The sequence below is a fragment of the Rheinheimera sp. NSM genome, from assembly GCF_052380015.1.
Classification (GTDB): Bacteria; Pseudomonadota; Gammaproteobacteria; order Enterobacterales; family Alteromonadaceae; genus Alishewanella.
Window position 1 is genome coordinate 1 of record NZ_JBQTCI010000007.1, and the last position, 115,343, is coordinate 115,343.

Annotated in this window: 103 protein-coding genes (1 of these 103 running past the window's edge); 70 read left to right on the top strand and 33 right to left on the bottom strand. The window is 50.3% G+C overall.

Annotation, left to right across the window (positions count from 1 at the left end):
• The first annotated feature begins 153 nt into the window (after positions 1 to 153).
• Entirely contained in the window at positions 154 to 687 is a 534-nt protein-coding gene (locus ACTZWV_RS16835; protein ID WP_444787655.1) for a gamma carbonic anhydrase family protein, read from the top strand.
• Here the strand turns inward: ACTZWV_RS16835 and ACTZWV_RS16840 are convergent.
• Together ACTZWV_RS16840 and aroE are read right to left on the bottom strand one after the other, a co-directional pair.
• Positions 684 to 920, bottom strand: coding sequence for a DUF1488 family protein (locus tag ACTZWV_RS16840; protein WP_444787656.1), 237 nt, complete (start codon positions 918 to 920; stop codon positions 684 to 686). The two genes, ACTZWV_RS16835 and ACTZWV_RS16840, sit on opposite strands and share 4 nt — an antisense overlap.
• Before the next feature lie 4 nt (positions 921 to 924).
• A complete protein-coding gene (gene aroE / locus ACTZWV_RS16845; RefSeq protein ID WP_444787657.1) occupies positions 925 to 1,743 on the bottom strand; it encodes a shikimate dehydrogenase in 819 nt (272 codons plus the stop codon).
• A gap of 29 nt (positions 1,744 to 1,772) precedes the next feature.
• On the opposite strand from aroE, the gene ACTZWV_RS16850 reads away from it, so the two are divergent.
• Positions 1,773 to 2,195 (top strand): group II truncated hemoglobin, encoded by a 423-nt coding sequence (locus tag ACTZWV_RS16850; RefSeq protein ID WP_444787658.1) that lies wholly within the window; start codon positions 1,773 to 1,775, stop codon positions 2,193 to 2,195.
• Here the strand turns inward: ACTZWV_RS16850 and hemF are convergent.
• Positions 2,192 to 3,124: an oxygen-dependent coproporphyrinogen oxidase gene (gene hemF, locus ACTZWV_RS16855; protein ID WP_444787659.1), complete on the bottom strand. Its 933-nt coding sequence runs from the start codon at positions 3,122 to 3,124 to the stop codon at positions 2,192 to 2,194. The two genes, ACTZWV_RS16850 and hemF, sit on opposite strands and share 4 nt — an antisense overlap.
• Before the next feature lies 1 nt (position 3,125).
• Positions 3,126 to 3,680, bottom strand: coding sequence for an L-threonylcarbamoyladenylate synthase (locus ACTZWV_RS16860; protein WP_444787660.1), 555 nt, complete (start codon positions 3,678 to 3,680; stop codon positions 3,126 to 3,128).
• A gap of 119 nt (positions 3,681 to 3,799) precedes the next feature.
• Here ACTZWV_RS16860 and purE point away from each other — a divergent pair, with 119 nt between their 5' ends.
• Together purE and ACTZWV_RS16870 are read left to right on the top strand one after the other, a co-directional pair.
• Positions 3,800 to 4,291, top strand: coding sequence for a 5-(carboxyamino)imidazole ribonucleotide mutase (gene purE, locus ACTZWV_RS16865; RefSeq protein ID WP_068237204.1), 492 nt, complete (start codon positions 3,800 to 3,802; stop codon positions 4,289 to 4,291).
• Positions 4,288 to 5,421 carry a 5-(carboxyamino)imidazole ribonucleotide synthase gene (locus tag ACTZWV_RS16870; protein WP_444787661.1) on the top strand — a complete coding sequence of 378 codons (1,134 nt, stop codon included), beginning with the start codon at positions 4,288 to 4,290 and terminating at the stop codon, positions 5,419 to 5,421. Before purE ends, ACTZWV_RS16870 begins: the two co-directional genes overlap by 4 nt.
• A gap of 16 nt (positions 5,422 to 5,437) precedes the next feature.
• On the opposite strand, the gene ACTZWV_RS16875 is transcribed toward ACTZWV_RS16870, so the two are convergent.
• The 4 genes from ACTZWV_RS16875 to ACTZWV_RS16890 are packed head-to-tail and all read right to left on the bottom strand — an operon-like array spanning position 5,438 to position 8,696.
• A complete protein-coding gene (locus tag ACTZWV_RS16875) occupies positions 5,438 to 5,977 on the bottom strand; it encodes a topoisomerase DNA-binding C4 zinc finger domain-containing protein (RefSeq protein WP_444787662.1) in 540 nt (179 codons plus the stop codon).
• A 15-nt stretch (positions 5,978 to 5,992) separates the two neighbouring features.
• Positions 5,993 to 6,466, bottom strand: coding sequence for a DUF494 family protein (locus tag ACTZWV_RS16880; RefSeq protein ID WP_173502609.1), 474 nt, complete (start codon positions 6,464 to 6,466; stop codon positions 5,993 to 5,995).
• A 2-nt stretch (positions 6,467 to 6,468) separates the two neighbouring features.
• Positions 6,469 to 7,560 carry a DNA-processing protein DprA gene (gene dprA / locus ACTZWV_RS16885; protein WP_444787663.1) on the bottom strand — a complete coding sequence of 364 codons (1,092 nt, stop codon included), beginning with the start codon at positions 7,558 to 7,560 and terminating at the stop codon, positions 6,469 to 6,471.
• Between the two features lie 26 nt (positions 7,561 to 7,586).
• Positions 7,587 to 8,696: a LysM peptidoglycan-binding domain-containing protein gene (locus ACTZWV_RS16890; RefSeq protein ID WP_444787664.1), complete on the bottom strand. Its 1,110-nt coding sequence runs from the start codon at positions 8,694 to 8,696 to the stop codon at positions 7,587 to 7,589.
• 123 nt (positions 8,697 to 8,819) lie between these two features.
• On the opposite strand from ACTZWV_RS16890, the gene def reads away from it, so the two are divergent.
• The 4 genes from def to trkA are packed head-to-tail and all read left to right on the top strand — an operon-like array spanning position 8,820 to position 12,993.
• Positions 8,820 to 9,335, top strand: coding sequence for a peptide deformylase (gene def / locus ACTZWV_RS16895; RefSeq protein ID WP_305557511.1), 516 nt, complete (start codon positions 8,820 to 8,822; stop codon positions 9,333 to 9,335).
• Positions 9,336 to 9,347: 12 nt separating this feature from the next.
• Positions 9,348 to 10,304 carry a methionyl-tRNA formyltransferase gene (gene fmt, locus ACTZWV_RS16900; RefSeq protein ID WP_444787665.1) on the top strand — a complete coding sequence of 319 codons (957 nt, stop codon included), beginning with the start codon at positions 9,348 to 9,350 and terminating at the stop codon, positions 10,302 to 10,304.
• Positions 10,301 to 11,620, top strand: coding sequence for a 16S rRNA (cytosine(967)-C(5))-methyltransferase RsmB (gene rsmB, locus ACTZWV_RS16905; protein WP_444787666.1), 1,320 nt, complete (start codon positions 10,301 to 10,303; stop codon positions 11,618 to 11,620). Before fmt ends, rsmB begins: the two co-directional genes overlap by 4 nt.
• Positions 11,617 to 12,993 (top strand): Trk system potassium transporter TrkA, encoded by a 1,377-nt coding sequence (trkA, locus tag ACTZWV_RS16910; protein WP_305557502.1) that lies wholly within the window; start codon positions 11,617 to 11,619, stop codon positions 12,991 to 12,993. The genes rsmB and trkA overlap by 4 nt, the downstream gene beginning before the upstream one ends.
• Here the strand turns inward: trkA and ACTZWV_RS16915 are convergent.
• Genes ACTZWV_RS16915 through ACTZWV_RS16925 form a run of 3 tightly spaced genes read right to left on the bottom strand, consistent with a single transcriptional unit; the run spans position 12,990 to position 17,739 of the window.
• Positions 12,990 to 14,441 carry a TrkH family potassium uptake protein gene (locus tag ACTZWV_RS16915; RefSeq protein WP_444787667.1) on the bottom strand — a complete coding sequence of 484 codons (1,452 nt, stop codon included), beginning with the start codon at positions 14,439 to 14,441 and terminating at the stop codon, positions 12,990 to 12,992. The genes trkA and ACTZWV_RS16915 overlap by 4 nt on opposite strands.
• 22 nt (positions 14,442 to 14,463) lie before the next feature.
• A complete protein-coding gene (gene pepQ / locus ACTZWV_RS16920) occupies positions 14,464 to 15,789 on the bottom strand; it encodes a Xaa-Pro dipeptidase (RefSeq protein WP_444787668.1) in 1,326 nt (441 codons plus the stop codon).
• A 45-nt stretch (positions 15,790 to 15,834) separates the two neighbouring features.
• Positions 15,835 to 17,739, bottom strand: a complete 1,905-nt coding sequence (locus tag ACTZWV_RS16925) for a transglycosylase SLT domain-containing protein (protein ID WP_444787823.1) — start codon at positions 17,737 to 17,739, stop codon at positions 15,835 to 15,837.
• Between the two features lie 199 nt (positions 17,740 to 17,938).
• Here ACTZWV_RS16925 and fadB point away from each other — a divergent pair, with 199 nt between their 5' ends.
• The 4 genes from fadB to ACTZWV_RS16945 all read left to right on the top strand — a co-directional run bounded on the left by fadB (position 17,939) and on the right by ACTZWV_RS16945 (position 22,652).
• On the top strand, positions 17,939 to 20,092 hold the full coding sequence (gene fadB, locus ACTZWV_RS16930; protein ID WP_444787669.1) for a fatty acid oxidation complex subunit alpha FadB: 2,154 nt from the start codon (positions 17,939 to 17,941) through the stop codon (positions 20,090 to 20,092).
• A gap of 16 nt (positions 20,093 to 20,108) precedes the next feature.
• The gene (gene fadA, locus ACTZWV_RS16935; RefSeq protein WP_444787670.1) at positions 20,109 to 21,272 is read left to right on the top strand and encodes an acetyl-CoA C-acyltransferase FadA; all 1,164 of its coding nucleotides are present in this window, start codon (positions 20,109 to 20,111) and stop codon (positions 21,270 to 21,272) included.
• A gap of 143 nt (positions 21,273 to 21,415) precedes the next feature.
• Complete coding sequence (tusA, locus tag ACTZWV_RS16940) at positions 21,416 to 21,661, top strand: sulfurtransferase TusA (protein ID WP_444787671.1); 246 nt, start codon at positions 21,416 to 21,418, stop codon at positions 21,659 to 21,661.
• 34 nt (positions 21,662 to 21,695) lie between these two features.
• On the top strand, positions 21,696 to 22,652 hold the full coding sequence (locus ACTZWV_RS16945) for a hypothetical protein (RefSeq protein WP_444787672.1): 957 nt from the start codon (positions 21,696 to 21,698) through the stop codon (positions 22,650 to 22,652).
• Here the strand turns inward: ACTZWV_RS16945 and ACTZWV_RS16950 are convergent.
• Positions 22,649 to 22,855, bottom strand: a complete 207-nt coding sequence (locus ACTZWV_RS16950) for an excalibur calcium-binding domain-containing protein (RefSeq protein WP_444787824.1) — start codon at positions 22,853 to 22,855, stop codon at positions 22,649 to 22,651. The genes ACTZWV_RS16945 and ACTZWV_RS16950 overlap by 4 nt on opposite strands.
• A gap of 280 nt (positions 22,856 to 23,135) precedes the next feature.
• Here ACTZWV_RS16950 and ACTZWV_RS16955 point away from each other — a divergent pair, with 280 nt between their 5' ends.
• On the top strand, positions 23,136 to 23,399 hold the full coding sequence (locus ACTZWV_RS16955) for a type II toxin -antitoxin system TacA 1-like antitoxin (protein ID WP_444787673.1): 264 nt from the start codon (positions 23,136 to 23,138) through the stop codon (positions 23,397 to 23,399).
• Between the two features lie 313 nt (positions 23,400 to 23,712).
• Positions 23,713 to 24,303, top strand: a complete 591-nt coding sequence (locus tag ACTZWV_RS16960; RefSeq protein WP_444787674.1) for a PEP-CTERM sorting domain-containing protein — start codon at positions 23,713 to 23,715, stop codon at positions 24,301 to 24,303.
• Between the two features lie 357 nt (positions 24,304 to 24,660).
• Here ACTZWV_RS16960 and glyS read toward each other — a convergent pair whose 3' ends face one another.
• From glyS to ACTZWV_RS16990, 6 genes are all read right to left on the bottom strand, one after another.
• Entirely contained in the window at positions 24,661 to 26,718 is a 2,058-nt protein-coding gene (glyS, locus tag ACTZWV_RS16965) for a glycine--tRNA ligase subunit beta (RefSeq protein WP_444787675.1), read from the bottom strand.
• The gene (glyQ, locus tag ACTZWV_RS16970) at positions 26,718 to 27,638 is read right to left on the bottom strand and encodes a glycine--tRNA ligase subunit alpha (RefSeq protein ID WP_068237157.1); all 921 of its coding nucleotides are present in this window, start codon (positions 27,636 to 27,638) and stop codon (positions 26,718 to 26,720) included. Before glyQ ends, glyS begins: the two co-directional genes overlap by 1 nt.
• A gap of 157 nt (positions 27,639 to 27,795) precedes the next feature.
• On the bottom strand, positions 27,796 to 28,476 hold the full coding sequence (locus ACTZWV_RS16975; RefSeq protein ID WP_444787676.1) for a hypothetical protein: 681 nt from the start codon (positions 28,474 to 28,476) through the stop codon (positions 27,796 to 27,798).
• Positions 28,466 to 29,650 (bottom strand): flagellar assembly protein T N-terminal domain-containing protein, encoded by a 1,185-nt coding sequence (locus ACTZWV_RS16980; protein ID WP_444787677.1) that lies wholly within the window; start codon positions 29,648 to 29,650, stop codon positions 28,466 to 28,468. The genes ACTZWV_RS16975 and ACTZWV_RS16980 overlap by 11 nt, the downstream gene beginning before the upstream one ends.
• Complete coding sequence (locus tag ACTZWV_RS16985) at positions 29,650 to 30,108, bottom strand: LPP20 family lipoprotein (RefSeq protein WP_444787678.1); 459 nt, start codon at positions 30,106 to 30,108, stop codon at positions 29,650 to 29,652. The genes ACTZWV_RS16980 and ACTZWV_RS16985 overlap by 1 nt, the downstream gene beginning before the upstream one ends.
• Positions 30,096 to 30,881 (bottom strand): flagellar basal body L-ring protein FlgH, encoded by a 786-nt coding sequence (locus ACTZWV_RS16990; protein WP_444787679.1) that lies wholly within the window; start codon positions 30,879 to 30,881, stop codon positions 30,096 to 30,098. Before ACTZWV_RS16990 ends, ACTZWV_RS16985 begins: the two co-directional genes overlap by 13 nt.
• Before the next feature lie 139 nt (positions 30,882 to 31,020).
• On the opposite strand from ACTZWV_RS16990, the gene ACTZWV_RS16995 reads away from it, so the two are divergent.
• Entirely contained in the window at positions 31,021 to 31,566 is a 546-nt protein-coding gene (locus tag ACTZWV_RS16995) for a winged helix-turn-helix domain-containing protein (RefSeq protein ID WP_444787680.1), read from the top strand.
• A gap of 50 nt (positions 31,567 to 31,616) precedes the next feature.
• On the opposite strand, the gene gyrB is transcribed toward ACTZWV_RS16995, so the two are convergent.
• The 4 genes from gyrB to dnaA are packed head-to-tail and all read right to left on the bottom strand — an operon-like array spanning position 31,617 to position 37,625.
• A complete protein-coding gene (gyrB, locus tag ACTZWV_RS17000; protein ID WP_444787825.1) occupies positions 31,617 to 34,034 on the bottom strand; it encodes a DNA topoisomerase (ATP-hydrolyzing) subunit B in 2,418 nt (805 codons plus the stop codon).
• Positions 34,018 to 35,136 carry a DNA replication/repair protein RecF gene (gene recF, locus ACTZWV_RS17005; protein WP_444787681.1) on the bottom strand — a complete coding sequence of 373 codons (1,119 nt, stop codon included), beginning with the start codon at positions 35,134 to 35,136 and terminating at the stop codon, positions 34,018 to 34,020. Before recF ends, gyrB begins: the two co-directional genes overlap by 17 nt.
• Before the next feature lie 2 nt (positions 35,137 to 35,138).
• A complete protein-coding gene (dnaN, locus tag ACTZWV_RS17010) occupies positions 35,139 to 36,242 on the bottom strand; it encodes a DNA polymerase III subunit beta (protein WP_444787682.1) in 1,104 nt (367 codons plus the stop codon).
• Positions 36,243 to 36,254: 12 nt separating this feature from the next.
• The gene (gene dnaA, locus ACTZWV_RS17015) at positions 36,255 to 37,625 is read right to left on the bottom strand and encodes a chromosomal replication initiator protein DnaA (RefSeq protein WP_444787683.1); all 1,371 of its coding nucleotides are present in this window, start codon (positions 37,623 to 37,625) and stop codon (positions 36,255 to 36,257) included.
• Positions 37,626 to 38,064: 439 nt separating this feature from the next.
• Here dnaA and rpmH point away from each other — a divergent pair, with 439 nt between their 5' ends.
• The 5 genes from rpmH to mnmE all read left to right on the top strand — a co-directional run bounded on the left by rpmH (position 38,065) and on the right by mnmE (position 41,931).
• On the top strand, positions 38,065 to 38,202 hold the full coding sequence (gene rpmH / locus ACTZWV_RS17020; RefSeq protein WP_068237138.1) for a 50S ribosomal protein L34: 138 nt from the start codon (positions 38,065 to 38,067) through the stop codon (positions 38,200 to 38,202).
• A complete protein-coding gene (gene rnpA / locus ACTZWV_RS17025) occupies positions 38,171 to 38,590 on the top strand; it encodes a ribonuclease P protein component (protein ID WP_305557443.1) in 420 nt (139 codons plus the stop codon). Before rpmH ends, rnpA begins: the two co-directional genes overlap by 32 nt.
• Positions 38,545 to 38,808: a membrane protein insertion efficiency factor YidD gene (yidD, locus tag ACTZWV_RS17030; protein WP_173502568.1), complete on the top strand. Its 264-nt coding sequence runs from the start codon at positions 38,545 to 38,547 to the stop codon at positions 38,806 to 38,808. Before rnpA ends, yidD begins: the two co-directional genes overlap by 46 nt.
• Positions 38,809 to 38,811: 3 nt before the next feature.
• Positions 38,812 to 40,449 (top strand): membrane protein insertase YidC, encoded by a 1,638-nt coding sequence (gene yidC / locus ACTZWV_RS17035; RefSeq protein WP_444787684.1) that lies wholly within the window; start codon positions 38,812 to 38,814, stop codon positions 40,447 to 40,449.
• Between the two features lie 105 nt (positions 40,450 to 40,554).
• Positions 40,555 to 41,931: a tRNA uridine-5-carboxymethylaminomethyl(34) synthesis GTPase MnmE gene (gene mnmE / locus ACTZWV_RS17040; protein ID WP_444787685.1), complete on the top strand. Its 1,377-nt coding sequence runs from the start codon at positions 40,555 to 40,557 to the stop codon at positions 41,929 to 41,931.
• Here mnmE and ACTZWV_RS17045 read toward each other — a convergent pair whose 3' ends face one another.
• From ACTZWV_RS17045 to ACTZWV_RS17060, 4 genes are all read right to left on the bottom strand, one after another.
• Entirely contained in the window at positions 41,932 to 43,092 is a 1,161-nt protein-coding gene (locus ACTZWV_RS17045) for a YbfB/YjiJ family MFS transporter (protein ID WP_444787686.1), read from the bottom strand.
• Between the two features lie 132 nt (positions 43,093 to 43,224).
• On the bottom strand, positions 43,225 to 43,716 hold the full coding sequence (locus tag ACTZWV_RS17050; RefSeq protein ID WP_444787687.1) for a YbhB/YbcL family Raf kinase inhibitor-like protein: 492 nt from the start codon (positions 43,714 to 43,716) through the stop codon (positions 43,225 to 43,227).
• Positions 43,717 to 43,741: 25 nt separating this feature from the next.
• Positions 43,742 to 44,164, bottom strand: a complete 423-nt coding sequence (gene trxC, locus ACTZWV_RS17055; RefSeq protein WP_444787688.1) for a thioredoxin TrxC — start codon at positions 44,162 to 44,164, stop codon at positions 43,742 to 43,744.
• A gap of 229 nt (positions 44,165 to 44,393) precedes the next feature.
• Positions 44,394 to 46,172 carry a DEAD/DEAH box helicase gene (locus tag ACTZWV_RS17060; protein WP_444787689.1) on the bottom strand — a complete coding sequence of 593 codons (1,779 nt, stop codon included), beginning with the start codon at positions 46,170 to 46,172 and terminating at the stop codon, positions 44,394 to 44,396.
• A 162-nt stretch (positions 46,173 to 46,334) separates the two neighbouring features.
• On the opposite strand from ACTZWV_RS17060, the gene mioC reads away from it, so the two are divergent.
• The 35 genes from mioC (at position 46,335) to ACTZWV_RS17235 (ending at position 84,706) form a co-directional block, all read left to right on the top strand.
• Positions 46,335 to 46,772 carry an FMN-binding protein MioC gene (gene mioC, locus ACTZWV_RS17065; protein ID WP_444787690.1) on the top strand — a complete coding sequence of 146 codons (438 nt, stop codon included), beginning with the start codon at positions 46,335 to 46,337 and terminating at the stop codon, positions 46,770 to 46,772.
• Between the two features lie 578 nt (positions 46,773 to 47,350).
• Positions 47,351 to 49,240, top strand: coding sequence for a tRNA uridine-5-carboxymethylaminomethyl(34) synthesis enzyme MnmG (gene mnmG, locus ACTZWV_RS17070; RefSeq protein WP_444787691.1), 1,890 nt, complete (start codon positions 47,351 to 47,353; stop codon positions 49,238 to 49,240).
• 18 nt (positions 49,241 to 49,258) lie between these two features.
• Entirely contained in the window at positions 49,259 to 49,876 is a 618-nt protein-coding gene (gene rsmG / locus ACTZWV_RS17075) for a 16S rRNA (guanine(527)-N(7))-methyltransferase RsmG (protein WP_444787692.1), read from the top strand.
• 19 nt (positions 49,877 to 49,895) lie between these two features.
• On the top strand, positions 49,896 to 50,690 hold the full coding sequence (locus ACTZWV_RS17080) for a ParA family protein (protein WP_305557409.1): 795 nt from the start codon (positions 49,896 to 49,898) through the stop codon (positions 50,688 to 50,690).
• 29 nt (positions 50,691 to 50,719) lie between these two features.
• Positions 50,720 to 51,589 (top strand): ParB/RepB/Spo0J family partition protein, encoded by an 870-nt coding sequence (locus ACTZWV_RS17085; protein ID WP_444787693.1) that lies wholly within the window; start codon positions 50,720 to 50,722, stop codon positions 51,587 to 51,589.
• Between the two features lie 142 nt (positions 51,590 to 51,731).
• Positions 51,732 to 52,112, top strand: a complete 381-nt coding sequence (locus tag ACTZWV_RS17090; protein WP_444787694.1) for an ATP synthase subunit I — start codon at positions 51,732 to 51,734, stop codon at positions 52,110 to 52,112.
• Between the two features lie 14 nt (positions 52,113 to 52,126).
• Positions 52,127 to 52,987 carry a F0F1 ATP synthase subunit A gene (gene atpB / locus ACTZWV_RS17095; protein WP_305557400.1) on the top strand — a complete coding sequence of 287 codons (861 nt, stop codon included), beginning with the start codon at positions 52,127 to 52,129 and terminating at the stop codon, positions 52,985 to 52,987.
• A gap of 45 nt (positions 52,988 to 53,032) precedes the next feature.
• Positions 53,033 to 53,266, top strand: coding sequence for a F0F1 ATP synthase subunit C (gene atpE / locus ACTZWV_RS17100; RefSeq protein ID WP_008985017.1), 234 nt, complete (start codon positions 53,033 to 53,035; stop codon positions 53,264 to 53,266).
• Between the two features lie 49 nt (positions 53,267 to 53,315).
• Entirely contained in the window at positions 53,316 to 53,786 is a 471-nt protein-coding gene (gene atpF, locus ACTZWV_RS17105; RefSeq protein WP_240224873.1) for a F0F1 ATP synthase subunit B, read from the top strand.
• 12 nt (positions 53,787 to 53,798) lie between these two features.
• Positions 53,799 to 54,332 (top strand): F0F1 ATP synthase subunit delta, encoded by a 534-nt coding sequence (gene atpH / locus ACTZWV_RS17110; RefSeq protein ID WP_444787695.1) that lies wholly within the window; start codon positions 53,799 to 53,801, stop codon positions 54,330 to 54,332.
• A 14-nt stretch (positions 54,333 to 54,346) separates the two neighbouring features.
• Positions 54,347 to 55,888: a F0F1 ATP synthase subunit alpha gene (atpA, locus tag ACTZWV_RS17115; protein WP_444787696.1), complete on the top strand. Its 1,542-nt coding sequence runs from the start codon at positions 54,347 to 54,349 to the stop codon at positions 55,886 to 55,888.
• A 52-nt stretch (positions 55,889 to 55,940) separates the two neighbouring features.
• On the top strand, positions 55,941 to 56,804 hold the full coding sequence (gene atpG / locus ACTZWV_RS17120; RefSeq protein WP_444787697.1) for a F0F1 ATP synthase subunit gamma: 864 nt from the start codon (positions 55,941 to 55,943) through the stop codon (positions 56,802 to 56,804).
• A 33-nt stretch (positions 56,805 to 56,837) separates the two neighbouring features.
• Positions 56,838 to 58,223, top strand: a complete 1,386-nt coding sequence (gene atpD, locus ACTZWV_RS17125) for a F0F1 ATP synthase subunit beta (protein WP_444787698.1) — start codon at positions 56,838 to 56,840, stop codon at positions 58,221 to 58,223.
• Positions 58,224 to 58,246: 23 nt separating this feature from the next.
• Positions 58,247 to 58,663 (top strand): F0F1 ATP synthase subunit epsilon, encoded by a 417-nt coding sequence (locus ACTZWV_RS17130; RefSeq protein WP_027670541.1) that lies wholly within the window; start codon positions 58,247 to 58,249, stop codon positions 58,661 to 58,663.
• A gap of 157 nt (positions 58,664 to 58,820) precedes the next feature.
• Positions 58,821 to 60,197, top strand: a complete 1,377-nt coding sequence (glmU, locus tag ACTZWV_RS17135; protein ID WP_444787699.1) for a bifunctional UDP-N-acetylglucosamine diphosphorylase/glucosamine-1-phosphate N-acetyltransferase GlmU — start codon at positions 58,821 to 58,823, stop codon at positions 60,195 to 60,197.
• A 514-nt stretch (positions 60,198 to 60,711) separates the two neighbouring features.
• Positions 60,712 to 60,903 (top strand): hypothetical protein, encoded by a 192-nt coding sequence (locus ACTZWV_RS17140; RefSeq protein WP_444787700.1) that lies wholly within the window; start codon positions 60,712 to 60,714, stop codon positions 60,901 to 60,903.
• A 670-nt stretch (positions 60,904 to 61,573) separates the two neighbouring features.
• Positions 61,574 to 61,732, top strand: a complete 159-nt coding sequence (locus tag ACTZWV_RS17145; RefSeq protein WP_444787701.1) for a thiopeptide-type bacteriocin — start codon at positions 61,574 to 61,576, stop codon at positions 61,730 to 61,732.
• Between the two features lie 59 nt (positions 61,733 to 61,791).
• On the top strand, positions 61,792 to 63,348 hold the full coding sequence (locus ACTZWV_RS17150) for a hypothetical protein (protein WP_444787702.1): 1,557 nt from the start codon (positions 61,792 to 61,794) through the stop codon (positions 63,346 to 63,348).
• Entirely contained in the window at positions 63,338 to 65,035 is a 1,698-nt protein-coding gene (locus ACTZWV_RS17155) for a YcaO-like family protein (RefSeq protein WP_444787703.1), read from the top strand. The genes ACTZWV_RS17150 and ACTZWV_RS17155 overlap by 11 nt, the downstream gene beginning before the upstream one ends.
• 6 nt (positions 65,036 to 65,041) lie before the next feature.
• Positions 65,042 to 66,268, top strand: a complete 1,227-nt coding sequence (locus tag ACTZWV_RS17160) for a hypothetical protein (RefSeq protein ID WP_444787704.1) — start codon at positions 65,042 to 65,044, stop codon at positions 66,266 to 66,268.
• Positions 66,265 to 68,697, top strand: a complete 2,433-nt coding sequence (locus ACTZWV_RS17165) for a lantibiotic dehydratase (protein ID WP_444787705.1) — start codon at positions 66,265 to 66,267, stop codon at positions 68,695 to 68,697. Before ACTZWV_RS17160 ends, ACTZWV_RS17165 begins: the two co-directional genes overlap by 4 nt.
• Before the next feature lie 8 nt (positions 68,698 to 68,705).
• Complete coding sequence (locus tag ACTZWV_RS17170) at positions 68,706 to 70,112, top strand: MATE family efflux transporter (protein ID WP_444787706.1); 1,407 nt, start codon at positions 68,706 to 68,708, stop codon at positions 70,110 to 70,112.
• Complete coding sequence (locus ACTZWV_RS17175) at positions 70,109 to 71,218, top strand: quinone oxidoreductase family protein (RefSeq protein ID WP_444787707.1); 1,110 nt, start codon at positions 70,109 to 70,111, stop codon at positions 71,216 to 71,218. The genes ACTZWV_RS17170 and ACTZWV_RS17175 overlap by 4 nt, the downstream gene beginning before the upstream one ends.
• Before the next feature lie 15 nt (positions 71,219 to 71,233).
• Positions 71,234 to 71,767 (top strand): hypothetical protein, encoded by a 534-nt coding sequence (locus ACTZWV_RS17180; protein ID WP_444787708.1) that lies wholly within the window; start codon positions 71,234 to 71,236, stop codon positions 71,765 to 71,767.
• 51 nt (positions 71,768 to 71,818) lie between these two features.
• Positions 71,819 to 72,676, top strand: coding sequence for a thiopeptide-type bacteriocin biosynthesis protein (locus ACTZWV_RS17185; protein ID WP_444787709.1), 858 nt, complete (start codon positions 71,819 to 71,821; stop codon positions 72,674 to 72,676).
• A complete protein-coding gene (locus tag ACTZWV_RS17190; protein ID WP_444787710.1) occupies positions 72,657 to 73,739 on the top strand; it encodes a hypothetical protein in 1,083 nt (360 codons plus the stop codon). Before ACTZWV_RS17185 ends, ACTZWV_RS17190 begins: the two co-directional genes overlap by 20 nt.
• 380 nt (positions 73,740 to 74,119) lie before the next feature.
• Positions 74,120 to 76,252: a winged helix-turn-helix domain-containing protein gene (locus ACTZWV_RS17195; RefSeq protein WP_444787711.1), complete on the top strand. Its 2,133-nt coding sequence runs from the start codon at positions 74,120 to 74,122 to the stop codon at positions 76,250 to 76,252.
• 96 nt (positions 76,253 to 76,348) lie between these two features.
• The gene (locus ACTZWV_RS17200) at positions 76,349 to 76,489 is read left to right on the top strand and encodes a hypothetical protein (protein ID WP_444787712.1); all 141 of its coding nucleotides are present in this window, start codon (positions 76,349 to 76,351) and stop codon (positions 76,487 to 76,489) included.
• 14 nt (positions 76,490 to 76,503) lie between these two features.
• On the top strand, positions 76,504 to 77,136 hold the full coding sequence (locus ACTZWV_RS17205; RefSeq protein WP_444787713.1) for a helix-turn-helix transcriptional regulator: 633 nt from the start codon (positions 76,504 to 76,506) through the stop codon (positions 77,134 to 77,136).
• A 102-nt stretch (positions 77,137 to 77,238) separates the two neighbouring features.
• Positions 77,239 to 77,412: a hypothetical protein gene (locus ACTZWV_RS17210; protein ID WP_444787714.1), complete on the top strand. Its 174-nt coding sequence runs from the start codon at positions 77,239 to 77,241 to the stop codon at positions 77,410 to 77,412.
• Positions 77,413 to 77,511: 99 nt separating this feature from the next.
• Entirely contained in the window at positions 77,512 to 78,219 is a 708-nt protein-coding gene (locus tag ACTZWV_RS17215) for a hypothetical protein (protein WP_444787715.1), read from the top strand.
• The gene (locus ACTZWV_RS17220; protein ID WP_444787716.1) at positions 78,219 to 80,333 is read left to right on the top strand and encodes a peptidase domain-containing ABC transporter; all 2,115 of its coding nucleotides are present in this window, start codon (positions 78,219 to 78,221) and stop codon (positions 80,331 to 80,333) included. The genes ACTZWV_RS17215 and ACTZWV_RS17220 overlap by 1 nt, the downstream gene beginning before the upstream one ends.
• A gap of 17 nt (positions 80,334 to 80,350) precedes the next feature.
• Positions 80,351 to 81,580, top strand: coding sequence for an efflux RND transporter periplasmic adaptor subunit (locus ACTZWV_RS17225; RefSeq protein WP_444787717.1), 1,230 nt, complete (start codon positions 80,351 to 80,353; stop codon positions 81,578 to 81,580).
• 10 nt (positions 81,581 to 81,590) lie between these two features.
• Positions 81,591 to 82,304 (top strand): ABC transporter ATP-binding protein, encoded by a 714-nt coding sequence (locus ACTZWV_RS17230; RefSeq protein WP_444787718.1) that lies wholly within the window; start codon positions 81,591 to 81,593, stop codon positions 82,302 to 82,304.
• The gene (locus ACTZWV_RS17235; RefSeq protein ID WP_444787719.1) at positions 82,301 to 84,706 is read left to right on the top strand and encodes an ABC transporter permease; all 2,406 of its coding nucleotides are present in this window, start codon (positions 82,301 to 82,303) and stop codon (positions 84,704 to 84,706) included. Before ACTZWV_RS17230 ends, ACTZWV_RS17235 begins: the two co-directional genes overlap by 4 nt.
• A 78-nt stretch (positions 84,707 to 84,784) precedes the next feature.
• On the opposite strand, the gene ACTZWV_RS17240 is transcribed toward ACTZWV_RS17235, so the two are convergent.
• Positions 84,785 to 85,924, bottom strand: coding sequence for a dicarboxylate/amino acid:cation symporter (locus ACTZWV_RS17240; RefSeq protein WP_444787720.1), 1,140 nt, complete (start codon positions 85,922 to 85,924; stop codon positions 84,785 to 84,787).
• 221 nt (positions 85,925 to 86,145) lie between these two features.
• On the opposite strand from ACTZWV_RS17240, the gene ACTZWV_RS17245 reads away from it, so the two are divergent.
• On the top strand, positions 86,146 to 86,706 hold the full coding sequence (locus ACTZWV_RS17245; RefSeq protein ID WP_444787721.1) for a DUF1439 domain-containing protein: 561 nt from the start codon (positions 86,146 to 86,148) through the stop codon (positions 86,704 to 86,706).
• Here ACTZWV_RS17245 and ACTZWV_RS17250 read toward each other — a convergent pair.
• Entirely contained in the window at positions 86,703 to 88,484 is a 1,782-nt protein-coding gene (locus tag ACTZWV_RS17250) for a flavodoxin domain-containing protein (RefSeq protein ID WP_444787722.1), read from the bottom strand. The two genes, ACTZWV_RS17245 and ACTZWV_RS17250, sit on opposite strands and share 4 nt — an antisense overlap.
• Positions 88,485 to 88,728: 244 nt before the next feature.
• On the opposite strand from ACTZWV_RS17250, the gene ACTZWV_RS17255 reads away from it, so the two are divergent.
• A complete protein-coding gene (locus ACTZWV_RS17255; protein ID WP_444787723.1) occupies positions 88,729 to 89,496 on the top strand; it encodes a DeoR/GlpR family DNA-binding transcription regulator in 768 nt (255 codons plus the stop codon).
• Between the two features lie 56 nt (positions 89,497 to 89,552).
• On the top strand, positions 89,553 to 91,382 hold the full coding sequence (gene glmS / locus ACTZWV_RS17260) for a glutamine--fructose-6-phosphate transaminase (isomerizing) (RefSeq protein ID WP_444787724.1): 1,830 nt from the start codon (positions 89,553 to 89,555) through the stop codon (positions 91,380 to 91,382).
• Between the two features lie 117 nt (positions 91,383 to 91,499).
• Here the strand turns inward: glmS and ACTZWV_RS17265 are convergent, their stop codons facing one another.
• Positions 91,500 to 92,375: a bifunctional transcriptional activator/DNA repair enzyme AdaA gene (locus ACTZWV_RS17265; protein ID WP_444787725.1), complete on the bottom strand. Its 876-nt coding sequence runs from the start codon at positions 92,373 to 92,375 to the stop codon at positions 91,500 to 91,502.
• Between the two features lie 168 nt (positions 92,376 to 92,543).
• On the opposite strand from ACTZWV_RS17265, the gene ACTZWV_RS17270 reads away from it, so the two are divergent.
• The 6 genes from ACTZWV_RS17270 (at position 92,544) to ACTZWV_RS17295 (ending at position 101,895) form a co-directional block, all read left to right on the top strand.
• On the top strand, positions 92,544 to 93,017 hold the full coding sequence (locus ACTZWV_RS17270; RefSeq protein ID WP_444787726.1) for a DUF1203 domain-containing protein: 474 nt from the start codon (positions 92,544 to 92,546) through the stop codon (positions 93,015 to 93,017).
• A gap of 354 nt (positions 93,018 to 93,371) precedes the next feature.
• Positions 93,372 to 95,462 (top strand): family 16 glycosylhydrolase, encoded by a 2,091-nt coding sequence (locus ACTZWV_RS17275; protein ID WP_444787727.1) that lies wholly within the window; start codon positions 93,372 to 93,374, stop codon positions 95,460 to 95,462.
• Between the two features lie 114 nt (positions 95,463 to 95,576).
• Positions 95,577 to 98,504, top strand: a complete 2,928-nt coding sequence (locus ACTZWV_RS17280; protein WP_444787728.1) for a TonB-dependent receptor — start codon at positions 95,577 to 95,579, stop codon at positions 98,502 to 98,504.
• 73 nt (positions 98,505 to 98,577) lie between these two features.
• Positions 98,578 to 100,134 (top strand): tryptophan halogenase family protein, encoded by a 1,557-nt coding sequence (locus ACTZWV_RS17285; RefSeq protein WP_444787729.1) that lies wholly within the window; start codon positions 98,578 to 98,580, stop codon positions 100,132 to 100,134.
• A gap of 35 nt (positions 100,135 to 100,169) precedes the next feature.
• Complete coding sequence (locus ACTZWV_RS17290; RefSeq protein WP_444787730.1) at positions 100,170 to 100,889, top strand: SapC family protein; 720 nt, start codon at positions 100,170 to 100,172, stop codon at positions 100,887 to 100,889.
• Positions 100,890 to 100,899: 10 nt separating this feature from the next.
• On the top strand, positions 100,900 to 101,895 hold the full coding sequence (locus ACTZWV_RS17295; protein WP_444787731.1) for a cupin-like domain-containing protein: 996 nt from the start codon (positions 100,900 to 100,902) through the stop codon (positions 101,893 to 101,895).
• A gap of 56 nt (positions 101,896 to 101,951) precedes the next feature.
• Here ACTZWV_RS17295 and ACTZWV_RS17300 read toward each other — a convergent pair whose 3' ends face one another.
• Positions 101,952 to 104,474 carry a glycoside hydrolase family 3 N-terminal domain-containing protein gene (locus ACTZWV_RS17300; protein ID WP_444787732.1) on the bottom strand — a complete coding sequence of 841 codons (2,523 nt, stop codon included), beginning with the start codon at positions 104,472 to 104,474 and terminating at the stop codon, positions 101,952 to 101,954.
• A 23-nt stretch (positions 104,475 to 104,497) separates the two neighbouring features.
• Positions 104,498 to 105,745: a sugar MFS transporter gene (locus ACTZWV_RS17305; RefSeq protein WP_444787733.1), complete on the bottom strand. Its 1,248-nt coding sequence runs from the start codon at positions 105,743 to 105,745 to the stop codon at positions 104,498 to 104,500.
• Positions 105,746 to 105,898: 153 nt separating this feature from the next.
• On the opposite strand from ACTZWV_RS17305, the gene ACTZWV_RS17310 reads away from it, so the two are divergent.
• The 5 genes from ACTZWV_RS17310 (at position 105,899) to ACTZWV_RS17330 (ending at position 111,839) form a co-directional block, all read left to right on the top strand.
• Entirely contained in the window at positions 105,899 to 107,233 is a 1,335-nt protein-coding gene (locus tag ACTZWV_RS17310; protein ID WP_444787734.1) for a GH1 family beta-glucosidase, read from the top strand.
• Positions 107,234 to 107,259: 26 nt separating this feature from the next.
• Positions 107,260 to 108,588 (top strand): glycoside-pentoside-hexuronide (GPH):cation symporter, encoded by a 1,329-nt coding sequence (locus ACTZWV_RS17315; protein ID WP_444787735.1) that lies wholly within the window; start codon positions 107,260 to 107,262, stop codon positions 108,586 to 108,588.
• Between the two features lie 54 nt (positions 108,589 to 108,642).
• Positions 108,643 to 109,647, top strand: a complete 1,005-nt coding sequence (locus tag ACTZWV_RS17320) for a LacI family DNA-binding transcriptional regulator (protein ID WP_444787736.1) — start codon at positions 108,643 to 108,645, stop codon at positions 109,645 to 109,647.
• An 81-nt stretch (positions 109,648 to 109,728) separates the two neighbouring features.
• Positions 109,729 to 111,189: a coniferyl aldehyde dehydrogenase gene (locus tag ACTZWV_RS17325; protein ID WP_444787737.1), complete on the top strand. Its 1,461-nt coding sequence runs from the start codon at positions 109,729 to 109,731 to the stop codon at positions 111,187 to 111,189.
• A 2-nt stretch (positions 111,190 to 111,191) separates the two neighbouring features.
• A complete protein-coding gene (locus ACTZWV_RS17330; RefSeq protein ID WP_444787738.1) occupies positions 111,192 to 111,839 on the top strand; it encodes a TetR family transcriptional regulator in 648 nt (215 codons plus the stop codon).
• Between the two features lie 3 nt (positions 111,840 to 111,842).
• Here ACTZWV_RS17330 and ACTZWV_RS17335 read toward each other — a convergent pair whose 3' ends face one another.
• Together ACTZWV_RS17335 and ACTZWV_RS17340 are read right to left on the bottom strand one after the other, a co-directional pair.
• Positions 111,843 to 112,820 carry an aldo/keto reductase gene (locus ACTZWV_RS17335; RefSeq protein ID WP_444787739.1) on the bottom strand — a complete coding sequence of 326 codons (978 nt, stop codon included), beginning with the start codon at positions 112,818 to 112,820 and terminating at the stop codon, positions 111,843 to 111,845.
• Between the two features lie 96 nt (positions 112,821 to 112,916).
• The gene (locus ACTZWV_RS17340) at positions 112,917 to 114,974 is read right to left on the bottom strand and encodes a winged helix-turn-helix domain-containing protein (RefSeq protein ID WP_444787740.1); all 2,058 of its coding nucleotides are present in this window, start codon (positions 114,972 to 114,974) and stop codon (positions 112,917 to 112,919) included.
• Between the two features lie 107 nt (positions 114,975 to 115,081).
• Here ACTZWV_RS17340 and ACTZWV_RS17345 point away from each other — a divergent pair, with 107 nt between their 5' ends.
• Positions 115,082 to 115,343 carry the start of an alpha/beta fold hydrolase gene (locus tag ACTZWV_RS17345; protein WP_444787741.1) on the top strand. The gene runs 1,553 nt beyond the window's last position, so only the first 262 of its 1,815 coding nucleotides appear in the window; the start codon lies at positions 115,082 to 115,084; the stop codon falls past the right edge of the window.

A 115,343-nucleotide genomic window follows, 5' to 3' on the forward strand; every position in this document is an offset into this window, starting at 1 on the left:
CCCGTGGCATGGCGCGCATTATAGGGCGTTTTAGAATACCTGCAAGCGGTTATTTAAGAAAACTTGTGCTTTTGAGATCGTTCGCAGAAAAATTGGCCGAAAAGCGCTTTTTTAATACATTTACTGCATAATAACGCAGCATTGGAGGAGATTATGACGATACGAGCTTATAAAGGTATAACACCGAAACTGGCAGCAGGAGTGTATATAGATGAATCCAGCGTGCTGGTTGGCGATATTGAACTGGCGGAAGATGTCAGTATCTGGCCCTTAGTAGCCGCGCGCGGTGATGTGAACTATATCCGTATTGGTGCCCGCACCAATATACAGGATGGCTCGGTGCTGCATTTATCCCGGCCAAGCCGCGGCAAACCTGACGGCTCACCGCTCATTATCGGTGAGGATGTTACCGTAGGCCATAAAGTGATGTTGCACGGCTGCTCTCTTGGCAACCGCATCCTTGTGGGTATGGGCGCTATAGTGATGGACGACGTAGTAGTAGAAGATGAGGTAATTATCGGCGCCGGCAGTTTAGTGCCACCGGGCAAGCGCCTGCAAAGTGGCTATTTATATGTCGGTAGCCCGGTAAAACAGGCGCGGCCGTTAAATGCTGCTGAAAAAGCCTTTTTAGCGGAGTCAGCAGCGAACTATGTAATATTGAAGAACGAGTATCTGGCAAAAGCTTAAAGCCAGATCTCGCCTGCGGCACTGTATGCGTCGTCGGCTATCGCCTGTTCAGCGCGGTCTTCCCAATTAAAGGTGTCTGCTTTAACTTGCGGTAGAAATACCGCCGGCGTTTGCTCTGACGGCAATGCAATAAAACACCACACCTTTAAACCACTGACAAGACAGCTGAAGCTGACAGCCTGCCGGGTTGCATCAAAGGCAAAATCATTATTAAAGGTAAGTTGCTGGTTCATTGGCTCAGTTGCCGCTTAGTTGCTGTTTAAGTAAAGCTAACACTGGCGTGATATCCGGCCTCTTACCGCGCCAGATATAAAAGGCTTCGGCCGCCTGTGACAATAACATACCCAAGCCATCTGCTTGCTGCGGTACACCTTCAGCTTTTGCCCATTGCATAAACGGCGTGGGTTCAGCGCCGTATAGCATATCGTATACCAGCTGACAGTGCTGTAAATGCTGCGCGGCGATTAATGGTCGCTCACCGCTTAAGCCGGATGAGGTGGCATTAATCACCAACTGATAAGGTTGCGATGGTATATCGGCATAACCACAAGCCCTAACATGCTCACCGAAATTAGCCGCGATAGCTTGTGCTTTACTAACAGTGCGATTAGCCAGCACCAGCTGCTTAACACCGGCATCCAACAACGGTCCAATGGCACCGCGACTGGCACCGCCGGCACCGAGCAGCAATACAGTTATGCCATTAAGCGTAACGCCAAGCCGTGTCAGATCAGCCACCAGGCCAATACCGTCGGTATTATCGCCGCAGAGTTTACCTTCGCTATCTATATAAAGTGTATTCACAGCACCAGCTTGCTTTGCCCGCTGTGATAATACGCCAGCCAGTTGATACGCCTGCTCTTTAAACGGCACAGTGACATTACCGCCTTTACCGCCGGCGGCAACAAAGCCATACCAGCTGTCGGCAAAGCCATCAAGCGGTGCTAAAATGGCGTCGTATTGCAGTTGTTCGCCCAGTGCGGCAGCAAACTGTGCATGAATTAAGGGCGACTTTGAGTGGCCTATCGGATTACCGAATACAGCATAACGGTCCACAAGTGATGTCCATCAAGAAGTTAGTACAGATGATTTTTAATAAAACCACGGCAAATAGCAAGCCGCATCCTACACCGGAGCAAACGCCCTACGCCATGCTGGGCGGTGAAGACACAGTTCGTAAGCTGGCCAATCGCTTTTATGATGTGATGGAAACCGCACCGGAAGCGGCTGAACTGTACGCTATCCACCCACTGCCGCTGGATACAATCCGGCAGAAGTTTTTCCAGTTTTTATCCGGCTGGCTCGGCGGCCCACCGTTGTTTGAGCAGCAATACGGCCACCCCCGCCTGCGGGCGCGGCATTTACCTTTCCCGGTAGATGAAAAACTGCGTGATCAATGGATGTTTTGTATGGATACCGCGCTGAATGAAGTAGTAGAGAACAAATTGCTGCGTGATGGTATTCGCCAGTCGATTGGCCAACTGGCGAGCCATATGATTAATTGTTAAGCCTGAAGCTTTAACCAGTCCTGCGGTTTAAGATAGCGTTCATACAATAATGCTTCTGCACTGCCGGGCTCAGGCTGATAGCCATATTGCCAGCGCACCAACGGCGGCATTGACATTAAAATCGACTCGGTACGGCCGCCGCTTTGCAGGCCAAATAAGGTACCGCGGTCGTACACCAGATTAAATTCAACATAACGGCCCCGGCGGTACAACTGGAACTGCCGCTGATGCTCGCCATAGGGCGTATCTTTACGCCGCTTCACTATCGGCAAATACGCCGGAATAAAGGCCTCGCCGACAGCACGCATCAGCGCAAAGCTCTGCTCGAAGCCCGCCGCATTTAAGTCGTCAAAAAACAGCCCGCCAACACCCCGGGTTTCGTCGCGGTGCTTTAAATAGAAATACTCATCGCACCACTTTTTATAAGCCGGATAATAATCAGCACCAAAGGGCTCAACTGCTGCCTTAGCCGTTTGATGCCAATGCACAACATCGTCTTCAAACGGGTAATAAGGTGTTAAATCAAAACCGCCGCCAAACCACCACACCGGTGCTTCACCGGCTTTTTCGGCAATAAAAAACCGTACATTGGCATGCGTAGTAGGCAAATAAGGGTTATTCGGATGGATCACCAGCGACACGCCACAGGCATTAAAGCTGCGCCCTGCCAGCTCAGGCCTGTGTGCCGTAGCCGACGCAGGCATATTGGCACCAAACACATGCGAGTAATTTACCCCGGCCTGCTCAAATACCTTACCGCCGGTTAGCACGCGACTTTTACCGCCACCGCCTTCAGGCCGCTGCCAGGCATCTTCAACAAAGTGTGCGCTACCATCTGCCAGCTGCAGTGCAGTGCAGATATTGTCCTGCAATTGCTGTAAAAACTGTTGCACTGCGGCCAGATGATGCTGAGGTTGGCTGTTGGTCACCTTAACTCCTTACTATATTGCCACTTAAGGCATCACGAATTTGACTGGGTTGTGTGGCACCACCCAAGGGCCCCGGCATAATAGCAGACAACTTATCGCCCAAACTTTGCTGCAGCTCAGCTTTGTCGGTAATGGCCGGCTGGCCGGATAAATTAGCGCTGGTTGATACCAGCGGTTTGCCATAAGCGCTACACAGCTGCTGCACCACCGGATGAGCACTGACCCGCACGGCAATGCTGTCGAACTGACCGGTAAGCCACTTCGGCGCCGTTTTGCTGGCCGGCAACACCCAACTGATATGGCCGGGCCAGCTGGAAAATATCTGATAGCGCTTTTCCGGCGGTATGGCTTTGTCATCCACATAGCGCAGTAACTGCGAATAGTTAGCGGCAATTAAGATCAGCCCCTTCTCCACCGGCCGCTGTTTAATCGCCAGCAGCGCCATTACCGCCGCCTCGTTATCCGGGTCGCAACCTAAACCGTAAACGGCTTCAGTGGGGTAAGCGATAACGCCACCTTGTTGCAAGGCCTGTAAAACCAGCTGCTGTTCTGCCATTTGTTGCTACTACTCCGGATAATTAGACGAAAAACACAGTTAAAATTTTCTTCAGTTGCGCAACTGGCTATAATAGCGCCTTCACGCTTTTAGTTCATCACGTACAGAAGGAAACAACAATGCAAGTTGGCATCATCATGGGTTCAACCTCAGACTGGCCTACTATGAAGCACGCCGCTGATATGCTGGATAAGTTCGGTATTGCCTATGAAACCAAAGTTGTTTCCGCACATCGTACACCACAGTTACTGGCCGATTATGCCAGCAGCGCCGCAAGTCGCGGACTAAAAGTCATTATTGCCGGCGCCGGTGGCGCAGCGCATTTACCCGGCATGGCCGCGGCCTTTACCAGCCTGCCGGTATTGGGCGTGCCGGTGCAATCTAAAGCGCTTAAAGGTTTAGACTCTTTGCTGTCGATTGTGCAAATGCCAAAGGGCGTAGCAGTAGGCACCCTGGCCATTGGTGATGCCGGTGCCGCCAATGCCGGCTTGCTGGCAGCACAAATTCTGGCGACAAACAGCGCGGAGCTGATGACAAAAATTGATGCCTTTCGCCAGGCGCAAACCGATATGGTATTAAGCCAGCCCGATCCGTCACAGGTGCCGTTATGAAGGTATTAGTATTGGGCGCCGGCCAACTGGCGCGGATGATGGCACTGGCCGGTGCACCGCTGAATATCAGTATCAGCGCTTATGATGTCAACAGCGATGCCATAGTGCGCCCATTAACACAGCAGAATCTCGGTAAAGGCTTGGCCAATGCCATAGCTGATGCCGATGTGGTTACTGCCGAGTTTGAACATATTCCGCTGCCGGTACTGGCGCAGTGTCAGCAAAGCGGTAAGTTTTTCCCGGGTGAAACGGCCATTAAAGCCGGTGGCGATCGCCGGTTAGAGAAGCAGTTGCTGGACAGCGCCGGTGTGCGCTCTGCCAGTTATCACATTATTAATAACGAAACCGATTTTACAGCCGCGATCAGCAAGCTGGGCTTACCACTGGTATTTAAAAGCGCGCTGGCCGGTTATGACGGCAAAGGCCAGTGGCGGTTAAAGCAAGCTGAACAGGCTGCAGCATTGTGGCAGGATATCAGTGCTTTTCTGGCCGCCGATAGCAAACAAGCTATCGTAGCTGAGCAGTTTATTCCGTTCCAACGCGAAGTTTCACTGATTGGTGCCCGCAATAGCAAAGGTGAGGTGCAGGTGTATCCACTGACCGAAAACCACCATGTCAACGGTGTGCTTAGCGTGTCATTGGCAGTAGCCGGCAATAAACAGCTGCAACAACAAGCACAACAGATGTTTACTGCGGTGGCAAACCAGCTGAATTACGTTGGCGTATTGGCGATTGAGTTTTTTGATGTAAACGGTGAGCTGCTGGTCAATGAAATTGCGCCACGGGTACATAATTCCGGTCATTGGACCCAGCAAGGTGCCGATGTCTGCCAGTTTGAGCAACACTTGCGTGCCGTCTGCGGTTTGCCGCTTGGCAGTACTGCCCTGATTCGCCCAAGCTTAATGGTGAATATTCTTGGCGAAGACACTGTACCGGAGCAGATCCTGGCGCTGCCGGGCTTGCACCTGCACTGGTATGGTAAAAGCAAACGTGCCGGCCGTAAGATGGGCCATATTAATGTATCTGCAGCAGATAATGCTCAGTTGAAGCAGCGTTTTCAGCAATTGATCGCGCTATTGCCTGAGGCTGCTTTTCCTGAGTTAGCACAAATGGCAGCACGGTTAAACTGATAAGCTGGCCGGTAGCTTAAACTGCCGGCTGTTTTTCACCGCATTTTTTATCAGCGCAGTACGCGCTGGCTTTTTTCTCAATTAATAAACCGAAACCACAGCTGACGCAGCTGCCGGCAACAGGTTTGTCATTCAGCAAAAACTTGCATTTGGGGTAGTTGTCACAACCCCAGAACGCTTTGCCAAACTTATTTACCCGCTCTGTCAGCTGACCCTGTTTACACTTAGGGCAAGCCAGACGCTCAGCGTCCGGCTGCTCACTGTGCTCGTGCACGACAAAAGTACAGCGCGGATAATCGGTACAGCCGATAAACATGCCGTAACGGCCGTTCTTTACCGCCAGTGCATTACCGCATTGCGGACAGGCTTCGCTGTCCAACACTTTTACTATGCTGGTTTCATGTTGGTGCAAAGCTTTTATATAGTTGCAGGCCGGATAAGCGCTGCAACCAAGAAAAGGGCCGTTTTTACCTGATTTCATCGCCAGCGGTTGCTGGCATAACGGACATAACTGCTGCTGTTGCGGCAGGTCAAACAAGGCCGAATCGTCTGTCATAAAGGCTAAGGCCGCTTAATGCAGCGGCCCTTCCGGTTCATCAAAAATTAAATCTTCCATTTGGGCATAAGCATTTTCGTGGCCCGGTACATTAAACAGCACCATCAGCACCACCCATTTTAAATCTTCCAGGCTAATGCTGTTACTGTCCAGATCCATCACCCTGTCGATAACCATCTCACGGGTAACCGCATCCAGCACATTAATTTGCTCCAGAAACAACAAAAAGCCCTGACACTCCACATCCATTTTTGCCAGCTCCGCTGCGCAATAAATGCGGGTAGCATTGGAGATGCCTTTTGACAGGTATGGCTTAACATGACTTTCCTGCAGCGCAGACAGGTTGTCTAGCCATTTTAGCGCTTTGAAGATATCGTCGTCATGAAAACCCGCCCGGCTTAACTCTTTGGTCAGATCGGCATGATTAACGTAAATGTCAGATTCATTGTGGATATAGTTTTCGAACAGGTAAACGAGGATATCAAACATACTCAGGCACTCCTCACTCTTATGTAGCCACCGGGAACCGCTGCTACTTCACCAGCCAACTCCAGTTGTAACAGCGCTATAGTTGCATCAGCAATTACCAGTCCGGCACGCTGCGCAATCAAATCAACTGCGGTAACTTCATCTCCTACGTTAGCCAACAACTGACGGGCAAACAAGTCTGTTTCAGCACTTTTTTCCTGTTCAGGTGCACTTTTTAGACAACTTTTACCGAAAAAGCTCCATTCTTCTAATATATCGGCCACGCATGTCACCAGTTTAGCACCTTGTTGAATTAACGCATGGCAACCTGCCGACTGCGGGCTATACACTGAACCGGGCACCGCAAACACATCGCGGCTGTATTCCGCCGCCAGATTAGCACTGATCAGGGTGCCGCTTTTCAAGCCGGCTTCCACCACTATGGTGCCGATACTTAAACCAACAACAATGCGGTTACGCTGCGGAAACCACTCAGCCCGGGCCTGCACATCGGGAAAATATTCCGACACTAACGCGCCCTGCTCTGCTATTGCCTGTGCCAGCGCTTTGTTGGATAACGGATACACCTGCTCTAAACCATGACCCAGCACCGCTACAGTTAAGCCGCCGGCCTGCAAGGCGCCTTTATGGCTTTCACTGTCGATACCGCGCGCCATACCACTGGTAATAACATAGCCCTGCTGTGACAATTCTGCCGCGAAACTCTGCGCCACTTTACGCCCGGTGGGCGTCGGCGTGCGGCTGCCCACCATGGCCAGCTGTTGCTGCGCCAATACTTGCGGCTCGCCTTTGACAAACAACAATAGCGGCGGTTGTTTGGTTTGCTTTAACAATGCCGGGTAACGTGGGTCCTGGTAAGTAATAACGTGGTGAGTATCACTCTGCTCCAACCATTGCAGGGCGTGAGCAACTTTGGGCTTAGCCTCATGCGCCAGCAAATACGCCTGACGCTCGGTAAAGCCAACATTACGTAAGGTGCTGGCCGGTAACTTTACCAGCTCAGCTAACGGGATTTGCTCGCTCAGACGTTGGAACTTCAGGCCATCCTGGCCATGCACAGTAGCTAAAGCGAGCCAGTTGCGGATATCCTCCATGACAAACCGGCTCCATCTAAATTGGCTTACAGGTTGGCGATTAGATCCCCCACCCGGATTGGGCGCTGCGTTTTGGTAACAATAGCAAAGCTGGTTTGTTCAGACACTTTAAACACCATTAACTCACCGACTTTTTCGCGTGGCAAGGCAATGGTACTATCACCGAAGTTCTTAAACATTTTTTGCAGTTTATTCGCATCTTCAACATAGACCGGGCCATCCTTACCATCGATAACAACCGGCGAATTACGGTAAATACCCAGCATATGGCCGGCTTTTAAATCCTGCACAGTACCACGGTTTAACACCACTATATCCCACTTGGAAAATTCACGCAGGTTTGACGTGGTGTCAATAATAGTACCGGCAACATCAAAATCCGGTTTAGTCATAACAAAGAACGCCGGTAACGCCTGGCCTTCCAGCGCCGGCATTAAACGATCACCCTGTTTAATTTCACGCTTTACGCTAAGAACATTTAATGAGGACGCTTCCGTGGGCGTATCTTCCGTAGCATCGCGGCCGGTGCGAAAAGCTCGCGCCGTAGCGATTAAATTAGTTTCATAGCCGAGCAAGTTACCGGTTTCGCTATCAATATAAGGCTTACCTTTACGGTACACACCATAAGAGGCGCCGGCATCCAGTACACCTTTGGCATAAATAATATGATCACCAACCGAGTGTTTTACATTGGCATTGGAGCCCAGCACATACGGCAAAGCATTAATTTGCTCTTCGCTCAGCGCTTGCTCAAAGGTTAAATAATGCCGAATCATGCTCAGCGGCAAGGTGCTTATTGCATCACCGCCTTTCATCGTTTTACGAATGCCGGGTGATAACCGTTTCACATTATCGTTGACCATCAGCCGTGGCCGGCCTTGAGCATCAAACACCAGGGTAAGAGTGTCGCCGGGGAAAATAAGGTGCGGGTTATCAATTTGCGGGTTCATTTGCCACAACTGCGGCCACAGCCAGGGTTCATTCAGATAGAGTGCCGAAATGTCCCACAAGGTGTCGCCCTTTTTCACTACATAGCTGGCTGGCGCATCGTCGCGGATTTTAAGTACATCCGCCAACACGGTAAACCAGCCACTGATAACTATCAGAGTGACCACAATTGCAAATTTTTTCAGCATGCCAGCATCCTTCAGCTCGATCTTGTTGTAATTATTGCACACTAAGCTGTTAATACAGCGGATTAATGGCTAAAATTAAAACATACCACAACCTTTGAAACAACGCATATTTTTGTAGGTGTTATGGCCGTTTTACATGTTTTACATTTTCCGGACGAAAGACTTCGCACTATCGCCAAACCCGTTGCAACAGTTAACGCTGAAATTCAGCAATTAGTGGCAGATATGCTTGATACCATGTACGACGAAAACGGTATCGGCTTAGCGGCTACTCAGGTTAACGTGCATCAACGTGTGGTGGTGATCGACGTCTCCGAAGATCGCAACGAACCTATGGTGTTTATCAACCCGGAAATTATTGCCCGCAGCGGCGAAACCAGCTACGAAGAAGGCTGTTTATCGGTACCGCAAAACTACGCCACGGTAGAACGTGCAGCAGAAGTTACGGTAAAAGCTCAGGATAAAAACGGCAATTGGTTTGAATTAAAAGCCGATGGCTTGTTAGCGATCTGCCTGCAGCACGAGCTGGACCATTTAGTCGGCAAATTGTTTATTGATTATCTGTCGCCGTTAAAGCGTGAACGCATCCGGAAAAAACTGGAAAAAGAAGCCAAAATGGCACAGCGCCACGCGCTTTAAACAGGATATACCGTGACCACTCCTTTACGTATTATTTTTGCCGGCACGCCGGATTTCGCGGCGCGCCATTTGCAAGCCTTGTTAGAAGCTGAACACCAGGTAGTAGCGGTGTATACCCAACCTGACCGCCCTGCCGGCCGCGGTCAGCAGCTGCAACCCAGCGCAGTAAAACAGCTGGCGCTTGCACACAACATAGCGGTGTATCAGCCTAAATCACTGAAAAAAGCCCCCGCACAACAAGAGCTGGCTGCATTAAACGCTGACTTAATGGTAGTGGTAGCTTATGGTTTAATTTTGCCACAAACGGTACTGGATACTCCCCGCCTGGGCTGCATTAACGTACATGGTTCTTTACTGCCACGCTGGCGTGGCGCAGCGCCGATTCAACGCGCTATTTGGGCCGGCGACGCCCAAACCGGTGTGACCATTATGCAAATGGATGCCGGGCTTGATACCGGTGCCATGTTAAGCACAGCGAGCTGCAACATAGACGACACTGATACCAGTGCCTCGTTGTACGACAAGCTGGCCATACTGGGACCCAAAGCCCTGCTGGCGGCGCTGAGCGATTTGCCGGCCTTGCAGCAACAGGCACAAGTTCAGGACGACAGCAAAGCCAGTTACGCCGAAAAACTGCACAAAGATGAAGCCCTGCTCGACTTTAACAAAACCGCCGCCGCATTGCAGCGCGAGATCCGCGCCTTTAATCCATGGCCGGTAAGCTACATTACGCTGCCGCAGGGCAGTGTCAAAATATGGCAAGCCCACGTAGAACACGTTGCCAGCGACAAGGCACCGGGTACCCTGCTAACGGCGACGAAGCAAGGCATCCGCATTGCCTGCAGTGAAGGCGTGCTGGCGATTACGCAACTGCAACCGCCCGGCAAAAAAGCCATGTCGGCCGCAGACTTTTTAAATGGCCGTGCTGACTGGCTGGTACCCGGCAGCGTCATTGGCCGCGCCATATGAGCCGTAATGTTCGCGTATTAGCCGCACGTTGTAGTTTTGACGTTATAGACCAGGGTATGTCGTTGTCTGAAGCGCTACCCAAAGCGCAAATGCTGCTGGATAACGCGCCGGATAAAGCCCTGCTGCAGGAGATCTGCTTTGGCGTAATGCGCTACCTGCCGCAACTTGAAGCAGTATGCAGCCAGCTGATGACTAAACCGCTGATCAAACAATTGCGGCCATTACAGTTTTTGCTCTATGTCGGCATTTATCAGCTGAAGTTTATGCGGATACCGGATCACGCCGCTATCAGCGAAACAGTGGAAGCGGCGCGCGAACTGAAAGGCCATTCGCTGACAAAGCTGATTAATGCAGTGCTGCGCAATGTACAGCGCCAGCCACAACTGTTTGATTTTTCTACCGCGCCGGCGGCAGTGCAGTATAACCATCCGGGCTGGCTGATTAACCAGCTGCAGCAAGCTTACCCCCGGCAATGGCAGGCGTTGCTTGAAGCCAACCAACAAAAAGCACCGCTATGGCTGCGGGTCAATATCAGCAAGATTAACCCGACAGATTACGCCGCCGCCCTCACCCGCGCCGGTATTGATTACAGCAGGCCGCTGGCCGGCTTACCGGCTGCCATTAAGCTGGCTCAGGCACAAGAGGTTACCAGCTTGCCGGGCTATAGCGAAGGCTGGTTTTCCGTGCAGGATGCGGCGGCTCAGCACGCGGCTACGCTGCTCGATGTTAACGACGGCCAACGGATATTGGATGCTTGCTGTGCACCGGGTGGTAAAACCTGCCATCTACTGGAACTGGCGCCACAGGCGGAGCTGACTGCTCTGGATAAAGAACCCAAGCGTTTACTGCGGGTGCATGACAATCTGGCGCGGCTGGGTCTTACTGCCACGGTTATCGCCGCCGACGCTGCCGAGCCACAGCAATGGTGGCAAGGCCAGCTGTTCGACCGTATTTTGCTCGATGTGCCCTGCTCGGCCACCGGCGTGATCCGCCGCCATCCGGATATCCGCTGGCTACGCAAAAAGGCAGACATAGATGTGCTGGTGGCGCTGCAACAACGCATTTTGCAACAATGCTGGGCTTTGCTGGCGCCCGGTGGCAAGCTGCTTTATGCTACCTGCAGTGTACTGCCGGCAGAAAACAATTTGCAGATAGCGCAGTTTTTACAGCAGCAGAATGATGCCAGCTTGGTTAAGCTGCCGCAACAAGGAGCTGAGCAGCCATTTGGCTGGCAAATTTTACCCGGCGAGCAGGATATGGATGGTTTTTTCTATGCTCTGTTAAGCAAATCGGCAACCAGCAGCGAGACACAATGAAGATTATTATCTTAGGTGCAGGTCAGGTAGGCGCCACCCTGGCAGAAAACCTGGTGGGTGAGCAAAATGATATTACCGTAGTCGATATCAACGCCGATAAGTTACGGGCGCTGCAAGACAGATACGATTTACAGGTTGTGCATGGCCACAGCTCGCACCCGGATATTTTAAAAAAAGCCGGTGCTGAAGATGCTGACATGATAGTGGCGGTAACCAACAGCGACGAAGTAAATATCGTCGCCTGTCAGGTGGCCTACAGCATGTTTAATACTCCGGTTAAAATTGCCCGTATCCGCACCAATCAATACCTGAAATACCGCGACCAACTGTTCCACAAAGATGATATGCCGGTCGACCATTTTATCGCGCCCGAGGCGTTGGTAACCAACTATATCCGCCGCTTAATTGACTACCCGGGCGCGTTACAGGTGGTGGAATTTGCCGGCGGTAAAGTCAGCCTGGTAGCGGTAAAAGCCTATTACGGCGGCTTATTGGTTGGCCACGCCTTATCGGCGTTAAAAGAACATATGCCGAATATCGAAACCCGGGTGGCAGCAATTTACCGCCGCGGCACGGCGATAAAGCCACTGGGCACCACTATTATTGAAGCCGACGATGAAGTGTTTTTTGTTGCCGCCACCAAGCATATCCGCGCGGTAATGAGCGAACTGCAAAAACTGGAGCGCAGCTACCGCCGCATTATGATTGCCGGTGGCGGTAATGTTGGCTTTGGTCTGGCGCGGGCGCTGGAGAAAACCCACAGCGTAAAATTGATTGAACGCGGTAAAGAACGGGCCGAATTTTTGTCCAGCGCACTGGACAATACCGTGGTATATGTCGGCGATGCCTCAGACCCGGAGTTGTTGGAAGAAGAGAACATTGAACAGGTAGATGTGTTTATTGCCGTTACCAACGACGATGAGGCCAATATTATGTCGGCCATGCTGGCAAAGCGGATGGGCGCGCAAAAAACCATGGTGCTGATTAAACGCGGCGCCTATGTTGATTTGCTGCAAGGTGGCGAGGTGGATATTGCCGTATCTCCGCAGCAGGCGACTATTTCTGCGCTGCTAACCCATATCCGCCGCGGCGATATTGTTAATGTGTACTCACTGCGCCGCGGCGCCGCCGAAGCCATAGAAGCAATAGCACACGGCGACAGCAATACCAGCAAAGTGGTGGGTAAAACCATCGGTAATATCAAATTACCGCCAGGCACTACCATTGGTGCCATAGTGCGTGGTGATGAAGTATTAATCGCACATGACAGCACGGCAATAGAAACCGACGATCATATTATTCTATTTATGGTCGATAAAAAGCATATCGTTGAAGTGGAAAAACTGTTCCAGGTCAGCGCAATTTTTATCTAGTCTTTCCAGAAGGCCGGGGTAAACAATACCAGCAGAGTAAACACCTCTAACCGGCCGAATACCATGGCGATAATCAGTATCCACTTCGCCGTGTCCGGAATACTGCCAAAGTTAGCAGCTACTTCGCCCAAGCCAGGGCCCAGGTTATTTAAACAAGCGGCGGTGGCGGTAAAAGCAGTAATGTTATCCAGCCCGGTCAGTAACAACAGTAGCATTGTCACCACAAACACCAGCGCATATGCAGCAAAAAAGCCCCATACCGCCTCAACAATGCGATCCGGTACCGCGCGACGCCCCAGCTTAATGGCGTAGACTGCACGCGGGTGGATCAAGCGGTTTAACTCACGCGAGCCTTGCAAAAACAGCAGCACTACCCGCACCACCTTTAAGCCCCCGCCGGTAGAGCCGGCACAACCACCGATAAAGCTGGAGAAGATCAGTAAAATAGGTAGAAACAACGGCCAGGCGGCAAAGCCGTCGGTAGCAAAACCAGCGGTAGTAGAAATAGACACCGCCTGAAACGCGGCGTGGTTTAGCGCATCCGCGCTGTTGCTATAGACGTTGGTGTGCAATAGCACGGCAAAGCAGATAAAGATCAGCGCCGCCTGAATCACTAAAAAAGCTTTAAACTCAGGGTCACGAAAGTATGTGCTGACGCTTTTGCCACGGATAGCGGCAAAATGCAGTGGAAAATTCACCGCACTCAGTAGCAGAAAAATCACGCAGATACTGTTAATCAACGGGCTTTGGAAATGGCCGATACTGGCATCATAGGTAGAAAAACCGCCTATCGCCACGGTAGAAAAGGCATGGCAAATGGCATCAAACCAACTCATGCCGGCCAGATAAAACGCCAGCATGCAGCTTAGCGTTAACGCCAGATAGATATACCACAGGTGTTTGGCGGTATCGGCAATGCGCGGCGTCATCTTGTTATCTTTTACCGGGCCCGGTGTTTCGGCACGGTACAGCTGCATACCGCCTACGCCCAGCATCGGCAGTATGGCTACCGCCAATACGATAATACCCATACCGCCTAGCCACTGTAACTGCTGGCGGTAATACAAAATGGCTTTGGGTAGAAACTCTATACCGGTTAGTACAGTGGCGCCGGTAGTGGTAAGGCCGGAGAAGGCTTCAAACATGGCACCGGCGAGGTTTAAATGCGGGTTGCCGGCCAGCATAAACGGAATTGCCCCTACCGCGCCCAACACTATCCAAAACAGCACTACGATTAAAAAGCCGTCGCGTACTTTCAGCTCGGCTTTATAACGCCGGTTCGGGTACCAGATAAAAAAGCCGATCACCAGGCTGAGCACAAAAGACAGCATAAAAGGTACGCCGGCACCGTCCTTGTACCAGTAAGCCACAAAGGCCGGAGGTACCATGCTGATACTGAAGATGGCGATCAGCAGGCCCAAAATCCGGATTATCGAGCGGTATTGCATACCTTAGCGGCGTCCTTACGACTTAACCCAGTTGCAGATCACGGGTCATATTTTCGTTGCGATCCTGATGCACTATCACATCATCTTCAATGCGAATACCGCCGTAGCGACGGAAGGCATCCACTTTTTGCCAGTTAATATACTTATCAAACTCAGTGGCCGCTAAATCGGCCAGCAGGCTGTCGATAAAATACAACCCGGGTTCAATGGTAAACACCATATTGGCTTCAATAGTACGGGTACAACGCAAGTATGGATGGCTGTCCGGTGGCGACACATGGGTACCACGCTCATCGGCCATAAAACCGCCGACATCATGTACCTGCAGGCCTAAATGATGGCCCAGACCGTGCGGGAAGAAGGTGCGGCTGATCTGGCTCTCTACTATAGCCTCTGCCGAGAGTTTAACAAAATCAAACTGTTGCAAAATTTCCGCGATAAGCTGATGACACTGAATATGCAACTCGCCGTATTTCAATCCGGGTTTTAAGCCATCTACCAGCTTAAGTTCGGCCTCGTTTACCGCACTGATTAAGCTGGCAAATTCGTCCTGCGGGTTAAAGCTGTAAGTACGGGTAATATCGGCGGCATAGCCGTGGAACTCCGCACCGGCATCAATTAAAAACGAATGATGCTGCTGTGGCAGCTGACGCTCCAGCGCAGTGTAATGCAAAATGGCGCAGTGCTGGTTTAACGCCACTATATTGCCATACGGCACTTCGTTTTCACTTTGCTTTACGGCCGCTAAATAGGCCAACTGAATATCAAACTCGCTGCCGCCGGCATAAAACGCCGCTTTGGCGGCATTGTGACCGGCCACGGCCATGCGATTGGCAATACGCAGGCAAGCCTGCTCGTATGGCGTTTTATAAGCACGGTAAAAGTGAATAAAATTCAGCACCGGCTCGGGGTTAATCTCGCTAAAGCCTAAGGCGCGGGCTACCTCAAGGTATTCACCCAAATAGGCCAGCCGCGCTTTATCATACGGCAGCAGGGTTTCTACTTTATTGGCTTTATCCAGCAGCTGAATATCAAAATGCTCTGCCCAGAAATCTTGCGGTTCGTCCGGCACTTTATGCCAGAAATCTTTTGGCCGGTAAAAAATCAGTTTAGGTTTGTTTACACCATCAACAATCAGCCAGCAATGCGGGTTATCCACTACCGGTAGCCAGGCTTTAAACAACGGGTTGGCTTTAAACGGGTAATCCATATCGTCGAGAAACTTGCGCTGAGTTTGGCCGGAGTGGATCACCAACGCATGCAAATTCTCACGCTCCAGCAAGCGGCGGGTGCGTTGCTGTAATTCTGCAATATGGGCCTGATACAGGCTTTGATAAGAAGCTGTCATAAGTGTCTGACCTGTTGGCTGAAAAATATGCGGGGCATCATAACATTAATCCACCACGACCCCAATCTGCATTGTGGTCAGTGGTTTGAATACATCGGTAGGTGTATTTAAGCGGATATTGTAAATCTGATAATAGGCCATGACCGCCTTTACATAGTCGCGTGTTTCGCGATACGGAATGGTTTCTACCCAAACATCAGCCGGCACGGCATAGTCTTTCGGGATCCACTGTTTTACCCGGCTATAGCCGGCATTATAAGACGCCGTAGCCACCAGCAAATTACCGTCGTTGCGTTTCATCAGATAGTTAAGATAATCGGTACCGTAATCTATATTAATCACCGGGTTGTACAGTTGGGTCAGTTGCACCGGTTTTTTCGCCAGTTCACGCGCGGTGGCCGGCATCAGTTGCATTAAGCCGCGCGCGCCCACAGGTGAGGCGGCATCGGCCATAAAGGAACTTTCGCGCCGCGCTATTGCCATCGCCCAGCCCGATTCAATATCGGCTTTGGCGGATGATTGGGTAATTTCATCCTGATACGCCAGCGGAAAGCGCAGTTCAATATCATCCCAGTAGCCAACATCGGCCAGCGAGAATATTGCCCGCTCATACCACTGCAGTTGATGCGCCAGCTTGGCCGACACCAGCTTTTGCTGTTCATCCGAGCTGTCCTGCAAATGGTTCCATTCGCGCCGCGCCTCTGTTAAGCGCCCCAGCGCCAACCATTCCTGCGCCCGCTTCACCGCAGGGTGCAACTGCAAGCCAGCCAGTTCCTGCTCACTTACCGTAACCGGCGCATGCGCCAGGCTGGGCGGCAAGCCCAAATGCGCCGCGGCCATAAAGCCGTAAAAATGCCGTTGCAGCGCCAGCCGTTGTAACAGCGGTTGCGCCAGCTCAGCTTGACCCTGCTGCTGATAAGAGCGCGCCAACCAATACTGCCAACTGCTGTCTTTTGCCACCTCTGCCGGCAAGGCTTCTATAACTTGCTGCACCTTTGGCCAATCTAACTGCGCCAGCGCATGGCTTACCTGCCAATGTGCCAGGGTGCTGTCGATCAATTCTGCCGGTAATGCGGCCAGCCACTCAGCGGCACGGTCGTCGCCCTTACTGGCGAGGGCAATAGCAAATTGCCGTTGTACATCCAGCCGCTGGCCGGCGCTGAAATAGGGATCATTGGCAAAACGCTGCCATAGCCGCAGCGCCTGATCCGGGTTGCGCCAAATAAGCCGTTTCATGCCGTATGCTGCTATGTCACGCTCCTGCACCAGCTTAAGCGGAAAAAACTTTGCCGCACTAATCACTGCCGGATTACGCCGGGTTTTTAAGTACATATCGGCCAGATACTGCTGCGCCGCCGGTAATTGCGTTTTCAAATAGGGGATCAGGCTGGTATCACCGCCTTCCACAGCCAGGGTTAACCTTTGCCACACCCGCTCCGGCGTTTGCTGACCGGCTTTGCGCCATTCAGCAAACAGCGGGTCACAAGCTTTGGGCTGCGATTTCCCCACCAGCCACAGCTGCGCTACTTGCGGCCAAAGCGCGTTCACCTGCTCGTCCGGCAGCGCTAACTGATAGCGCAGTGCCAAACACTCCAGCTCAGCATCACTTGAGCCCGGGTAATTGGCTAAAAACAGCTGCGCTTGTTGCCGCTTTGCCAAATGCAGCAACCACGGCTTACGCAGCGGCCAGTCCATGGGTGTACCGCGGTGGCGCTGCAGAAATTCGGCAATGCGCTCATCAGCGGTTAGAAACTGCTGCAAGCGGCGCTGCTCCAGATAAGGCTGCAGCGGGTAGTCAGCAAACTTCTGCAGCAACTTCTGCGCTTGCTGATAACTGACACTGCCAATCTGGCGCTCGGCTTGCAAAAACTCATTACGTAACGCTGCCTCAGAAGACACTGACGCGGCCGATAGCGGCGCCAGGAGCAGGTTAGTCAGCACAAAAATCATCCGTTTCACGACGATAACCCCGACAAAAATTCTAAACTGAAAGAAATAACACCTATAGTTAGTGCTCATGCCGTGGCACAATTCAAACACGTGTTTAAATAACGGTTGAATTTTTTTACTAACCACGACACACTGAGCGCGACAACCTCATCGTACCAGTTGCGAAGAACCCTAATATACGCGACCAAGGAGCACCGTTATGATCTACCAGAGTGACAACATTACTGTTGCCTACCTCAAGCCTGGTATCGCCCGCTTTGCTTTTAATGCCAAGGGCTCAGTTAACAAATTTGATCAGCAGACGCTTACTGATTGTAAGACAGCTTTAGACCTGCTGCACGCCGATAAGTCATTACAGGGCGTTATATTTTGCAGCGATAAAGATGCCTTTATCGTTGGCGCCGACATTACCGAATTTTTAAGCACCTTTTTACGGCCGGAAACAGAGCTTATTCCGTGGATCAAACAAGCCTCTGACATTTTTGATCTGGCAGAAGACTTACCGGTTCCGACCATAGTAGCACTAAAAGGTTTCGCGCTGGGCGGCGGATGTGAGTGGTCACTTACTGCCGACTACCGCGTAGCCGACACCAGTACCCGCATTGGCTTGCCGGAAGTAAAGCTGGGCTTAATGCCGGGCTTTGGCGGTACCGTGCGCCTGCCGCGTATTATCGGTGCCGACAATGCGATGGAATGGATCACTACCGGTAAAGACCATAGTGCAGACCAAGCACAAAAGTTTGGTTTAATTGATGCGGTGGTAGCACCGGAGAAACTGGAAGCAGCCGCGCTGAGTATGCTGGAAGATGCCATTGCCGGCAAACTGGATTGGCGTAAAAAGCGTGCCGTAAAGTTACAGCCACTGAAACTGAACAAAACCGAAGCCACCATGAGCTTCAGCACCGCCAAAGGCATGGTATTTGCCAACGCCGGCAAGCACTACCCGGCACCGATGTTAGCGGTTACTACCATTGAAGCGGCCGCCACATTGGATCGCGCCGGCGCTATGGCGCTGGAAAATGCCGGCTTTGCCAAGCTGGCGAAAACCGATGCCGCTACGGCGCAAATCGGCCTGTTCTTAAATGACCAGCTGATTAAAGGCAAAGCAAAAAAAGCTGCTAAAACCGCCACTAAAGCAGTAAATAAGGCCGCAGTACTGGGCGCCGGCATTATGGGCGGCGGTATTGCCTACCAGTCGGCGTTAAAAGGCGTACCGGTAGTCATGAAAGACATTGCCGATAAAGCGTTAGAACTGGGTATGGGTGAAGCCACTAAGTTGCTGGGCAAACAGGTAGAGCGCAAAAAGCTGGATGCCATCGGTATGGCTAAAGTAATAGCATCTATTACCCCTACGCTGAGCAACGAGAATGTTAAAGGCGTCGATATCGTGGTGGAAGCCGTGGTAGAGAACCCGAAAATTAAAGGTGCGGTGTTAAAAGAAGTGGAGGCCTTGCTGGCCGACGACGCTATTCTAACCTCGAATACCTCAACCATCTCTATTGATTCACTGGCGGCAAACTTAAGCCGGCCGCAAAACTTCTGTGGCATGCACTTCTTTAACCCGGTACACCGTATGCCACTGGTAGAGGTTATCCGCGGTAAAGACACCAGCGAAGAAACCGTCGCCGCCGTAGTGGCTTACGCTGCCAAAATGGGTAAGTCCCCTATCGTTGTTAATGACTGTCCGGGCTTCTTTGTTAACCGCGTACTGTTCCCCTACTTTGCCGGTTTCAGCAAACTGGTATTAGACGGTGCCGATTTTGCCCAGGTAGATAAGGTAATGGAAAAGCAGTTCGGCTGGCCGATGGGCCCGGCGTACTTGTTGGATGTAGTAGGTTTAGACACCGCTTACCACTGCACAGACGTTATGGCAGCGGGCTTCCCTACACGGATGGCCAAGCTGGATAACGACCCGGTAGCCGCCATGTATAAAGCCGATCGCTACGGCCAGAAAAACGGCGTGGGTTTTTATGCCTACAGCAAAGATGCCAAAGGCAAGCCGAAAAAAGATATCGACCCGGCCGCGCTGAGCTTACTGGCAGGCATTGCCGCTGATAAGCAGGAATTCAGCAGCGAAGACATTATTGCCCGCGTCATGGTGCCAATGATTAATGAAACCATTCGCTGTCTGGAAGAAGGTATTGTCGCCAGCGCCGCTGAAGCCGACATGGGCCTGATTTACGGCCTGGGCTTCCCGCCGTTCCGCGGTGGCCCGTTGCGTTATGCCGATACCATAGGTTTAAGCAACTTTGTCGCCCTGGCCGATAAATACGCCCATTTAGGCGAGATTTATCAGGTAACAGACAAAACCCGCGCTATGGCCGAAGCCGGCCAGCGTTTCTTCCCGGTTTAAGCGCAGGAGCAAAATAATGAAAAACGCAGTTATTGTAGATTGCATTCGCACCCCGATGGGCCGCAGCAAAGCCGGTATGTACCGCAACGTGCGCGCCGAGCAACTGTCTGCCCATGTCATGGCCTCGCTGGTTGAGCGCAACCCGGCATTAGACCCGGCTGATATCGACGACATTATCTGGGGTTGTGTACAACAAACCTTAGAGCAAGGCTTTAACGTGGCCCGTAACGCTGCCCTGTTAGCCGGCATTCCGCACTCAGTGCCGGCCGTTACCGTTAACCGTTTATGCGGCTCGTCGATGCAGGCCCTGCACGATGCGGTGCGCGCCATTCAAACCGGCATGGGTGAAGTGTATTTAATCGGCGGTGTGGAGCATATGGGCCATGTGCCTATGAACCACGGCGTCGATTTTCACCCCGGTTTATCCACTTCTGTAGCCAAAGCCGCCGGTATGATGGGCTTAACCGCAGAATTGCTGGGCAAAATGCACGGTATCAGCCGCCAGCAGCAGGACGAATTCGGCGCCCGCTCACACCGTTTAGCTCAGGAAGCCAGCCTGCAGGGCCGGTTTAAAAACGAAATTATCCCCACAGAAGGCCACGACGCCGACGGCGTGTTAAAGCTGATGGATTACGACGAAGTGATCCGGCCGGAAACCACAGTAGAAGCACTGGGCCAATTACGCCCGGTATTCGACCCGGCTAACGGTACAGTAACGGCTGGTACCTCTTCGGCGTTATCAGACGGAGCATCCGGCATGCTGGTAATGAGCGAAGACAAAGCCAAAGCGCTGGGCCTGCCAATCCGCGCCTACGTGCGTGGTATGGGCGTGGCCGGTTGCGACCCGTCGATCATGGGTTACGGCCCGGTACCGGCATCGAAAAAGGCGCTGAAAATGGCCGGCATTACTATTGCCGACATCGATTATGCCGAGCTGAACGAAGCTTTTGCGGCTCAAGCCCTGCCGGTAATGAAAGACTTAGGCTTACTGGAAGTAAAAGATCAGAAAGTAAATCTGAACGGCGGCGCTATTGCACTTGGCCACCCGCTGGGTTGCTCCGGTTCACGTATCAGCACCACGCTGATTAACGTCATGGAAGATAAAGGCGGTAAGTTTGGCCTGGCGACCATGTGTATCGGCTTAGGCCAGGGTATTGCGACTGTTTTTGAACGCCCCTAGTTTGAGCAGCCATAAGCTGGCAGCAATAAACACAATCGCATAGAATAAGGGCCGTTTTTACGGCCCTTATTTATTGGCAAACAGAGCAGGCGCAAATCCCGCTGGCGAAGCCACAGACAGCCTTGAATTTTACCGGAGTACAGATGGAAGATATTTTCAGCAGCGCAAATCACACCCTGGATGCCTTGGGCATGCGCTGTCCAGAGCCGGTAATGATGATACGACTGCAAATTCGCAAAATGCAGGTGGGTGAAACCTTACTGATTATCGCCGACGACCCGGCCACCACCCGCGATATCCCGGCATTCTGCCGCTTTATGGACCATGAGTTGGTAGCAAGTGAATCAACAGATTTACCATTTCGCTATTTAGTTAGAAAATGTACTTAATGACATAGCATCTTTTGCCAAGTGAATCAGAATTGTGGATAAAAAACTTAAAGAAAGAATTATTGTTGACCACATTTATGGTGATCTGCCTTTATTGGAGCTTATTGATTCTGAGAGTCCAGACTTTCTGGCCAAATTTTCTGACCAATTTATATTCGGCGTAGAAGTTACCGAGCTTCATGCCACAGATACGCATTCTAAGATTCAGAACGACAATCAATACCATGACGGTTTAATAGATGGCTCAAGAAAAGTGTGTAGAGCTGACAAATCTATCGCTGAAGTTCTTAAAGCAGATTTGATGCTTCCAAATGGACAAACACAAAAAAATACCCGAGTGTTGATCCTTGAGGGGCTCTCCTTCATCCAAGCTGCTACCAAGCTTGGTGAAAGCATCCGAAAAAAAATTATCAAAACAGAAGCTTACAAAAAGCAGTGCCAACTCATTGATTTAGTAGTTTACGACGAGCATTCTCTGTTTCAACTAAATACCGTAGAGGACATGCAACACTATTTATATGACTATATTGATAACGACATGCTGCATCAATCAAGTTTAAGGGAGGTTTATTTCATAACCGATATACTTTCAATCGGTAAGATTGCTCTCCCTCTCAGATTGAACCACTTTCTTGGTGATACATTGTCTTTGCTCCATCTGGCGCAAAATGAGCTAATAACTGGTGATAAATTATCTATATGGAAGGTAGTTTTAGCTGCTTTACATGTTATTGGACATAGAAAAATTTACTTCGGATATCGTACAGATTTTATGACTATTCAGTTTGGAGCTTGGGAAATAAGCCTTAGCCATGGAAACGTCAACATTACTGAGCTTGCCACTCAACCGACCAGATTTAAACTTAGCAACGAAGCGCAAAAAACATATGAAAGCTTGGACGAAAATTTTCTAGAAACTCTAAAGTTGATTATAAATAAAAGGTCGCAAGTTGTTCGTTACTTACCAACTTATAAAACTTTAACGATCTAAAACCTCGAATCATTCTCACAAGGTATCCCGTCTCGATCACCATCCATTTTGGTATCAGGGCAGTTGCGGATAAAAAACTCCGCCTCGGCGCGTGACGTCATCTGGCTACAGTGTTGGCGGCCGTCACAGCGAAACTGTGATGTAAGGGCCACGGCGCGAGCTTTATTGATTGGCACTGTGTAATCGGGTAGCACTTGCGGCACGCTTTCAACGCTGGGTTCAACAGTGCTTTGTTTCTGATAGTAGTTCCAGGCACCAAAAGCGACCAGAGCAATAAGTATTAGCTTCTTCAACGGTGGGCTTCCCTGTTATTCAATCCTTTGCCGCTCTCAGGCGGCTATCAGATTCTAACTTAGTGGATAAAACAGGGAACGGCAATGGTTTTGTTCACGCTTGCCATTCTTATACACAAATGTACTTTTGCACATTATTCCAGCAGGTTTATACTTAGCTCAGTTTTTGCAGTTAGAACCGGGGCGCGTAGTGAGCAGATTATCCATAGAAGTGACACCTGAGCAGCATCAACTGCTGAAAGCCATGGCCGCGTTACAGGGTAAAAGCATAAAGGACTTTATTCTGGACAAAATACTGCCACAAGAGGTGGCTGAACAGGCCCAAAGCTACTCTGCGCAGCAGTTGGAAACCCTATTGCAGCAGCGACTGCAGAGCGTACGGCGTGGCGACTATTCTGAACAAAGCGTTACTGATATTTTTGAGCAAGCTATAGCGGCACATGAAAAACGCTAAACAGCGTTATCGCTTAACCTCTGAAGCAGCACAGGATTTGCTAAACATTGCAGTGCTACATCAGAAAATGGATTCCCGCCAGGTAATTACAAATAGACAGACATAGTTATTCGCAGAGCCGGAATACAATATTGTTTTGAGCTGTAGCCGTTATCATCAGCCAATATATGTCAGCTTTATTTACAACCACATAGTCCACACAAACAATACTCGATATATATCAACAAGTTAACTTTAGGCATGTATATTGCTGGCTTGCCGCGCTCTGTCAGAGCAATGCCGTATGTGCAGTAATCAGTAAAGAGTTAATATAATGAAAATAAAAGTAATATCTGCCTTGTTGCTTGCTTTAAGCAGCTTTAGTTCCGCCGCCGCACTGATCAACACTGAATTACCCGATAACGCTTACATCACCATCAATGGTTATGATGTTGCATGGATCTCACCATGGAGCCAACATAACACTCCTGGTGGCATTGATTTCAGCTTTCAATCTTTGTTTGGCTGGGCGCCAATGACATTAGATATTTATAACAACATTGGTGGCCTGACCGGCTATAACTTCGCCTTTGCCGGCGCCAACGTAGACTATGTTAGCGGCAATAACCTGGATGAAGCTTCCGGTGCCCGTTTGGCTTATGTACAGCCCGGCACAGCACCGCAGTTTGATGTCGCTGTTGCCACACCATGGTTTACTAACCATACGTGGATAGATTGGTCACAAGGCACTGACGGCCAATGGAGCCTGGCCAATTTTGACTTTCACGGCTGCACTAACAGCTGTAATGAGTCTCTGGCCTTTCGTGTCAGCCAAACTGCTATAGCACAAGTGCCGGAGCCGGCTACGCTGGCAATATTGGGCTTGGGTCTGATTGGTATCGCCGCCCGCCGTCGCCGTAGCTAACAGCAACGGTTAGACGCAGCAATTAAGCCGGCAAGATGCCGGCTTAATTGTTTTATTTATTCTTAAGATACGCCACTCTTTGTCGTTTCTGTTTAATGTCCCGGTTGCCCGCTTAACTCCGCCAGTGCCAGCTCCAGTCGTTTTAGTTCGCGCAGTGTTGCGCTGCGGTTCGTTTCCAGCCAAATCCACAAAGTACCAGTAAATCCAGTTGTGCCTGTTGCATCCGCCGCCCGTATTATTATTGCTTGCCGGTAAAAGACGATTGACTGAACCTGCAGGTTCACCTTAGCTAAGCTTTATTTAGCGGCAATAAAAAAGCCAGCATTCAGCTGGCTTTTCTGTAGTTATTTCAACGTATTATTGCAGTACGGAAATATCGGCCACTTGCAAAAACAACTCACGCAATTGCTTTAACAACGCCTGGCGGTTGGCCCGCACGGCGGCGTCATCAGCATTTACCATTACTTTGTCGAAGAACTGGTCGATAACATCACGCATTGAGGCCAGGTGCGCCAAGCCTTCGGCATAGCTGTGCTGGCCGGCCTGATACGCTTGCTCTGCCACTATAGCGCTGTGCAGCGCCTGCTCGGCATCTTCCTGCAGTAAAGCAGTATTCACCGTAGCAGCAATATCACCCTCTACTTTAGCCAGTATATTCGCTACCCGTTTATTGGCTGCAGCTAAAGCTGCTGCGGCGTCCAGCTTACCAAACTCTGCTACTGCCTTAACGCGACGGTCAAAATCGGCAGGGTTGGTCGGCCGGCGCGCTAATACGGCCTGGATCACATCAACACTGTAGCCTTCGGCTTCATACCAGGCGCGGAAACGACCCAGCATAAAGTCGAGTACTTCTTCGGCCACTTTGGCATTACTCAGCTTAGTGCCGAAGGTTTGCTGGCTAAAAGCGATAATATCCACCAGATCCAGCGGCAGCTGTTTTTCTACCATAATCCGCAGTGCACCTATGGCGGCACGGCGCAGCGCAAACGGGTCTTTATCGCCTTTCGGCGCCTGGCCGATACCGAAAATACCCACTAAGGTATCCAGTTTATCGGCAATGGCGACTGCTGCACCTTCCAACCGGCTGGGCAGCTGGTCACCGGCAAAACGCGGCATATACTGTTCATTCAAAGCCAGCGCTACGGCTTCACCTTCGCCATCCAACCGCGCATAGTGCATGCCCATAATGCCCTGCACTTCGGGGAACTCGCCGACCATATTGGTCATTAAGTCTGCCTTGGACAGTAAACCGGCACGCCCGGCAGCAGCTTGCTCAGCACCAATTTTAGCGGCGACAAAGCCGGCAACTTTACTGATACGCTCTGACTTTTCTGCCAGGGTGCCCAGTTGCTGCTGAAACAGTACCGTTTTTAAGCTGTCTAAGCGTTGCTTCAGCTTTTGCTTGCGGTCGGTGTTAAAGAAGAACTGCGCATCAGACAAGCGCGGCCGTACTACTTTTTCGTTACCGGAAATAATTTGCTGCGGATCTTTACTGGCAATATTGGCGACAAAGATAAACTTATTCAGCAGCTTGCCGTTTTGGTCCAGCAACGGGAAGTACTTCTGGTTATCTTTCATGGTAGAAATTAACGGCTCGGCCGGCACCTGCAGGAAGCTTTGCTCAAAGCTGCCCACTAACACCACCGGCCATTCGACCAGGGCGGTAACTTCTTCCAGCAAGGCATCGTCCATCAGCGCTTTGCCGTTCAGTTCTGCTGCAGTTTTTGCTACTTCAGCGGCGATAAAGGCTTTACGTTCGGCAAAATCTGCTACCACAAAAGCCTTACGCAGCGTGGCCAGGTAGTCATCGGCATGGTTAACCGTGACTTTTTCCGGCGCATGAAAACGATGGCCGTGGGTTTGGTTGCCACTGACGCGGCCCAGAATAGTGGCCGGTACTACGTCTTTGCCATACAGCATAATAATGGTGTGTACCGGGCGGATAAACTCTGCCGTAGAGTTGCCCCACCGCATTGGTTTGGCAATTGGCAATTTCGCCAGTGCCTGCTGCACCACTTCGGGCAGTAAAGTTACCGTTGCTGCGCCCACTACTTTAGCTTTATGCAGCAACCAGGCGCCTTTATCGGTTTCCAGCTTTTCCGCCTGCTCTACGGTAATACCACAACCGGCTGCCCAGCCTTGGGCGGCTTTAGTAGGCTTGCCGTCGGCGTCAAAGGCAGAGGCAATAGCCGGGCCGCGCTTTTCAACCACTTTATCGGCCTGCTGCGCAGCTAAGCCATTAATACGCACCGCTAAACGCCGCGGTGCGGCGTACCAATGTACATCGGCGTGGCTTAATTCCAGTTTGGCCAGTTCGGCACTCAGGTTATCAGCAAAGGCAGTGGCCAGGTTTTTTAACGACTTAGGTGGCAGCTCTTCGGTGCCAATTTCAACAAAAAAATCTTGTACGCTCATTATGCCTCCTGCTTGCTGCGCTGGTTGTTACATAGTGGGAAACCCAGCTTTTCACGCGTGGCGTAATAGGCTTCTGCACAGGCTTTGGCCAGTGCCCGCACCCGCAGAATATAACGCTGGCGCTCAGTTACCGAAATAGCATGGCGGGCATCGAGCATATTAAAGGCGTGCGAGGCTTTCATTACTTTCTCGTAGGCTGGCAGTGCCAGGCCTTGCTCAATTAAGTACTGGCTTTCTTTCTCGCACTGGTCAAAGTAGCTAAACAGCGCAGCAACATCGGCGTGTTCAAAGTTATACGTACTTTGCTCTACTTCATTCTGGTGGAACACGTCGCCGTAGGTTACGCGGCCCAGCGGGCCGTCGGTCCATACCAGGTCGTAAATAGAATCGACGCCCTGGATATACATTGCCAGACGCTCTAAACCATAGGTAATTTCGCCGGTAACCGGGCGGCACTCTAAGCCACCTACCTGCTGGAAGTAAGTAAACTGCGTGACTTCCATACCATTTAGCCACACTTCCCAGCCCAGACCCCAGGCGCCAAGCGTTGGCGATTCCCAGTTGTCTTCAACAAAGCGGATATCGTGCACCAGGGTATCAATGCCCAGTTCACGTAAAGAGCCTAAGTACAGCTCCTGAATATTGTCCGGTGACGGCTTTAAAATCACCTGAAATTGATAATAATGCTGCAACCGGTTCGGGTTTTCGCCGTAGCGGCCGTCTGTTGGCCGGCGGCAAGGTTGCACATAGGCCACGTTAGTAGGTTCCGGCCCCAGTGAGCGTAAAAAGGTCATCGGGTGGAAAGTACCGGCGCCCACTTCCAGATCTAACGGCTGCACCAAAACACAGCCCTGGCGTGCCCAGTAATCCTGTAAGGCCAGTATTAAGCCCTGGAAGGTTTTAATATCGTACTTATGCATGCGAAGTGACTCACTGAAAAAATGACTGGAAAGTATACCTGGTTGTGGCGGCGATCTGTAGGGTTAGTAAGGGCTTTTAGCAAAAATGTTAGCACCGGCATGGCAGTAGCCGCCGGTTAAGGGCCGTTAAGGCCCCGGCAATGGCACTTTGTACCGGTTAACTGCTGATGGGGCCGCGCGCAGTGGTGCTGGTGGTGCCAGCGGCTGAACTGCTGTTACTGACCGGGCTGTTGCTCACCGCACTACTGTTGCTGCCGGCCGCAGCGGCTTCGTCACCGGCAAAGAATTGCTGCATATATTGCGTCGGGCTTTGGCCCATTACGCTGGTCAGACCCAGGTTAACAAAAGATGCCGCTACGCCAAGACTACCGCCCCACAACGCGCCACCGGCCACCTGGGAAATGTAACCCATATCATCGCCGGTCCAGTCACGGTAATACTGGCTTACTACCGGAATATGCTGCAGCGGGTTAACAATATCCAGTATGTCACCAAAGCCGGGCACACCACCTTCGCTAAAGGCAGTTGCGGTATCGATCGCTCCTGCCTCGGCCCGGGTTTGTGGCGGCGTTAACGCGTCCTGCAGCATAGTTTGCATCATATTCTGCGTTAGCGCGGCAAACATAGCGTCTGAGCTGGTCAGCCCTGCCTTACCGGCGTCTTCCCGGCCGCTTAGCGCACTAACCAGCTGAGCCGCCTGTTGTGCTGTGTCTTTTTCTACGTCTGGGCTTAATGCTGCGCCAAGCGTTTGCATAAAGCCGTCGCTGTCAGTGTTATCTGTGCTGTTACTGCCTGACCAGTCCGTCAGGCTGTTAAGTAGACTGTTGTTAATTTGCATAGTGCTGCTCCCTGAAACTGTCTTGTTGTACCTGGTCTCTGACTTGTATCGCCGCCGGATAATGCTGGTTTAGCGGCCGCGTGTCGGCGTGGTCCGGATACACCCTGATCACCTCAAGCTGCGCCGGTTCTTGCGTTGAACTCTGATAGCGGTTACCCCAGCTATCGGTAAAACTGTCGGTGTAAGACAAGCTGAACCTGTCGCCCGGCTGCAGCCCCTGACGGCTACCGGCACTTATCGCCACGCTATTGTCTGTTACGCGGATCACCTGCGCTTTTACCCGCACACAGCTCAGCACGGTAGCAGCGTCATCGACGGCGTCGTGCAACAAGCGCTGCAGTTCAATGCCGTAATCTGAGCGCCAAAGCTGATCACTGGCCGGGTCAGGTTGTGCCTGAACGGCATAAGGCCACAAGGTACGGCTTTGATAGGTTTTGCTTTGAATTAAATTGCCGCTTACGCCATCAAACACACTAAGCTCCAGCGCAAACTGGCGCGTCCAGCGGTCTTTTTTCAGCAAGTTACCCTCCTGACGACCAAAAGCCAGGTTACGCAGCCGGCCGCTTAGCACAAACTGCGCCTGTGCCGACTCTGCCAGGTAACGCAGTTGCTGCGCGGCCGTTGCCGACTGATACTGCTCCGGCGCCGCTAATGGCGCTGGCGCCACCGCCTTAACCAGAAAGTCAGCGCTTGCCGCTTGCACCGCGCTATAAAAGCGTTGGTTTATCTCTGCGGTCAGTTCGGTATTGTGCAGCGCCGCCTGCGCTGCGCCGGGTGCCAAACTAAAGGGTGCTAACAGCAGCGCTTTTGCCACACTGCGCTGCTCACACATGCTCTGCTGCGGCCAGATGTCGGCTTTTAGCGTAACCGACAAGCGGCCGTCACGTTCATGCTCTTCCTCAATCACAATTTGCGCTACCGGCAACCCGGCGTGCAAAGTGAACAACTCAGCATCGGCGTTATCATGGCGAAACAAGCTTAGCGCCGCCAACGATACCTCAGCCTGTAACAAGGTACTGCGCAGTGCCTGCTTTGCCGCCTGCTGCCGCGCCAGTTGGCGGTTATCATCAAATACCACGGCGCTGCCACTGCCGCTGTACCACTGCGCAGCGGCAGCAAAAGGCAGTAAACAACATAACAGCGCATATTTGGCCTGCACATATTTAGCCTGCATTAGTACCACCACTTCAAACGGCTGCTTACCGGCGTTAATTCAGCCTGTGGCAACGTAAGCAAGTTCGCGGTATCCAGCTTCAGCCGCGTGACATAGAAATTGCCTTCAACAGCTTCAGTAACCAGCTCGGCGCCTTTTATCACGCCCTGCACCTGGCTTTGCACTTTGTCGCCGGTCAGCACCGCCTGGTCAGCACTGCTGCTGGCGCTCAGCTTTTTGCCATACAGCTGCTCGGCCAGCCGCCGGTAAGCATCCTGGCGCGACGCCGCCATGGCCAGCAATAACTTGTCTTCATAGCTTACGCCCGGCTGCGACGCCACCACCGCATAACCGGTGGCTTCCAGCACCCGGCTTTGCGCCGGAGCCTCTAATTGGTAGCGGATAGTGCGCTCGTAGCTGCAACCGCCAAGCAGCACAGCTACACTGAGCAACACCACGTGGGAGCTTACAGAGGCCATAGTTCAGGGTTGTTCAGCTTTTCTGTCAGCCAGCCCAGCCGTTGGCTGTCGGCCAACGCGCCGGTGCCGGAATATTCAATGCGGGCATTGGCAATCTTCGTCGATTTTATTTTGTTGTCTTTATCGATATCTTTTGCCCTGATAATTCCGGTTAACCTGATGAATTCTTTGCCATTGTTTATCAGCATCCATTTATCGCCGCGTACCAGCAGGTTGTCGTTGCTCAGCACCCGCATCACCGTTACCGTTAACTCGCCTTCAAAATCGTTGCTTTGGCTGGCCGAGCCATCGCCCTGAAACTGCTGATCCTGGCTTAGCCCCAGGTTTACCTCTCTGCCGGCTATTTGCAGGTTTCCGCCGGGGATTTGTATCGGGTCAAGGTTATACTCAGAGCTTTTCTTCAGCTGAGTGTTACCCTTTTTCGTTGCTTTGGTAGATTCAGATAATTGCACTGACACTATGTCACCGGCTTTAAAATGCGAGCGCTCCACATACAGGCTGTGTAACCGCTCCGGGTTAAACAACGAGCCGGTATTGCGCAGCGGCATTGGTTCCGGCTGTGGTTCCAGCGCGGCGTAGTATGGGTCATCCGGGTCGGGGCTATCCAGTTTGGTTAGCGGCAAGCCGGCTGCCGGCTGCACCCGCTCCTCTAATCCGGCCGGCGGTGCGGCACGCTCACCAAACATAGAGCAGCCGGTTAGCAGTGCCAGCGTACCGATCAAACAGCCATTAAAGTATTTGAGCATCACCGTAATTACCTTAATATTGGTCAAGCCGTATTCAGCCAATATCAAGGTAACGCAGCATTATGGAAAAACTATGGAGAAAAACCGGTAAAAGCGTGAAGAAGAGTAAAGCTCTATTCACTTTCGCTTTTTTTACGGCATAGTAACGTTTTCCGGAGGTTTACCGATGATAGTGACTGACGAAACCGATAGGCATGCCGGCGCTCAGTTGTCGCAAAAGGCCTTTTTACTGGTGTCATTGCTGGAGCAGCAGGTGCAGCAGTCGACAATACCGCCGGCGTTGTACCAGCAGTTGTCAGCGCAGATAACCGAGTTGAACAGCGTGCTGGGCGATTTACGCCTGCATATGAAGGTGCTGGGTGCACCTGCCGCTGCGCCGCTGCCAACGCCGGCACAGCCGGCGCCGTTATTAGTATTAAATGAGCGCAGCTTTACGCTTAGCTCGCCGCAGCAGTCGGTTAGCCTGACTAAGCTGGAGTTTAACTTTCATCAGGTACTGGCCAGGCATCCGAAACAAATATTCAGCCGCAGCCAGCTGATAGACAGCAGTTATACCGACTTTAAAGATATTAACGAGCGCACGGTAGATTGCCATATCCGCAAACTGCGCGCCAAACATCGTCAGCTCTACCCCAAGCTGCGTTTTATTCACACTATGTACGGTGTCGGTTATTACTATGCAGAGCCGGAAAGTACTGTAGTACAGAAGTAAAAACGGGCCCGCAGGCCCGTTTTTTGATCGCATTTCAGATCAGCGTCAGCTTACACGTCTAAATTAGCTACGTAGAGCGCGTTCTCTTCAATAAAGGCGCGGCGTGGTTCTACATGGTCGCCCATTAGCGTGGCAAACAACTGGTCGGCGCCGATGGCGTCTTCAATGGTTACCTGCAGCATACGACGGCTTTGCGGATCCATGGTGGTTTCCCATAACTGATCCGGGTTCATCTCGCCCAGCCCTTTATAGCGCTGAATATACAGGCCGCGTTTGGATTCACTCATCAGCCAGTCCAGCGCTTCGAGGAAGGTTTCTACCGGCTTGATTTTCTCGCCACGGCGGATATAGCCTCCTTCTTCTACCAGGTCACGAATGGCATCACCCAGCGCAGCAATACTCAGGTAATCGCGCGAGGTAACAAAGTCGTAGTGCAGCAGATACTCGTTGTCGATGCCGTGCTGGCGAATAATCACCTTGGGTAGGAACAACTGCCGCTCACGGTCTTCGTGCACCGCATAGCTGTAGCTGGAACCGTCGCCTTCTTTGTCATCTAAACGTTGCACCAGAGTTTTCGCCCACTGCTCGCTGTACTCAGCCGACTTTGCCTGAGCTACATCCAGGCCGGGTACATAAATCAGTTCGTTTAGCAGGTTATACGGGATTTTCCGCGTTAAGCGCACTATAGTCGCCGACACCTTATGGTACTGTCGCACCAGGGTTTCCAGTGCCGCACCGCCAATGCCCGGCGCTTCGGCATTCACGTGCAGAGACGCTTCGTCCAGTGCCAGGGTAGTCAGGTATTCGGTTAACGCCGCTTCGTCTTTAATATACTGCTCTTGCTTACCCTTTTTCACTTTATACAGTGGTGGCTGAGCAATATAGATATAACCGCGCTCGATCAGCTCCGGCATTTGACGGTAGAAGAAGGTCAACAGCAGCGTACGGATGTGCGAGCCGTCGACGTCAGCATCCGTCATCAGGATGATGCTGTGGTAGCGGGTTTTATCCGGGTTATATTCTTCACGGCCTATGCCACAGCCTAAGGCGGTGATTAGGGTGCCGACTTCTTGTGATGACAACATCTTATCGAAGCGGGCTTTTTCTACGTTCAGAATTTTACCCTTCAACGGCAGGATTGCCTGGTTTTTGCGGTTACGGCCCTGCTTGGCAGAACCACCCGCAGAGTCACCCTCTACTATGTACAGTTCAGATAACGCCGGGTCTTTTTCCTGGCAGTCGGCCAGTTTACCGGGCAAGCCGGCAATATCCAGTGCGCCTTTACGCCGGGTCATTTCACGCGCTTTACGCGCAGCGTCACGGGCTCGGGCAGCATCGACAATTTTGCCAACGATAATTTTGGCGTCGCCCGGGTTTTCCAGCAGGTATTCGTTCAGCTTCTCACCCATTACACTCTCTACCGCCGAGCGTACTTCGCTGGAGACCAGCTTGTCTTTGGTTTGCGAGCTGAATTTCGGATCCGGTACTTTTACGCTGATAACCGCCGTTAAGCCTTCACGCGCATCGTCACCCGAGGCCTGCACCTTCATTTTCTTGGCGTAGCCTTCCTGCTCAATATAGGTATTTAACACCCGCGTTAAGGCGCCACGGAAGCCGGCTAAGTGAGTACCGCCGTCACGCTGCGGAATATTGTTGGTAAAACAAAACACATTTTCCTGATAGCTGTCGTTCCACTGCATAGCAACTTCAACCGAAATACCGTCGTCGCGCTGATCAGTAAAATAGAAGGCCTTAGGGTGTACACTGGTTTTAGTCCGGTTTAAGTACTGTACAAAGGCCTCAATGCCGCCTTCATATTTAAAGTGGTCTTTTTTGTCGTTGCGCTCGTCGGTCAGAATGATACTGACGCCGGAGTTTAAGAACGACAACTCACGTAAACGCTTGGCCAGAATATCAAAGTGGTAATTGATATCAGTAAATACGGTTGGGCTGGGCCAAAAGCGGATGGTGGTACCTTTATCTTCGGTTTCACCAATTACCGCTAACGGTGCTTGCGGCACGCCGAGGTGATAAATTTGCTGATGCACCTGGCCTTTACGGCGGATGGTCAGCTCCAGCTTGTCGGACAGCGCATTTACTACCGATACGCCCACACCGTGCAAACCGCCGGAGACTTTATAAGAGTTATCGTCGAACTTACCGCCGGCATGCAGCACTGTCATAATAACTTCTGCTGCCGATACACCCTCTTCATGCATATCGGTTGGAATACCGCGGCCGTTATCGCGCACTGATACCGAGCCGTCGCTGTGAATGGTTACCCAGATATCGGAACAGTGGCCGGCTAAGGTTTCGTCGATAGAGTTATCGACCACCTCAAACACCATGTGGTGCAGGCCTGAGCCGTCATCGGTATCACCGATATACATGCCTGGTCTTTTACGAACTGCATCCAGTCCTTTTAATACTTTTATGCTCGAGGAATCGTAGTTATGTTGTTCGGCCATCGTCATCTGTCCGTGCTGTTAGCTGCCCGTGTTCCACGTGAAACATCGCCAGTTGCCCGGCGGTGATAAAGGGTGAAACCTGTTCAGCGTTAATTGCAGTAATAAAAACCTGTGAGTTTATATCGCGTAAATAGCTAAATATCTGTCGGGTTGACTGCTGGTCTAACTCCGACGCCAAATCATCGATCAACAACAGCGGCTGTTTTTGGCCGTTGTCACGAATTACATTATTTTGCGCAATTTTAAGCGCAAATAATAACACTTTTAACTGACCACGGGATAACACTTCTTCTGCTGCCCATTGGTCTTTTTTAAGCTTTAAATCGGCTTTTTGCGGCCCGTGTTGGGTGAAGCCCATGCGGCAGTCCTGGCCGAAGCTTTGTTGCAACAACTGCTGTAGCTCTGCCGGGCTGGTTATTTTTTCCGGCCAGCCCTGCTGCAGTTGAAAGCTCAGCTGCTGCATTAATTCATCACTGCCGGTAAGCTGACGAAACGCCGCTTCCAGCTGGCTAACATAGCCTTGGCGCAGCTGCTGCAACTCAAACGCCAACAATACAAACTGCTGATCCCAAAACTCGAACTGGCTGTCGTACTGGCGGCTGGTTTTCAGCAAGGCATTACGCTGTTTTAATACTTTGTTAAAGCGCAGCCAGCTGTCGAAGAAATTTGGTTCCACGTGGAACAATCCCATATCGAAAAACTGCCGCCGCTCTTTTGGCCCGCCGAAAAACAAGCGAAAACTATCGGGCGTTATCAGCTGCACCGGCAACAAGCTGGCAAACTCGGCGAGGCGATTTACATTGCTGCCATTTAGCCGCAGCACCAACTCACCCTGCTTATCGCGCTGTAAACCCAGGCTATGCGTATGTTGTTGTGCCGACACCTTAGCATGTAACACAAAGGCATCGCTATCATGCTGTATTAAACGCTGCGGCCGGCTGGTGCGAAATGAGCGGCCATGGGCCAAGTAATAGATGGCTTCAAGCAAACTGGTTTTGCCGCTGCCATTCATGCCAATAATTAAATTAAACTGAGCATGCGCGCTTAACGACACTGCCGTCAGATTGCGAAACTGACTGGCGCTAACTGACAACAGTGACATGGTTACAGACGCATTGGCATAACAACGTAAGACGCACCAACATTACCTACGCCTTCTACCAGCGCACTGGAGTTAGCATCGTTCAGGTGCAGTACCACTAAGTCTGTGGCCAGGGTGTTTAACACATCCAGCAGGTAGCCAACATTAAAGCCAATTTCCAGGCTGTCGCCCTGGTATTCCACTTCAATAATCTCTTCGGCTTGCTCATGCTCAGGGTTATTTGCCACCACCTGCAGCTCGCCATTGCTTAGCGTAAAACGCACGCCACGGTACTTCTCGTTAGATAAGATAGAAGCACGGGTGCAGGCATCTTTCAATACGCTGCGGTGCGCGGTAACCAACTTAGTGCTGTTACGCGGCAATACACGGCGATAGTCCGGAAAGCGGCCGTCAATCAGCTTACTGCTAAACACATAATTGCTGTCTGTCAGGCGGATATGATTCTGTCCCAGGCTTAAGGTTACCAGTTGATCATCGCTGGCCAATAAGCGCATTACTTCCAAAACGCCTTTGCGTGGAATAATAATTTGCTTTTGCTGCGCGGTAAAACCGGGCAGCTCAAGGCTACTCAGCGCCAAACGGTGACCATCGGTTGCTACCGCTTTAACAGCGCCGTTATCCACTTCAAACAGCAAACCGTTCAAATAATAACGCACGTCCTGATTTGCCATGGAAAAGGCGGTGTCATCGAGCAGTTTACGCAGTTGCATGCGGTTTAACTGAATGTCTACCTCGCCCTGCCAGCTTTCTAAGTTAGGGTACTCAGACGCACTTAGGGTAGATAAGGTGAACTTGGTTTTACCACAGGTAAGAATGCAGTTATCGCCCTGCAGCTGCACGCGAATGTCTGAGCCTTCCGGCAGGCTACGGCAGATATCCAGCAGCTTTTTTGCCGGCACGGTAATACGGCCAGGGCTTTGCACGGTAATGGCGTCAGTAGTGGCCACCAGCTCTACTTCTAAATCGGTACCGGTAAGGGATAAGCCGGCTTCGGTTACTTCCAGCAGTACGTTAGATAAAATAGGCAGCGTATGACGGCGCTCTATAGCACCGGACACCATTTGTAATGGTTTGAGTAAGGCGTCTCTGTTGATGGTAAATTGCATAACAACGTCCCTTTACGATGACAAAGTACGGATTAAATTCTGGAAGTCTTCTTTTATTTCGTGTGTTTCTTCTTTTAACGACTCGATTTTACGACAGGCATGCAGCACTGTGGTGTGATCGCGCCCGCCAAAAGCATCGCCAATTTCCGGCAAGCTATGGTTGGTCAGCTCTTTTGATAACGCCATCGCCATTTGCCGTGGCCGGGCTACCGAGCGCGAGCGGCGCTTCGACAACAAATCAGCGACACGGATTTTATAATACTCAGCCACGGTTTTCTGAATGTTTTCGATGGTAACTAACTTATCCTGCAACGCGAGCAAATCGCGCAGTGCTTCACGGACGAAATCGATGGTAATAGGCCGGCCGGTAAAGTTGGCGTTGGCAATAACGCGGTTCAACGCACCTTCCAGTTCGCGCACGTTAGACCGCAGGCGCTTGGCAATAAAAAACGCCACTTCTTCCGGCAAGCGGATCTGGTTCTCGTGCGCCTTACGCATCAGGATCGCCACACGGGTTTCCAGCTCCGGCGGCTCGATAGCGATAGTTAAACCCCAACCAAAACGCGATTTCAGGCGGTCTTCCACACCGTCAATTTCTTTCGGGTAGCGATCGCTGGTCAAAATAATTTGCTGGTTGCCTTCGAGCAGCGCGTTAAAGGTATGGAAAAACTCTTCTTGTGAGCGCTCTTTATTAGCAAAAAACTGAATGTCATCAATAAGCAGCGCATCTACCGAGCGGTAATAACGCTTAAATTCTTCTATCGCATTATTTTGCAGCGCTTTTACCATATCCTGCACAAAACGCTCAGAGTGCATATAAATCACTTTAGCGTCCGGTTTTTTCGCCAGTATGCCGTTACCTACCGCATGTAATAAGTGGGTTTTACCCAAACCGGTACCACCGTAAATAAACAACGGGTTATACGCAGTACCGGGATTATCAGCCACCTGGCTGGCGGCAGCGCGGGCCAGTTGGTTAGACTTACCTTCAACAAAGTTGGTAAAGGTGTAGTTGGCGCGCACATTACTGGTAACAATGGTTTTCGGCGCCGGCTCCGGCGCTTCTCTTGGTACAGGCGCGGCCTGAGGCACAGCGGCTAAGGCCGGTGCCGGCGTATTCGATCTGGCTTTGTTGCTTTGACTGGAACCAACGTCAAATTTCAGCCTGGGGGCATCATCACCGCAGTAATCCTGGATCAGCTCTAAGATCCGGCTCAGGTATTTTTCGCGTACCCAATCCAGCACAAAGCGGTTTGGCGCGTACAAGGTCAGCCCTGTGTCAGAACTGTCGGCTTGCAACGGGCGGATCCACATACTGAAATGCTGCGCGGGCAATTCGGCTTGCAGCGCTTGCAGGCAATTTTGCCAAACGGACTGATACACCATATCTCCTGAAGCCTTAGTTATTCTGATTAAAAAGGCTGGCGTAAGTTAACGAAGCGCACATTATGGTACTATCTTATCCACAACTTCAATATTGACTTTTTCAAATTAGCACCCGGCGCAACGAAATTGCCATAAGCAACTGTTTAACATCAATATATTTCTCTTATACCATTTCATAATACCGCTGCTTTTTGCCCGACAAATTTGAACTAAAAGTAAAATAACCCACACTTTATTCAGTTAAACCACAGTGCCCTGTGGAAAACTTTAGCAAAAACAGGATCGACAATGATCGCTGTACAATAAAACGCAGGATCAGATTGACTTTAGGCCGCAGACTACTTAAAATTCGCGCTCATTTTTGTCAGCTGCGTTTTGGTATATTTACTAAAACACAGAAACCTTTAGTAAATATTTCGACCGGACGGATGAGATTATGAGTAAAAGAACTTTTCAACCAAGCGTATTAAAGCGCAAGCGTAACCACGGTTTCCGTGCTCGTATGGCTACCAAAGGTGGTCGTCAGGTATTAGCGCGTCGCCGTGCTAAAGGCCGTCAGCGTTTATCTGCTTAATCAGCGGTTAGCCGCTGAGTTGGTCAGCTTGAAATTCGGCAGGGAGTTACGTCTGTTAACTCCCGGTCAATTCGATAACGTCTTCAAACTCCCTTTTCGGGTTTCTTCTCCTCTGTTCACCATTTTAGCCAAAGCCAATCAACTGCCTCATCCCCGATTAGGCCTTACTATCGCGAAAAAACGTGTTAAATTAGCCGTGCAACGCAACCGCATTAAGCGCTGCGTGCGTAACAGCTTTCGTTTGCATCAACATGAGTTGCCCGGTGTCGATTTGGTACTGATGGTAAAAGGTGATATTAGCAACACGGCTAATGATGAGTTACAACGGCAACTGGAAAAGTTATGGCGCAAGATCGCTCGCCAGTACACCGCTTCGCTGTCAGCATAGCGTTAACGCTGCTGCGCGGGTACCAGAGACTGATTAGTCCGCTGTTTGGACCAAGCTGCCGTTTTAATCCAACCTGCTCACATTATGCGATCACTGCGATAGAACGCTTTGGCGTGCTGAAAGGCTGTTGGTTAGCAGCGAAACGTATACTGAAATGTCACCCCTTACATGCGGGCGGTGATGATCCTGTTCCTGAAAAGCACAATGAGAAAAGCTAAGCCATGGAATCACAACGTAGTTTATTAGTTATTGGTCTGGCGCTGGTCAGTTTTTTACTTTGGCAGCAGTGGAATATTGACACTGCACCCAAACCGGCCACTCCGGTAACCCAGCAAAGCAGCAACAGTGCCGGCGGTTCTGCCGATTTACAGCTGACCACCGCCGATGCCGAGCAACCGGCTCAGGTAGCCGCAACCGGCAACCGCACTATCAGCGTAAAAACTGACGTACTGGATTTAGAAATCAGCACGCGTGGCGGCGATATCGTGGCGCTGCAATTGCCGGCGTTCGAACTGAACAAAGGTGCCGGTGATGCTTACCCGTTAATGCGCCGCTTGCCTGGCTTTGAATATGTTGCACAATCGGGCTTAATTGGCCGTGATGGCCCGGACGACAGCCGCAATGCCCGGCCGGTGTACAACACTGCACAAGAAAGCTATGCGCTGGCAGAGGGTGCCGGCGAGTTAGTGGTGCCGCTACTGTTTAACCATAACGGTCTGCAAATTGAAAAACGTTTTACCTTTACCGCCGGCCAATATGATGTCCGGGTAGAATATTTTGTGCAAAACCAAAGTGCTGAAGTAAAAACCGTACAGCCGTATCAGCACCTGGTGCAAAACATAGATAACGGCGAAAGCAGCAGCATGATGATGCCGATATATCGCGGTGCAGCTTTTGGTACCAGCTCAGAGCGTTACAGCAAGTACGACTTTGACGATATGGCAGAGAAAAACCTGCTGGAAGCCACCAACGGCGGCTGGGTAGCCATGCTGGAACACTATTTTGTGTCGGCCTGGATTCCGGATCAACAAGCCGACAACCAGCTATACAGTTTGGTGCGCAGCGGCCAGGGCGTAATAGGCGCAAAAAGTCCGGCGGTAAATATCGAACCTGGCAGTTCAGTTACCTTAGGCAGTACTTTCTATGCAGGCCCTAAAACCCAGGACAATCTGGCCAAACTGGCCAACGGTTTAGACTTAACCGTAGATTACGGCTTCCTGTGGTTTATCTCGCAGCCGTTATTCTGGTTATTAACACTGATCCAGGGCTTTGTAGTGAACTGGGGTGTCGCCATTATCTGTATTACGCTGATTGTTAAAGGCGCCATGTACCCCTTAACTAAGGTGCAGTACGAGTCGATGGCCAAGATGCGTAACTTAAAGCCGAAGATTGAAGAGCTGCAGGCACGCTTTAAAGACGACAAGCAGAAAATGGGCCCGGCGATGATGGAGCTGTATCGCAAAGAGAAAGTTAACCCTATGGGTGGCTGCTTACCGATGCTGATCCAGATGCCGATATTCCTGGCACTGTACTGGGTATTTGTAGAAAGCGTAGAGCTGCGCCACGCGCCCTTTATGCTGTGGATTAACGACCTGTCGGCACAAGACCCGTACTATGTGTTACCGGTACTGTTCGGTTTAAGCATGTTCTTAATGCAAAAGCTGACGCCGATGCAGGTTACCGACCCGATGCAGCAGAAGATTATGATGTGGATGCCAGTGGCGTTCTCGGTATTCTTCCTCTGGTTCCCAAGTGGCCTGGTACTGTACTGGTTTGTCAGTAACCTGATTTCACTAGCGCAGATGCTGTATATCTACCGTGGTATGGAAAAGAAAGGCCTGCATACTAAAAAGGCCTGACGCGATACCATCAGGTCGGAGCTAGGTGTTCCTGCTCTGGCCAATAGCAACACCATCAGCCTGTCGCCACACCGCGACAGGCTTTTTCCATTAAGAGGCAACAGCATGTTTACTACCGACACCATAGCCGCTTTAGCCACCGCCCCCGGCCGCGCCGGTGTCGGCATTATCCGTATCTCCGGCCCCGACACTAAAGCCGTAGCTCAGGCAATACTGCATAAGCTGCCTAAACCGCGTTATGCCGAGTATTTACCGTTTTTTGATGGCCAGGCCAAAGTATTGGACCAGGGCATAGCCCTGCTGTTCCCGGGGCCCAATTCCTTTACCGGCGAAGACGTACTGGAACTACAAGGCCACGGCGGCCCGGTATTACTGGATATGTTGTTAAAACAGGTGCTGGCGCTACCAAATGTGCGTATAGCCAGGCCCGGTGAATTCTCTGAACGCGCCTTTTTAAACGACAAGCTCGATTTAGCCCAAGCCGAAGCCATTGCCGACTTAATTGATGCCAGTAGCGAACAAGCGGCGCGCAGTGCTATGCAATCGCTACAGGGCGAGTTTTCTAACCGCATTCATCAGCTGGTCGAAAAAGTCATTCACCTGCGTATGTATGTCGAAGCCGCGATAGACTTCCCCGATGAGGAAATCGACTTTTTATCTGACGGCAAAGTCGCTGCCGACTTAGCTGAAATTATTGACTACCTTGCCACAGTGAAAAAACAGGCCACTCAGGGCAGCATTTTGCGCGAAGGCATGAAGGTAGTAATAGCCGGGCGGCCTAATGCCGGTAAATCCAGCTTACTCAATGCCTTAGCCGGCCGTGAAGCCGCTATTGTTACTGAAATAGCCGGCACCACCCGCGATGTACTGCGCGAGCATATTCATATCGACGGCATGCCGCTGCATATTATCGACACCGCCGGTTTACGTGATGCTACTGATCAAGTGGAGCAAATTGGTATTGCCCGCGCCTGGAAAGAGATAGAACAAGCCGACCGGGTACTGTTTATGGTCGACGGCACCACCACCGACGCCACCGATCCGCACGATATCTGGCCCGATTTTATCGACCGTCTGCCAGCCAATTTAGGCGTTACGGTGATCCGCAATAAAGCTGATATTACCGGCGAGATGCTCTCGTCAGGGTCGACAGCTGATTTAACCGCCAAAGCGCCGGTATATCGCTTATCAGCCAAAACCGGTGCCGGTATCGATGCACTGCGCGAGCATTTAAAACAATGTGTCGGCTTTGACGCCAGTACCGAAGGTAGCTTCCTCGCCCGCCGCCGCCATTTGGACGCGCTGGACCGCGCCGCAGAACATCTTGCTATTGGCCAGGAGCAACTGCACAGCTATATCGCCGGCGAGATTTTGGCCGAAGAGCTGCGGCTAACCCAGCAACACTTAAATGAAATTACCGGCGAATTTAGCTCTGATGATTTACTCGGTAAGATCTTCAGCTCATTTTGTATCGGTAAGTAATTACTTCAGCGCATCCAACTGCTGGGCGGTGTTGTCCGTTACTATTAACACCGCTATCAATAATGCGCCCAGCATGACAAAACCCGCTGCCAGATACAGGCCAATATCGTATTGGCCGGTTATTCCGGCCAAATAGCCGGTGAGCGCCGGTGCCAGTACCTGCGCACTGCCGTATGCCAGGGTCATCTTGCCCATTAATTTCGCCGGTTTACCCGGATACAAGCGCCCTGCCATCGTCAGCACCAAACTGACTACGCCGACAAAGGTTGCGCCAAACAAGGCCGCGCTTAGCAACACCGCTGCTAGCGAGCTAAACCACAACGGCAGTAAAATAGCGGCACTTTGTGCCAGCAACGCCAGCATAATGGCTTTCAGGTAGCCGGTTTTACGCGCGATTAAATCCCACAATAATACTGCCGGTGTAGCAGCCAAACCTAAAACAATGAAACTTAAGTTACCGCTGCCGCTTAAACCCGGCATACGCTCAACAATAGTAACGATAAAGGTAGCGCTGATCACATAGCCATAACCGGCGCAAAAGTAGCTGGCCAGCATCAGGCGATAAAAGCGTGTAGACGGTGGGGTATCGGCTGAGCGGCTATGCCCAGCGGCGGTAACGACAGCCGGCCGCGGCAACCAGCGCCAGGCCGGGATGGCCAGCAGCACCGCAAAGCCTGCGAAGTATTGCCACTGAGCACGCCAGTCCAGCTGCAGGCTTAGCATCAGCTCTACCAACAACGCCGACAGGGCAATACCAAAGCCCAAACCGGCAAAGTGGATGCCCAGCTCGGCACGCTGCTTATGGCTTAACAGCCAATGCAGAATAAGGCCGGACGCAATCAACATAGAGCCGGCACTGCTTAAGCCTGCAACAAAGCGCCAGAAGGACCACAGCCATAGGTTCCCGGTTAACGCCATACCCAAGGTGCTAAATACCGCTAAAATCAAGCCAAGCCGGTACAGGCTATCTTTTAGTTGAAGATTGGTCAGGCTGGCTGCCAGCAAAGCACCGGCCATATAGCCCAAATAGTTAACGGCCGCCAGATAACCACCACTGGCGTCATCCAGCACGTTTTGCTGCTGCATCAGCGGCAACAGTGGCGTATAAGCAAAGCGCGCCACACCCAGGCAGAGTAACTGACTGAAAAAGCCGGCCAGCAATACATAGAAACGTGGCGGTATAATGTTAGCTGTGGTTGTCAGAGTACTAACCCCGCAAGGCGAAAAGCTTAGCTTAACGCAAGTAAAAAGACCGCGGTATGCGGCCTTAGTCTGATGTACCTTTTTTAATGCTTAACGGGCATAGGTTGCTGTTAACGTAGCTTTACCCAGTGCCATGGCGTTCAGCATAAAGCCCACCACAGCCGCGCTGGCGCCATCAGCTGCCGGCAGAGTCTCTTCCGCTAATGCCCAGACAGTAAACTGATAACGGTGCATACCATGGCCTTCTGGTGGGCAGGCGCCGCCAAAATTTTTACTGCCATAGTCATTAGTAAAGCTGCGACAACCGGGTGGCAGACTGCCTTTACCGGCGCCACGTGCTAAACCTGTAGCGTCAAGCGGAATATCGGTTACTAACCAGTGCCAGAAACCCGAGCAAGTGGGTGCATCGGGGTCAAATACGGTAACAGCAAAGCTTTTTGTCCCCGCCGGGGCGTTAGCCCAGTTCAGCTCAGGCGATATATTTTTGCCATCACAGCCAAAACCATCAAACTCGTGATCTTTGGCCATAAAGTGGCCTTCTTTAATATCCGGGCTACTTAGTGTAAAAACCTTAATTGTCATAGTGCCTCCTCATGTAAGTGAATGCTTACTTACTATTTAATAACCATTGATAAAAGGCGTTCTTAGGTAAAGCGCCGGCTTGTTGTGCCACAACCTTACCCTGTTTAAACAGCATTAAAGTAGGAATAGAGCGGATATTAAACTGCGCCGCCAACTGCTGCTGTTGCTCAGTATTGATTTTACCAAAGCGGAAATCCGGTTCCAATTCCCGCGCCGCCTGACTGAATATCGGTGCGAAACTCTGACAAGGGCCACACCAGCTGGCCCAAAAATCCACCACCAACGGCAGCTCGCTTTTCTGCGCATGGGCAGCAAAATTAGCAGTAGTCAGCTCCAGTGGTGCACCACTGAACAGTAACTGCTTACATTTACCGCACTTTGCCGCCGCTGCCGCTTTATCAGCAGGCAAGCGATTTAAGCCATTACAATACGGGCATGCAACTATCATCCGGGGGCTCCGAAAATTTATATTATGCAGCTTTAGAACCTTGATTTGGTTGCCACAGAGTGTCTGAGCTGGCGCGACAGCGCAAGCGAGTTGCTGTGGCAAGCCAAAGCGAATGTTGTAAAGCTGCGCAACAACGCTGATGTAACTGAAATGGGTTTAGTTAGCAGCAATTTAAAGCTACAGCCATAAAAAAACCCTGCCATGGCAGGGTTTGGTATTAAGCTAACACTTAATCGCGTGGTTTACGTGGCGCGCGCGGTGCAGCACCCGGACGCGGGCCAGGTCCGTTAGACGGACGACGATCACCTGATGGTGCAGCTACAGCACCGCTGTCTACGGTGATATTCAGCTTTTGCTTACGCACGTACACCTTTTTCAGATGCTGGAAAATTTCATTCGGAATAGTTGCCGGCAACTCTACCGTGCTGAAATGATCAAACAATTTGATATTACCGATAAACTGGCTATCAATATTGGCTTCGTTAGCAATAGCACCAACGATATCACCGGCACGTACGCCATGCTCTTTACCTACTTCAATACGGTAAGTCTGGTAATCGCCTTTCATTTCACGCTTCACACGTGGACCACGATCCGGGCGGTCGCCACTGCGTTCAGGGCGATCACTGCGCTCACGGCGTGGACGTTCTTCACGCTCGCCACGGGCATGCGGCTCACGGATTTCCGGGAACTGGCTGGCCACATTTAACGGCTGGTCTTTCTGCGCTAAATACAGCAAGGCCGCAGCCAGATCATTTTCCGTGGTCTCTATCTTCTCGCGCCAATCGTTAATTAACGTTTGGAAGAAGCTTAAATCCTGCGTTTCGATGGTTTGCGCTAACTGCTCACGGAACGATTCGATACGACGCTGTTCAATCACGCGGCCGGTAGGCAGTGACATCTGCTCAATAGGTTGCTTGGTCGCATGTTCAATAGTGCGCAGTAAACGGCGCTCGCGTGGTGACACGAATAAAATCGCTTTACCTTCGCGGCCGGCACGGCCGGTACGGCCGATACGGTGCACATAGGCTTCGCTGTCGTACGGAATATCGTAGTTTACTACCAGGCTGATACGCTCTACGTCCAGACCACGCGCCGCAACGTCGGTTGCGACAATAATATCCAGCTGGTTAGCCTTCATTTTGCGGATAGTCAGTTCGCGGTGCGCCTGGTTCATATCACCGTTTAAGCAGGCCACGGCATAACCGCGTGCGCCCAGTTTTTCGGCAATTTCTTCAGTTGCGCTTTTGGTGCGCACGAACACGATAGTGGCATCGTACTCTTCGCCTTCCAGTAAACGGGTTAACGCATCCAGTTTCTGGTTGCCGTCTAACATCACATAACGTTGGGTAATACGCTCAACGGTGCTGGTTTTCGAGGCAATTTTAATTTCTTCAGCATTTTTTAAATGCTTCTGTGCAATAGCGCGGATAGGCGCAGGCATAGTGGCCGAGAACATGGCAACCTGACGGCCCGGCGGTGTGGCATCCATAATGGTTTGCACGTCGTCGATAAAACCCATACGCAGCATTTCATCGGCTTCATCCAGCACGATAGCACGCAGCTTATCCAGCTTTAAGGTGCCACGATCTAAGTGATCGAGAATACGGCCCGGGGTACCAACAATAACCTGTGAGCCACGCTTCAGTGATTTCAGCTGGTTAGTGTAGCTTTGGCCACCGTATAACGGCAGTACATGAAACGCCGGCATATAACGGGCATAAGCCTGGAAGGCTTCAGCTACCTGAATCGCCAGTTCACGGGTTGGTGCCAATACCAGAATTTGTGGATCATTTTGCGCAGGGTCAAGCCGTGCTAACAAAGGCAGCGCGAAAGCACCGGTTTTACCGGTACCGGTTTGCGCCTGGCCTAATACATCCTCGCCAGCTAATAGTTTGGGGATAGCAGCAGCCTGGATAGGCGACGGCGTTTCATAGCCAAGTTCAGTAACAGCACGAACAATAGCTTCAGGCAGCATTAGCTGGGAAAATGACACAGTGTCAGACATACGTTGTTTAAACCTCAATAACACGCAGGCGTAGTGGTAGTGCTATTGTTGTTTTTACTTAGCCTGCAGAGCAGTAAAAACACGTAAATCAGACCAAAACATAGCTTTGACTGATTTTATTCCAGTAGTATAGCCAAACATTCTTATGACAAGAGGCATATCATGATAGACATCCTCGTTGGCAGCCAAATGGGCGCAGCGGAATATGTGGCAGAACAAGTTGCTGAAACACTGGTACAAGCGGGCTATGAAGCAACACTTCATCTGAAACCCGAACTGGATCACCTTAACCCTTCCGGGGTTTGGTTAGTGATCACATCCACCTATGGCGCAGGAGATCTGCCTGATAATATTCAACCCTTTGCGGATCAATTAGCACAAGATCGGTGTGATCTTACCACACTTTATTATGCCGTGATCACTTTAGGTGACTCCGGATACGATACTTTTTGTCAGGCTGGGCGAAAACTGGCCGCTTTGCTATCGGCAAGGGGGGCTGTCAGTCTGCTTAATGCGTTGGAAATTGATGCGCAGCAACCTGAACTGCCGGAGGATATCGCTCAGGCCTGGTTACCGCAGCTGATAAAAGTGCTGCCATAAAAAAAGCGGGTGGCAAACACCACCCGCAAACACAAGTATATCTCAGGAAGAACAGGATAACGTTAGTCTCTCCCGGGTTGGCCTCAGCAATAAAACCAACTTGCAGCTAATCTACTGCGGCAACAGCAAATAGTCTTTATATCAGCATGATAAAGCGATGATAAAACTGCGATCACAGCTTACACAAGGTTAATACCAACTTATACACATTTACCAGATAATGAGATATTTAATGTGTATAACTACAGAATAAACCGGTGATCAAGCTGTAGTTATCCTTAATATAAAAAATATTTTTTTCAGCCTTGTGGATAAAGTGGCATTTTGATCACGGGTTCAACCCCTGTAGATCCTGGCTTGATCACAGGATCCGATCCTGCCTAAGCTTATGATCCTCAGTTAAAAGATCCGCTTATGCACTGAAAACCCTCTGCTTAGTAGTAAACATAATAAAAAGATCTCTAAAAAGATCTTATTTAATTTAGAAGATCCTCAGGCGGCTGCAGCATTCCACTTGCATGCGGATCGCGCTACAATACGCACCCTGTTCGCATTTACCCGATTAGCCTGAGGCAACCATGCTGTACCAAGAGATATTTGACGTAATCGTTGTCGGTGGTGGCCATGCCGGCACTGAAGCCGCACTGGCTGCTGCCCGTATGGGACGAAACACGTTATTACTTACGCATAACGTTGAAACCTTAGGCCAGATGTCTTGTAACCCTGCAATAGGTGGTATTGGCAAAGGCCATTTGGTTAAAGAAATTGATGCGCTGGGCGGTGCTATGGCGATAGCTGCTGACAAAGGCGGTATTCAGTTTCGAACACTGAACAGCTCCAAAGGGCCGGCAGTACGTGCTACCCGGGCCCAAGCAGACAGGCAGCTGTATCGTGCCGCTATCCGGCAGATATTGGAAAACCAGCCGAATTTAAGTATTTTTCAGCAAGCCTGTGATGATCTGATTGTCGAAAATGATCAGGTCACTGGGGTAGTCACTCAGATGGGGCTGAAATTTAAAGCTAAGTCGGTGGTACTTACCGTAGGCACTTTTTTAGGTGGCCAAATTCATATAGGTTTACAAAGCCATTCCGGTGGCAGAGCAGGCGATCCGCCATCTATAGCACTGGCAAAACGGCTGCGGGAACTGCCATTTCGGGTAGACCGTTTAAAAACCGGTACGCCACCGCGTATTGATGCCCGTACTATTGATTTTTCGCTGATGCAGGCACAGCCGGGTGACAACCCTACACCGGTGTTTTCGTTTATGGGCAAACAAGCTGATCACCCACAACAAATCGCCTGTTACATTACCTATACCAATGAAAACACCCATGAAGTGATCCGCAATAATCTGGACAGATCACCGATGTATACCGGCGTAATTGAAGGCATAGGCCCACGCTACTGTCCGTCTATTGAAGATAAAATTACCCGCTTTGCCGACAAAGACAAACATCAAATCTTTATTGAGCCTGAGGGTTTAACCACGCATGAAGTCTATCCGAACGGTATTTCAACCAGTCTGCCGTTTGATGTACAGCTAAGCATAGTGCGCTCAATTAAAGGCATGGAAAATGCGCATATTACCCGGCCCGGTTATGCCATCGAGTATGACTTTTTTGATCCACGCGATCTGAAAAACAGTCTGGAAACTAAATTTATTAAAGGCTTGTTCTTTGCCGGCCAGATCAACGGCACTACAGGTTATGAGGAAGCCGGTGCTCAGGGCTTATTAGCAGGCTTAAATGCCGCTTTATTCAGCCAGGACAAAGACAGCTGGTCACCAGGCCGTGAACAAGCTTACCTTGGTGTATTGGTGGACGATTTAACTACTATGGGCACCAAAGAGCCGTACCGCATGTTTACCAGTCGCGCTGAATACCGTTTAATGCTGCGCGAAGACAATGCCGATTCGCGTTTAACTGAAAAAGGCCGTGAGTTCGGTTTGGTTGATGATGCCCGTTGGGCCGCATTTAATGAAAAAATGGAACAGATTGCCATTGAGCGCCAACGCTTAAAGCAAAGCTGGATCCACCCGCAACATGCCGCACTGACAGCGGTTAATGCCTTGGTTAAAACGCCACTGACTAAAGAAGCCAGCCTGGAAGAATTAGTCCGCCGGCCGGAAGTAACTTATGCGCAGTTGATGCAAATTACTGATTTGGGCCCGGGCCTTGATGATCAAGCTGCTGCTGAACAGGTAGAAATTCAGATTAAATATGAAGGCTATATTCACCGTCAACAGGACGAAATAGCCAAGCAGCAACGTAACGAACAAACCTTATTACCACAACAGTTTGATTATAAATCAGTTAAAGGTTTATCAAACGAAGTGATCGTTAAGCTGAACCAAACTCAGCCGCAAACGGTGGGTCAGGCATCACGGATTTCCGGTATTACCCCGGCGGCAATTTCGTTGTTGCTGGTTTACTTAAAGAAACAAGGGTTACTGCGAAAGTCAGCCTAAGCCAGCTTAAGGATCAACATGTTAGAACAATTACGGGCACTGGTAGCACAAACCGGCCTGACGCTGTCAGAGCAGCAATTACAGCAGTGTATCGCTTATGTGCAGTTACTGGATAAATGGAACAGTGCTTATAATCTGACATCTGTACGCGATCCGAACGATATGCTGATCAAGCATGTAATGGACAGCTTAGTGGTAGCACCGTTTTTAACCGGCCAGCGCTTTATTGACGTCGGTACCGGCCCGGGTTTACCCGGCGTACTGCTGGCCATTTACTATCCGGATAAGCACTTTACCCTGCTTGACAGCCTGGGCAAACGGATCCGCTTTTTAAATCAGGTAAAGCTGCAGTTGAAGCTGGATAATATTCAGCCGCTGCAAAGTCGGGTGGAAGATCACCAACCTGAACACGGCTACGACGGTGTAATAAGCCGTGCCTTTGCTTCAATCAATGATATGCTCAGCTGGTGTAAACACTTACCGGCAGCAAAAGGCCGCTTTTTCGCCATGAAGGGCGCTGCAGTACAAGAAGAAATTGCAGCTTTACCTGATTTTGTTAAAGTAGCCGCCGTGCAGCCACTTGTTGTGCCAAAGTTGCAAGCACAACGGCATTTGGTAATACTGGACCCCTGCTAACTGATATCGAGGACATCTTGTGGCGAAAGTCATCGCAATAGCTAACCAGAAAGGTGGTGTTGGTAAAACCACTACAGCAGTGAATTTAGCTGCTTCGCTGGCAGCAACCAAACGCAAGGTGCTACTGATCGATTTGGATCCGCAAGGCAATGCCACTATGGGTAGCGGTGTCGATAAGTATGATTTGCCGGCAACCGCCTATGAGTTGTTAGTCGACGAAAAACCTTTAGTCGATGTGGTGGTAAAAGAAACCAGCGGTGGTTATCACCTGGTGGCAGCCAATTCTGATCTGACGGCCGCTGAAGTGCGCTTGATGAACGTATTTGCCCGCGAGCTGCGCTTACGTAACGCCTTAAAAGATTACCGCAACAGCTACGATTTTATCTTTATCGATTGTCCGCCATCACTGAATATGCTTACGGTAAATGCTATGGCCGCCGCCGATACGGTGTTGGTGCCGATGCAATGCGAGTATTTTGCGTTGGAAGGCTTAACTGCATTGGTTGAAACCATTAATCAGCTGGCGGCTGCGGTTAATCCCCAGTTAAAGATCGAAGGTATATTAAGAACCATGTACGATCCGCGCAACCGCTTGGCAAACGATGTAGCGGAACAATTAAAACAGCATTTTGGTGACAAAGTGTACCGCGCGGTGATCCCGCGCAATGTGCGTCTGGCAGAGGCACCCAGTTTCGGTGCACCGGTAATGTATTATGATAAAAACTCAACCGGGGCAAAAGCTTATCTGGCACTGGCCGGTGAAATGTTACGTCGGGCAGATAAGAAAACCGTAAACAGCCCAGCCGCTGTCTGAGTTAAGCAATTTTAGGGAAGCGATTTAGCATGTCGGTAAAGAAACGCGGCTTGGGCCGGGGTCTGGATGCCTTACTTACGTCCAACAGAACCAGTAACACCACCACCGTAAGCAGCAGTGAATTACAACTGCTACCGGTAGAATTTCTGACACCGGGCAAATATCAACCACGCAAAGATATGTCACAGGAAGCGCTGGAAGATTTGGCCAGTTCTATTCGTGCCCAGGGCATTATTCAACCGATAGTGGTACGGCCGCTGGCGAAGGACAAGTTCGAGATCATCGCCGGCGAACGGCGTTGGCGTGCCAGCCAGCTGGCACAACTGTCTGAAGTGCCCTGTATTGTTAAAGATGTACCGGACGAAGCTGCCGTTGCCATTGCGCTGATTGAAAATATTCAACGCGAAGATTTAAACGCGATGGAAGAAGCGGTGGCGCTGGATCGGTTACTGACTGAATTTGCTCTGACCCACCAGCAGGTAGCCGATGCGGTGGGTAAATCCCGCGCTTCTGTCACCAATTTACTGCGGCTGAACCAGTTAAATGACGATGTTAAACTGTTGCTGGAGCATGGCGATATTGAAATGGGCCATGCCCGGGCGTTATTGGCATTAAAAGATAACGAGCAATCCGATGCGGCGCGTTTAGTGGCGGCAAAACAGCTTACGGTGCGCGAGACTGAGAATTTAGTCCGGCGGATCTTAGAACCCAAACCGGCTGTAGCAGAAAAACCGCGTGATCCGGATGTATTGGCGCTGGAGCAACGGTTAAGTGAGCGCTTTGCTGCACCGGTGCAAATCAGTTACAACAACAAAGGCAAAGGTAAGCTGGAAATAGCCTACAGCAGCCTGGATGAGTTAGACGGTATTATAAATAAGTTGAACGTTGCTGAGCATTAATGCACCAAAATGTACCAATTTTCTGTACCAGGCCTGTACTATCGCGGGGCAGCCGCCGCTTTTTGTTGCAAATTAAAGGCAGATAAGTATACTTTCGCAAGTTTTTCGACCCCCTTCACGGGCGATTTCAGGGGGACAAACAATGACTGAACAAAATGCGGCGTTGGCGCGCAAATCAGCTTATAAGCTGGTACTGTGCCAGCTTGCAGTAGCCGGGGTTATCGCACTGGCTTTTTTTTTAGCTGCCGATGCAGCAGCAGCCAAATCCGCTTTTAAAGGCGGCCTGGTTGCAGTAATACCAAATTGTGTATTTGTGTTTTTTGCGTTTCGTTTCAGTGCATTAAATAACGCAAATGCAGTACTGGCAGCCTTTATGCGGGGGCAGTCACTAAAACTAATATTAACCGCTGTGCTTTTAGCCGTCGTATTTACGCAGCAACAACCGGTACCAGAGATATTTTTAACCGGTTTTCTGCTTACGCTGTTAGCACAATGGACAGCACCGGTTTTTTTTAAACATTAACAATGGGATGAAACATGGCTGCAGGTGAAGAGTTAACTCTATCCAGCCATATTCAGCACCACCTTACTAACGCCAAAATGTGTACCGTTGATGGTAGCGTTGCATTTAATAAAGCGTGTAGTGAGGCCGGGTTCTGGACATGGCATGTCGATACATTAGCGTGGTCTATTGGCCTTGGTTTGTTGTTTCTGTGGATTTTCCGCAGTGCAGCAACAAAAGCCACTACCGGCGTTCCTGGTAAGTTTCAGTGCTTTATCGAAATGGTGGTCGAGCTGGTTGCCACTAACGTTAAAGATACTTATCACGGCAAAAGTAAATTAATCGCACCACTGGCACTGACTATCTTTGTCTGGGTGTTCCTGATGAACCTGATGGACTTAATCCCGGTGGATTTCCTGCCCGCCTTTGCCGGCGTAGTCGGCGAACAGGCCTTTGGCATGGACTCGCACGATGTGTACATGAAAATTGTACCCACCACTGATATTAACCTGACGGCCGCACTGGCCATCGGTGTGTTTATTCTGATGATCGGCTATTCCATTCGCATTAAAGGCGTATTGGGCTTTATTAAAGAATTGACGCTGCACCCGTTCAGCAGCAAAAACGTACCACTGCAAATTATCCTGATCCCGGCCAACTTATTGCTGGAAACCATAGCCCTGGTGGCTAAGCCGTTCTCACTGGCATTGCGGTTATTCGGTAACCTGTATGCCGGCGAGATGATCTTTATCCTGATTGGTGCCGTGGGATTAGCGCAGTTACCACTGCACTTTGTCTGGGCAGTATTCCATATTCTGGTAATAGTGCTGCAGGCGTTTGTATTTATGATGCTGACCATTGTTTACTTAAGCATGGCCAGTTCAGATAACCACTGATTTTTTTAAACTTTAACTTTAACTATTGAAATATCGGAGAAAAAAATGGAACTAGTATTAGGTCTTAAATTAATCGCAGTTGCTTTGTTAATCGGTTTTGGTGCTATCGGTACTGCACTGGGTTTCGGTAACATGGGCGGTAAGTTTTTAGAAGCTTGTGCGCGTCAACCGGAACTGGCCCCTTCACTGCAAGTTAAAATGTTCATCCTGGCAGGTCTGATCGATGCCGTTGCGATGATTGGCGTTGGTATCGCCATGTACATGTTGTTCGCAATGTAATTGAAGGTTTGTGTTATTCCGAACAACTGTTAACTAAGGAGGAGCGGTCGTGAATTTAAACGCCACTCTGATCGGCGAATTAATCGCATTTGCGGTGTTCGTGCTGTTCTGTATGAAATTTGTATGGCCGCCGCTGATCAATGCGATCGAAGCGCGCCAGAAAAAAATTGCTGATGGTTTAGCGGCCTCTGATCGGGCAGAAAAAGACCTGGCATTAGCGCAGGACAAAGCCAAAGATCAGTTAAAAGACGCTAAAGCACAAGCAGCAGACATTATTGAGCAAGCGAAAAAACGCGAAGCCAAGATGCTGGATGAAGCCGTGCACAAAGCCAACGCTGAACGTGAAAACATTCTGGCGATTGGCAGAGCAGAATTAGAAGCCGAGCGTAATCGTTTACGTGAAGAGCTGCGCAAACAAGTTGCTGCATTAGCGGTAGCCGGCGCAGAGAAAATTCTGCAACGTTCTATTGATGAAGCTGCTCACAGCGACATTCTGGAAAAACTGGTTCAAGAACTGTAATGAGGATGAGCTATGTCTGATTTGACTAATATTGCTCGTCCTTACGCCAAAGCGGCCTTTGATTTTGCTGTAGAGCAAAACGCACTGGACGCCTGGCTGCAGATGTTGGCCTTTGCTGCAGAAGTGGCAAAGAATGACCAGGTTGGCGCTTATTTGGGCGCCAACGGCGCTGCTGACAAGCAGGCCGGTCTGTTTATTCAGGTATGTGGTGAGCAACTCAATGAGCACGGCCAGAACTTTATTAAAGTGATGGCAGAAAATCATCGCTTGTTGGCGTTGCCTGAAGTGTTAGCTGCCTATGTTGGGCTTAAAGCAGAGTTTGAAAAGGAAATCGACGTTACTGTGGTTTCTGCTACCAAGCTTTCCAAAGCACAACAAGACAAGCTGGCCACGGCATTATCGCAACGTTTGGCACGCAAAGTTAAATTGAACTGTAGCGAAGATCCTGCAGTGGTTGGCGGTATGCTGATCAAAGCAGGTGACATGGTAATTGATGGCTCGATCCGCGGTAAGCTGGATCGTTTAGCAACTGCGCTGCAGTCGTAATTGGGGAACAGAGAATGCAACTGAATTCCACTGAAATATCAGAACTGATCAAAAGTCGTATTGCTCAGTTTGAAGTGGTCAGTGAAGCTCGTAACGAAGGTACTATCGTTCAGGTAACAGACGGTATTATTCGTATCAATGGCCTTGCAGATTGTATGCAGGGCGAGATGATTGAGCTTCCTGGCAATCGCTACGCTATCGCGCTGAACTTAGAGCGCAACTCAGTTGGTGCTGTAGTTATGGGCCCGTACGCGGACTTAACCGAAGGCACTAAAGTAAAAAGCACCGGCCGTATCTTAGAAGTTCCGGTTGGCCCGGCGTTATTAGGCCGTGTGGTTAACACCTTAGGTGCACCTATCGACGGTAAAGGCCCGATTGAAGCCGCTGGCTTTGAGCCGGTAGAAAAAATCGCACCAGGTGTTATCGACCGTCAATCGGTAGATCAGCCAATGCAAACCGGTTATAAGTCGGTTGATGCGATGATCCCTATCGGCCGTGGTCAGCGTGAATTGCTGATCGGTGACCGTCAGACCGGTAAAACGGCGCTGGCGATTGATGCCATCATCAACCAGAAAGGCACCGGCGTTAAATGTATCTATGTTGCTATTGGTCAGAAAGCTTCTACCATCGCTAACGTAGTACGTAAGCTGGAAGAGCACGGCGCCCTGGCCCACACTATCGTAGTAGTGGCTTCTGCGTCTGAAGCGGCGGCACTGCAGTTCCTGGCGCCATACTCTGGCTGTACCATGGGCGAATACTTCCGTGACCGCGGTGAAGATGCGCTGATTGTATACGATGATTTGTCTAAGCAAGCTGTGGCTTACCGTCAAATCTCGTTGCTGTTACGCCGTCCACCAGGCCGTGAAGCTTACCCGGGTGACGTATTCTATCTTCACTCACGTCTGTTGGAGCGCGCATCACGCGTTAACGCTGACTACGTAGCACGTTTAACTAACGGCGAAGTAACAGGCAAAACCGGTTCTTTAACCGCGCTGCCTATTATTGAAACTCAGGCCGGTGACGTATCTGCGTTCGTACCTACTAACGTAATCTCGATTACTGATGGTCAGATCTTCTTAGAAACTGACTTATTTAACGCCGGTATCCGTCCTGCGGTGAACGCCGGTATTTCGGTATCGCGGGTAGGTGGTGCAGCACAAACCAAGATTATCAAGAAATTAGGTGGTGGTATTCGTCTGGCATTAGCCCAGTACTCAGAGCTGGCAGCGTTCGCGCAGTTCGCCTCTGATCTTGACGAAGCAACCCGCGCCCAGTTAGAGCACGGCCAAAAGGTTACTGAGCTGATGAAACAGTTACAGTACAGCCCGATGTCTGTTGCCGAAATGGGTGTGTCTATTTTCGCTATCGAAAAAGGCTTTATGAAAGACGTCGACGTAGCCAAGATCCTGGATTTTGAAGCTGCCCTGATCGCGTTCATGAAAGCAGAGCACGCTGAGCTGATGGCTGATATCGATAAAACCGGTAACTACAACGACCAAATCGAGTCTACGTTCAAAGCTGCCATTGAGAAATTCAAGGCAACGCAGACCTGGTAATCAATGCGGGTGGTTCGCCACCCCATTCGTTGAATGAATCGGAGATACAGTCATGGCCGGTGGTAAAGAGATAAAAAGTAAGATCGGGAGTATTAACAATACTCGCAAGATCACCAGTGCTATGGAAAAGGTTGCGGTCAGCAAAATGCGCAAAGCGCAGGACCGCGTAGCTGCAACTCGCCCATACGCTGAAGGTATGCGCAAAGTGATTGGTAACGTTGCCAATGGCAGCCTGGAATACCGCCATCCGTATTTAGCGGAGCGTGAGGTAAAACGGGTTGGCTATATTGTCATTTCTACTGATCGTGGTCTTTGCGGTGGCCTGAATACCAACGAGTTTAAGAAAGTTGCCCTGGAGCTGAAAAGCTGGAAGGACAAAGGTGTTGATGCGCAGTTTGCCGTTATCGGTAACAAAGCCACCGCCTTCTTCAAGCGTTTCGGTGGTAAGGTAGTCGCGCAACAGGCGGGTTCAGGTGACGTACCACGTTTGGCTGATGTGATCGGTTCGGTAAAAGTGATGCTGCAAGCATTTAACGAAGGCCGGATTGACCGCTTATTCCTGGTGTACAACAAGTTTGTCAACACCATGAAGCAAGAGCCAGTGATCGATCAACTCTTACCTTTGCCAAAAGCAGATATTGAGCAAAAAGCACATAACTGGGATTACCTGTATGAACCGGATCCACAACCTATCATCGATATGTTATTGGACCGCTTCGTAGAATCGCAAGTTTATCAGGGCGTGGTAGAGAACTCTGCCAGTGAGCACGCGGCGCGGATGGTAGCCATGAAGGCTGCAACCGACAACGCCGGTAACCTGATGGACGACCTGAAGCTGGTGTACAACAAAGCACGTCAGGCCGCGATTACCCAGGAGCTTAGCGAGATCGTCGCAGGTGCGGCAGCTGTAGGCTAAGGTAAACAGTTTTGAGAAATTTGAGGAAACATCATGAGTCAAGGTAAGGTCGTCCAAATCATTGGCGCCGTTGTGGATATCGATTTTCCACAAGATGCGGTACCTGGTATCTATGACGCGTTAAACGTGACTGACGGTGATCTGGCTGGTTTAGTGCTGGAAGTGCAGCAGCAGCTGGGTGGCGGTACAGTGCGTACTATCGCATTAGGTACAACAGACGGTTTACGTCGCGGCGCTGCCGTGACCAACACCGGTAAAGCAATTCACGTTCCGGTTGGCAAAGCCACACTGGGTCGTATTATGAACGTACTTGGCGAGCCAATCGACGAAGCAGGCCCTATCGGTGAAGAAGAGCGTATGCCTATTCACCGTGCCGCGCCAAGCTACGAAGATCAGGCCGCGTCTAACGCCCTGTTGGAAACCGGTATCAAGGTTATCGACCTGGTATGCCCGTTTGCTAAAGGTGGTAAAGTTGGTCTGTTCGGTGGTGCCGGTGTAGGTAAAACCGTAAACATGATGGAACTGATCCGTAACATCGCTATCGAGCACAGCGGCTACTCAGTATTCGCCGGTGTAGGTGAGCGTACCCGTGAAGGTAACGACTTCTATCACGAGATGAAAGACTCTAACGTACTGGATAAAGTATCGTTAGTGTACGGTCAGATGAACGAGCCGCCAGGCAACCGTCTGCGCGTAGCGTTAACCGGCTTAACCATGGCGGAAAAATTCCGTGATGAAGGCCGTGACGTTCTGTTCTTCGTTGATAACATTTACCGTTATACGCTGGCTGGTACTGAAGTGTCTGCACTTCTGGGTCGTATGCCATCAGCGGTAGGTTACCAGCCAACGCTGGCAGAAGAGATGGGCGCCCTGCAAGAGCGTATCACTTCTACCAAGACCGGTTCTATCACGTCAATCCAGGCCGTATACGTACCTGCGGATGACTTAACTGACCCGTCACCAGCTACCACGTTCTCGCACTTAGACGCGACCGTAGTACTGAGCCGTAACATTGCTTCATTGGGTATTTACCCGGCAATCGACCCACTGGATTCAACTTCTCGTCAGTTAGATCCACTGGTTATCGGTAAAGAGCATTATGAAGTGGCCCGTGGCGTACAGTCTGTACTACAGCGTTACAAAGAGCTGAAAGACATTATCGCAATTCTGGGTATGGACGAGCTGTCTGATGAAGACCGCACTACTGTATACCGGGCGCGTAAAATTCAGCGTTTCCTGTCACAGCCATTCTTCGTTGCTGAAGTATTCACCGGCTCACCAGGTAAATACGTACCGCTGAAAGAAACTATCCGTGGCTTTAAAGGCATTCTGGATGGCGAATTCGACCATATGCCAGAGCAAGCGTTCTACATGGTTGGTTCTATCGACGAAGCGATCGAAAAAGCGAAGAAACTGTAAGTTCAGGCTTTAGGAGAGCGGAGATGGCGATGACAGTGCAACTGGATGTAGTAAGTGCCGAAGAGAAAATTTTCTCCGGCCTTGTCGAATCCGTGCAGGTCACAGGCAGTGAGGGCGAGTTAGGTATTTTACCTTTCCACGCCCCGTTACTGACCACCCTGAAACCTGGCATGGTCCGTATCGTGAAACAATTTGGCGAAGAACACGTGATATACGTAGCCGGCGGTGTACTTGAAGTACAACCCGATACCATCACCGTACTGGCCGATGTCGCGGTACGCGGCGAAGACTTAGACGAACAAGCCGCTTTAGACGCACAAAAACGTGCCGAAGAAGCGATGCAACACGCTGGCGCAGACTTCAACTATGCTGAAGCTGCGGCGCAACTGGCCGAAGCCATTGCACAGCTGCGCATTATTCAAAAAATGCGCAAGAAATAAGTTCGGGTTCCGAAATATAAAAAGCCACCTTAGGGTGGCTTTTTTATTGGCTGTTGTCCGCAGTTCAGCAAAACTTCACCCTGGCCCTGTAATCTGCGGCGTTATCTATTAGAATAACGGCACTATCGAGAAGAAGCATGATTACAGGGATTCTTTTATGGCATTAAATGTAGTGATTCTGGCGGCCGGTAAAGGCACAAGGATGAAATCTGATTTACCCAAAGTACTGCACAAGGTAGCCGAGCGGCCAATGGTACAGCATGTTATCGATACCGCCCGTGCCTTAGGCTCAGTGAAACCACAGTTGGTCTATGGTTACGGTGCCGATGCGCTAAAAGCTGGTCTGGGCGATCAGCCATTGCATTGGGTATTACAGGCTGAGCAGCTGGGTACCGGCCATGCAGTAGCGCAGGCTATTCCGAATATCGCCGATGATGACACAGTATTAGTGTTATACGGCGATGTGCCGTTAACGCGTCTAGACACCTTACAGCAGTTACTGGCGGTAAAACCGGCCAATGGCCTGGCTATTTTAACGGTCAATTTGGCCAACCCCACCGGCTATGGCCGTATCGTGCGCGATGGCATAGACAATAGCGGTAAAGTAACCGGCATTGTCGAGCAAAAAGATGCCACGCCGGAGCAGTTGCAAATTACTGAAGTTAACAGCGGTATTATGGCGCTGCCCGGTAAACAGTTAAAAAGCTGGCTGGGCCGGTTATCCAATAGCAATGCCCAGGGCGAGTATTACTTAACCGATGTTATCGCTATGGCACATAGTGAAGGCGTCGAGATTGCTACCGCTCAGCCACAAAACCCGATGGAAGTAGAAGGCGCCAATAACCGTGTACAGTTAGCGGCGCTGGAGCGGGCTTATCAACAGCGTAAAGCTGAACAGCTGATGCTCTCTGGCGCCAATCTGCGTGACCCGGCACGGGTTGATATTCGCGGCAGCGTTGAAGTGGGCAATGATGTAATGATCGACATCAACGTCATTTTTGAAGGCAAGGTCGTACTGGGTAAAGGCGTAACTATCGGTGCCAACTGTATATTAAAAGACTGCATTATCGGCGATAACACTGAGATTAAACCCAATTCAATGATTGAAAAGGCTACAGTCGGCAGCGATTGTTCGGTAGGTCCTTATGCCCGTCTGCGGCCGGATAGCGTAATGCTGGATGACAGCCATGTCGGTAACTTTGTTGAAATGAAAAAAACCACCTTGGGTAAAGGCTCTAAAGCCAACCACTTAACTTACCTCGGTGATGCGGTAATTGGCGACAAAGTTAATGTCGGCGCCGGTACCATCACCTGTAACTATGATGGTGCGAATAAGTTTGTTACTACTATTAAAGACGGGGCCTTTATCGGCTCGAACAGTGCCTTAGTCGCACCGGTTACGGTAGGCGTTAATGCCACTGTGGGGGCCGGCTCGGTACTAACCCGCGATGCTGCCGATGGCGAACTGGTAGTAGCCCGTGCCAAACAGCGGCATATCAGCGATTGGCAACGGCCGGTAAAAATTAAAAAGTGAGTTAAAAAAACAGCCCGCATTTGCGGGCTGTTTTATATCAGCAATACTGAGGGATTTCGGTTGCAACTCCCGCTTTGGCTCGGGACTGGGCTGTGATCAAATTAGAAAAAATTTATATAATGATCCATTAATTTGTGTGAGTCTTCCAGGTATCCTACCCATTTTTTTTCCATTTATATCGTGTCTCATCGTCAGAGTAACATTTCTTCTGAAGAAGCTGTCAGAAATGACAGTTTCAGGCGAATTATTTTTTTTGTACTATCAAGACACATCATGGTTGAATTGTTTTTTATATAATAAACTTTTCTAAGTGAAGTTTATTAACAATAATTTAACTGGGATCGCATTGATTATAATGTGGTGCTTGGATTTGATGCTTACTATTGTTTTTAAGTAAGATTGATTGTTCTGTGTGTTATGTTGGTGCTTTAATTATAATTGTATGCAATGTTATCATTTAAGTAGATTTTAATGATTGTTTAATTTGGCAAAAGATAAATATGGAAAATAATATATGTCAAATCAAAAGAAAATTGAGATTAATGTAAACCCGAGTGAAGATCTGGATTTTGGCGTACTGGAAGCTACTGATGCCACCGCAGTTGAGGCTTTAGATGAGCTTGACAAAATAGTGGGCGGCTCTCTGAGCCCTGATGAAATTTACATTGAGTTGGATGACTATATTACGAGCAGATCGTTTCTTTAATCACACGAGAGCGGTTTAATGCGAAGTCACTTAACAGATGGCGGAGACGCGGCTTAGTGCATGATTTTTGCGTGCTTTTAAAGCTGTTATTTCACCACAACGACAGAATCAGGGCATGCCTGAGTTTATACGACAGCTCTCCTAACCGACCACAGAACCTCCTTCCGATGGTAGTTGCCATTCTGCAATTGCCGTAACTGTTAAGGGCAAAAAATGACGCCCTGCAGAGATGAATTTATAAAAAGTTAATACTTCAAACTATTGAGTTCATACGTAGGGGTATCTTAAGGTGATACGTATGATAAAGTTGTCGTTATTGTATCCATTCAATTTAAATGTTCTGTCGCTTCCCCTCCCATTTTAATTTTATATCGTTATAGGGTAATGTTTTTGGTGGCTGTCAGAATTTACAGTTTTCTATTCTGTATTATTTGACTAGTATTCAGTTACCTCATTTAAATGTAAGGCATTATAAAAACGTCTTAAGTTTATGAGGCTTCAGTTTTATGTTCCTGAAAGGTGCGGTTTCGAACAATAACTGATAGCAAACTTGCTGGCTCTTAGTAGATTGAACTCATACTTTTTGATGAATCGAAAAATGGTCAATACATGAGAGAACAGTGAATCAATATACATTTAAAATGTTAAAAATAATTAAGGAAATTAAATTATGTCAAATGAAAAAACAATCGATACCAATGTAAGCCTGAATGAAGCAGTGGATTTTGACGTGCTGGAAGCCAGTGAGGCCACCGCAGTTGAAGAAATGGGTGCTTCTTCCACCATTTCTGCAGGCTCTACTTGCAGTGGCGTGCAACAGCCTCAGTGATTTGATGCGGAAACTATGAGCGGCCGGATTTCGGTCGCTCATTTTTTAGAGTAATCAATATGTTGACAAAATATTATAAGTTGCGGCCTGACGTTTTTATTCAAAGGGCTCCCGGTAAACTGCGCTTTAAGCGGCAAGAAGAGAACTTCATTGTCAATCTGAACGACAGGTTTATTGACATTGTGTTGGATTTTTTTGAACAGGCTGATGGAAAAAAGAGCCTGGAGCAACTGTTGTCAACTTATAACGGGCCCGCTCAAGCCAGTCTTAACCGGATGAGCCAATTCTTGCTGAGCAAAGATCTGGCATTTTTCCAGTCTGATAGACAAAAAATACCGTCAGCAAGTTTGGTGATGGTGGAAAACTATCTGAATCAACACTTCACCGACAGCCAAGCTGCTTACGAAGCTTTTGCAAGCCGGCACTTTCTGCTGGTAGCAAGCGATATTCCGTTGTTTAGTCTTGTCCGGACAATGGCTGATTATGGAGCCAGGCACCTTGAGTTTGTAAATGTCAATAAATGTCCATCCATTACTTCAGCACAGATACTTAAAGGTTTTCAGGAAAATAAAAAGGCTGCAGATGCCGACATACGTGAGGTGGCTTTGGATGATGCACAGGCGTTGGCAAGGTGTGATGTATTGGTGACCACGGATCGGCAGTTATACATACAGATCGATCGCTACTTCCAAAGCAATGCCGGAATGAAGTTGCCTGTTGTTTATCTGGTTGAAATCAATGCCGATCATGTTGTTGTCAGCAAGAGTCTTTCACAACATGAGTTGTTCCCCGGTGCAGCAAGCCGATCCCGTCAGTTGATCGCTGGTGCAGTGGCTGGGTCAATGATCTTTGATGACCTTACAGGAGTTCGGCCCATTGATAGCAAACATTATCTCTACTATGGCCTGGATGCGCATGGTTGCATAGAGAAAGGAGTGCATGTCAGTGTGCAAGGCTTGGACACACTGCAGGGGAATTCGTTACCGCTTTTTAATGTGCTTGAAGATATGCAAAGTCTGCTCAGGCAGCCTTTATTTCCTGTTTCTGCTTGCTGCAGTGTGATTCATGAGGTTGATCATCTGTACATTCAAGCCATACAAATAAAACAGCCTATGGGCTCGTTTCCATCCAGCACTACATTTTACGGTATTGGCTTTGACCAACAGCAAGCTTGCCGGGATGCTCTGGAGCACTTTATTCTAATAAGTAAGTGTTGGTTCAGTGACGATGTTCAAGGGCCAAGACTAGCTGAAAAACATCCTTTCACGGCAACGCAGTCATCATCTCTTGACCTTACCGGGTTAACGCTGAATCCCTTTTCAGAGCATATCGATAAGCAATCCGGGTTTCTTAAATTCTGTATTGCCCGAATATTCGGTGCGTCAGTGACGTTACGACAACATGGCTGCGATGAGCAACGTATTTTGGTTGCCTCAGTTGGCAGCGAGACGGTTTTCTGTCTGTGTCCGGATAACATTCCGGGGATAGTGCAACGCTTATTGCTGCGTCTGTACCTGAATCTTTGGTTGTCCCATACGCAGCCTGCTATGGCGCGAGCTAATGAAGTTGTTGCTGTGCCTCTGGTGGGAAACCGGGATCTGACCAATGAAAAATGACTTCATCATTCTTGCCGGGAAAATGTCTCTTGTTCATGGTTTCAAAATGAGTAAGGACCTACTGTTTCTCGACAGACTTGATGATGATCTGGACGAGACTAGCCTTGCTTGCAAGAAAGTTGCAGTGGTTGTTAATGAGGGGTATCTGCTGCTGGTGCCCATATTTAGCTTACCAAGGCAAACGCTGCAACGTATCAGCAGAATAAGCGACAGGATGAATGTGTACTCCTACCATGAATTGCAATGGTGTCTGGATGTTCGGTTGAAGATTTTGTTTGAGTATACCTTGTTGCAGTGCTTGGAGGACGCCGACAGCCAAACCACTTCAGCTGCTTTTGTCTATCTCTACAGTAACGGGATGTTCCGAAAGCTCTATTATCCGGCCGTACTGACTGAAGCAATGATGGTCGATAGATTCAATCTTAAGCAAAACCCACTGCAGCGCCTTTATAATCCAAAGGTAGAGACTATCGCTCAGTCCTTCGGACAGCATTCATTGGCCAATCTAGTGATATATTTTGATCAGGCTGGCAGTATGTGCTCCTGTTTTGATAGCCATTTGGACGTTGTAGGTATAGGTCGTGGCAGAGAGGCTCACAATCGTTTAATGGGGGCAATCTACGAATACCTTGAGCGTCGGGTAAGCGCAGAGTTGCCAGATACTCTTGTGTCCAGCACCCTTAACGACATGCCTGAATTTGCTATGGCACCGCACCAGCTGTTTGGCTCGCCGCCGGCTGACAACCCGGTATTATTTCCAGCTTACTCGCCAGGCAATCCTATCACTTGGCTAAAAGGCCGGGCTCTTTGTGGCGATCGAGATGTCTGGTTACCTGCGGCCATGGTTTGCTATTTGGATTCGCAACTGGAGAAGCTCTCATTTAACACGAACAGCAACGGTTGCGCGCTGGGTAACTCTCGTCGGGAAGCATCTTATTATGCGTTGCTGGAATTGATTGAGCGGGATGCGTTACTGCTTACTTGGTATACACAATCTTCCCCACCCAAGCTCCGGTTGGAGAGCATGGCAGATAGTAAACTCATAGATATAGAGCGACAATTTTTAAATTGTGGATACCGGTTACATCTGTTTGACATCACCACGGACATCGGTATTCCAGTTGTTTTATCGGTGCTTGAAGGATTGGCACCTGACAAAATGGCTGCTTTTTTTACCGCCGGAGCTCATCCGGATCCATCCGTGGCTTTGGATAATGCTGTCTCGGAAGCATATTCGCTGTTTTCTATGTGTGAGCAAAATTATCAGCGCTATCGCGATCAGGGTTCAATCCCCAATATCAGCAACATCCAGCAGTATTTTGAGTACGCCAGGCCGGAGAATAAGCCCAAACTTGAGTTTATTTTCGCTAACGGGAAAAACCAGACGATAGAGTCGTTTATCAGCCGTTACTCAGGCTGGCAGGGTATCGTTGACAGCTACGGTTATCTTATCAACCAACTGGAAAAACATGGCTACTATCCGGTTTGTGTGGAACATACTCCGGACTACTTGCGGGATTTGGGGTTGCACTGGGTACGTGGCTATGTACCGGGTTTGATCAATCTGGTGTTCGGTCAAAAACCAGTGTTTGTATGTGCAGACAGAGTTGCAAAAGCGGCCAGAAGTACAGGTTGGGTCCGTAATGTCCAGATAGGTTTCTATCCGGATTTGCATCCACTAGGGTAATCAATTATGAGCGAAACAAGTATGCTGGCTATCAACGAATTTACTTTCCGATACCTCTATCCACTGAGCAATGAGAGTAAATGGAGGGCTCTTGATGATATAGAACTCCAGTCGCAGTTTGCTCCCCATTACTTACCGGGCCAAGATACTGATATCAGCTCAGTGGTTTGCGCAGCCCTCAGTGGTGACGGCTGCCCGCAAGCTGGTTTTGTGGATCGGTTGCTTTACGCTCTATGTCGGACACACTTGCCCGGTTATATCACCACAGATGCAAGTTACGGTATGCATGCTGAATATCCATCTCCCCGTTCCTATTATCAACTGCAGTTTATTCTGGCTTGCTCAGATGGGCACAGCCTTAGTTACCAGCACATCGATCTTGATAACTGGATACTACGTGGGGTAGAAGCCGGAGATTCATCGATTGCAGGTGAGGAAGCTGGTACTTTTCTGTTGATAAAGACTAATTTCACAATTTATAACCAACTTTATAATCGCTTCCGCTATGGTTTATTTTGCCTGGAGCTGGGTCATTGCCTCCAGGCTCTAAATCGCAACCTGGTTGCTCAAGGCCTAAAGGCATCTCTGATATTTGACCAACAACAGTTTGTTATCAAGGTTGTAGATGCGCTTGGCCGCAATTCTGTTGCGTCAGTTGACATGTCACGCAGGACTTCGGGATTTTTCAACTATGGCCTGTTTCCAAAAAAGGTGGCGCCAGAGTTATTAGCCTTGCCAGAGATCGCTGGAATTATGGCGTCCTATCTACTTGATTTTGCAGCTATGTGTCCGCCAGATTTCCATCATAGACCCGGACTCAAGGCAATAGTGGAACACTGTGGTGATTACCCTTGTGGCATTTACCAATGGTGTGATAAAGCGTTTGAGCTGGAAAAGCCCGGTAGTTATATGTCCGATTTCCAACAAACCTACAACTATAACAATTTCTCTTTTATTCATAGTTCCTGTGTGCTGTTTTTTACCATCGATACTGAAGTCCTGAATAACAATCGGGGGACAGCGTTGTGCAATGTCATGCTAGGCGCTTTTTCTCAGCGCCTGATAGAGCATTTCACTGCTAAAGGCCTGTTCGCCAGACCATTTCGCAGTTATGACCAGTTCAAACTCGATAATATGTTGCATGACGCTGAAACAGAGGACCGGCGGATGACCTACTATGGTTTGTTGATTGGCAAGAATCGGGCTACTCAAAGTATAGGAGCCATCAAATGACATTACCTTACGTTGTTGTTCGGTCAAATAACCTCACTCTTTGTAATCTGGACGCGCTCACTCAATCAGCGGAAGTGTTTGAAATCATGAAACACTTAAAAACCGTTGTTATTGATGAGCAAGCTGCCAGGGAGACATTGATCGCCTCCTTGTATCAGATGGCGGGGGATCAGCATCCGGAATATCGCCTATGGCTATCTATTAAAGCGAAGCTAAGCCAGGGCAAGATTGATCAGGATTTTATTACACGCCATGGTCAAGCGATAACCAGGGTAGATGGCGGTCTTTGTTGGTTAGAGGTTTGGCATAAATTAGTGGCAGCAAGCACGACTTATCAACAAATTTTTGATAGGGCTATCAATAAATCCCGTCGAGCCATTGTCAATTTGGTTCAACAGGAATCCTTTCAAAAATCTATATCTTTCACCAGAGGCAATATTTCTGGAATAGTAAGACGTTATTGCAATCATCAAGGTAATTACAATAAAAGCTTTCTGAACGAAGAAGACACCATTCTTTGCTATCTCACCAGAGCTATTACTAAGGTTAGTCCCTTTTCCGGCTTTACCTCCGTAGGCTTCTCCAAAGTCGACGAAATGGGTGGTGATAAGTTGGTGCGGCATGCAGGTGTTGAAGACCGCTATTCTGTAGATCGCTCAGTATTTCAGAAGATATATGACCAACTGGTGTTAACTCAAAGGACATACTGGAACTACTGTTTTTCCAGCAACCTTTATAAGGTTGGTGATCAAGCGTATTGTTATAGTTTAGGAGATAACCGAAGTATCTACCCCTTCAGATCTTCATTGGTTAAATCTCGAATTCCAAACTTACCCATTGATATGCAACAGTTTTACACCTTTGATGAGTTGTGCAATTTACTGGGGCCAACTTTCCCTGCGAAGTTCGGGCCGCTGATAATTAATGGCATTTTGCAGTTTGATCCGAAACTTGATGATCAGTCTCCCGACATTATTCAGGACTTCAAAGACAAAATTCAATTGCTCAAGCTACGGGGGTTTAATTTTCCGGCCTTCGAAGAACAGCTGGAGAAAATCCATAGAGAGTTCCTGCAACTGCCTGAGATCCCGGTTAACCACATAAGCCTTAGTGTTGATAATCTAACTACACATATTCATGCTTTGGGCGAGCTGGTGGGGTACCGCTTAATCAAACAGACCGGTATTATTTATCACGACAGCATGCATCCGGTCATTGAGGGCATCCGCAGGCCTGTTGTAGATAAGTTTGCCATGCAGGTATCTGAGTTTATGGCTCACTACATCGGTATCAACTACGACTCAGGTATTTCTGCAAGTCTGATGCATAGCCTTCGTAATGCCATGTTGCCGGGCCAAAATTACAATCTTTTTGAATTCTACGATCTGGCTTCTGCACAGTTACGCCAAGGTACTGCGGATCCGCGCAAAAATGTCGGTAAGCTTTCCAAGTTGTTGGCGTTTTACGACTATCTATGGCAACACAAAGACACCGACTTATTGCAACTGCCGGATGTTGCGCCATCCGTGCAGGAACATACGATGTCTGCTTATGGTCATGTGGACGGTGAGCGTTTTATTCTTAATTGCGTGGATGGTGGTTATCTGCGGGTTTGGTCACGTTTCTTTACTTTTAATGAAGATAGTAAAGTGCTGGACGCTTGTGTGGATGCTTACGAAGACTCCCTTAAGGAAGCCTACGACTTCTATGACACTTTTGGCTTTAATACAGGGCGTCGCCCCCGCCTTGCTCAGCGTCGGATCTGGCTTGACAGAGCCCGGGACGGTAAGCCTGAAGACCTTACTTTGGAGACGTTGTACGTTAAGTGGCTGGCTGGAGACTCCAGGCCCCGGCTCTACAATAGCCAAGATCACAAGGAAGTAACGTTGAGGCACACGGCGCTGTTCGTTCCCCAGTTGTACCCTAAATTACTGGAAATCCTTATTCGTTTTTCCATGATGGAAAAACAGTCCTATTTTGCCCCCCGTTTTGGTATCTATGACATGGTGGTACAAAACACTCAGTTGCCTTGTGTCAAATTACCCAGGGTAGTGTACAAGGATATCGTGGTTTCACGTCGCCAATGGTGGCTGGATAAATCATTAATACCTGTTAAAAATGCCAGTGAAAGTTTACCTGATTATTTATTACGCTTGAATCAGTGGCGAAATGAATTAAGCATGCCTGCAAAGGTGTTTATCCGACGACATGCCAAAGACAAGGTATTGCAGCGGGACACTTCAAACAATAAAAAACCGCTGTTTGTCGACTTTCTTGCTCCTATTATGTGTCGTCCGCTATCTCGATGGTTGAACTCGGCTTACGACTATATTTCGTTTGAAGAGATGTTGCCTGACGCAAGTGATGATTTTATGCAGTCGGGTGGGCAGCGTTATGCCTCAGAAATTATTTTTGAAAAAATAGCTTAGGAATCGTTATGACTAAGGTTGAGCTAACGGATAAAAATATTCACAACAGCCTGATGAGATTCTCATTGCCGCTGTTATTCATATCTGCATTGGACTTTTTTGTGGTATTTATCGACCTCATCTGGCTGATGACTCTAACAGAGTATGAAGGCCTGGCTGCAGTACTGAAAGTTTCGATCAGTACTGTAGTGTTGGTTGAATCTTTGTTTGCCGGCATTCTCGGCGCTATCTACATTTTCGCTAACCAGTATTATGGTAAGGGAGATATGGATAAGGTCAGACATCTCTTATCTATAGGGTTTGGCTATTGTATCGCCTTGGGTGTGGTGGTTGCTTTTTTGGGAAGTTATATGGGGGATTACCTCATTGGCTTATTTCGGATTTCAGAATTACAAGCTGATATGACCAGCCGTTATCTGAGTATCTTCTGGTATGGCTATATTGTTGTGCTGCTGCATATATATACCGGCCTGATTATCAAGATGTCTGGTGACACAAAATTGATGGTGCAGCTAAAAGTGCTTGCCTTTGCCATCAACTTACTAATAACTCCGTTGTTCATTTATGTGGCAATTACTCTGCAATACGATCCCATCAAAGCTGCAGCTTTATCTACTGTTGTATCGCGTTTCATCAGCTTTGCCATAAGTCTCTACAAGATCCACAGCAGCAAGTTGTTCAGCTTCCCGTTAGGTTTGTCCATAGTGCCTAAACGTAAGCTGGTCGCTTGGAAGAAGATATTGCAGGTTGGTATATCGGAATCGTTTAATTCATTGTCATTGTCGTTGTCGTTCTTCCTGTTCTTCATTGTCGTCAGCTTTTATCAATCACACATACTGGAAACCGTCGTCATCGCCCAGTACATTACCGGTTTTTTTCAGACTTTGCTGCTTGGCGCAATGGGAGCCTTGATCCCTTTCGTCTCCCAAAATGCCGGGCAAAGATCCCATGTTAATGTGCGATTGGGAGTCGCTTGGATGGTAAAGCGTGCTTTCATCGTTGGCATAGTCTGCATGATACCTATTGTGCTTCTGGCGGGGCACTTAGCGGGATTGTTAACGAATAACCAAGAGATTATCAGCCATGTACAGCTTTATGTCGCAGTTACTGCTATTCCCTGGGTGTGTCTGTTAGCTTCTTTCGCCTATATTTTCGCTGTTATTGGTTTGGCTGACTCAAGGGGCATTTTGTGGATGACTCTTTGGTCCATGTACTTATCCACTCTTATTCCGCTTTTACTGGTGCAGTATCTCGTAGGCGATGACACCCTGCATGTGGCTTTGGCAATGGCGGGTTCGTATGTGGCTACTTTTATAGGCTGCTGGCTTTACTATTACCTGAGTTTTGAACGTAAGAGCAGCCTTTGGTCTTCCCCCCAACAGCAGCAATTAACCGTGCAGGAGCAAAATATATGAGATGTCTGGCAGCTGTATCTCAGGCCTTGCAAAGTGAGCTGAATGCTTGGCCATTACACCGTGTTGAGGTGGACGGCGTAGCCGCTACTATAGCTTTGTTGCCGCTGCCCGAACCTGACTTTGATGCTGGCTGTAACCAACATCAGGATGCAGTATTGGTGCGTGTGACAGCCTTTTCCCTGAACTACAGGGAAAAGTATCGGGTGCTTTCGCTTACGGAGACTCAAGATAAAACATACAGAGTGCTGGGTTCTGAGTTCGTTGGCATTGTCGAAGCTGTTGGTCACTGTGTGCAGCACCTTAAGGTGGGAGACCGGGTCATCGGAGATGGGTGCGTAGACCCCGGGCTTGATGCTCCGGGGCTAAGTTCCACCCGAGCTTCAGCTGAATTGCAGATTCTGCCGGCTCATAAGGTTGTCAGGATCAGTTCCGAAATGCCGGATGAAGTGGCAGCTGGTTTCAGTGTCGGAGCGCAAACAGCCTATTCCATGGTGAACCGACTGCCGTTGCAACCAGGGCAACATGTGTTGGTTACAGGAGCTACTTCTAATACCTCCCTGTTTGTGTTGAAGAAATTGCAGATGCTGGGAGTCAAGATCCATGCGCTTACCACAAATCCCGGCTCAATAGCACCATTACGCGCGATGCAATTGAATGGAGTGTGTTTGATTGACAAAGAACAGGACTTTGCAGAGCAATTCCAGGCTTATCTGTTTGAGCAAGGCTGTGCATATCTGGATCATGTGGTAGACCCTTTTTTTGATGTATATCTACCAAAGGTCCTGCCTTTTGTAAGACGTTTTGGCTTTTACGTTACATGTGGAGTGGCACGTCAGTCAGCTTTAGCCAAATTACACTCTTACAGCAGCGCAGGTTTGTCCATTGATCAGATTTTTAACCTACTGCTACGTAAAAGTATAACTTTGATTGGCAATAACCTCGGGACAGCTGCGGACTTGAGTCAGGCCTTGCAGGACTATGAAAATGAGACGCTTCGCGTCGATATTGCACAGATATTTGAGCATGACACTCAGCTGGGTGATTTCGTCCAAAGCAGCTTTTGCCACACTCAGCGCTTTGGCAAAGTTATATTCAAATACCAATAACTTAGGAAGCAGGTTATGAAGCACCTTAACGCTGTATTGTCTTTGGCTCTCGTTAGCTGCAGTAGCCATTCTGTTGTTGACAAAAAAGTACAAAATATCCAGATAGATAAAGGTACGGTATTTATTAGTGTCAGTGAGCAATTGCAGGAGGGGACTCATCAGATTACCACCAGACCTCAAGGAAGCTGTATACCCGAGGTAAAAATTGTCCAGCGTGGCAGCCTGACCGAAGTTGTTCATGTCAAAGAATGTTTTGGAAGAGGCTACAATCAGGGAACTTATTTTGATGTGTTGCTTGCCCCGGGGTATGCATACTCTATTTCGTTAAAAGCGGGTCAAATTATCGCTCCTGACATCCAGGGGGCTGACGGGATTCGGGATATTCACTCATCTGTCACAGTGGGCGGTATTCATGGTGGAACTGCAGAAGGCAAAGTCACTAGAACGCTGCTGCTGGGGGCCCGGGTTCACCTGCACAATCCGGAGGCAAGCCAAAATACGCAGCTTGCTTTACATGTCAATTACGGTGGCATTGATTTCCGTTTTTGAAGATTGGCTTAACATACTGGCACTGTGACCAACTGTTTTAGGAGATTTTATATGTGGCAGTCTTATCATTTTTTTGTGCATGATTTTCAATGCATGAATCATTGTTTAAAAACTGCTGCGACAGAATTGCCATCGACACTGCTCGGGCAGTTGTTTTTTATTCGTTACTGGCACGGAGGGCCTCATTTACGCTTCCGGTTGTGTCAAGGCGCCGATGCAAGTCCATTGTTACGTAATCTGCAGGAGTACTGGCGGCAACATGGCCAACAGCAGGTGTTGGATCCTGAAGAATATTACCGGCCTTATCGTAAGTACTTCGACGGTGAGCAGGGCAATATACTGTATGCTGCCGGCAGTATCGAAGCGATTGAATATCAACCTGAAACTGCGAGATATGGGGGCGTGCTGGGGGTGGCGTTGTGCGAGAGGTTTTTCTGCCGTGATTCGGCCCGTACTTTGCGGCAATTGTCTGTCAGCGATGTAGATAATGAACGAAAGATGTTTGCCATTAGCATGGCCTATGCAATGGTCGCCGGGCGTCTTGGTCTGAATGGTATGGCTTTGCTGGATGTTCCGGGGATTACCACTAAAGATGAATCCTCTCTGATAACCAAGAGGGTTAGCCAGCGGTTTTACGACAGCAAGGAAACTTACCACGGATATTATCAGCGCTTTGTTGATGGGTATCACCAAGATCAGTATCTAACAGGATTACAACAGGATTTGAGGGAACTTATCTATGGTCTTCAACAGGCTGGAGTTGGCGCTGTCGAAGATGTTCTGCACTCTCTGCTTCACATGAGCTTCAACCGTTTCGGTGTGCCTCCCTTTAAAGAGAGTACCATTAGGTACTTTGCCTATCTCACGTTATCACAATGGGGAGACAATAATGCGCTTAAAGCAGGTTGATATTTTTTACAGCGAAAACAATACATTTTTTTTCAGTGAGTTACTGAAGCCGATACAAGAGGTTTTTAACCAGAGCCAGTTTGATGGATGGTGCGTTTCCCGGGAGTGGGTCCATGGGCCGCACTTCAGATTGTTGCTGGACACTGAGAACTATTTTTATAGCGAAGCCTTATTGGGTAAGGCCATTGCGCTCATCGGTGCGTTTCTGGAGCGGCATCCTTCTTCGGATCCGGAGGTTGGTGAGTATCGTCAAAAGCAGCGAAAACTGATGGCGATCGAGAAAGTCGCGATGGACCCTGACCGGGTCGATGAGAACAATAAATATAGGGTAACAGATAGCTGTTTGTCAGAGCTGTCAGGACGTTACGAAAATCCGCAGCAATGGATAAGTATCTTCAGTGCCAATTGCCAACTGCGCTCCTTTATTATTGATATGGGTGAAAGCAAGGAACAAAGTCATCAGGAAAAATTGTTCAGTATTATGATGTTACTTGCGCTTGTATATAAACCGAAGATTAGTGATGAATCAGAATTCGGCGAGTTCAACGGTTTCTTATCATATTATTCAAACTACACCTTCTGGCATCACTCCCTGCCAGAAGCCACCCGGCAGAATATTAGTCAAACCTTTGAAGAGCGCTACCTGCAGGATTATAAGTACTTTGAGAATTGGTCAGACAGTTTGCTACGTAGATTAAAAAACTGTGATAGTTCACTGGGTCGGTTTGTCCCCTGGCTAAAAGCGCAGTTTCAGAGCTTTACCCAAATGGCCGTTGATAAAACGATTCATTACCGTTCACCTTATCCTATTGAACAGTTAGCAGATATCAGCAACGTATCGGATTTCCATCGAAAGTATTTTTACACAGAAAGTGGTCAGGGTAGCGTATTTCCAACAGATTTTAGCAGCTATCGCTGGTTGCTGAATATTGTCTATCGAATGTTACCAACCTTGAACTACACACCTTTAGACCGGCAGTATCATAACTACAGTTTGTCTCGCTTCGAAGTAGAAAGACGTCCCTTCATATATGCCCTCCGCGAAAGCTTGTACCGTTTCTAAGAGTCTAAGCTAGCCAGGAGTTCGATGCAGTCTGGTCTTGTATCCCTGGCAGTTGTTCTTACGGTTCTGCTTTTCACCAGCTGGTGCTTTTTGATTCAGGGCCCCGGCTTTTAATTCTGCAGGGTGAATTTTGCGTGCTTTCTATGTTGACATTATTCACCTCGCTAAATAATTGTACTCACCTAACAAAGTGTTCAAAAGAGTTGGTACGAATCAGATACCAGTATTATTTTTTAGTTTGCCAAGCCGCGAGGAACCTGGTACCACTTGTTAAGTACAGCCCGACTCTATCTGTTATATTTGCTGATGTGGATAACATAGTTGCCCTGTAAGTTTTAACAGGTAATAATGCTATTAAATTTATGTGGCCATTTTGGTGTATGACCAAAGTTATCTTAGGTGATTATGTTCTCGATACCAGCAGTAATTTGTTGTTTTCGGGCGACACAGAGTTAGAAGCCGAACCTAAAGTACTGGAGCTACTGGCTTACCTGTATTGGCATAGGGATCGCTATATCAGCCTGCAGGAATTGCACGGGCACGTTTGGGCTGGGCGTGTGGTTAGCGATACGGCTGTGAGAGGCACCATTAAGAAACTTCGCAATCTGCTTAACGATGCTGATATTGCCGAACCCAGGTACATCAAATCTCTCTCAAAACGTGGGTACAAACTGATTTGTCATGTAACCGATTTTGCCAGTGTGCCAATGGCAGATGCTATTATCTCTCCGGGATCTATAGCTGAGTCTGGCATGTTACAAGTGTCAGGAGGTTATGCTGAAGCGCTTAAGCAGCCTGATATTGTCGCGATTCGTCCCGGTAAATTTTTATTTCTGGCACTACTGCTATTTTCAGGCGCAGTTGTCATCTGGTTTGCACTACAGTGGCAACAAGATACCCCGTTATTTGATGAACCGCTTGTATCTGGCCAGTTTATTCCAACTATCGCGGGCGAAAAGCGCGGTTTGGCCGTATCCCCGGATGGAAGCTTTCTGGCATTTATAGGCCGGCAAAATCAGAGTGAGCCGTGGCAAATTTATTTGATGAATCGTCAGACCCGGGATATTCGTCTTTTGCCTGTGGCTACTCAGCAGCCGTCCAGGTTGGTGTTTGATGACAATCAATCACTTCTTGTTGTTGATCTGGTGGCGGGTAACTCCGCTATTTATCGTTTGCAACTGGATGAAACTATGCAGCTTGTGAGCGAAGCGGTAGTGGCAGGTTTTCCCCTTATATCTCATTTAGGCCCTGCAACCGAAAAAGGTGATTGGTTGATTAATGCCGCTGATGATGTACAAAGTGCCGTGAAGTTGTATCGTTGGCATGCCGGCTCTGATGAGTTACAGCTGTTACAGGCACGAAGTAGTGCTATAGAGCATATTTATCGCTCAGTATACTCACCCTCAGGTCGCTGGTTGGCCAGTGCTGTGATAATAAATGGTGTTGAATTTTGGCTGGAAGTTCAGGACGCTCAGTCAAAGCGTACCGTGTACACAGAGAGAACCGCTGGTCGGATTAACAGACTGGAGTGGTTCGGTGAAGAGTCGCTTATTACTCTTGATAAACAGGGGCTGGTTCTTGTTGAATTGGCGTCGAATAGCCAACAAGTAATCATGGAACACGGTGAAGCTGAAATAGAAGATTTTTCTCTTGTAGAGTCAGGACAGCGGCTACTGTTACTGCGAAATGAATATTTATCAGAACCGGTGTTTCAAGAGTTACTACTTGGTTCTGAAATATCGTTGAAAAGGCTGGTTAACGTGCCCCATGGCGTGCGGATGCTTAATTATGCCGAAACCGAACAGTGGTATTTTGGTGTAGTTCAACAGCAAAACAACCGGATGTTGGTGAAATACAATCAGCTGAGTGGTAGTAAAGAAGTTCTTTACAGCACCGATCAAAATATTGAGTTCCTGGAGCATCATCCGGAACAGAGCGCATTGTTGTTGCAAGTAGGGCAGCAACTAATGGTACTCAATCTAAAAAATAATTCGGTAGAGTTGGTATCATCTTCGCAGAGCTACCTTGATGGTCATGCCGGTTTTTCACTGGATGGAAATAGTGTTTATTTTGGCCAGCTAATTGCCGGTGTATGGGAGCTGCATCAATTTGATCGCGCAAGTCAGCGCAGCCGTCAGCGTGTACAGGGGTATCGCTCAGTACGGGAAACGCCAGAGGGGTTTATTGCCGCCACCGACCGGGGTACTTTGTATCAGCTGGATCACCAGTTTCGTCAGCCGAAATCTCTTGGATACAGTATTAACGCCGAATTTATCAGCCGTTGGTATGTTAAGCAGCAGAAGCTGATTTGGAGTGATTTCGATTTTGTATCAACTTGGTTAAACCAGTTGGATTTGGTCAGTGGCGAGTTTCACCAAAGCCGTTTTCCTTACGAAAAGATGTGGCCTCGTTTTGCTATCAACCAAAATGGCAGCCATGTGCTGGTCTATAGCCTGGGCTCACGTACCACTAATCTTAATGACGTTGATTTATCCGTTTACATTACTAAATAGTTATAAAATAAACACTGTAAAATTAGCTTATCGTTATTCCCTCATCTCTGCTTCTTAGTCAGTATCTGTGCTGAACATAAACAAAGGAGCTTAGCCATGAAAGAAATCATTTTTGCCATCTTAGTGATATTACCGTCAGCATTTGTAGTTGAATACAATACGAGTATGAATGCAGATGAGGAGCCTGTTTCTCCCCTTTCAGTTTGTATTGTGCTGAAAATTTGTGACGACAATTGAACCCTGGAGGCCGTATGAGTTTCTTTGAACAAACTGTGGCCGAACTGAACCAAATTAAAACACTGCGCCAGTTGGAGCGCTATTTGGTTCAATTTACCGAACTTCCTCATATAGATTGGTGCTGTTTTATTGTTCATAGTTGTAACACCGTTTATATGGGGGAAACGCCTGACAACGTAAAACAACAGCTTACCCTGGCAGTGTTAAAACAGGTAAATCTGCATTGTTGTAAACCATGCTGGTCTGGCTCAGATGAATTAATCAAAGCGACGTTACCAAAGGCCAGCCTGCTGGTTCCGGTAGTGGCGTCGCGCCCCGATTATGCCTGTTTGATTCTGGGCTTTGCGAAACAAAGCATTGAGCCAAAGCTCGCGGAAAAGCTGGGCTGGTTTTGGCAGGTGATAGCCATTTACATTTATGACACTTATCGCCGCATCAGCGGTGGTAGCACAGTCGGGGATTTTCAGTTAACTCCGCGTGAAATAGAGTGCGTCCACTGGGCGGCGCAAGGAAAAACCTCCTGGGAAATTAGCCGGATTTTAAGTATTACCGAGCGCACTGTTAACTTTCATCTAAGCAACAGTATGCAGAAAACCGACAGTGCTAACAGGCAGCAGCTTATCCACAACTGTATGAATATACTGTGATTTTTTATAAGTTATTAATTAATTATAAAAAAAACATGGCTTGGTGATTGTGGTGTCAGGAGTTGACGATCACCCTTATCAAATGATTAAAGATCGAGGTGTATGATGAACGACTTTTTAAAACTAGATCAGCCGTTGACCGCCAGTACAACCCTGGAAGGGTTTATTGAAGTAACGGCGCTAGATGAGCTGGATAAGATTGTCGGCGGTTTTCTTAATCCTGACGACATTTATATTGAGTTGGAAGACGATGTTGCAAGCGCATCGCTGCGCTAATAACCGGTGGTTGGTTGGATACTGCGGTATTTGACAGGTGACAGCGAAGCCCGCATTGCTGAAGATTAAAACCTTATTTTTCGAATAGGACAGTCCTAGATGTCATATCTGAAGCTGTTTCGTAAAGAGGCGCTGCGGCAGCAATATAAATCACAGGAGTTTGGCGGATCGGTGATTCAGCAGCCTTTAATGTTAGATAAAGCCTTGCTGGCCATGGTGATTGCTGTCTGTCTTTTGATTAGCCTGGCAGTTGTTTATCCTTTTGTCAGCACTGAGCGCTTAAGTCTTGCTGCGCATGAATCCAACTATTTTCCAATAGTATCCCCAACGCCAGTCGTGGTTGAGCGGCATTTACATCCGGATGGCAGTCGTATTAACCGGGAGCAGGTAATTACTCAGGTTCGTACTTTTGAGGCGGCAAGCCGACGTGAGCAAGTAACCCTGATAAGTAGCAGCGAATCCGGAGTTTACTTTTCAGTGATAAATTCGGGCACAACAGCTCAGGCTTTTCAAACCATCGCCAAAGTGTTGCGCATTAACGACGACCACTTGTTCTTCTTTACATTATCAGGTGCAAAAGCAGAGCAACTTAAACCAGGGCAATTGGTGCAACTGAGCGCAGGCCGTCATCAGGCCAGAGGCAAGGTGCATTCGGTAATTGGCCCGTTTCAGCAAGGCCGGGTAAATATCGGCATTCAACTAGAGCCTGCCTATGATGTTGGCATTTTGCACCCATCAGCGGCAGTTCGGTTGGAGCTGAGTGTAAAACGTAATAACTTTTTTGCGCTGCTGCGAGAGAATGGTTGATGAACATATCTGATTACATTCAATTTAGTAGCCAGCAGTTGCCGGTCTATCTGCAAAGTGAAGTAGCAGAATGTGGTATTACCTGCATTGCAATGGTGGCGTATTACCATGGCTTTAAAACCAATATGCTGGCGATGCGACAGAGGTATCCGGCTGGGTTGCATGGCGTAACTGTTAAGCAAATCGTGCAAATTTCCGATGAGTTAGGTTTATCCGCTCGTGTGTTAAAACTGGATTTAGGCCAGTTGGCCAAGGTCAAAAAGCCCGCCATTTTACATTGGAATTTTAATCACTTCGTCACGTTAGCCAAAGTGACCAGTAAAGGTATTACCATTCACGATCCAGCTAAAGGTCGGCTGACGCTGGACTGGAATCAAGTATCAGAATCCTTTACTGGTATCGTCATCGAACTGGTTCCGTCCAGTAACTTTGAGCGTAAAGATGAACGTGTCCGGGTTCCACTGCGCCATTTTATTGGTAAAGTCGATGGCCTGTGGTCATCATTAAGCAAAATTTTCATCATTGCTCTGCTGTTACAAGGACTATTTCTTATTTCGCCTTACTACATCCGGGTAGTCGTCGATCAAGGTATTAGTTCCGGTCAGGCTGGTTTGTTGTGGTCTGTATTTATTGGTTTTGCATTGGTGCTGGTTTTATCGATACTGGCACAGATTATTCGTTCGGCTGCCATCATGTATCTGGATAAAAACCTGAGCTTTCAGATAAAAGCCAATATTCAGCGTCATCTGCTGCATTTACCTCTGAGTTTCTTTGAAAGCCGCCATGTCGGGGATATTAAGTCCAGGTTTGAAGCCTTTAATGAAGTGCAACGTCTGATCAGCCGCGGCTTTATAACCGCGATTGTTGATGGCCTGCTTAGTATCACCACGCTGATGATTATGTTTCATTATAACAAGACGTTAGCGCTCGTTTCAGTTGGCTTCTTGCTGACACTGTATGTAGTACGTTTTTTCCTGACTAATAAAGAAAATGAACACCTGGAGCAGCAGCTGAGTAAACATGCCAGGGAAAACAGCCATTTTATTGAAACCATCCGGGCTATTATGCCCATAAAAAGTTTTGCTAAAGAAAACAGTCGCTTATCTAGTTGGATGAATTTCTATGCCGACACATTAAATGCCAGTATTCAGCGTGAAAAAATCACTATTGCCAGTGATGTTAGCCAAAATGCCCTGGGACGTATTGAATATTTGTTGATAGTGTTGATCGGCGCGCACTTTATTATTGATGGTGCTCTTAGCTTGGGGATGTTTTTAGCCTATCTGGCTTATCGGCAGCAATTTGCTGACAGCGCGCAATCCCTGGTAGACAACATTTTCCGCTTTCGCATTGCCGGCACTTACCTGCGCCGGATGTCGGATATCGTGATGCAGCAGCCGGAGCAGGACCAAGCCAGGATTGCTCTGCAAGCCGATCAGGTGGCAGGGGCGTTGGAAGTACGTAATCTGCATTTTCGATACAGTGATAGCACACCATGGCTTTATCAGGGGCTGAATTTTTGCATCAATGCCGGTGAGTCGGTTGCGATTGTTGGTCGTTCCGGTTTAGGTAAGTCTACCTTGCTTAAAATTATGACCGGGTTAATTCAGCCGCAGCAAGGTGATTTGTTGCTGGATGGGATGCCGCTGAAATCTTTGGGTTTTCGCCAATTCCGACGTTACAGCGCTACTGTGATGCAAAATGATCAATTGTTAAATGGTTCTTTGCTGGAAAATATCACGTTTTTTGAGCCATCACCCAATCTTGAATTGGTGAAAGACGCGTTACAAGGGGCTGCTATTTGGGATGAAATCCAGGCTATGCCAATGGGCTTACATACGCAGGTTGGTGATCTGGGCAGTGCCTTATCAGGTGGTCAGAAGCAGCGCATCCTGCTGGCGCGGGCATTTTACGCTCAACCTAAGATTTTGTTTCTGGACGAAGCCACCAGCCATTTGGATAGTCTGAGCGAGCAGCGGGTTAATCAGTACCTGAAACAGAAAAATATGACAAGAATCAGTGTCGCCCACCGTAAAGAAACCATTGAGGCTGCGGACAGGGTGATTGATTTGGCCGGATTAATGACTGTGGTTTCAGCAGTGCAAAGTGCTTAAAAATAGGAACGGTAAGTATGAAAAAAAATATTAGCACACTAGTGTATTGCGCTATTGGCGTGCTCTCCGCGGTGTTATTTATCAGTGGCTGGAGTATCGGTTTTGCCGGTGGTTTGCATTATATCAGTGCCGCCAGTGTGAGTGTAGCTACTGTACAAAGTGGCGACTTTAGCCAAAAGGTGACCGGTTATGGCAGCCTGCAATCGCAAAATCAACGTCTGCTTACCGCCAGCAGCATGGCGACGGTGGATGAAATTAAACTACGGCCAGGTGCAGTGGTTGAGCCTGACAGTATAATTCTTACCTTAAAAAATCCTGCTTTAGAAGTCGCGGCGCAGCAAGCGCTGGCTAACTTACACAATAAACGCAGCAATAGTCGCCGTTTGGCGCTGGAGCAACAACGCGAGATTTTAGAGCAAAGCTCACGGTTGGCTGAGTTGAAATCCGATTCTGAGCTGGCGGCACTGCAAGTGGAAGCCGAGGCGCCGCTTGCTGCTGCAGGTATTATTTCGGGTATGGACGCCAAGCGCAGCCGTGCGCGGGCAGATCAGTTGACTGAACGTTATCAATTGGAGCAACAAAAGCTGGCAACGCTGCAGGAAGTGCATCAGCAATATTTGCTTATTCAACAAGAAGATGTGCAACAAGCCGAAGCCGAACTTCACAATGCCACTTATCAGCTACAGCAACTGGTGGTGCGCGCAGGTTTACAAGGCGTGCTTCAGCGCTTGCCAATTAATCTGGGCCAAAGCGTGAATGTTGGCGAAGAGCTGGCGCTGGTTGGTAGCCTGTCGCCCTTAATAGCTGAAGTGAAAGTGCCACAAATGCAGGTGCGTTTATTGCAGTTAGGTGCCAGCGCTGAAGTGGATAGCCGTCACGGCATTGTCACCGGCCAGGTGGTGCGCATTGATCCTGTGGTGGCCGATGGCGCGGTGCAGGTCGATATTCTGCTGCCCGAGCAATTATCTGCTGATATCCGGCCAATGCAAATGGTAGACGCGCGTATTCATGGCCAAAGCCGGGGCCAGGTTAGCTTTGTCGACCGGCCTGCCGGCGTGGCTGAAGATGCGCGGGTTGAACTGTTCAAGCTGGATGCTAACCAGACAGCCAGCCGGGTGCCGGTGCAATTTGGTAAAGCCTCCGGCCAACAAATTGAAGTGGTATCAGGCCTGGCGCCGGGCGACCGTATTGTTATTAGCGACCTGCAGTTTGATGACAATGTGACACAACTAAAACTGACTCAGTAAGGACCCGGCAATGAAAACCGATGTACTCAAAGTAAAACAGCTTAAAAAAACTTTTCAATCTGGTCAGCAGCAGCAAGCCGTACTTGATGGCGTTAGTTTTTGTGTGCACGAAGGCGAGTATGTGGCCATTTGTGGCCCCTCGGGTTGCGGTAAATCGACTTTGCTGAATATTCTTGGCTTGCTCGATACAGCAGATGGCGGCGAGTATTACATAGACGGCCTGCTAGTGTCGGACATGAACGCCGAACAAAGAGCGCAAATGCGTAGCCGCCGCATCGGTTTTGTATTTCAGGCGTTTAACCTGATTGATGAATACACTGTGCTGGACAATGTTGCTTTACCACTAAAGTACCGTGGCGACAGCATAAAGCAGCGTCAGGCAAGAGCGCTGCAGTGTTTGGAGAAGGTTGGTCTGGTTGATAAAGCCACACTTTTCCCCAATCAGTTATCTGGTGGTCAGCAGCAGCGGGTGTCGATTGCCCGCGCGCTGGCAGCAGATTCCGGCATTATGCTGGTGGATGAGCCGACCGGTAACCTGGACTCAAAAAATGGCGATGCCGTGATGGCCTTGCTGGCAGAGCTACATGCCCAAGGCACCACCATTATTTTGGTGACCCACGATCCGCGCTACGCCAATATGGCACATCGGCAAATTCATCTGCTCGATGGCCAGGTGGTTACAGCTGAAGCCCCGCAAACTGATGTGCAGGAGCAGGTGGCATGAACTGGCAGATGATCTGGCGTAGCTTCCGTCACGCACGGCAATACTATGTTACTGTAGTACTAAGTCTGGTGTTTACCCTGACCCTGCTGTTTAGTGTACTGAGCCTGGTTAATATCACCTTTTTCGCGCCGCTGCCCTATAAAAACGATCGTGAGCTCTACTATGTTGGAGCTGAGATGAATTATCAGGGGGCTATCCACCCCTATTCCAATGTACAAACTCTGTTTGAATTGCAGCAAAAAAGCCAGCTGATAGAACACATGGCGGTGTACTTTAGCTTTTCGGAGTATAAGTTACTGGATCAACCCACACGGCCACGAGTGCCCGTTATTTTGGGTGCCCATGATATTTTTCAGGTGATGGGAGTGGAGCCTTTACTGGGCCGGCTTTTTAGCGAACAGGAACAGTTGGGCAACAAGCAGCCTTCCGTGGTGTTAAGCCAAGCCGTCTGGCAGCAGTATTATCAAGGGCGGCGCGATATTATTGGCCAGAGCATTCAGCTTAATCAACGCCAGTTTACTGTGATTGGCGTTTTAAAACAGGCTGTGGAATTGCCGGGTTTTCACGATGCTCATGAAGCCATCTGGCTGCCGCTGGATATGGACGAGTATGTTGATGTTCGCAGTTTTGATGGCTACTCCAATAATTTTGCAGCTGTTGGCCGTTTAAAACCAGGTGTAACTCAGCAACGGGTCAATGCAGAGGCCTACCAAATCGTTAAACAAGCCTCAGCCGAGCGGCATCCGGACTTACAGCATATGTTTGATTATTATGGCAAGGTAGTGCCACTACGCCAGCAAATTCAGGGCGACTCCGGTCGGCTGGTGCTGATGCTGCTGGCTGGGGTGTCGCTACTCACTTTAATTGCGCTGGTGAATTTATCCAGCATGCAGTTGGCGCGTGCAGTAAAACGCTTACAGCCACTGGCTGTCTGCTACGCTTTTGGTGCCAGTAAAAAACAAATGTTTTATCAGGTGTTTCGCCATAATGCGGCTCTGCTGGCGGGAGCCGGCTTATTGGCGCTGCTGCTAACCTGGCTGGGTTTTGCTGTTATTACGCAGGTGGCCGCTGAGCAGTTGCCACGTATCAGCGCCCTACGAATTGATGGTCTGATGTTGTTGCTTACCGCCTTGGTGCTGCTGGCGATAGCGTTGCTGTTTAGCTGGATTGAGCTCAGCGGAGTGCGAGAGCATCAGCTGATGGCCAGCTTGCAAAGCAGTGGTAAAGGCGCCGGCAAGCAACTACGGCAAGGCGTTGCCCACAGCCTGATCGGTGTGCAACTGTTGCTATCCTTGCTGGTGTTACTGGCCACCGCCCATGTCTTTGTGGCTGCCTGGAGTGAAGCAAACCGTCCAACGGGCATTGATAGTACAGACCTTTGGTCGGTGACGATAAGTTACACTGACTTGGAAAACCGTGAGCAGCAGCAAAACCAGCATCGTGCCTTGCTGCAAAATTTAGAGGCTTTACCTCAGGTTCAGCGGATCACGGCGGTATCAGAGCCTCGTGCACCGCGCGCACGCAGTCAGGACATTGTCAGCAACGCCCAAGGCGAAGTGATTACTTCCGCCCGGCAGATTAGGGTGTTACCTGGTTATTTTCAATTTTATGGGCTTGCGCTTTCAGGGCAGGACTTCACCGCGGAACAGGTCGGGCTGGAGCATTACCCGGTAATTGTCAACCAGCGGCTGGCAGACCGTATTGCCCGTTTAAGTGGCAAGCCGGCTTTGGGCCAAACAGTGGCGCTTAGTAATGACAGCACTCAGCGACAAATTATCGGCGTAGTGGCTAATACCAACTTCCCCGGAGACCCTGGCTATGAAGTGGATGAGATATTCTATCCCGGGGAATATAACGGTCGATGGGAATTCAGTTATCTGCTCAAACTAAGTCCGGGTGACAACCTTAGCGAACCGGCGCTGCTCGAGCTGCTGCGCCAACAGGATCCTCGTCTGAATTTACGCGAGCTCACCGCTGTGCAGGCTGCCTTTGCCCGCTTTTCACTAGCGCATCGACTGGCGGCTGCTTTGGCCGCAACCCTTGCGTTGATGAGCTTGCTGACTGTATTGGCAGGTGTTGCCGGCATTGTTAGTTATCTGGTGCAGGCGCGGCGCTATCAGCTGGGGGTGGAAATGGCGATGGGAGCCAGTTTGAAGCAACTGCTGAAAGAAAACCTTCGCAAGCTGGCTCAGCCCATTTCAGCAGCTCTGTTGTTAGGATTTTCCTGTTTTTATTTTGTTGCCGGTCTTAGCCGTAGCCAACCCGAACTGATGTTTCAGGCTAACTGGCCGCTGGTGTTCAGTCTGCTGGGGCTATTGGCATTCGCAGCGCTGTTGTGCAGCTTTATGCCGCTACGCCGGGTACTGCTAACCGATCCGGTGAAAGCGTTGCGCAATGAGTAACTGCACATACCAACTGGATTGGTAACCCGGATGCCGCAAAGCCCGCCGATTTAACCGGCGGGCTTTCTCAACTGATGTTTAGTCAGCCTTATCCACCAACACCGCAATAGCACCATCGCCGGTAACATTACAGGCGGTGCCGAAGCTATCTTGTGCCATATACAGCGCTATCATTAATGCCACGGCGGCTTCGCCAAAGCCCAGCATGGAGCCGAGCAGGCCCACGGCCGACATCACTGCGCCACCAGGTACGCCGGGCGCGGCCAGCATTACCACACCGAGCATTAAAATAAACGGCAGCATGGTTAGCAGTGACGGGATTTCAAGGCCGTTTTGCATTGCCATTACCGCTACTGCACAGCTGACAATGGTGATGGTTGAGCCGGATAAATGCACGGTGGCGCACAGAGGCACGGTAAAATCGGCGACATGCGGTTTTACGCCATTGGCTTTAGTGGCCTGCAGTGATACCGGAATAGTGGCGGCGCTGGACATGGTGCCTAACGCCGTAAAATAGGCCGGCAGCATGTTCTTAATCAACGCAAACGGCGAACGGCCGGCTTTAATACCGGCAATGCTATACAGCGTGATAATCCACAGCCAGTGCAGTACCACGGCCAGGATCAGCACAACGCCAAAGGTTTTCAGCGTGCCAAACACCGTACCGGCAGCGGCCATTTGCGCGAATACGCCAGCGATATATAGCGGTAACAGCGGGATAATGATTTTGCTCAGTACCAGCTGAATAATATCACGGCCCTGATCAGACACCTGCTTGAGTTGCTGCGCCTGCGTTGCCGCTATGCCAAGGCCAAACACAAAGGCCAGTGTCAGGGCTGTCATCACGCTGAATACCGGTGGAATGTTCATTTCAACAAAGGGCGTCAGGCTGACACCGCTGGCTGCTGGCGCCGCAGCGACGGCAGTGGTTAGCATCGGCACCACTATAGCGGCCACCACAAAGGCCAGCACACCGGCAACAATAGTCGACAGATAGGCAATGCCCAAAGTGCGGCCCAGCAGTTTGCCCGAGTTACGTGGCAAGGCGGCGATACCACTGGTAATAAAGAATAAAATAAGCAGCGGGATAATAAAGAACAGCAGCTGGCCAAACAGTGCTTTAAAGGTCAGCAGCAGCTGAGTCAGCCAATGTGGTGCGTACAGGCCGCATAAAATGCCCAGCACTATGCCGGCAATCAGTTTAATAATTAAAGCCATAGTTGTTTCTCGTTATAGTGTGAAGGTCCCTTAGCGTGGCTGAGCATACCATAAGTTGTTTCGGCTGGCTGCGCTTTGCTGGTCGGCTGTGTTTCACGTGGAGCATAGGCTAATTCAGCTAAAAGTCAGCTAACGCATACTATCGTCCGGTATTTGGTTACACTGGGTGTTGGTAGCAACAAGTTGAAACATAACAGTGTGTTAATAAGGCTGATAAACAGATGAAAAAACTCATAGCTCTTGCGTGGTTAACCGTGCTGGTAAGTTGCAGCCAATTGCAGCAAATGTCGGCTTATAACGTCAGTGAGGCCGACGTGGAGCAATTATTACGTGGTCAGGTATCTAAGCTGACACAGCAGGCCACGGTTGCCGGCATTCCGCTGAAAATGCAGGTTAACAGTATGCAGGTAGAAATAGGCCCGGATAATTCAGATTTAGTGCGGTTGAATACGTCGGCCAGTGCCGCTTTATCGTTATTTGGTTTAAGTTATCCGGCCAGTTTGCAACTGCAGGTGGAAGGCGTGCCCTACTATGATGGCAGCGAAAAAGCCGTGTATTTGCGCTCGGTAAAGTTGCTGGATTCAACGATTGAAGCATCCGGCTATCGCGGCAATCTGGCGCCGGTAAGCAATGAGCTGCTGAAACTGGTGAACAGCTTTTTAGCAGCGAATCCGGTATACCGCTTAGATACCGCTAACCCTACGGTGAAGTTGCTCACGGCAGTGCCGCTGAATATGGCGGTACAAAGCGGCCGTATCAGCTTTACGCCGGATAAAAACTAGTACAAGTCGCGGCGGTAGCGGCCTTGCAAGCGTAACCGGTTTAGCTCGTTTTCACCTACGATGTCGGTTAGTACCTGATGCACGGCGCTGCCCATGCCTTGCAAACTGCCGCAAACATAGATAGCCGCGCCCTGCGCCAGCCATTGTTGTAACCGGTCGCGCTGCGCCGCCAGGGCATGTTGCACATAGTATTTGTCCGGCTGATCTTGGGAAAACGCCAGATCACAGTGCGTGATAAAACCCTGTTGTTGCCACTGACGGATATCTTTGGCAAAGAAAAAATCGGTATGTTGGCGCCGTTCACCAAATAACAGCCAGTTTTGTTTATGCCCGCGTTTTACCCGTTGTGCCAATAAGGCGCGAATGCCGGCAATGCCGGTGCCGTTGGCAATAAAAATAACCGGTGGGTTATCCGCCGGTAAGTAAAATGAACTGTGGCGGCACAGCCGTAGCTGCACCGGCTGCTGCTCCATAGCCCAGGCCGTTAACCAACCCGAGCCTATGCCTAAACTGCCGTCAGCCTGCTGCACCTGGCGCACCAACAACATTAACTGCCCTTCTTCCGGTATCGATGCTATGGAGTAGCTACGCAGCGGCAACTTAGGCTGCGCAGCTAACCAGGCGGCTAAAGGCTCGCCGGTTGCCGGGGGTTGCACCTTATCCAGTTGTAACTCAGCCAGTGCCCAGCATAACGGCACGTGGCGGTCTTGATAATACACCGCCTGGCAGCCGTTAATAAGGTGTTTGGTCAGCCACAGCGCTACGCTGCATTTGCTGTTTTCCGGTTGTACTTCCAGCAAATCACCGGCTTGCCACTGCAGTGTGGTGGGCGCCTGCAGTTTAACGACATAACAAGGCAGACCGCTACTGGCCGGGTTGGCAATATAACGGCTGCTCAGGCCGGCGTTAAACCAGTGCGATTCGTCCGGTTCAAGCGGCGCCTGCAAGGTAAGGCTGCTTAGCAGCTGTTGCCACTGCGACAATGCCTGCGGCTGGCGCTCCGTGCTGTCGAGTTCTAACACCGGCTGCAGTGCTTTGGCTTCACGGCTGTGCAGCCATTGATCTAACCAGTGGCCAAAGCCACAAAACTGTTGATAGCTGCGATCGCCCAGCGCCAATACCGCATATTGCAATTGACCTAACGATTGTTGCCATTGCTGTGCCAGCTGATAAAACCGGCTGGCATTATCCGGCGGCTCGCCTTCACCATAGGTGCTGACGACAAACAGCGCCTTTTGGTGTTGTTGCAATTGCTGCTGCGTCAGTTGATCCAATCCCGCCAGGGCTACCTGAAAGCCGGCCTGGCGCAGTTGCTGAGCACTGCGTTGGGCCAGCTGTTGCGCCATACCGGACTGGCTGGCATAGCCAACTAACCAGCTTTGGCTGGCGGCAGTATCAGGTGTAATGCTGCCCGGCGTGCGGTAAACCCAATATAAACGCAATACTAAGCCGGCTATCGCCAGTTGGTTACTCAGCCAGAGTAACTGCGCATCCGGCGTACTAAACGGGGCCAGTGGTAGGTAAAGCCAGTACAACAGGGTAAGCAGCAACGCCAGCAATAAATGCTGCTCCAACCAGGCGGCGCCGGACAGTGGCAGCGGCGGGCGGCAGCTGGTTTTTAGCCGCCATGCCGCAACCAGGGCAGCCACGGCAGGTAGATAAAGTAACAGCAAAGTATTGAGCGGCGCGGCGGTTGGCAAAGCGTAGCGGTAAAGCGGTAGTAGTATCAGCAGCGCTGCATTGAGCCATTCCAACGTATTTTGCCAGCGCTGTAACATAAAGCCTCAGAGAAAAAACAGGGGTGGCAAAACCCACCCCTTAATGTGCAAGACAAGTAAAACAACGACCAGAGAAGCCCATCCGGGGCCGGAACAATGTTCGTCCGTGAACGGTTAAAACTATAATACGAACAATTATCAAATGCAAATGGTTCTCATTAAATAATTGGTGTGTGTGTTTTTTGCTTGCAAAAGCAGCATTAGCAAGTAAAATATCTTTCATTTCGAAACTTAAGCGAAAGAAATGAATAAACGCAATACCCAACAACGCCGGCATTTAATTGTCAGCCAATTGCAGCAGCAGGGCGAACTGTCGGTAGAGCAGCTGGCCGTGCAGTTCAATACGTCGGAAGTGACCATTCGCAAAGACTTAACCGTGTTGGAGCAGGCCGGTTTACTGTTGCGCCGCTACGGTGGCGCCGTACCGGTGCCGCAGGATTTTGTCAGTGATTCCAGTTTAGAGAAAGTTTCAAAGCGAAAGCTGGCAATTGCCAAAGCCGCCGCCGGGCTGATTAAAGATCACTACCGCATTATTATCGACAGTGGCCGCACTACCGCCGCCTTGTTGCCGGAATTGGCCGGCAAGCGTGGCCTGGTGGTTATGACCAACTCGCTGGCGATTGCCAATACGCTGCGCGAGCTGGAGAACGAGCCAACGCTGCTGATGACCGGCGGTACCTGGGATCCGCAATCTGAGGCGTTTCAGGGCCAGTTAGCCGAACAAATGCTGCGCAACTATGATTTTGACCAGCTGTTTATCGGCGCCGATGGTATCGACTTAGCCCGCGGCACCACCACCTACAACGAGTTATACAGCTTAAGCCGGGTGATGGCGGAAGTGGCGCGCGAAGTTATCGTGATGCTGGAGTCCGACAAGCTGGGGCGCAAAATTCATAACCTGGAATTACCCTGGGCTATGGTCAAAGTGCTGATCACCGATGAAGGCTTAGCTGCAGCCGATGCAGCACAAATTGAACAACAAGGTGTGAAGGTAATAAGAGTTGCTTCTTAGCCTGTACGCCTTGCGAGCAAAACAAACGAATTAACTGATTATTTAGGAGCAATATTATGTGTGGAATAGTTGGCGCCGTAGCGCAACGTGATGTAGTGGATATTCTGGTAGAAGGCCTGCGTCGCCTCGAGTACCGTGGTTATGACTCGGCCGGTGTGGCGGTGGTAACTGAAGCCGGCGAATTAACCAGGCTGCGCCGTTTAGGTAAGGTAAAAGAGCTCAGTGATGCAGTAGCAGAACAGCCGGTAGTGGGCGGCACCGGTATTGCCCACACCCGCTGGGCTACCCATGGCGAGCCGAGCGAGCGCAACGCTCACCCGCATGTATCGAGCAATATTACTGTGGTGCACAACGGCATTATTGAAAACCACAGCCCGCTGCGTGACGCGTTAAAAGCCAAAGGCTATGTGTTTACCTCTGATACCGACACCGAAGTTATCGCGCATTTAGTTGAAGAAGAGCTGAAAAGCGCCGGTTCCTTGCTGGTTGCGGTGCAAAAGGCGGTAACGCAATTACACGGTGCTTACGGTACCGTATTGCTGGATAAAACCGATAGCAGCCGTGTTGTTGTGGCCCGCTCAGGCAGCCCGCTGGTTATTGGCTTGGGCATTGGCGAGAATTTTATTGCCTCCGATCAACTGGCATTGCTGCCGGTAACCCGCCGTTTTATCTTCCTTGAAGAAGGCGACGTGGCCGAGATTACCCGCCACAGCGTGCGTATTTTTGATACTAACGGCAACGCCGTAGAGCGCGAAGTGCACGAGTCTAACGTTAGTTACGACGCCGGCGACAAAGGCCAGTACCGCCACTTTATGTTAAAAGAAATTTACGAGCAGCCCAACGCCATCAACAACACGCTGGAAGGCCGGTTAAGCAGTGATTCCGTGCTGGACGAAACCTTCGGCAATGGCGCGGCCGAATTGTTTAAACAAGTAAAACATGTACAAATTGTCGCCTGCGGTACCAGTTACCACTCCGGTATGGTCGCGCGCTACTGGTTAGAGTCTTTAGGCGGCATTTCCTGTAATGTTGAAATTGCCTCTGAGTTCCGTTACCGCAAGTCTTTTGTGCAGCCAAACAGTCTGCTGGTCAGTATTTCCCAGTCCGGCGAAACCGCCGATACCTTAGCCGCACTGCGGATGGCGAAACAGGCCGGCTATGTTGGCAGCTTAACCATTTGTAACGTGGCCGGCTCATCGCTGGTGCGCGAATCAGACTTAGCCTTTATGACCCGCGCCGGCGCTGAAATTGGCGTAGCCTCCACTAAAGCCTTTACCACGCAGCTGGTAGGCCTGGCCATGTTAACCCTGGCCATTGGTAAATATAACGGCTTAACTGCTGCGCAGCAGCGCGAGTTAACCGAAGCACTGAAAAGCTTACCGGGCAAACTGGAGCAAACCTTAAGCCTGGCGCCACAAATTGAAGCCCTGGCCGAAGAGTTTGCCGATAAACACCACGCGCTGTTTTTAGGCCGCGGCGATCAGTACCCTATCGCAATGGAAGGTGCGTTAAAGCTAAAAGAGATTTCTTACATTCACGCGGAGGCTTACGCCGCCGGCGAGTTAAAACACGGCCCGCTGGCGCTGATCGACGCCCAAATGCCGATTATTGTGGTAGCACCGAATAACGACCTGCTGGAAAAACTGCAATCTAACGTTGAAGAAGTACGTGCCCGCGGCGGTATTCTGTACGTATTCGCCGACGCCGACGCTAAATTCCAGTCCGACGCTACCATGCGCGTTATCAACGTACCGCACGTCGCCGACATCCTGGCACCTATCGTCTACACCCTGCCACTGCAATTACTAAGCTACTACGTCGCCATTATCAAAGGCACCGACGTAGACCAGCCACGGAATTTGGCGAAGTCGGTAACGGTAGAGTAATTCAGCGGTTTTCAATGTGCGCATTTTAAACATAGTGCGCAGCAGTGAAAAACTAAGGGCGGCCCGCTAAAGCGAGTCGCTCTTTTTGTTTACTCATCTACGCCAACCCGTGCGTTGTCATTTTATCTTTGCTGCTACGTTAAAGCTGCTGTTACTACCGGCTTCTAAATCCAGCAGTTGCTGTTTACGCGCAACTCCCCAGCGATAACCGCCTGGTGTGCCATCGCCGCGCAATACCCGGTGGCAGGGGATCAGCACTGCAACGTTATTGGCACCACAGGCATTGGCAACTGCGCGGTAGGCTGTAGGTTTGGCAATGCCTTTGGCGACATCGGCATAGCTTAGTGTTTCACCGGCTTTGAGGGTGCTGAGAAAGCGCCAAACCGTTAACTGAAACGCGCTGCCGGTGAGGTGCAGCGGCAAATCCGGTTTGGGCCCGCTGCCGGCTAAGTGTTGCTCCAGGGCGTCTATCCACAGATCCAGATCGGACCTGGCGTGCTCCGGTGTGGGTAATAACTCTGCGTTGGGAAACTCCTGATGCAAGGCCTGGATAAGCGCTGCAGCAGAGTCGCCAAAGTGGACAAAACACACACCACGCTCTGTCGCCGCCATCAGCAATAACCCCGGTTTGGTCTGGCGCAGGGCAAAATGGATGGGTAGTGCCGCAGCGCCGGTTTTGTATTCTGTCAGTGTCATACCAAACTGTTGATCAAGCTGCTCGTACACCCGGCTGACTGAGCCAAAACCGGCGTCATAAATAGCCCGGCTTATCTCTGTACCATGGCGTAATGCCTGCTTCAGCCGTTGCAGCCGGACAGCATTTTGCAATTGTTTTGGCGACACGCCGAACAACTGGCGGAAAGTACGTTGTAAATGAAAAGGGCTAACCGCGGCTTCTGCTGCCAAATGCTGCAGGTCCAGGCTTTGCTCAGCATGCCGTTCAATATAATCTGCCAGCGCTATAACCCGCTGCTTAACTGCATTTTTACTCATAAAAGTCTCTAAATCACAGTGGCGCTTAACCGGCTCTCAGTATGGCAGTTTTGCCCGCGGGTTAGGCTCCGGATCTTGCGGCATTGTTTTAATCAGGCAATAAACGGATCGTCTCTGCCGCTGGCACCAGCTTACACTGCCCGGGTTTGTTACCCAGAGGAATTTGTTATGTCTTATCAAATACAGCCGTTGCCGGCCCGGCGTTTTGCGCCGCTATTCAACCTTACTCAGGCAGAGCTGCAACAACAGGGCATAGTGCGGCGGCTGGTGGATAAAGCCACGGGTTTTCCGTGCCGTTTAAGCCTGAACGATGCGCCACCGGGTGATGTGGTATTGCTGCTTAATTACAGCCACTTACCCAAGTCAGGGCCCTACCAATCTTCGTATGCTATTTATATCAGCCAAAGTGGTGTTACAGCGGCAACGTGGCCGGAGCCCGGCACGGTGCCTGCCATGATAGCGCGCAAAATGCTCAGTTTAAGGGCTTTTGATGCACAGCAGATGATGCTGGATGCCCGGTTGTGCCAGGGTACAGCTGCCGATGCGCAGATCCGCGAATTATTGGCGCTGCCGGGTTGCGATACGGTACATATTCATGCCGCGGCCTGGGGCTGTTATCTGGCAATGGCACGACGGTTTTAATGCCGGGGAGCCTTGCCGCGGTTAAATTACGATATGGTTTTTGTTGACGATACTTACACAGAGCCGCCACGTAATTTGGCAAAATCGGTAACGGCAGCATAACCTGCACCAAAACATAGCAACGGGCCTTAGGGCCCTTTTTTATTGGTGCATGCTTATTATTTGAATTTTAATGAAAAATCCATTTAGTTGACACATTTTGCCCTGCTTTGGTTCGGCTTTTTATAGCCAGGCTATTGACGGCTGAAATTTAATCATCTACCTTTTGTAAGCGCTTACATTTATGTTGCAGGTACCTTTATGGTATGGCGTTTCAGTCAGCAGGTAGCAAAGACCCAGGGGATGATAATAAAAATGAAACAGATTTCAACGTTTACCGCCTTGCTTATGGCGGCAGGCCTTGCCGGTTGTGGTGGTAGCTCTACCACTAACTCCGACTTTGCCTCAGTCGATATTGAACAGCCGGTGTCAGACTGGCAGTTAGTTTGGTCTGACGAATTTGATGGCGACAGTATTGATAACAGCAAATGGACACATGAAATTAATTGCTCCGGCGGCGGTAATAACGAACAGCAATGTTATACCGACAGCGCGGATAATTCCTTTGTCGCAGATGGCAACTTACATATAGTTGCGCTGCCGGCGGAAGATGACGCCCCGCTGCCATACACCTCTGCGCGCCTAAATACTAAATTTCAGGGCGATTTTAAATATGGCCGCTTTGAAATGCGCGCTAAGTTACCGCAAGGGCAAGGCTCATGGCCGGCATTCTGGATGCTGCCAACCGACGAAGTGTACGGTGGCTGGCCTAAGTCGGGTGAAATCGACATTATGGAAGCGGTGAACCTTAAAGTAGCGGACGCGGACGGCAACGAAGAAGCGCGGGTACACGGTACTTTACATTATGGCCGCGATTGGCCGGATAACAGTTCTACCGGCAAAGAATACAGCCTGCCGGACGGTGCCAACCCGGCCGATGACTTTCACACTTACGCTATAGAATGGCAGGAAGGTGAAATTCGCTGGTACGTTGACGGTTACCTGTTCCAAACTCAGATGGCGTCTGAAGTACGCTATAACAACAAAGATCAAGCGGCCGGCCTGATCCATCGCGGCTGGTTTTCTGAATATTTTGATATTGCCACTGGTGAACTGGAAACCCATTGGGATGCTTCGCCGTTTGATCAGCGCTTCCATCTGTTGCTGAATCTGGCGGTAGGCGGCAACTGGCCGTCTAACGTGAATAATACCGGTATCGACGCCGCCGCTTTTGCTGAAGGCCAAAGCTACATTATCGATTATGTGCGCGTGTATCAATGCAGCCTTAACCCGGAAACCGGCAAGGGTTGCGAAACCGTGCGCCAGGGTTACAAAGATGAAGAGACGCTAAGCATAGGGGCAGCACCTATTCCTGTTGCGCCATCCGGTGTTGCGCAGAATCTGACTATTTTTGCTGATGAGGCAAATCCGGCATGGCCGGCGTGGGATTGCTGTGGCGGTACTACACCAACGGTTGAAACCGACGATGCAGAACATGGTGCGGTAGTCGAGTTTGTTATTGGTGCCACGCCGACAGTGATGGGCTTTAGCACCTTGCAGGCCGGCACGCCGGCACCTTTTGATGCCTCGCCCATGCTGACTACCGGCAGTGTATCTTTTGATATGAAACTGGTTACAGCTCCGGCTAATCCGGCATCGGTATTCAAATTTAAAATTGAGTCCGGTGGCGCTTCAACGGCAGTTGAGATTGATCTGAGCAGCGGTAACGGCGGCCAGGAGCCGGTAGTTGGTGAATGGGCAACTTACACCTTTAGTTTGCAGTCGCTGGCAGATGCCGGTCTGGACTTAAGCGCTATTGATGTACTTATGATATTTCCGGCCTGGGATACCGGCAACGGCGCAGTGTACCGGCTGGATAACGTTGAAATTTCACAACCTTTGCCATCTCTGGTGCTGTTTGAAGATCAGGCAAACGTTGATTGGCCGATGTGGGATTGCTGCGGCGGTACAGTGCCGACCGAAGAAATGGACGATGCCGATCACGGCCTGACAGCCCAGTTTGTTATTGGTGCTACACCAACGGTAATGGGCTTTAAACCGGCCGACGGTTCCGGAATCCAGTTTGATGCCTCGTCACTACTTACCGAAGGCGCGGTGCAGTTTGACATGAAATTGGTCACAGCGCCGGCCAACCCGGCATCGGTGTTTAAATTCAAAATTGAAGCGAATGGCGCCAGTTCTGCGGTGGAAGTTGACCTGAGCAGCGGTAATGGTGGCCTTGAGCCGGTGGTAGGTGAATGGGCTACCTATACCTTTAGCCTGCAGACGCTGTCAGACGCCGGTCTGGATTTAAGTGCTATCGACGTAATTATGGTGTTCCCAGCCTGGGATACCGGTAATGGCGCAGTGTATCGCATTGATAACGCGAAGATTAGCGCACTGTAAACATAACGAATTTCAGCCGGATGATTTGCCGGGCCGTTCAGGCGCAGCACAGACAGCAACAAGCAGTACTGTGGCCGGTAAATCAAAGGACCAAGAATAATAAGCAGGGTTACTATGAAACAGATCACCTTTAACAAAACCAGGCTGGCAGCAACGATATCCATGCTGTTATCTGCCGGCACTATGCTGCCGGCACAAGCGCAGCAGCAGGAAGAAACCGCCGCGCCGGTAAAAGCGATAGAAATTATTGAAGTAAAAGGTATTCGCGGCAGCTTAGCACGCTCGATGGACATCAAGCGCGAAGGCACCGGCGTGGTGGATGCTATTTCTGCTGAGGAAATGGGTAAGTTCCCCGATACCAACCTGGCCGAATCTTTGCAGCGCATTACCGGGGTATCGGTAAGCCGCGCCAATGGTGAAGGCAGCCAGATCACGGTACGTGGTTTTGGCCCGAGCTTTAACCTGATCACGCTAAACGGTCGGCAAATGCCGGGCACCGGTAATACCCGCTCTTATAACCTCGAAGATTTATCGTCTGAAGGCGTGAGTGCACTGGAAGTTTATAAAACCGCGCGCTCGGAAAACCCCAGCGGCGGCTTGGGTGCTACGGTAAATATTGTTACCGCCAAGCCGCTGGCCTCTCCCGGGTTAAAGTACTCAGTGTCGGCGAAAGGGATAATGGATACGTCGAATAAAAAGGGCGACGATGTTACGCCGGAAGTAGCGGCCATATTCAGCAACACCTTTGCCGATAATACCTTTGGTGTGGCGCTGTCATTGTCACATCAGGAACGCGATTTCCAGCAACAAAGTGCGACCATTGATGGCTGGCAGGCCAACCAGAGTTTGGGTAATGCGAGCGGTGATAACGCTATTGACCGCCGGCCGGTAGATGCCGAAGGCAATAAAATAGGCAATACGTTTTTACCACGCAACCTTGGTTATGGCGTTAACGATGTAGAACGTTCGCGCAGCAATGGCCAATTAACATTACAGTATGCGCCGACAGAGAATCTGACCGCGACGCTGGATTACACCCGGTCTGAGTCAACCACAGCGCAGGAAAGTATGTCTTTTGGTGTGTGGTTTAACTTTGGCGGTAATATTAATTCGTATGAGTTGGATGAACGTGGTACCGCGGTGCGTTTTAACGAAGCCGCGAACGACTTTGCCCACACAGCACGTAAGAGCACCACTCTGGTTGAGGCCGAGTCTGTTGGCTTAAACCTGGATTGGCAGGTAACGCCCGATATCAACCTAACTCTGGATTACCATGATTCCAGCAATGCCATTGATTTTGGTGCGGACAAAGGCAGTAAAAGCGCGCCCTTTATTATCGTTGGACCAAACAACCTGGAGTCGAAAACTTACGATTTTACCTCCGGTGATATTCCGCAAATGCAGCTGTTTTGGCCAAATGGCGCGGATGAGGCCAGCCCGGCTGATTTTGACCCGCTGTTTGCCCGCTTTGATACCAGTGCCGGTGAGGCCACGGTTAAGCAATTGCAGCTGGACTCTGAATGGATAAACCCGAACAGCAGCATTCTGGCCAATATTAAGTTTGGCGTGGCGCATACCAAGCAAGGTATGACAGGTTATGGTGCCGGTGTCGATCAACAAGGCCCGAATGGCTATAACGGCAATATGGCCATTTACCCCGACAGCATGTTTATCCGTAACAGCACCGGTGATTTTCTTGATCAGTTTAACGGTGGTGGCAGTGATTTACTGACTAACTATTACTACACCTATGACTTTGATGAGGCGGTCAGCCGCGCTGCTGCTTATTTTGACGGTTTCCTGACCGATCCGTTCGCTACCGGCGGTATTGATTCTCAAGCTGAAGTAGAAGAAAAAACCAGCAGTGCTTATCTGCAATCAGCCTTTATGTTTGATATTGCCGATATGCCGGTAGATGTAAACATTGGTGTGCGCTATGAAAAAACCGATGTTACCAGTACGGTTAAACAGCGGGTAGAAGATGTGCTGGTGTGGTTAAACCCGACCGAATGGAACCTGCGTTATCGCGACGAAGAAGCCGGCTTTGTCACCACTACCGGCGAGCACGACCTGTGGTTACCCAACCTGGATATCAAAATGGAAGTGATGCCGGATGTAATTGCGCGTTTTTCTACCGGTAAAACCATTACCCGGGCGCCACTGGGTGATCTGGCCGGGATCCGTACCTTGTCAGCTAATCCAAAACCAGGCAGTCGCAATGGTAGCTCCGGCAATACTAACTTATTGCCATTTGAATCAACTAATTTTGATTTATCACTGGAGTACTATTATGACGAAGGCAGCTATGTGTCGCTGGGTGTATTCCACAAAGATGTGAAGAATTTTATTGCAAGGCAGTCTTCTGTTATCACCGTAGATGGCTTGCGTGATCCCTTTATCGGCCCGCGCGCGCAGCAAGCAGAAGCCCAGGTTATTGCCCGTGGCGACCAGGCGACAGTGGGGGCTATTTTCGAGCAGATTATTGCTAACGGCGGCGGTAATGCCGATGGCCAGGTGATCCAGAACGATGATGATCCACTGGTAGAGTGGCTGGTTACTCAGCCACGCAATGGCGTAACCAAGTCTGTGAAAGGGTTGGAGTTTGCTGTGCAGCACTTGTTTGGAGATTCTGGTTTTGGTGCAGCTTTCAATACTACCCTGGTAAGCGGTGATGTTGAATTTGACGTTGATAGTTTGGATCCGCAGCAACCACTGGAGGGGCTGAGCGACTCAGCTAACGTGCAAGTGTTTTATGAGGATGACGTTTGGTCTGTCAAACTAACTTATGCGTGGCGCGATGCTTATCTGATTGGCGTGGGCCAGGCTCAGGGCTCGTCAGATGCGCCGCCACAGTTTGCCAAAGAGTTTGGCCAGATTGATCTAAGTGCAAGCTATGCGGTAACGGACAACCTGACGGTATTCTTTGAAGGGATTAACCTGAACAACGAAACCGAGCAATCATACGGTCGTTATGAGGAGCAGTTCTTGAGTGCGCGCCAATATGGCCCGCGATACAGCTTAGGCGCGCGTTATACATTTTAATGGCGTACTATAATAAAGCCGCTTTTTAGCGGCTTTATTTTATTGTTGCAGCAGTGATCCGGAGAGATGGCGCGTGGACAAAGCAATACGCAAAGTAATAATTGTCGGCGGCGGTACGGCAGGCTGGTTAACTGCCGGCACGCTTGCCGCTGAACATTTGGCCAATACCGATAGTGGTATCGAAGTTTGTTTGATTGAATCACCCGATGTTGCCATTATCGGCGTAGGCGAAGGTACCTGGCCGACAATGCGTGCGACATTGAAAAAAATGGGCATCAGTGAAACCGAATTTATCCGCCACTGTGATGCCAGCTTTAAACAGGGAGCTAAGTTTGCCAAATGGGTTACCGGGGCCGAAGATGATGCTTATTATCATCCGTTAGTGCTGCCGCAGGGCTATGCAGAAATTAACCTGGCGCCGTTCTGGCAGCAGCATAAAGCCGATATGCCCTTTGCCGATGCCGTCAGTTTTCAGGGCTATTTGTGTGACCAGGGTCTGGCGCCGAAGCAAAATACCACGCCGGAATATGCCCATGTGGCTAACTATGCCTACCATTTGGATGCCGGTAAATTCGCGGCTTTTTTGCAGCAGCACTGCACGCAAAAGCTGGGGGTAAAGCATATTCTGGATCATGTTACGGCAGTAAATGCAGCAGCAGATGGCGATATTGCTTCAGTAGCCACGCGGCAGCACGGCGATATCAGCGGCGACTTATTTATCGACTGCAGTGGCTTTAAATCTTTGCTGCTGGGCCAGCATTACCAAATTCCGTTTATCTGTAAAAAACATATTCTGTTTAACGATCGCGCGCTGGCGGTACAACTACCCTATGCCGATGAGCACAGCGCCATTGCCTCGCATACCATTTCAACCGCGCAAAGCGCCGGCTGGATCTGGGATATCGGCCTGCCGACCAGGCGTGGCGTGGGCTATGTTTATTCCTCCGCACATATCGACGATGCCGCAGCAGAGCGTGAGCTACGCCAGTATATCCGCCCGGCACTGGGGCCGCAGGCCGATAGTATAGCGCTGCGTAAAATTAATATCGTGCCCGGCCATCGTCAGCTGTTTTGGCATAAAAACTGTGTCGCTGTTGGTTTAGCCGCCGGCTTTTTAGAACCGCTGGAGGCCTCTGCGCTGGTGTTGGTCGAGTTGTCTGCCGCCATGATCAGCGAACAGTTGCCGGCTAACCGCGCGGTAATGGATATTGTAGCCAAACGCTTTAACGATAAGTTTTTATATCGTTGGGAGCGGATTATCGATTTTCTTAAGCTGCACTATGTGCTGACACAGCGCACGGACAGCGCTTACTGGCGCGATAACTGTAATGCCGATACTATTCCTGCTGAATTGCAGGCGCTGCTGCAGTTATGGCGCTACGAGCCGCCATGGCACCGCGATTTCAGCCAGGTAGATGAAGTATTTCCGTCAGCCAGTTATCAGTATGTTCTTTATGGTATGGGCTTTAAAACCCAAACCAGGCCCACCGCCAGACGGGCAGATAACAGCGCACTGGCGCAGCAGCATTTTGCTAAAAACGCAGAGCTGACAGCAAAACTGCTGCGCGGCTTGCCGGCTAACCGCGAGCTGCTGAATAAGATCCGTCAGTTTGGTCTGCCAAAAATTTAAATATCGCTGATTGCGGTTTATTATCAGGAAAGTTTATGCCTAATCATCAGTTGCTGGACAATATTACCCATAAAGATTTACGTGTGATCAGCGGCCATCATCCGCGCTTTGGTGACACCGCCAGCTACACCAATATTTTTTGCAGTGAGTTGCGCCAGGTGCAGGGCTGCTACCCGATTTTCTTCCGTAAAAATACCGACAGCGCGCAGTTTGAAGCCATAGCGCTGTTTGGTTTTGCCAGCGAGGAAAATTTGTTTCTGGACGAGGCCGGCTGGCATGCGCCTTATATTCCGCTGACGATCCAGCGCCGGCCGTTTCTGATTGGCTTTGCACAGCAGGATGGCAGTGAAGCTGATGCGCAGGCGCTGGTGCATATCGATATGGACAGCCCGCGCGTAAGCCTGACAGAAGGCGAGCCGGTGTTTTTAGCCCAGGGCGGCCAAAGCCCGCTATTGCAGCAGGCCAGCGCCATCTTGCAGGCAGTGTATCAGGGCCATCAGCAAACCCGGGCGTTTATCGACTGCCTGTTGCAGTATGATTTAATTGAAGCGGTTACCTTGCAGGTAACACTGGATGATGGCAGCCGCAATGAATTGGGGCATTTATACACCATCAACGAGGACCAACTGGCGGCGCTGGACAGCAATGTGCTGGGCCAGTTGCATCAGCAGGGCTATCTGCAGCATATTTATATGATTTTGGCATCAATGGCAGCTATGCCGCAGTTGATTGAGAAAAAGAACCGGCGGCTGTAACAGGCAATATATGCAAAGCGTGCGCGAAATTCATCAGGCCACGGAGGCCGATCTGACACCTGAGCTGCTAAGCTCGGTGACGCCGGTGGTGCTGCGGGGTTTGGTGGCACACTGGCCGCTGGTGCAGGCGGCACTGCGGTCTGACAGCGCTACTGCCGCTTATCTGCAGCCGTTTATTACACCCAAGCCAGTGCAGGCATTTTTATCGCCGCCAACGCAGCGCGGGTTATACAGCTATAATGCTGATTTAACTGAGTTTAATTTTCAGCGTAAACTAATGCCGTTAGCCGGCGTGCTGGAGCATATCAGCCAAAATGCTGATGTTGCTGAGCCGCACGGCATTTATGTTGGTTCTACCTCAGTCAACCATATATTGCCCGGCTTACGCCACAGCAACGATATCGCTGCGCTGCAAGACAAGCCGTTGGTCAGCATCTGGCTGAGTAACCCGTCCCGCATTCCGGCGCATTACGATGTAACCGACAATATTGCCTGTGTCGCTGCCGGCCGGCGCCGCTTTACGTTGTTTGCCCCGGATCAGCTGGATAACCTGTATGTGGGGCCGCTGGACTTTACCCCGGCCGGCCAACCGGTTAGCCTGGTGGATATTCAGCAGCCGGATTTTGTCCGCTTTCCGAAATACCGCCAGGCATTGCAGCAGGCACAAGTTGCTGAGCTGGCGCCGGGCGACGCGATTTTTATTCCGGCGATGTGGTGGCACAGCGTGGCAGCGCTGGGCCGGTTAAATATTCTGATCAATTACTGGTGGCGCCAGGTGGACGCGTTTTATGGCGCGCCAGGCGATGCCTTACAGCATGCGCTGCTCAGTATCCGCGATTTGCCGGCGGCGCAGCGTCAGGTATGGCAGGCGTTGTTTGATTACTACGTATTTTCCCCACAACCCCAGAGCCATATTCCGCCACAGGCACAGGGCGTGCTGCAGCAGCTGGACGAGCTGCAGGCGCGTAAACTACGCGCTCTGCTGCTGAATAAACTTAATCGCTGATTAGTGTTGCAACAACGGATAAAACGGCCGCGCTGTTATACAACGCGGCCTGAAGTTTATTCACTGCATTGCAGCGTGGCACTTTGCGCCAGCGCCGGTAACAGCCGGATATCGGCAAAGCTAAGTTGCAATGCCGCTGTAGTGGTCAGCGACAGCGGTGTGAAAATCTGACCAAAATCGGTGCCTTGTCGGGCAAAGCAGGCCAGATCAACACTCAGCGTTTGCCAGCTGTCATCCGGCATCGCCTGCAACTGCGGCGCAATATTGATACTGCCGGCGCAGCTTTGGCCGCAGTCCATGCCTAATAACACGCTGTCCGGTACGCTGCCACTGCGTTTTAATTCAAGCACCAGCGCACTGCCGGCTTCGCGGTAGGAGCGTAAATCGGCCGGAAAGGCGCTGCTTAAGCTGACCTTGGCGGCACCACTAAAGGTTAACCGGCGGGCATCTTCCTGTACTTTATTATCGAAAGTACGCACGGCGATATTACCCAGCTGTGCCACGCTACTGTCCATGGTTTTACTGCTGTCGCCACTATGCAGCACCAGCTGATACGGCGGCTTTACGGCGCGTTCAAACAGCACTAAGTCATCCAGGCTGTTATCTACCGCTACCTGCTCGTTTAAGGTGTTACTAAGCAGGTTAGTATCGCCGTAACGCAAGCCAAAGCCGTACGGCAGCAACGGCTGATAGTCGCTGTCGCCAACGTTAGCCAGCTGTTGCGGTGTGGCCGGCCAACTGAATGACAACTTGCCGCGAAAATCGATATTCACACTGCCATCGGCGTTAGCCATGATCACATCGGCCACGCCGGCGCCTTCGCTGCCCGGCAGCCAAACGGCGACAAAAGCATCAGATGCATTTAACTCCGGATTAACCCACAACGGCCGGCCACTGATAAACAGCGACACTACTTTAATGCCGTCTGCCTGCAGCTTGCGCAGCAGGGCTAAATCGGTTTTATTGCCGCGTTGGTACTCTAAGTTGTCCAGATCGCCGTTGCCCTCTGCATAAGGCTGCTCACCAAATACCACTACGGCCACATCCGGCTTGGTGCTGTAGCTGCCATCTGCGCTTAGCTCAATCCGGCCGCCGGCAGCATCGACCGCCTGCTTAATACCGCTGTAAATCGAGCTGCCGCCCGGGAAATCGCTGTTCGTGTTGCCGGTGCCCTGCCAGCTAATGGTCCAGCCGCCGGATTGCATACCGATATTGTCGGCACCTTCGCCGGTGACCAAAATACGCTGCGTCGGATTAAGCGGCAGCAGCTTGTCGTTGTTTTTCAGCAGCACCAGCGATTGCTGCACGGCGTCGCGCGCTACGGCTCTGTGTTCGGCTGAGCCAATCAGTTCGGTTTTACCGGACAACGGCCGCTTAGCCGGGCCGGGTTTATCAAATAAGCCGGCGCGCAGCTTAACGCGTAAAATGCGCCGCACCGCATCATCAATACGGCTTAGCGGGATCACACCACTTTCAGCCTGAGCGATAAGGTTGTAATACAGCGGCTTCCAGGCAGACGTCGGCACCATATATACATCTAAGCCGGCCAACGCAGCTTGGGCACAATTGTCATTAGTGCAGCCCGGGATCTGGCCATGACCATTCCAGTCGCCCACCACAAAGCCGTCAAAGCCCATGCGGTCTTTTAACACGTCCGTCAGCAGATATTTATCGCCGTGAATTTTGCTGCCGTGCCAGCTGTTAAACGATGCCATTACACTTTGTGCGCCGGCTTGTAAGCCGCCGACATAGCCCTGAGCATGAATGTCGAACAACTGTTGTTCGCTGGCAATATTGTCGCCCTGATCGTCACCGCCAACGGTGCCGCCATCACCAACAAAGTGCTTCACGGTGCTGATCACCCGCTCCGCGCCGAGGAAATCTTTACCGGCAGCGCCCTGCAAACCGGTCACAATGGCCGCGGCGTAATCGTGCACTATGGCCGGATCTTCCGAGTAGCCCTCGTAGGTGCGGCCCCAACGGTCGTCGCGTACCACGGCGACGGTAGGCGCAAACACCCAGTCGATACCGGTTACCATCACTTCGCGTGCGGTTACCGCGGCAATTTGCTCAATCAGGGCCGGGTTGTTGGCCGCGCCCAGGCCGATATTGTGCGGAAATAACGTAGCGCCAATCACGTTGTTGTGGCCATGTACCGCGTCGGTGCCCCACATCGTCGGAATTTTACTGCCGTCGAGGCTGTCATCAACGGATGCCTGATACATGGCCTCGGCCAGGGCTATCCAGTCGGCCGGCGTCGCATGCTTGTTATCGTTCGGGAAGGCGCCGCCGCCGTTTAAATAAGAGCCAAAGCCGTATTGGCGCATATCTTCAACGCTGATATCGCGGATTTCCGGCTGGATCATCTGTGCCACCTTTTGCGGCAGTGTCATTGTGGCCAACATGTCGCTGATTTTTTGCTCCATAGCCGCATCTTGTGCTACCGGCAGTGTTAACTGCGGCCACACCGCTGTGGCCTGGCCGGTAACAGCGGCAGGCTCAGTCGGTGCTTTGGCGCAGGCGGTTAAGATGGCAGCACAGCTTAAACTCAGTACGGAAAGTTGCAGGTTAAATGTCATCCGGGTTCTCCTTATACTACCGGTTAAGCCGCCGCGCGCGGTTTGCTGCCAACCGCACCATACCAGGCGATAAATACATAACACAGTAGCGGAATAATAAAGGCCAGCTGCACGCTGAAGCTGTCGGCCAGCGCGGCTTGAGCCAACGGCAATACCGCGCCGCCGACAATTGCCAGGCATAAAATACCCGAGCCCTGGCTGGTATGCTGTTTTAAGCCGGCAATGGCCAGGCTGAATATAGTGGGGAACATAATAGAATTACACAGGCCGACCAATAACAGTGACCACATGGCCAGACTGCCGCTGCCGGCGATGGTAACGACCAGCAGCACTACGGCGCAGACAGCGTTAAACGCCAGCACCTTGCCGGGCGCAATATACTGCATAACCACAGCGCCGATAAAACGGCCGGCCATGGCGCCGCCAAAGTACCAGGCAATATAGTGCGACGCGGTTTTAGCTTCCAGCGCGCCGATATCCGGTTGCGTAATAAAGCTGACTAAAAAGCTGCCAATACCTACTTCAGCGCCAACATAAACAAAAATACCCAAAGCGCCCAACACCAGATGGCGGTACTGCCAGGCGGCGCCGGTTACGGTGATATTGGCGTCTTTTTTACCCAGCTTCGGCAAGCGCAGAAAGGCAAAAATCAGCGCCATAATAATCAGTGCTGCTGCCAGCAACAAATAAGGCAATTGCACGGTGGATTCAGTGACTTCGCCCGGTGTAGGTGCTTCCATACCACCAAAGATCAGCCAGGCACCAAAAAATGGCGCTACCGTGGTGCCTAACGAGTTAAAAGCCTGGGTCATGGTTAAGCGGCTGGAAGCAGTTTCCGGCTTGCCCAGCACGCTAACATAGGGGTTAGCGGCGACCTGTAAAATGGTAATGCCGGCGGCCAGTACAAACAACGCCAGTAAAAACAGCGGGTAATAATGTGCCGCCGCGGCCGGATAAAACAGCAAACAGCCGGCGCCGGCAATTAGCAAGCCGGTGACAATACCCGACTGATAACCAATACGGCTGACCAATATGCCGGCCGGCACCGATACCACAAAGTAAGCGCTGAAAAAACAGAACTGGATCAGCAGCGCCTGAGTGTAGTTCAGGTCAAACAAGCCTTTCAGGTACGGCACCAGGATGTCGTTCAGGCAGGTAATAAAACCCCAGATAAAAAACAATGTTGTTAAAGACGACAGCGCAAAACGGTAGCTGCTGCTGCCTGACGCGGCTTGTGGTGCGGCGTCGCTGATTATTGGTGTTGCTGCCATCTTATCCCCCGGCGTTTTATGTTTTTCATTGACGGCGGCAATAGTGCCGTCTAGTATAATGTAAGCGCTTTCATTTATAGCATATATCACGCTGTTGGCAATAATTTTGTTGCTGCGCAGCTAACAACAGCACGTTCGGAAGATAGCAAACTGATGAAGATAACTTTAGCCAAAACGTCACCCCTGCTGCAGCGCGACTTCGTGTTTGGGGTGGCCACTGCGTCGTTTCAGATAGAAGGTGCGGCCGATAGTCGTGAAGCCTGTATCTGGGATACATTTTGCGCCACGCCCGGCCGGATTAAAGATGGCTCCGACGGTTTGGTTGCCTGTGACCATGTGAACCGCTGGCGCGACGACATTGAGCTGATAGCGGCGTTGGGCGTAGATGCGTATCGTTTTTCCATCGCCTGGGGCCGTGTTATCCGCGCCGATGGCAGTATTAATCAGGCCGGGCTGGATTTTTACATTCAGCTGCTGGATGCGTTAAAGGCCCGTAATATTAAAGCCTTTGTTACGCTGTATCACTGGGATTTACCGCAGTATCTGCAAGACGAAGGCGGTTGGTTAAACCGGGCTACCGCTGATAAATTTGCCCGCTATGCTGATGTGGTTAGCCGCGCTTTTGGCGACAGGGTGTACTCGTATGCCACCTTAAATGAGCCATTTTGCAGTGCTTATTTAGGTTACGAAGCCGGTATTCATGCGCCCGGCGTGCAAAACCGGCAACAGGGTCGCCAGGTAGCGCACCATTTATTACTGGCACACGGTTTGGCGATGCAAGTGCTGCAGCGAAATGCGCCGCAGGCGCTGAACGGTATAGTGCTGAATTTCAGCCCCTGCCATCCGGCCAGCAACAGCGCTGCCGATATCCGTGCAGCTGACATGGCCGATCAGTACCATAACCAGTGGTATATTCAGCCGCTACTCGAAGGCTGCTACCCTGACTTGCTTACACAATTACCGGTGGCAGAGCAGCCACAAATTACTGCCGGCGATATGGCGATTATTGCCCGGCCACTGGATTTTATCGGCGTGAACTATTATACCCGCACCGTATACCGGGCCAACAGCAAAGGCTGGTTCAGTGATGTGCCGCCAACCGCGCCGCCGCTTACCGACATGGGCTGGGAAATATACCCACAGGGCTTAACCGAAGTGCTGCTGGCAATGCATCGGCGTTATAACTTGCCGCCGGTGTATATTACCGAAAATGGTGCCGCTATGCCGGATAGCTTATTGCATAATCAGGTAGCAGACGCAGAGCGGGTGAGTTATTTTCAGCAGCATTTACAAGCTACCGAAGCTGCCATAACGGCCGGTATGCGCATAGACGGCTACTTTGCCTGGAGCCTGATGGATAACTTTGAATGGGCCGAAGGTTATGCCAAGCGTTTTGGTATAGTCTATGTCGACTACGCTACGCAGCAACGCACACTGAAAACCAGTGCCATAGCGCTGCGTGAGCTGTTTGCCGGGCGGCAAAAATAACAATAAATAATACAGGGTTGCGGCACATGCTGACAAAACGGGAAAAAGTGGCCTACGGCCTTGGCGATACCGCCAGTAATATTGTGTTCCAGACGGTAATGCTGTTTCTTACCTTTTTTTACACCGATATTTTTGGTATCTCCCCGGCGGTAGTCGGCAGCATGTTTTTGCTGGTGCGTATTATCGATGCGGTAACCGATCCGCTAATGGGCGCGCTGGCCGATAAAACCCAAAGCCGGCATGGTAAATACCGGCCCTATTTACTCTGGCTGGCACTGCCGTTTGCGCTGTGCAGCGTGCTGGCCTTTACCACACCGGATTTATCGGCCAACGGCAAGGTGATCTATGCCTTTGCGACCTATACCTTATTAATGCTGGCCTACACCGCCATTAATATTCCTTACTCAGCGCTGGGCGGCGTGTTAACGGCAGATCCCACCGAGCGGGTATCGGTGCAGTCGTACCGCTTTGTGTTTGGTATGCTCGGCGGTTTGTTAGTCACGGCCTGCACCTTGCCGCTGGTGAACTTTTTTGGTAACGGCGACAACGCCAAAGGCTATCAGCTAACCATAGCCGCGATGAGTGTGCTGGGTTTAGTGCTGTTTCTGCTGTGTTTTGCCGGCACGCGCGAACGGGTAACAGCGCCGGTGGATCAACAACTTACGCTGCGCAGCAGCTTCGCGTCCTTGTGGCAAAATGATCAGTGGCGTATTTTGTGTGTGGCGGCGTTTTTCCTGCTTACCGGCATGGTATTACGCACTACACTGGCTATTTACTACGTGAAGTATTTTCTCGGCCGCGAAGATTTAATCACCGCTTTTGTCACCCTGGGCATGGTCGGCAATATTGCCGGTTGCGCGGTAGCACAGTGGCTTAGCCGTTATGTCGATAAAGTAAAAGCCTATATTGGCTTGCAGCTGATCGCCGCTGCAATTTGCGTAGTCAGTTTCTTTATCGGTAGCGAACAGCTGGTACTGGCATTTGCGTTGTATTTTCTCTGGGGCTTCTTTTTACAAATGGCCACGCCGCTGTTGTGGGCCAAGATGGCCGACACTGTCGACTACGGCCATTATAAAACCGGTATCCGTATTACCGGTCTGGTGTACTCCTCTATTGTATTCTTTATTAAACTTGGCCTGGCGCTGGGTGGCGCTTTGGCCGGCTGGTTATTGGCCGGCTATGGTTACCAGGCTGATGTGCCGCAAACCGCTGCCACGCAGCAGGGAATTTTACTCAGCTTTACGTTGTTGCCGGCCATCGGCTCGGTGCTGGTAGCCATAGTAATGAGTCGCTATCGCTTAACCGGCGCCAGGGTGCTCGATATCCACCGCCAGCTGGCGCTGCAAGCTGGTTAAACAGCGCTACTGCGTGCTAGAGTAAGCGTCGGAACCTTATTTCACAGGCAGGCCATGGCAACCATTTATCAAGTATCAGAGCTGGCCGGTGTTTCACTGGCCACCGTCTCCCGGGTAATGAATAACAATGCCCGCGTCAGTGAAGCTACGCGCAATAAAGTATTGGCAGCAATGGCGCAATTGGGCTACCGGCCCAATTCAATTGCTCAGTCGCTGGCGTCAAACCGCTCTAACAGTGTCGGCATTCTGGTATCTGAATTACACGGCCCGTTTTACGGCGAAATGCTCAGCGGCATTGAAAACGAATGCCGCGCTGCCGGTAAGCACGTGATTATCGCCGCCGGCCACAGTGAAGAAGCCAGTGAAAAAGACGGTATTGAATTTTTAATCAGCCGCAGCTGCGATGCGCTGATTCTGCATGTTGAAGCGGTATCCGACGACTATTTGATCAAGCTGGCTGCCGGTAGCCTGCCGATAGTGCTGATCAATCGCTTTATTCCGCAGTTAGCTGACAACTGTATCAGCCTCGACAATGAGCTGGGTGGTTATCTGGCTACCAAACAACTGCTGCAACAAGGCCATACACAATTGGCCTATATGGCCGGCCCGATGTGGAAAAGTGATGCTAAAGATCGTTACAGTGGCCATTTACGTGCCATGGCGGAACGCGGCTTGCATTTTGATACGGCATTATTGGCTGAAGGTGACTTTCAGGACAGTAGCGGCAGTCGCTGTATGCAGCAGTTACTGGCTAAAGGTGTGCCCTTCAGTGCGCTGGTGTGTGCCAACGATGAAATGGCTGCCGGTGCGATGGAAGTGGCACGCGAACACGGCTTGCAGGTACCGCAGGATTTATCGATAGTCGGTTTTGATAACCTGATCCTGGCGCGTTATATCTACCCCAAACTCACTACTATTGATTACCCGATTGGCGAAATGGGCCGCATGGCCGCGCGTTGGGTATTAAAACATATCTATCAACAGCAGGCGTTACAGCTAAAAAATGTATTTGAACCGGTGTTGGTAAGTCGCGATTCCGCCAGCCGTTTACTGCGCTGAGTTGCCACTTGCATTGACAAAATGACCATTGGTCACTAACCTCTGAAGATAAATGACTGCCAGTCACTTCTGAGGTTAGCGATGCATCATACTCCGTCCGATACCGTTGCAGATACATCAGCACAACATCCTGCCTTTGCACAATTCGCCGATTGCCTGGCGCAGCAACGTTTGGCGTACCATGCTAACCCGGTACCAACGCTGCAACAGCGGCTGGCAGACTTAGATGCACTAAAGGCGTTAGTTCGCGACAACGAGACTGCTTTAGTTGACGCAGTTAATGCCGATTACGGCAGCCGCTGTCGCTTTGAAACGCGCTTTTCGGAAATTTTAATGGTGCTGGAAGATATTGCCCGCACAAAAAAGCAGCTGAAAAAATGGCTGAAGCCACAGCGGCGTCATATCGATTTTTTGTTGTTTCCTACCTCCGGCTGCAAGGTGCTGCCTCAGCCACTGGGCGTGGTGGGCGTTATAGTGCCGTGGAACTTCCCGATTATGTTGTCACTCGCGCCACTGGTGTCAATTTTTGCTGCCGGCAACCGCGCTATGGTGAAAATGTCAGAAAACTCCGAACAGCTGGCGCAACTGCTGATCAAGCTGCTGCCACAGTATTTTGCCGCCGACAAACTGCAAATTTTTGCCGATCAGGGCGGCAGCGGCGCGGCATTTTCGGCCCAGCCGTTTGACCATTTGTTCTTTACCGGTTCAGCGCAAACCGGCCGCGCGGTAATGGCCAATGCGGCGAAAAACCTGACGCCGGTAACGCTGGAGCTGGGCGGTAAATCGCCGGCAGTGGTAGCGCCGGATTTTCCGCTGGCCAAAGCCGCCGATCGTATTTTATGGGCCAAGGCATTTAATGCCGGGCAAATTTGTACCAATGTTGATTACCTGTTTTTGCCGGTTGGCAGCGAACAGGCCTTTACAGAGCTGGCACTTAAGTTGGTGGCACAGCGCTATCCGGATATTAACAGCAATGATTACACCGCCATTATCGACGACCGCTCCTATAACCGCCTGCAACAGACGCTGGACGATGCCGTTGCCAAAGGCGCCACCGCTGTAAACCTGATGCCGGGCCAAGCGCCGGACAAGGCGCTGCGCAAATTTCCGCTTACGCTGCTATTTAACGTCACTGACGACATGCTGGTAATGCAACGCGAAATTTTCGGCCCGCTGCTGCCGGTAAAAAGCTATAGCGCGGCCGCAGAGGTGATTAGCTACATTAACAGCAAGCCCCGGCCGTTGGCGTTTTACCCGTTTACGCATGATAAAACGCTGCAGCAGCATTACCTGGAGCAGGTAATGTCCGGCGGTGTGACGGTTAACCACGCCATTTTGCATGTCGGCCAGCATGACTTGCCGTTTGGCGGTATTGGCCAAAGCGGTATGGGGCATTATCACGGCTATGAGGGCTTTTTAACCTTCAGTAAACTGCGGCCGGTGTTTTACCAGGGCGCTTATAACAGCGTTAGCACGCTACTGCCGCCATACGGCAAGTTCGCGCATAAACTGACCGACTGGCTGATCAAATTTAAGGGCTGAGTATGAAGCAAAACGCCATCAGCGCAGAGGCCAAACAACAGCGGCGCGCCGACTTTATTGCTTCGGCGCGCCGCTTGTTTTTACAGCAGCAACGGTTACCGACGGTAGCCGATATTGCCGCTGACACCGGGCTGGCAAAGGGTACCGTATATCGCTATTTTCAGAGTAAAGAGCAGATTTTTCTGGCTTTGCTAACGGAAGACTTTGCCCGGTTGTTTAACCAGTTAGAGATGCTTATTCCGACGCTACCACAACCGTTATCTGCAGCAGCAGAGCCCTTTGCTAAAGCTTATCTGGACTTACTGCAGCAGTCCGGCAGCTTGCTACCATTATTGGCGCTGCTAAACGCCGTGCTGGAGCAAAACCTGCCGCAGCCGCAGTTGTTGGCGTTTAAGCAGCAGTTGGCACAGGCGCTGGATGCGCTGGGCGGCAAACTGGCAGTGCGTTTTACGCAGTTAAGCCCGGCCAGCGCCAGCCAGTTACTGTTGCACAGCTATGCGTTAACCCTGGGCCTGTATCAAAGTACGCAGCTGCCCGCTGCGGTACAAACCTTGTTGCAGCAGGCAGGGCTGGCGCAACTGCAGTGGGATTTTGCCACTGAGCTGACCGCGGCTATCCGCCGGCAATGGCAGGGTGCTGCACAAGGTTAAGCTTTAGGGTAAGGCGCGGCCGCGGGCAGCCAGATACAGCGCATACCAATGTTCACGGCTCAGCTGTACCCTGGTCGCCTGCGCGCAGGCGTTAATACGCTGCAGATCAGTGGTGCCGATTACCGGCTGAATATGCGCCGGATGGCGCATTAACCAGCCCAGTACTATTGCTTCTTTGCTAACCTGATATTCTGCAGCCAGTTGCGCCACCAGGTCAGCCGTAGCACGAATATTTGCCGCTGCGTCAGTCACATCTTTGCCGCTGAACAAGCCCTGGCTTAAGCTGCCCCAAGCTTGCAACTGTACCTTGTTGCGCCGGCAGTATTCGATAGTGCCGCTGCCAAAGTTAACGCCAGGCTCGCCGCTGCAACCGGCTGTAGTGCCCTCATCCAGCCAGGCCAGATGGCTTAAGCTCAGCTCCAGCTGGTTCGCCACTAAGGGCGTGGACAATGCATCTTGCAGCAGCGCCATTTGGTGCTGTTGCATATTCGATACGCCAAAGTGTTTTACCTTGCCGGCCTGCTGTAGCAGCGCAAAGGCTGAGGCCACCTCTTCCGGCTGCATCAAAGGGTCCGGCCGGTGTAACAACAGCACATCTAACTGCTCAATATTAAGTCGCGATAAAATATTGTCTACCGACTGCAGTATCCAGCCGGACGAGAAATCATAGCGCTGCGGAGTGTTGGCATCAGCGAAGCGAATGCCGCATTTAGATTGCAGGCTGATTTGCTCACGCAACTGTGGCCGCTGTTGCAGCACCTTGCCAAACACTTGCTCGGCTTTGCCGTGGGTATAAATATCAGCATGGTCGAACACGCAAATACCGGCGTCCAGCGCGGCATCAATCACGTTATGCGCCTGCTGCACATCAGCGTTACTGACCGGCTCGCGGCTCCAGCCACCACCTAAACTCATACAGCCGAATACCAGCGGACTATTGTGGTTGACGTAATGCGCCAGTGGATACTTGTTATCTGACATAGCAATTCCTGCAGTAGTAAATCAAAAACCTGCCGCCATGCAGGTAAGGTGGAACCGAGTGTGCCAAATTTGTTCAGCAACAACAATGAATCCGATTTAAAGCGACAGCGGCAAACGATAAATATCGCCTTGTATCTCGCGGTGGCGCACAAACACTGTCTGGTTGTGGCGTACGCTGAAATGCCGGACAAACTCACCGGGTTCGGCCAGGTGTAGTGTGTTGTCGCCGTTTACCAGATTCAGCCGGTAAATACCCTGGCCGGGTGTGTAGTAATACAACTGGTCTTGATCGATATGCCAGTTCAGCCAGTTTATTTTGTCAAATTGCGCCAGCAGCAGTTTCTCCTTACCTGACGGCAAATCTTTGTACCACAGGCCATCCTGATGAAACTTGCTGAAATATAATCCTCCCTGCCAAATGCGACCGCTATAGCCGCCCTGCTGTGTGAGTTTTTGTTCGGTCTTGCCAACAATATCGTATAACCATAACTGCCAGTCGCCATCGCGCTCACTGCTGTACAGCAGGCTATCACTATCCTGCCCCCAATTTACCACGCCAACCTGCTTGTCTGCAGTTAGCAGCGTTTGCAGCTTAGCATTGATAATGTCCACACTGTAGGCGGCACCGTCTTTACTAAATAACAAATGGTTATCATCTGCTGACCACTCCGGACGCACAAAACCCGGTTGACCGGGTAATTCATTTAGTAATTGTTCAGTACCATCTGCTAATTGCAACCACAGCTGTTCATGGCCCTGGCGGGTGCTGAGAAAAGCCAGCTGTGTCGCGTCATGCGACAGGCGCGGCATAGTATCCAGCCGCGAGCTGTTAATGCGCACCGCTGCTGCCTCCTTGCTGTCAGCCTGCCAGATATCTGTGCTCAGTTCAGTACTGCTGAAGTACAGTGTGTTGCCGGCGACGACAAAGGAGTTGATAGGGTCTGCGGCATGAAACAAGGGGCTGAGCCGGCTACCGGAGATATAGTACTGATAGACTGTCTGGCCTGCGCCAAGCAGCAACACTGTATCGCTGTACCAGGCAAGTGTCATGGCCCTGAGCGGCAGTGGCTGCGCATGGATTATCTCACCGCTGTTGCTATCCAGTATTTGTAGTTCACTGGCGCCGGGCGAGATGTAACGCAATAAAGCCAGCTTGCCTGGCTTGGTGGATGCAGACAGAGCCGTATCACCGTGGCCTGAATAATCAGCCGGCATCAACGTCAGCTGGCGTAAGGCGCCGCTGGCTATACTCAGTTGGTATAAGTGATAAGGCTGGGTTTTATCCGGACGTTGCCGGAAAAACAATGCCAGGCCATCGGCTTGCCAGCTTAACAACGGAGTATTATCTGCCGGGCATTGATGCAATACCTTGCGGTTATCTTCAGTTGCAGTCAGTGCCGGCATGGATATCTGTTGCAACACCAGTTGGCAATTGTTGTCTGCCGTATAGCGCACATAGGCAAACTGGCTGCCATCGGGGCTTAACGCCGGATAACGACTGTCTTCGCTATCCGCGGTCAACTGGTGATGTTGGTTATCTGCCAACGTATTAAGCCAGATCTGATAATTCCCGTCACCGGCCTGACGTTGGTACAGTAGCGCATTAGCTTGGTGGTTGTTGCTAAGCTGACTCTCGCGGCCGTTAAAGCTGGTATGCGGCATCGCATTACCTGCGCTTAACTGTGGCACTGTTTTGCTGAGCAGGAACCAGGCGGTCAGGCTGCACAACAATATTACCAGCCCGGTAAGTACAAACCAGCGTCGGTGTGGAGTGAGCACGGTGGTTGCCGGGTGGCGGGCCGGTAAACCAGTTGTGATAATAGTTGCTGCCGGCAGCAAGCGATAGCCGAGTTTAGGCAGTGTCTCAATGTAGTTTGTCTGTGGATCCAGACTGACAAAGGCTTTTCGCAGCATTGACACAGCGCGGTTGATAGCGCCCTCACTGACAATGCGACCATCCCAGACGCTGCTGATAAGCTGCTCGCGGCTGACTACCTGAGAAGCATGTTGTAGTAACACCAGCAACAATTTATGTTGGCGCGGCTCCAGGTACAGCTGCTGCTCACCCCGTTGTAACTGATGATTCTGGCCTACGTAAACTATGCGCCCCAACTGCCAGGTTGCTGTGTGCTCGGTATTTATCTCTGGGTTCATTTTGGGTCCGGTAAGCTTTTCATCATATAAACATCAGCGCGAAGGCCATGGCAAAACCGTATTGCAGGCATAAGCTTGGCCGGCATTCAGGTTAACAGGACATTAATATGAAACGACAAATAAAAACAATAGGCTGGGTAATAACGCTGCTGATTGGTCTTACGGCCTGCCAGCCTTCTGATAAGCAACAGGATGGCGACTCTGCTCAGCAGTTACAACGTGTAGAGCTGGGCGACCGCAGTTACTGGCTGGCTTTGCCGCAACAATATCAGCCGGCAAATAGTTATAAATTGTTGCTGGCATTCCATCCTTCCGGGGGTAGTGGTAATGGGATGCAGTCACTCAGCCATTTTGAACAAGTGAGTGATG

Bases quoted from the DNA above. Each gene is read 5' to 3' on its own strand.
- ACTZWV_RS16835 (WP_444787655.1), top strand. From the start codon at position 154: ATGACGATACGAGCTTATAAAGGTATAACACCGAAACTGGCAGCAGGA.
- ACTZWV_RS17140 (WP_444787700.1), top strand. From the start codon at position 60,712: ATGTCAAATCAAAAGAAAATTGAGATTAATGTAAACCCGAGTGAAGAT.
- ACTZWV_RS17225 (WP_444787717.1), top strand. From the start codon at position 80,351: ATGAAAAAAAATATTAGCACACTAGTGTATTGCGCTATTGGCGTGCTC.
- def (WP_305557511.1), top strand. From the start codon at position 8,820: ATGGCCGTTTTACATGTTTTACATTTTCCGGACGAAAGACTTCGCACT.
- ACTZWV_RS17310 (WP_444787734.1), top strand. From the start codon at position 105,899: ATGAAGATAACTTTAGCCAAAACGTCACCCCTGCTGCAGCGCGACTTC.
- ACTZWV_RS17335 (WP_444787739.1), bottom strand. From the start codon at position 112,820: ATGTCAGATAACAAGTATCCACTGGCGCATTACGTCAACCACAATAGT.
- ACTZWV_RS17255 (WP_444787723.1), top strand. From the start codon at position 88,729: ATGAATAAACGCAATACCCAACAACGCCGGCATTTAATTGTCAGCCAA.
- ACTZWV_RS17145 (WP_444787701.1), top strand. From the start codon at position 61,574: ATGTCAAATGAAAAAACAATCGATACCAATGTAAGCCTGAATGAAGCA.
- rpmH (WP_068237138.1), top strand. From the start codon at position 38,065: ATGAGTAAAAGAACTTTTCAACCAAGCGTATTAAAGCGCAAGCGTAAC.
- fadA (WP_444787670.1), top strand. From the start codon at position 20,109: ATGAAAAACGCAGTTATTGTAGATTGCATTCGCACCCCGATGGGCCGC.
- ACTZWV_RS17340 (WP_444787740.1), bottom strand. From the start codon at position 114,974: ATGAACCCAGAGATAAATACCGAGCACACAGCAACCTGGCAGTTGGGG.
- ACTZWV_RS17200 (WP_444787712.1), top strand. From the start codon at position 76,349: ATGAAAGAAATCATTTTTGCCATCTTAGTGATATTACCGTCAGCATTT.
- ACTZWV_RS16840 (WP_444787656.1), bottom strand. From the start codon at position 920: ATGAACCAGCAACTTACCTTTAATAATGATTTTGCCTTTGATGCAACC.
- ACTZWV_RS16995 (WP_444787680.1), top strand. From the start codon at position 31,021: ATGATAGTGACTGACGAAACCGATAGGCATGCCGGCGCTCAGTTGTCG.
- ACTZWV_RS16860 (WP_444787660.1), bottom strand. From the start codon at position 3,680: ATGGCAGAACAGCAGCTGGTTTTACAGGCCTTGCAACAAGGTGGCGTT.
- mnmG (WP_444787691.1), top strand. From the start codon at position 47,351: ATGCTGTACCAAGAGATATTTGACGTAATCGTTGTCGGTGGTGGCCAT.
- ACTZWV_RS16980 (WP_444787677.1), bottom strand. From the start codon at position 29,650: ATGCAGGCTAAATATGTGCAGGCCAAATATGCGCTGTTATGTTGTTTA.
- ACTZWV_RS17240 (WP_444787720.1), bottom strand. From the start codon at position 85,924: ATGGCTTTAATTATTAAACTGATTGCCGGCATAGTGCTGGGCATTTTA.
- atpG (WP_444787697.1), top strand. From the start codon at position 55,941: ATGGCCGGTGGTAAAGAGATAAAAAGTAAGATCGGGAGTATTAACAAT.
- purE (WP_068237204.1), top strand. From the start codon at position 3,800: ATGCAAGTTGGCATCATCATGGGTTCAACCTCAGACTGGCCTACTATG.
- ACTZWV_RS17085 (WP_444787693.1), top strand. From the start codon at position 50,720: ATGTCGGTAAAGAAACGCGGCTTGGGCCGGGGTCTGGATGCCTTACTT.
- ACTZWV_RS16925 (WP_444787823.1), bottom strand. From the start codon at position 17,739: ATGATTTTTGTGCTGACTAACCTGCTCCTGGCGCCGCTATCGGCCGCG.
- ACTZWV_RS17275 (WP_444787727.1), top strand. From the start codon at position 93,372: ATGAAACAGATTTCAACGTTTACCGCCTTGCTTATGGCGGCAGGCCTT.
- ACTZWV_RS17165 (WP_444787705.1), top strand. From the start codon at position 66,265: ATGACATTACCTTACGTTGTTGTTCGGTCAAATAACCTCACTCTTTGT.
- ACTZWV_RS17265 (WP_444787725.1), bottom strand. From the start codon at position 92,375: ATGAGTAAAAATGCAGTTAAGCAGCGGGTTATAGCGCTGGCAGATTAT.
- glyS (WP_444787675.1), bottom strand. From the start codon at position 26,718: ATGAGCGTACAAGATTTTTTTGTTGAAATTGGCACCGAAGAGCTGCCA.
- ACTZWV_RS17185 (WP_444787709.1), top strand. From the start codon at position 71,819: ATGTGGCAGTCTTATCATTTTTTTGTGCATGATTTTCAATGCATGAAT.
- ACTZWV_RS16850 (WP_444787658.1), top strand. From the start codon at position 1,773: ATGATTTTTAATAAAACCACGGCAAATAGCAAGCCGCATCCTACACCG.
- ACTZWV_RS16960 (WP_444787674.1), top strand. From the start codon at position 23,713: ATGAAAATAAAAGTAATATCTGCCTTGTTGCTTGCTTTAAGCAGCTTT.
- ACTZWV_RS17290 (WP_444787730.1), top strand. From the start codon at position 100,170: ATGCCTAATCATCAGTTGCTGGACAATATTACCCATAAAGATTTACGT.
- ACTZWV_RS17320 (WP_444787736.1), top strand. From the start codon at position 108,643: ATGGCAACCATTTATCAAGTATCAGAGCTGGCCGGTGTTTCACTGGCC.
- pepQ (WP_444787668.1), bottom strand. From the start codon at position 15,789: ATGACAGCTTCTTATCAAAGCCTGTATCAGGCCCATATTGCAGAATTA.
- atpB (WP_305557400.1), top strand. From the start codon at position 52,127: ATGGCTGCAGGTGAAGAGTTAACTCTATCCAGCCATATTCAGCACCAC.
- glyQ (WP_068237157.1), bottom strand. From the start codon at position 27,638: ATGCATAAGTACGATATTAAAACCTTCCAGGGCTTAATACTGGCCTTA.
- rsmB (WP_444787666.1), top strand. From the start codon at position 10,301: ATGAGCCGTAATGTTCGCGTATTAGCCGCACGTTGTAGTTTTGACGTT.
- ACTZWV_RS17235 (WP_444787719.1), top strand. From the start codon at position 82,301: ATGAACTGGCAGATGATCTGGCGTAGCTTCCGTCACGCACGGCAATAC.
- glmS (WP_444787724.1), top strand. From the start codon at position 89,553: ATGTGTGGAATAGTTGGCGCCGTAGCGCAACGTGATGTAGTGGATATT.
- ACTZWV_RS17090 (WP_444787694.1), top strand. From the start codon at position 51,732: ATGACTGAACAAAATGCGGCGTTGGCGCGCAAATCAGCTTATAAGCTG.
- ACTZWV_RS17190 (WP_444787710.1), top strand. From the start codon at position 72,657: ATGCGCTTAAAGCAGGTTGATATTTTTTACAGCGAAAACAATACATTT.
- ACTZWV_RS16985 (WP_444787678.1), bottom strand. From the start codon at position 30,108: ATGGCCTCTGTAAGCTCCCACGTGGTGTTGCTCAGTGTAGCTGTGCTG.
- ACTZWV_RS17220 (WP_444787716.1), top strand. From the start codon at position 78,219: ATGAACATATCTGATTACATTCAATTTAGTAGCCAGCAGTTGCCGGTC.
- ACTZWV_RS17250 (WP_444787722.1), bottom strand. From the start codon at position 88,484: ATGTTACAGCGCTGGCAAAATACGTTGGAATGGCTCAATGCAGCGCTG.
- ACTZWV_RS17150 (WP_444787702.1), top strand. From the start codon at position 61,792: ATGTTGACAAAATATTATAAGTTGCGGCCTGACGTTTTTATTCAAAGG.
- ACTZWV_RS17305 (WP_444787733.1), bottom strand. From the start codon at position 105,745: ATGGCAGCAACACCAATAATCAGCGACGCCGCACCACAAGCCGCGTCA.
- atpD (WP_444787698.1), top strand. From the start codon at position 56,838: ATGAGTCAAGGTAAGGTCGTCCAAATCATTGGCGCCGTTGTGGATATC.
- ACTZWV_RS17155 (WP_444787703.1), top strand. From the start codon at position 63,338: ATGAAAAATGACTTCATCATTCTTGCCGGGAAAATGTCTCTTGTTCAT.
- ACTZWV_RS17205 (WP_444787713.1), top strand. From the start codon at position 76,504: ATGAGTTTCTTTGAACAAACTGTGGCCGAACTGAACCAAATTAAAACA.
- fadB (WP_444787669.1), top strand. From the start codon at position 17,939: ATGATCTACCAGAGTGACAACATTACTGTTGCCTACCTCAAGCCTGGT.
- ACTZWV_RS17295 (WP_444787731.1), top strand. From the start codon at position 100,900: ATGCAAAGCGTGCGCGAAATTCATCAGGCCACGGAGGCCGATCTGACA.
- yidD (WP_173502568.1), top strand. From the start codon at position 38,545: ATGGCGCAAGATCGCTCGCCAGTACACCGCTTCGCTGTCAGCATAGCG.
- ACTZWV_RS17245 (WP_444787721.1), top strand. From the start codon at position 86,146: ATGAAAAAACTCATAGCTCTTGCGTGGTTAACCGTGCTGGTAAGTTGC.
- ACTZWV_RS17325 (WP_444787737.1), top strand. From the start codon at position 109,729: ATGCATCATACTCCGTCCGATACCGTTGCAGATACATCAGCACAACAT.
- ACTZWV_RS17130 (WP_027670541.1), top strand. From the start codon at position 58,247: ATGGCGATGACAGTGCAACTGGATGTAGTAAGTGCCGAAGAGAAAATT.
- ACTZWV_RS16875 (WP_444787662.1), bottom strand. From the start codon at position 5,977: ATGACAGACGATTCGGCCTTGTTTGACCTGCCGCAACAGCAGCAGTTA.
- atpA (WP_444787696.1), top strand. From the start codon at position 54,347: ATGCAACTGAATTCCACTGAAATATCAGAACTGATCAAAAGTCGTATT.
- trxC (WP_444787688.1), bottom strand. From the start codon at position 44,164: ATGATAGTTGCATGCCCGTATTGTAATGGCTTAAATCGCTTGCCTGCT.
- dnaN (WP_444787682.1), bottom strand. From the start codon at position 36,242: ATGCAATTTACCATCAACAGAGACGCCTTACTCAAACCATTACAAATG.
- trkA (WP_305557502.1), top strand. From the start codon at position 11,617: ATGAAGATTATTATCTTAGGTGCAGGTCAGGTAGGCGCCACCCTGGCA.
- ACTZWV_RS16975 (WP_444787676.1), bottom strand. From the start codon at position 28,476: ATGCAAATTAACAACAGTCTACTTAACAGCCTGACGGACTGGTCAGGC.
- ACTZWV_RS17215 (WP_444787715.1), top strand. From the start codon at position 77,512: ATGTCATATCTGAAGCTGTTTCGTAAAGAGGCGCTGCGGCAGCAATAT.
- atpE (WP_008985017.1), top strand. From the start codon at position 53,033: ATGGAACTAGTATTAGGTCTTAAATTAATCGCAGTTGCTTTGTTAATC.
- ACTZWV_RS16890 (WP_444787664.1), bottom strand. From the start codon at position 8,696: ATGCTGAAAAAATTTGCAATTGTGGTCACTCTGATAGTTATCAGTGGC.
- ACTZWV_RS16870 (WP_444787661.1), top strand. From the start codon at position 4,288: ATGAAGGTATTAGTATTGGGCGCCGGCCAACTGGCGCGGATGATGGCA.
- ACTZWV_RS17300 (WP_444787732.1), bottom strand. From the start codon at position 104,474: ATGACATTTAACCTGCAACTTTCCGTACTGAGTTTAAGCTGTGCTGCC.
- ACTZWV_RS17210 (WP_444787714.1), top strand. From the start codon at position 77,239: ATGATGAACGACTTTTTAAAACTAGATCAGCCGTTGACCGCCAGTACA.
- ACTZWV_RS17230 (WP_444787718.1), top strand. From the start codon at position 81,591: ATGAAAACCGATGTACTCAAAGTAAAACAGCTTAAAAAAACTTTTCAA.
- glmU (WP_444787699.1), top strand. From the start codon at position 58,821: ATGGCATTAAATGTAGTGATTCTGGCGGCCGGTAAAGGCACAAGGATG.
- ACTZWV_RS17195 (WP_444787711.1), top strand. From the start codon at position 74,120: ATGACCAAAGTTATCTTAGGTGATTATGTTCTCGATACCAGCAGTAAT.
- rsmG (WP_444787692.1), top strand. From the start codon at position 49,259: ATGTTAGAACAATTACGGGCACTGGTAGCACAAACCGGCCTGACGCTG.
- ACTZWV_RS17180 (WP_444787708.1), top strand. From the start codon at position 71,234: ATGAAGCACCTTAACGCTGTATTGTCTTTGGCTCTCGTTAGCTGCAGT.
- mioC (WP_444787690.1), top strand. From the start codon at position 46,335: ATGATAGACATCCTCGTTGGCAGCCAAATGGGCGCAGCGGAATATGTG.
- ACTZWV_RS17050 (WP_444787687.1), bottom strand. From the start codon at position 43,716: ATGACAATTAAGGTTTTTACACTAAGTAGCCCGGATATTAAAGAAGGC.
- mnmE (WP_444787685.1), top strand. From the start codon at position 40,555: ATGTTTACTACCGACACCATAGCCGCTTTAGCCACCGCCCCCGGCCGC.
- yidC (WP_444787684.1), top strand. From the start codon at position 38,812: ATGGAATCACAACGTAGTTTATTAGTTATTGGTCTGGCGCTGGTCAGT.
- ACTZWV_RS16915 (WP_444787667.1), bottom strand. From the start codon at position 14,441: ATGCAATACCGCTCGATAATCCGGATTTTGGGCCTGCTGATCGCCATC.
- dprA (WP_444787663.1), bottom strand. From the start codon at position 7,560: ATGGAGGATATCCGCAACTGGCTCGCTTTAGCTACTGTGCATGGCCAG.
- gyrB (WP_444787825.1), bottom strand. From the start codon at position 34,034: ATGGCCGAACAACATAACTACGATTCCTCGAGCATAAAAGTATTAAAA.
- tusA (WP_444787671.1), top strand. From the start codon at position 21,416: ATGGAAGATATTTTCAGCAGCGCAAATCACACCCTGGATGCCTTGGGC.
- ACTZWV_RS17060 (WP_444787689.1), bottom strand. From the start codon at position 46,172: ATGTCTGACACTGTGTCATTTTCCCAGCTAATGCTGCCTGAAGCTATT.
- ACTZWV_RS16880 (WP_173502609.1), bottom strand. From the start codon at position 6,466: ATGTTTGATATCCTCGTTTACCTGTTCGAAAACTATATCCACAATGAA.
- ACTZWV_RS17160 (WP_444787704.1), top strand. From the start codon at position 65,042: ATGAGCGAAACAAGTATGCTGGCTATCAACGAATTTACTTTCCGATAC.
- atpH (WP_444787695.1), top strand. From the start codon at position 53,799: ATGTCTGATTTGACTAATATTGCTCGTCCTTACGCCAAAGCGGCCTTT.
- ACTZWV_RS17330 (WP_444787738.1), top strand. From the start codon at position 111,192: ATGAAGCAAAACGCCATCAGCGCAGAGGCCAAACAACAGCGGCGCGCC.
- ACTZWV_RS17175 (WP_444787707.1), top strand. From the start codon at position 70,109: ATGAGATGTCTGGCAGCTGTATCTCAGGCCTTGCAAAGTGAGCTGAAT.
- ACTZWV_RS17170 (WP_444787706.1), top strand. From the start codon at position 68,706: ATGACTAAGGTTGAGCTAACGGATAAAAATATTCACAACAGCCTGATG.
- ACTZWV_RS17270 (WP_444787726.1), top strand. From the start codon at position 92,544: ATGTCTTATCAAATACAGCCGTTGCCGGCCCGGCGTTTTGCGCCGCTA.
- ACTZWV_RS17280 (WP_444787728.1), top strand. From the start codon at position 95,577: ATGAAACAGATCACCTTTAACAAAACCAGGCTGGCAGCAACGATATCC.
- ACTZWV_RS17315 (WP_444787735.1), top strand. From the start codon at position 107,260: ATGCTGACAAAACGGGAAAAAGTGGCCTACGGCCTTGGCGATACCGCC.
- recF (WP_444787681.1), bottom strand. From the start codon at position 35,136: ATGTCACTGTTGTCAGTTAGCGCCAGTCAGTTTCGCAATCTGACGGCA.